This is a genomic window from Mycolicibacterium sp. TUM20985 (genome assembly GCF_030295745.1).
Classification (GTDB): domain Bacteria; phylum Actinomycetota; class Actinomycetes; order Mycobacteriales; family Mycobacteriaceae; genus Mycobacterium.
Window position 1 is genome coordinate 4,488,014 of the sequence record NZ_AP027291.1, and the last position, 115,343, is coordinate 4,603,356.

100 protein-coding genes and 2 pseudogenes are annotated in these 115,343 nt (G+C 67.6%); 47 read left to right on the forward strand and 55 right to left on the reverse strand.

Annotation, left to right across the window (positions count from 1 at the left end; all coding sequences use genetic code 11):
- Window positions 1–48: 48 nt before the first annotated feature.
- From QUE68_RS22050 to QUE68_RS22060, 3 genes are all read right to left on the reverse strand, one after another.
- Window positions 49–2,001, reverse strand: a complete 1,953-nt coding sequence (locus QUE68_RS22050; protein WP_286274449.1) for an acyltransferase family protein — start codon at window positions 1,999–2,001, stop codon at window positions 49–51.
- 284 nt (window positions 2,002–2,285) lie between these two features.
- Complete coding sequence (purE, locus tag QUE68_RS22055; RefSeq protein ID WP_284228409.1) at window positions 2,286–2,792, reverse strand: 5-(carboxyamino)imidazole ribonucleotide mutase; 507 nt, start codon at window positions 2,790–2,792, stop codon at window positions 2,286–2,288.
- The gene (locus QUE68_RS22060) at window positions 2,782–3,969 is read right to left on the reverse strand and encodes a 5-(carboxyamino)imidazole ribonucleotide synthase (RefSeq protein WP_286275907.1); all 1,188 of its coding nucleotides are present in this window, start codon (window positions 3,967–3,969) and stop codon (window positions 2,782–2,784) included. Before QUE68_RS22060 ends, purE begins: the two co-directional genes overlap by 11 nt.
- Window positions 3,970–4,088: 119 nt before the next feature.
- Here QUE68_RS22060 and QUE68_RS22065 point away from each other — a divergent pair, with 119 nt between their 5' ends.
- Window positions 4,089–4,754, forward strand: a complete 666-nt coding sequence (locus tag QUE68_RS22065; protein WP_284228412.1) for a GtrA family protein — start codon at window positions 4,089–4,091, stop codon at window positions 4,752–4,754.
- Here the strand turns inward: QUE68_RS22065 and QUE68_RS22070 are convergent.
- From QUE68_RS22070 to QUE68_RS22100, 7 genes are read right to left on the reverse strand one after another with little or no spacing between them, the layout of a single operon-like run.
- On the reverse strand, window positions 4,709–5,227 hold the full coding sequence (locus tag QUE68_RS22070; protein ID WP_284228413.1) for a PH domain-containing protein: 519 nt from the start codon (window positions 5,225–5,227) through the stop codon (window positions 4,709–4,711). The two genes, QUE68_RS22065 and QUE68_RS22070, sit on opposite strands and share 46 nt — an antisense overlap.
- A gap of 25 nt (window positions 5,228–5,252) precedes the next feature.
- On the reverse strand, window positions 5,253–6,068 hold the full coding sequence (locus QUE68_RS22075) for a biotin--[acetyl-CoA-carboxylase] ligase (RefSeq protein WP_284228414.1): 816 nt from the start codon (window positions 6,066–6,068) through the stop codon (window positions 5,253–5,255).
- The gene (locus QUE68_RS22080; RefSeq protein WP_284228415.1) at window positions 6,058–7,290 is read right to left on the reverse strand and encodes a lipase family protein; all 1,233 of its coding nucleotides are present in this window, start codon (window positions 7,288–7,290) and stop codon (window positions 6,058–6,060) included. The genes QUE68_RS22075 and QUE68_RS22080 overlap by 11 nt, the downstream gene beginning before the upstream one ends.
- Window positions 7,291–7,348: 58 nt before the next feature.
- Window positions 7,349–8,551 carry a lipase family protein gene (locus tag QUE68_RS22085; RefSeq protein ID WP_284231223.1) on the reverse strand — a complete coding sequence of 401 codons (1,203 nt, stop codon included), beginning with the start codon at window positions 8,549–8,551 and terminating at the stop codon, window positions 7,349–7,351.
- A gap of 22 nt (window positions 8,552–8,573) precedes the next feature.
- A complete protein-coding gene (locus QUE68_RS22090) occupies window positions 8,574–9,236 on the reverse strand; it encodes a YveK family protein (RefSeq protein WP_284228416.1) in 663 nt (220 codons plus the stop codon).
- A complete protein-coding gene (locus QUE68_RS22095) occupies window positions 9,233–10,486 on the reverse strand; it encodes a lipase family protein (RefSeq protein WP_284228417.1) in 1,254 nt (417 codons plus the stop codon). The genes QUE68_RS22090 and QUE68_RS22095 overlap by 4 nt, the downstream gene beginning before the upstream one ends.
- Before the next feature lie 2 nt (window positions 10,487–10,488).
- Entirely contained in the window at window positions 10,489–11,994 is a 1,506-nt protein-coding gene (locus QUE68_RS22100; protein ID WP_286274450.1) for a tyrosine-protein kinase domain-containing protein, read from the reverse strand.
- Between the two features lie 162 nt (window positions 11,995–12,156).
- Between QUE68_RS22100 and QUE68_RS22105 the strand changes: the two genes are divergently transcribed.
- A complete protein-coding gene (locus QUE68_RS22105; RefSeq protein ID WP_286274451.1) occupies window positions 12,157–13,545 on the forward strand; it encodes an O-antigen ligase domain-containing protein in 1,389 nt (462 codons plus the stop codon).
- 92 nt (window positions 13,546–13,637) lie between these two features.
- Here the strand turns inward: QUE68_RS22105 and QUE68_RS22110 are convergent, their stop codons facing one another.
- The 6 genes from QUE68_RS22110 to QUE68_RS22135 form a co-directional block, all read right to left on the reverse strand.
- The gene (locus QUE68_RS22110; protein ID WP_286274452.1) at window positions 13,638–15,128 is read right to left on the reverse strand and encodes a sugar transferase; all 1,491 of its coding nucleotides are present in this window, start codon (window positions 15,126–15,128) and stop codon (window positions 13,638–13,640) included.
- A 114-nt stretch (window positions 15,129–15,242) separates the two neighbouring features.
- The gene (locus QUE68_RS22115) at window positions 15,243–15,818 is read right to left on the reverse strand and encodes a YdcF family protein (RefSeq protein WP_286274453.1); all 576 of its coding nucleotides are present in this window, start codon (window positions 15,816–15,818) and stop codon (window positions 15,243–15,245) included.
- Window positions 15,805–16,689 carry a sialate O-acetylesterase gene (locus QUE68_RS22120; protein ID WP_286274454.1) on the reverse strand — a complete coding sequence of 295 codons (885 nt, stop codon included), beginning with the start codon at window positions 16,687–16,689 and terminating at the stop codon, window positions 15,805–15,807. The genes QUE68_RS22115 and QUE68_RS22120 overlap by 14 nt, the downstream gene beginning before the upstream one ends.
- Window positions 16,676–17,917 (reverse strand): lipase family protein, encoded by a 1,242-nt coding sequence (locus QUE68_RS22125; RefSeq protein ID WP_286274455.1) that lies wholly within the window; start codon window positions 17,915–17,917, stop codon window positions 16,676–16,678. Before QUE68_RS22125 ends, QUE68_RS22120 begins: the two co-directional genes overlap by 14 nt.
- A complete protein-coding gene (locus QUE68_RS22130) occupies window positions 17,914–19,074 on the reverse strand; it encodes an acyltransferase family protein (protein ID WP_286274456.1) in 1,161 nt (386 codons plus the stop codon). Before QUE68_RS22130 ends, QUE68_RS22125 begins: the two co-directional genes overlap by 4 nt.
- Entirely contained in the window at window positions 19,071–20,342 is a 1,272-nt protein-coding gene (locus QUE68_RS22135; RefSeq protein WP_286274457.1) for a lipase family protein, read from the reverse strand. The genes QUE68_RS22130 and QUE68_RS22135 overlap by 4 nt, the downstream gene beginning before the upstream one ends.
- A gap of 409 nt (window positions 20,343–20,751) precedes the next feature.
- On the opposite strand from QUE68_RS22135, the gene QUE68_RS22140 reads away from it, so the two are divergent.
- Both QUE68_RS22140 and QUE68_RS22145 read left to right on the forward strand, forming a co-directional pair.
- Entirely contained in the window at window positions 20,752–21,597 is an 846-nt protein-coding gene (locus QUE68_RS22140) for a beta-galactosidase (protein ID WP_286274458.1), read from the forward strand.
- Window positions 21,598–21,651: 54 nt separating this feature from the next.
- Window positions 21,652–22,425: an LGFP repeat-containing protein gene (locus QUE68_RS22145; protein ID WP_286274459.1), complete on the forward strand. Its 774-nt coding sequence runs from the start codon at window positions 21,652–21,654 to the stop codon at window positions 22,423–22,425.
- Here QUE68_RS22145 and QUE68_RS22150 read toward each other — a convergent pair.
- The 6 genes from QUE68_RS22150 to QUE68_RS22175 all read right to left on the reverse strand — a co-directional run bounded on the left by QUE68_RS22150 (window position 22,310) and on the right by QUE68_RS22175 (window position 28,600).
- Window positions 22,310–23,458, reverse strand: coding sequence for a glycosyltransferase (locus tag QUE68_RS22150; protein WP_286274460.1), 1,149 nt, complete (start codon window positions 23,456–23,458; stop codon window positions 22,310–22,312). The genes QUE68_RS22145 and QUE68_RS22150 overlap by 116 nt on opposite strands.
- A complete protein-coding gene (locus tag QUE68_RS22155; RefSeq protein ID WP_284228428.1) occupies window positions 23,455–24,552 on the reverse strand; it encodes a polysaccharide biosynthesis protein in 1,098 nt (365 codons plus the stop codon). The genes QUE68_RS22150 and QUE68_RS22155 overlap by 4 nt, the downstream gene beginning before the upstream one ends.
- An 80-nt stretch (window positions 24,553–24,632) precedes the next feature.
- On the reverse strand, window positions 24,633–25,781 hold the full coding sequence (locus QUE68_RS22160; protein ID WP_286274461.1) for a glycosyltransferase: 1,149 nt from the start codon (window positions 25,779–25,781) through the stop codon (window positions 24,633–24,635).
- Complete coding sequence (locus QUE68_RS22165; RefSeq protein ID WP_284228430.1) at window positions 25,781–26,458, reverse strand: acyltransferase; 678 nt, start codon at window positions 26,456–26,458, stop codon at window positions 25,781–25,783. Before QUE68_RS22165 ends, QUE68_RS22160 begins: the two co-directional genes overlap by 1 nt.
- Before the next feature lie 73 nt (window positions 26,459–26,531).
- Entirely contained in the window at window positions 26,532–27,608 is a 1,077-nt protein-coding gene (locus QUE68_RS22170) for a glycosyltransferase (RefSeq protein ID WP_286274462.1), read from the reverse strand.
- Between the two features lie 305 nt (window positions 27,609–27,913).
- Window positions 27,914–28,600 (reverse strand): acyltransferase, encoded by a 687-nt coding sequence (locus QUE68_RS22175; protein WP_286274463.1) that lies wholly within the window; start codon window positions 28,598–28,600, stop codon window positions 27,914–27,916.
- A 164-nt stretch (window positions 28,601–28,764) separates the two neighbouring features.
- On the opposite strand from QUE68_RS22175, the gene QUE68_RS22180 reads away from it, so the two are divergent.
- The 8 genes from QUE68_RS22180 (at window position 28,765) to QUE68_RS22215 (ending at window position 36,192) form a co-directional block, all read left to right on the forward strand.
- A complete protein-coding gene (locus QUE68_RS22180; RefSeq protein ID WP_284228433.1) occupies window positions 28,765–30,402 on the forward strand; it encodes an acyl-CoA carboxylase subunit beta in 1,638 nt (545 codons plus the stop codon).
- A 31-nt stretch (window positions 30,403–30,433) separates the two neighbouring features.
- The gene (locus QUE68_RS22185; RefSeq protein WP_286274464.1) at window positions 30,434–30,715 is read left to right on the forward strand and encodes an acyl-CoA carboxylase subunit epsilon; all 282 of its coding nucleotides are present in this window, start codon (window positions 30,434–30,436) and stop codon (window positions 30,713–30,715) included.
- Window positions 30,716–30,775: 60 nt separating this feature from the next.
- The gene (locus tag QUE68_RS22190) at window positions 30,776–31,420 is read left to right on the forward strand and encodes a nucleoside triphosphate pyrophosphatase (protein ID WP_286274465.1); all 645 of its coding nucleotides are present in this window, start codon (window positions 30,776–30,778) and stop codon (window positions 31,418–31,420) included.
- 53 nt (window positions 31,421–31,473) lie between these two features.
- A complete protein-coding gene (locus QUE68_RS22195; RefSeq protein ID WP_286274466.1) occupies window positions 31,474–32,370 on the forward strand; it encodes a sulfurtransferase in 897 nt (298 codons plus the stop codon).
- Between the two features lie 5 nt (window positions 32,371–32,375).
- Window positions 32,376–32,789 carry a SufE family protein gene (locus QUE68_RS22200; RefSeq protein WP_284231226.1) on the forward strand — a complete coding sequence of 138 codons (414 nt, stop codon included), beginning with the start codon at window positions 32,376–32,378 and terminating at the stop codon, window positions 32,787–32,789.
- A gap of 123 nt (window positions 32,790–32,912) precedes the next feature.
- Window positions 32,913–34,709, forward strand: coding sequence for an acetyl/propionyl/methylcrotonyl-CoA carboxylase subunit alpha (locus QUE68_RS22205; RefSeq protein WP_284228437.1), 1,797 nt, complete (start codon window positions 32,913–32,915; stop codon window positions 34,707–34,709).
- Between the two features lie 77 nt (window positions 34,710–34,786).
- On the forward strand, window positions 34,787–35,119 hold the full coding sequence (locus QUE68_RS22210) for a hypothetical protein (protein WP_286275908.1): 333 nt from the start codon (window positions 34,787–34,789) through the stop codon (window positions 35,117–35,119).
- A 110-nt stretch (window positions 35,120–35,229) separates the two neighbouring features.
- Window positions 35,230–36,192, forward strand: coding sequence for a malate dehydrogenase (locus QUE68_RS22215; RefSeq protein ID WP_286274468.1), 963 nt, complete (start codon window positions 35,230–35,232; stop codon window positions 36,190–36,192).
- Here the strand turns inward: QUE68_RS22215 and QUE68_RS22220 are convergent.
- A complete protein-coding gene (locus tag QUE68_RS22220) occupies window positions 36,189–36,536 on the reverse strand; it encodes a histone-like nucleoid-structuring protein Lsr2 (RefSeq protein ID WP_286274469.1) in 348 nt (115 codons plus the stop codon). The two genes, QUE68_RS22215 and QUE68_RS22220, sit on opposite strands and share 4 nt — an antisense overlap.
- A 128-nt stretch (window positions 36,537–36,664) precedes the next feature.
- Entirely contained in the window at window positions 36,665–37,210 is a 546-nt protein-coding gene (locus tag QUE68_RS22225) for a nucleotidyltransferase family protein (RefSeq protein WP_286274470.1), read from the reverse strand.
- A 122-nt stretch (window positions 37,211–37,332) separates the two neighbouring features.
- Between QUE68_RS22225 and uraD the strand changes: the two genes are divergently transcribed.
- The 3 genes from uraD to pucL are packed head-to-tail and all read left to right on the forward strand — an operon-like array spanning window position 37,333 to window position 38,990.
- Entirely contained in the window at window positions 37,333–37,770 is a 438-nt protein-coding gene (gene uraD / locus QUE68_RS22230) for a 2-oxo-4-hydroxy-4-carboxy-5-ureidoimidazoline decarboxylase (RefSeq protein ID WP_286275909.1), read from the forward strand.
- Window positions 37,767–38,087 (forward strand): hydroxyisourate hydrolase, encoded by a 321-nt coding sequence (gene uraH / locus QUE68_RS22235; protein WP_284228442.1) that lies wholly within the window; start codon window positions 37,767–37,769, stop codon window positions 38,085–38,087. The genes uraD and uraH overlap by 4 nt, the downstream gene beginning before the upstream one ends.
- Window positions 38,088–38,090: 3 nt before the next feature.
- A complete protein-coding gene (gene pucL / locus QUE68_RS22240) occupies window positions 38,091–38,990 on the forward strand; it encodes a factor-independent urate hydroxylase (RefSeq protein ID WP_284228443.1) in 900 nt (299 codons plus the stop codon).
- A gap of 3 nt (window positions 38,991–38,993) precedes the next feature.
- On the opposite strand, the gene QUE68_RS22245 is transcribed toward pucL, so the two are convergent.
- On the reverse strand, window positions 38,994–39,782 hold the full coding sequence (locus QUE68_RS22245; RefSeq protein WP_284228444.1) for an RNA polymerase sigma factor SigF: 789 nt from the start codon (window positions 39,780–39,782) through the stop codon (window positions 38,994–38,996).
- A complete protein-coding gene (locus QUE68_RS22250; RefSeq protein WP_284228445.1) occupies window positions 39,779–40,234 on the reverse strand; it encodes an ATP-binding protein in 456 nt (151 codons plus the stop codon). Before QUE68_RS22250 ends, QUE68_RS22245 begins: the two co-directional genes overlap by 4 nt.
- Window positions 40,235–40,580: 346 nt before the next feature.
- Here QUE68_RS22250 and mbp1 point away from each other — a divergent pair, with 346 nt between their 5' ends.
- Window positions 40,581–40,811, forward strand: coding sequence for a microaggregate-binding protein 1 (mbp1, locus tag QUE68_RS22255; protein ID WP_284228446.1), 231 nt, complete (start codon window positions 40,581–40,583; stop codon window positions 40,809–40,811).
- 76 nt (window positions 40,812–40,887) lie between these two features.
- Here mbp1 and QUE68_RS22260 read toward each other — a convergent pair whose 3' ends face one another.
- Entirely contained in the window at window positions 40,888–41,202 is a 315-nt protein-coding gene (locus QUE68_RS22260; protein WP_284228447.1) for an ArsR/SmtB family transcription factor, read from the reverse strand.
- Window positions 41,203–41,210: 8 nt separating this feature from the next.
- On the reverse strand, window positions 41,211–41,639 hold the full coding sequence (locus QUE68_RS22265; RefSeq protein ID WP_284228448.1) for an SRPBCC family protein: 429 nt from the start codon (window positions 41,637–41,639) through the stop codon (window positions 41,211–41,213).
- Between the two features lie 143 nt (window positions 41,640–41,782).
- Here QUE68_RS22265 and QUE68_RS22270 point away from each other — a divergent pair, with 143 nt between their 5' ends.
- The 4 genes from QUE68_RS22270 (at window position 41,783) to QUE68_RS22285 (ending at window position 47,231) form a co-directional block, all read left to right on the forward strand.
- Complete coding sequence (locus tag QUE68_RS22270; protein ID WP_284228449.1) at window positions 41,783–42,604, forward strand: FAD binding domain-containing protein; 822 nt, start codon at window positions 41,783–41,785, stop codon at window positions 42,602–42,604.
- A complete protein-coding gene (locus QUE68_RS22275) occupies window positions 42,601–45,207 on the forward strand; it encodes a molybdopterin-dependent oxidoreductase (protein ID WP_286274471.1) in 2,607 nt (868 codons plus the stop codon). The genes QUE68_RS22270 and QUE68_RS22275 overlap by 4 nt, the downstream gene beginning before the upstream one ends.
- A gap of 106 nt (window positions 45,208–45,313) precedes the next feature.
- Entirely contained in the window at window positions 45,314–45,871 is a 558-nt protein-coding gene (locus tag QUE68_RS22280) for a restriction endonuclease (RefSeq protein WP_286275911.1), read from the forward strand.
- A gap of 304 nt (window positions 45,872–46,175) precedes the next feature.
- On the forward strand, window positions 46,176–47,231 hold the full coding sequence (locus tag QUE68_RS22285; RefSeq protein WP_286274472.1) for an IS110 family RNA-guided transposase: 1,056 nt from the start codon (window positions 46,176–46,178) through the stop codon (window positions 47,229–47,231).
- 32 nt (window positions 47,232–47,263) lie between these two features.
- On the opposite strand, the gene lat is transcribed toward QUE68_RS22285, so the two are convergent.
- Complete coding sequence (gene lat / locus QUE68_RS22290) at window positions 47,264–48,613, reverse strand: L-lysine 6-transaminase (RefSeq protein WP_284228450.1); 1,350 nt, start codon at window positions 48,611–48,613, stop codon at window positions 47,264–47,266.
- A gap of 52 nt (window positions 48,614–48,665) precedes the next feature.
- Entirely contained in the window at window positions 48,666–49,127 is a 462-nt protein-coding gene (locus QUE68_RS22295) for an Lrp/AsnC family transcriptional regulator (RefSeq protein ID WP_284228451.1), read from the reverse strand.
- 30 nt (window positions 49,128–49,157) lie between these two features.
- On the opposite strand from QUE68_RS22295, the gene hglS reads away from it, so the two are divergent.
- From hglS to htpG, 4 genes are all read left to right on the forward strand, one after another.
- Complete coding sequence (hglS, locus tag QUE68_RS22300; RefSeq protein WP_286274473.1) at window positions 49,158–50,363, forward strand: 2-oxoadipate dioxygenase/decarboxylase; 1,206 nt, start codon at window positions 49,158–49,160, stop codon at window positions 50,361–50,363.
- Complete coding sequence (gene amaB, locus QUE68_RS22305; protein WP_286275913.1) at window positions 50,357–51,901, forward strand: L-piperidine-6-carboxylate dehydrogenase; 1,545 nt, start codon at window positions 50,357–50,359, stop codon at window positions 51,899–51,901. The genes hglS and amaB overlap by 7 nt, the downstream gene beginning before the upstream one ends.
- Before the next feature lie 30 nt (window positions 51,902–51,931).
- Window positions 51,932–53,446: a DUF222 domain-containing protein gene (locus QUE68_RS22310; protein ID WP_455012402.1), complete on the forward strand. Its 1,515-nt coding sequence runs from the start codon at window positions 51,932–51,934 to the stop codon at window positions 53,444–53,446.
- A 149-nt stretch (window positions 53,447–53,595) separates the two neighbouring features.
- On the forward strand, window positions 53,596–55,482 hold the full coding sequence (gene htpG, locus QUE68_RS22315) for a molecular chaperone HtpG (RefSeq protein WP_455013519.1): 1,887 nt from the start codon (window positions 53,596–53,598) through the stop codon (window positions 55,480–55,482).
- Here htpG and QUE68_RS22320 read toward each other — a convergent pair.
- From QUE68_RS22320 to QUE68_RS22350, 7 genes and pseudogenes are all read right to left on the reverse strand, one after another.
- Window positions 55,479–56,621 (reverse strand): CaiB/BaiF CoA transferase family protein, encoded by a 1,143-nt coding sequence (locus QUE68_RS22320; RefSeq protein ID WP_284228455.1) that lies wholly within the window; start codon window positions 56,619–56,621, stop codon window positions 55,479–55,481. The two genes, htpG and QUE68_RS22320, sit on opposite strands and share 4 nt — an antisense overlap.
- Window positions 56,614–57,534 (reverse strand): SDR family NAD(P)-dependent oxidoreductase, encoded by a 921-nt coding sequence (locus QUE68_RS22325; protein ID WP_284228456.1) that lies wholly within the window; start codon window positions 57,532–57,534, stop codon window positions 56,614–56,616. The genes QUE68_RS22320 and QUE68_RS22325 overlap by 8 nt, the downstream gene beginning before the upstream one ends.
- Entirely contained in the window at window positions 57,531–58,364 is an 834-nt protein-coding gene (locus QUE68_RS22330) for a TauD/TfdA dioxygenase family protein (RefSeq protein ID WP_286274476.1), read from the reverse strand. The genes QUE68_RS22325 and QUE68_RS22330 overlap by 4 nt, the downstream gene beginning before the upstream one ends.
- On the reverse strand, window positions 58,361–60,223 hold the full coding sequence (locus tag QUE68_RS22335) for a flavin-containing monooxygenase (RefSeq protein ID WP_286274477.1): 1,863 nt from the start codon (window positions 60,221–60,223) through the stop codon (window positions 58,361–58,363). The genes QUE68_RS22330 and QUE68_RS22335 overlap by 4 nt, the downstream gene beginning before the upstream one ends.
- Window positions 60,220–61,410, reverse strand: coding sequence for an LLM class flavin-dependent oxidoreductase (locus QUE68_RS22340; protein ID WP_286274478.1), 1,191 nt, complete (start codon window positions 61,408–61,410; stop codon window positions 60,220–60,222). The genes QUE68_RS22335 and QUE68_RS22340 overlap by 4 nt, the downstream gene beginning before the upstream one ends.
- Window positions 61,406–62,801 (reverse strand): annotated as a pseudogene (locus QUE68_RS22345) (aromatic ring-hydroxylating oxygenase subunit alpha); the annotation flags it as partial. The gene QUE68_RS22340 and the pseudogene QUE68_RS22345, both read right to left, overlap by 5 nt.
- Before the next feature lie 94 nt (window positions 62,802–62,895).
- Complete coding sequence (locus QUE68_RS22350) at window positions 62,896–63,750, reverse strand: SDR family NAD(P)-dependent oxidoreductase (RefSeq protein WP_286274479.1); 855 nt, start codon at window positions 63,748–63,750, stop codon at window positions 62,896–62,898.
- Window positions 63,751–63,789: 39 nt separating this feature from the next.
- Here QUE68_RS22350 and QUE68_RS22355 point away from each other — a divergent pair, with 39 nt between their 5' ends.
- From QUE68_RS22355 to QUE68_RS22385, 7 genes and pseudogenes are all read left to right on the forward strand, one after another.
- Window positions 63,790–65,514 carry an SMP-30/gluconolactonase/LRE family protein gene (locus QUE68_RS22355; RefSeq protein ID WP_286274480.1) on the forward strand — a complete coding sequence of 575 codons (1,725 nt, stop codon included), beginning with the start codon at window positions 63,790–63,792 and terminating at the stop codon, window positions 65,512–65,514.
- 32 nt (window positions 65,515–65,546) lie between these two features.
- Complete coding sequence (locus tag QUE68_RS22360; protein ID WP_286274481.1) at window positions 65,547–66,284, forward strand: GntR family transcriptional regulator; 738 nt, start codon at window positions 65,547–65,549, stop codon at window positions 66,282–66,284.
- Window positions 66,285–66,291: 7 nt separating this feature from the next.
- Complete coding sequence (locus QUE68_RS22365; RefSeq protein ID WP_286274482.1) at window positions 66,292–67,839, forward strand: AMP-binding protein; 1,548 nt, start codon at window positions 66,292–66,294, stop codon at window positions 67,837–67,839.
- Entirely contained in the window at window positions 67,836–68,618 is a 783-nt protein-coding gene (locus tag QUE68_RS22370; protein ID WP_284235230.1) for an SDR family NAD(P)-dependent oxidoreductase, read from the forward strand. The genes QUE68_RS22365 and QUE68_RS22370 overlap by 4 nt, the downstream gene beginning before the upstream one ends.
- Window positions 68,615–70,090 (forward strand): acyl-CoA synthetase, encoded by a 1,476-nt coding sequence (locus QUE68_RS22375; RefSeq protein WP_286274483.1) that lies wholly within the window; start codon window positions 68,615–68,617, stop codon window positions 70,088–70,090. The genes QUE68_RS22370 and QUE68_RS22375 overlap by 4 nt, the downstream gene beginning before the upstream one ends.
- 20 nt (window positions 70,091–70,110) lie before the next feature.
- Window positions 70,111–70,916 (forward strand): annotated as a pseudogene (locus tag QUE68_RS22380) (SDR family oxidoreductase).
- 120 nt (window positions 70,917–71,036) lie between these two features.
- A complete protein-coding gene (locus QUE68_RS22385) occupies window positions 71,037–71,465 on the forward strand; it encodes a pyridoxamine 5'-phosphate oxidase family protein (RefSeq protein ID WP_284235227.1) in 429 nt (142 codons plus the stop codon).
- Between the two features lie 9 nt (window positions 71,466–71,474).
- Here the strand turns inward: QUE68_RS22385 and QUE68_RS22390 are convergent, their stop codons facing one another.
- Window positions 71,475–72,572 carry a coiled-coil domain-containing protein gene (locus tag QUE68_RS22390; RefSeq protein ID WP_284235226.1) on the reverse strand — a complete coding sequence of 366 codons (1,098 nt, stop codon included), beginning with the start codon at window positions 72,570–72,572 and terminating at the stop codon, window positions 71,475–71,477.
- A 160-nt stretch (window positions 72,573–72,732) separates the two neighbouring features.
- On the opposite strand from QUE68_RS22390, the gene QUE68_RS22395 reads away from it, so the two are divergent.
- From QUE68_RS22395 to nei2, 6 genes are all read left to right on the forward strand, one after another.
- Entirely contained in the window at window positions 72,733–73,356 is a 624-nt protein-coding gene (locus QUE68_RS22395; protein ID WP_284235225.1) for a TetR/AcrR family transcriptional regulator, read from the forward strand.
- A gap of 96 nt (window positions 73,357–73,452) precedes the next feature.
- The gene (locus QUE68_RS22400; protein WP_284235224.1) at window positions 73,453–78,045 is read left to right on the forward strand and encodes an ATP-dependent helicase; all 4,593 of its coding nucleotides are present in this window, start codon (window positions 73,453–73,455) and stop codon (window positions 78,043–78,045) included.
- Between the two features lie 68 nt (window positions 78,046–78,113).
- Window positions 78,114–78,605, forward strand: coding sequence for a DUF2834 domain-containing protein (locus tag QUE68_RS22405; RefSeq protein WP_284235223.1), 492 nt, complete (start codon window positions 78,114–78,116; stop codon window positions 78,603–78,605).
- Window positions 78,606–78,639: 34 nt separating this feature from the next.
- Entirely contained in the window at window positions 78,640–79,605 is a 966-nt protein-coding gene (locus tag QUE68_RS22410) for an NAD(P)H-dependent flavin oxidoreductase (protein ID WP_284235222.1), read from the forward strand.
- Window positions 79,602–80,546, forward strand: coding sequence for an SDR family NAD(P)-dependent oxidoreductase (locus QUE68_RS22415; RefSeq protein ID WP_284228474.1), 945 nt, complete (start codon window positions 79,602–79,604; stop codon window positions 80,544–80,546). The genes QUE68_RS22410 and QUE68_RS22415 overlap by 4 nt, the downstream gene beginning before the upstream one ends.
- Complete coding sequence (gene nei2 / locus QUE68_RS22420; RefSeq protein ID WP_284228475.1) at window positions 80,533–81,303, forward strand: endonuclease VIII Nei2; 771 nt, start codon at window positions 80,533–80,535, stop codon at window positions 81,301–81,303. The genes QUE68_RS22415 and nei2 overlap by 14 nt, the downstream gene beginning before the upstream one ends.
- 7 nt (window positions 81,304–81,310) lie before the next feature.
- On the opposite strand, the gene QUE68_RS22425 is transcribed toward nei2, so the two are convergent.
- Complete coding sequence (locus QUE68_RS22425; protein WP_284228476.1) at window positions 81,311–82,930, reverse strand: GMC oxidoreductase; 1,620 nt, start codon at window positions 82,928–82,930, stop codon at window positions 81,311–81,313.
- A gap of 388 nt (window positions 82,931–83,318) precedes the next feature.
- On the opposite strand from QUE68_RS22425, the gene QUE68_RS22430 reads away from it, so the two are divergent.
- Complete coding sequence (locus QUE68_RS22430; protein WP_454786295.1) at window positions 83,319–84,527, forward strand: alkane 1-monooxygenase; 1,209 nt, start codon at window positions 83,319–83,321, stop codon at window positions 84,525–84,527.
- On the opposite strand, the gene QUE68_RS22435 is transcribed toward QUE68_RS22430, so the two are convergent.
- On the reverse strand, window positions 84,524–85,564 hold the full coding sequence (locus QUE68_RS22435; protein ID WP_454786383.1) for a fatty acid desaturase family protein: 1,041 nt from the start codon (window positions 85,562–85,564) through the stop codon (window positions 84,524–84,526). The genes QUE68_RS22430 and QUE68_RS22435 overlap by 4 nt on opposite strands.
- A 134-nt stretch (window positions 85,565–85,698) precedes the next feature.
- The gene (locus tag QUE68_RS22440; protein WP_284228477.1) at window positions 85,699–86,772 is read right to left on the reverse strand and encodes a ferredoxin reductase; all 1,074 of its coding nucleotides are present in this window, start codon (window positions 86,770–86,772) and stop codon (window positions 85,699–85,701) included.
- A gap of 70 nt (window positions 86,773–86,842) precedes the next feature.
- On the opposite strand from QUE68_RS22440, the gene QUE68_RS22445 reads away from it, so the two are divergent.
- Together QUE68_RS22445 and QUE68_RS22450 are read left to right on the forward strand one after the other, a co-directional pair.
- Window positions 86,843–87,538 (forward strand): TetR family transcriptional regulator, encoded by a 696-nt coding sequence (locus QUE68_RS22445; protein ID WP_284228478.1) that lies wholly within the window; start codon window positions 86,843–86,845, stop codon window positions 87,536–87,538.
- A 24-nt stretch (window positions 87,539–87,562) separates the two neighbouring features.
- Window positions 87,563–88,348, forward strand: coding sequence for an enoyl-CoA hydratase/isomerase family protein (locus QUE68_RS22450; protein ID WP_284228479.1), 786 nt, complete (start codon window positions 87,563–87,565; stop codon window positions 88,346–88,348).
- Between the two features lie 21 nt (window positions 88,349–88,369).
- On the opposite strand, the gene QUE68_RS22455 is transcribed toward QUE68_RS22450, so the two are convergent.
- The 4 genes from QUE68_RS22455 to QUE68_RS22470 all read right to left on the reverse strand — a co-directional run bounded on the left by QUE68_RS22455 (window position 88,370) and on the right by QUE68_RS22470 (window position 93,284).
- On the reverse strand, window positions 88,370–89,140 hold the full coding sequence (locus QUE68_RS22455; protein ID WP_284228480.1) for an SDR family NAD(P)-dependent oxidoreductase: 771 nt from the start codon (window positions 89,138–89,140) through the stop codon (window positions 88,370–88,372).
- A 75-nt stretch (window positions 89,141–89,215) separates the two neighbouring features.
- Complete coding sequence (locus QUE68_RS22460) at window positions 89,216–90,067, reverse strand: pseudouridine synthase (RefSeq protein WP_284228481.1); 852 nt, start codon at window positions 90,065–90,067, stop codon at window positions 89,216–89,218.
- Window positions 90,064–91,809: a glycerol-3-phosphate dehydrogenase/oxidase gene (locus tag QUE68_RS22465; RefSeq protein WP_284228482.1), complete on the reverse strand. Its 1,746-nt coding sequence runs from the start codon at window positions 91,807–91,809 to the stop codon at window positions 90,064–90,066. Before QUE68_RS22465 ends, QUE68_RS22460 begins: the two co-directional genes overlap by 4 nt.
- A gap of 59 nt (window positions 91,810–91,868) precedes the next feature.
- Window positions 91,869–93,284, reverse strand: coding sequence for an NAD(P)H-quinone dehydrogenase (locus QUE68_RS22470; protein WP_284228483.1), 1,416 nt, complete (start codon window positions 93,282–93,284; stop codon window positions 91,869–91,871).
- Window positions 93,285–93,366: 82 nt separating this feature from the next.
- Here QUE68_RS22470 and QUE68_RS22475 point away from each other — a divergent pair, with 82 nt between their 5' ends.
- On the forward strand, window positions 93,367–93,840 hold the full coding sequence (locus tag QUE68_RS22475; RefSeq protein ID WP_284228484.1) for a gamma-glutamylcyclotransferase: 474 nt from the start codon (window positions 93,367–93,369) through the stop codon (window positions 93,838–93,840).
- Between the two features lie 37 nt (window positions 93,841–93,877).
- On the opposite strand, the gene QUE68_RS22480 is transcribed toward QUE68_RS22475, so the two are convergent.
- The gene (locus QUE68_RS22480) at window positions 93,878–95,047 is read right to left on the reverse strand and encodes an amidohydrolase (protein WP_284228485.1); all 1,170 of its coding nucleotides are present in this window, start codon (window positions 95,045–95,047) and stop codon (window positions 93,878–93,880) included.
- The gene (locus QUE68_RS22485) at window positions 95,044–96,222 is read right to left on the reverse strand and encodes a M20 family metallopeptidase (protein ID WP_284228486.1); all 1,179 of its coding nucleotides are present in this window, start codon (window positions 96,220–96,222) and stop codon (window positions 95,044–95,046) included. Before QUE68_RS22485 ends, QUE68_RS22480 begins: the two co-directional genes overlap by 4 nt.
- A 144-nt stretch (window positions 96,223–96,366) precedes the next feature.
- Here QUE68_RS22485 and QUE68_RS22490 point away from each other — a divergent pair, with 144 nt between their 5' ends.
- On the forward strand, window positions 96,367–97,173 hold the full coding sequence (locus QUE68_RS22490) for a purine-nucleoside phosphorylase (RefSeq protein WP_284228487.1): 807 nt from the start codon (window positions 96,367–96,369) through the stop codon (window positions 97,171–97,173).
- On the opposite strand, the gene QUE68_RS22495 is transcribed toward QUE68_RS22490, so the two are convergent.
- On the reverse strand, window positions 97,119–98,219 hold the full coding sequence (locus tag QUE68_RS22495) for an AbrB family transcriptional regulator (protein WP_284228488.1): 1,101 nt from the start codon (window positions 98,217–98,219) through the stop codon (window positions 97,119–97,121). The genes QUE68_RS22490 and QUE68_RS22495 overlap by 55 nt on opposite strands.
- A gap of 76 nt (window positions 98,220–98,295) precedes the next feature.
- Between QUE68_RS22495 and QUE68_RS22500 the strand changes: the two genes are divergently transcribed.
- Window positions 98,296–98,757 carry a MarR family winged helix-turn-helix transcriptional regulator gene (locus tag QUE68_RS22500; protein WP_284228489.1) on the forward strand — a complete coding sequence of 154 codons (462 nt, stop codon included), beginning with the start codon at window positions 98,296–98,298 and terminating at the stop codon, window positions 98,755–98,757.
- Window positions 98,758–98,789: 32 nt separating this feature from the next.
- A complete protein-coding gene (locus QUE68_RS22505; RefSeq protein WP_286274484.1) occupies window positions 98,790–100,304 on the forward strand; it encodes a phospho-sugar mutase in 1,515 nt (504 codons plus the stop codon).
- Here QUE68_RS22505 and upp read toward each other — a convergent pair.
- The gene (gene upp / locus QUE68_RS22510) at window positions 100,286–100,909 is read right to left on the reverse strand and encodes a uracil phosphoribosyltransferase (protein ID WP_284235211.1); all 624 of its coding nucleotides are present in this window, start codon (window positions 100,907–100,909) and stop codon (window positions 100,286–100,288) included. The genes QUE68_RS22505 and upp overlap by 19 nt on opposite strands.
- 55 nt (window positions 100,910–100,964) lie before the next feature.
- Between upp and QUE68_RS22515 the strand changes: the two genes are divergently transcribed.
- The 3 genes from QUE68_RS22515 to QUE68_RS22525 all read left to right on the forward strand — a co-directional run bounded on the left by QUE68_RS22515 (window position 100,965) and on the right by QUE68_RS22525 (window position 110,507).
- Window positions 100,965–101,282 carry a type VII secretion target gene (locus QUE68_RS22515; protein WP_284228492.1) on the forward strand — a complete coding sequence of 106 codons (318 nt, stop codon included), beginning with the start codon at window positions 100,965–100,967 and terminating at the stop codon, window positions 101,280–101,282.
- 3 nt (window positions 101,283–101,285) lie between these two features.
- A complete protein-coding gene (locus QUE68_RS22520; protein ID WP_286274485.1) occupies window positions 101,286–102,347 on the forward strand; it encodes an NlpC/P60 family protein in 1,062 nt (353 codons plus the stop codon).
- 234 nt (window positions 102,348–102,581) lie between these two features.
- Entirely contained in the window at window positions 102,582–110,507 is a 7,926-nt protein-coding gene (locus QUE68_RS22525) for an Ig-like domain-containing protein (protein WP_286274486.1), read from the forward strand.
- 213 nt (window positions 110,508–110,720) lie between these two features.
- Here the strand turns inward: QUE68_RS22525 and QUE68_RS22530 are convergent, their stop codons facing one another.
- The 6 genes from QUE68_RS22530 to QUE68_RS22555 all read right to left on the reverse strand — a co-directional run bounded on the left by QUE68_RS22530 (window position 110,721) and on the right by QUE68_RS22555 (window position 115,144).
- The gene (locus QUE68_RS22530; protein ID WP_286274487.1) at window positions 110,721–112,595 is read right to left on the reverse strand and encodes an AMP-dependent synthetase/ligase; all 1,875 of its coding nucleotides are present in this window, start codon (window positions 112,593–112,595) and stop codon (window positions 110,721–110,723) included.
- 191 nt (window positions 112,596–112,786) lie between these two features.
- On the reverse strand, window positions 112,787–113,599 hold the full coding sequence (locus tag QUE68_RS22535; RefSeq protein WP_286274488.1) for a 1-acyl-sn-glycerol-3-phosphate acyltransferase: 813 nt from the start codon (window positions 113,597–113,599) through the stop codon (window positions 112,787–112,789).
- A gap of 1 nt (window position 113,600) precedes the next feature.
- Complete coding sequence (locus QUE68_RS22540; RefSeq protein ID WP_286274489.1) at window positions 113,601–113,855, reverse strand: hypothetical protein; 255 nt, start codon at window positions 113,853–113,855, stop codon at window positions 113,601–113,603.
- Window positions 113,852–113,998 (reverse strand): hypothetical protein, encoded by a 147-nt coding sequence (locus tag QUE68_RS22545; protein WP_286274490.1) that lies wholly within the window; start codon window positions 113,996–113,998, stop codon window positions 113,852–113,854. Before QUE68_RS22545 ends, QUE68_RS22540 begins: the two co-directional genes overlap by 4 nt.
- A 394-nt stretch (window positions 113,999–114,392) precedes the next feature.
- On the reverse strand, window positions 114,393–114,929 hold the full coding sequence (locus QUE68_RS22550; protein WP_284228501.1) for a thermonuclease family protein: 537 nt from the start codon (window positions 114,927–114,929) through the stop codon (window positions 114,393–114,395).
- Window positions 114,930–114,946: 17 nt separating this feature from the next.
- On the reverse strand, window positions 114,947–115,144 hold the full coding sequence (locus QUE68_RS22555; RefSeq protein ID WP_284235205.1) for an excalibur calcium-binding domain-containing protein: 198 nt from the start codon (window positions 115,142–115,144) through the stop codon (window positions 114,947–114,949).
- Window positions 115,145–115,343: the final 199 nt, after the last annotated feature.

Sequence of the window (115,343 nt, forward strand, 5' to 3'; positions counted from 1 at the left end):
CCTCGGCCGCCGACGAAGGCGCAGCGGCGCCGAGCGTGGTCGAATCGCTCACACCAGCGGCGGAAGCGTGCCGACCGCTCGAACCGCTCCCGCGCCGGACAAATGCTGTTCGTCGAAGTAATAGAGCGCCGACCCGTCGCGATAGTGGCAACCATCGGCGTCACACAATTGAGCCCACGGATCGACCAGGACGACGTTGGGGTGTTTGGCCGCTACGCGCCGGAGAATGTCACGACTGTCGTCCTCGGTGATGCGGTCGTACGGCGCGGGGCCGGTCATGGGCTGCACTCCCAGGAGATCTTGCAGACCGACTCTCATCGGTAACGACTGGCCGATCACCGTCGCGTACGGATTGATGGTGAGTTCTGGAACCTCCTGCACCAGAACGACCTTCTTGCCCAGCTTCTGCAGGCGCGTCAGCGTCGAATCCAACGCGGTCTCCAGACCGATCGTCGTCGATTCGCCCGGTGCGGTCAGCAGAATCTGCTCCGCATGCCAGCGAGCTGCCAACACGACGACTTCGATGTTCGGATCGTCCTCGACTTGTTGAAACGCCTGCCGTTGATAGTCGAAGCACTCGTCTGGAAAGTCGGGCAGACCGGGGGTCACGTTCGCATATCCCCACTGGGCCGTGCACAGAGTCTTCGTCAGCTGCCGGAAGGCGAGACCTTGCGCCGCTGCGGCCTGCTCAAAACCGGGCGAGATCGAGGCTGCGTGGCTGTCGCCGATGATCGCAAGCGTCGGCCCACTGGTCGCCGTGTATTGGCATCCCGCCGGTGCCACGTCAACGCTGCCACGCCGAACCAGGCACGGATCGTCCTGCGATCGGCGCGCATCCTCCGCGGCGATGCGAGCGTCGGCAGGCAACCGGCCGATGAACCCGTTCTGCAGGAAGACCAACGTCCCGAGGGCGGCCACGCAGGCGATCGCCATCACGTACCGGAGCACGACGGGTCCGTCGGCCAGGCGCCGGCGACGAAAGGGCTGCTCGATGAAGCGCCACGACAGGACGGCGAGGCCGAAGGACAGGGCTGCCAGGATCGACATCGCCGTCCGGCCTTCGATGCCGAGGACGTGGGAGAAGTAGAAGAGCGGCCAGTGCCACAGGTACCACGAATAGGAGATCTTGCCGACGAACACCGCCACCGGATTGGACAAGATCCTGGCGTTCACCCAACTCGATCGCGCTGCGATGACCATCGCCGCGCCGATGGTCGGGAGTAGCACGAAGGCCCCGGGAAACGGGATCTCCGGCCGGTACACGATCATTGCGACGACTATCAGTGTGGCGCCACCGAGCCCGAGCAGCTGCCCCAGTGCTCCACGGACCTTCGGCGAGGCGGCGATACCCGACGTGGCGAGGATGGCTCCAAGACTCAACTCCCAGAAGCGGGTGGGGAGCAGATAGAAGGCCGCCTGCGGATTGGCGTGCGTCATCACGATCGACGCGGCCATGCTGAGAACCGTGACGACCACGAGCGGCTTCGTGGCAGACGACTTGAACACTCGGATGAACACCGCGGCGAGGATCGGGAGCACGATGTAGAACTGCTCCTCGACGCCAAGGGACCACGTGTGCAGCAACGGCGTGAGGTCGGCTGCAGGGGCGAAGTAATCAGCTTGCAGGAAGAACACCAAGTTGGAGGCACCGAACACCGCAGCAACGGATTCCTTGCCCAGCTCTCGGAATTCGTCGGGCGTCAGAAGCAGGGCGCCGACGACGAGGAAGATCACGAGCAGGGCGATCAACGCGGGAACGATCCGGCGCAGCCGGCGAGCGTAGAAGGCAAGGTATCGGAACGTGCCCGACGTCGACTGCCGGAAGACTTGGGCGCCGATGAGGTACCCGGAGATCACGAAGAAGACGTCGACGCCGATGAATCCGCCGGGGAGCCAGCTCAATCCCGCGTGGAAGGCGACCACCGGCACCACGGCGACGGCGCGCAGCCCGTCGACGTCGGGACGATACGGAATGACCTCGTGATCGCCTTCGACCTTCACAGCAGTACTCAACGTGACACCCGACGCCGCATTCGCCGCGACATCGGCCCCGTCGCACGGACCGGCCCACGACGTTGCCGCAGCGGAACCCTCACAGGCCTGTCCTCCATTCCACCGACACGCGTAACCGCATGTCCCTCGCGCGCCGACCGCTGCGTTTGCTTAGTTTACGGACTGTCTTTTCGAGTTGCCGCCCACGCGCGGCCGCGTCAAGGCCAGCCATCGCGGTTCATACGGGCCAACTCTCGACGTCGTGGCCATCGGCCAACGACCGAGGTGCCTGTTCAGCCGCCGAGCAAGCGGTCGCGCAGCGCAGCGTCCTTCTGTAGGACGAGCGCTTCCAGTTCGGCTTGGAACCGCTCCATTCGCGTCCGCAATTTGAGATCCGTCGCCCCAAGAATGCGCACTGCCAAGAGTCCCGCGTTTCGCGCGCCTCCGATCGACACCGTTGCCACGGGCACGCCCGCCGGCATCTGCACGATCGACAGCAGGGAGTCCAGGCCGTCCAGCCGCGCCAGCGGCACCGGCACGCCGATGACTGGCAGCGGGGTGGCCGCGGCGACCATGCCGGGAAGGTGGGCTGCCCCGCCCGCCCCGGCGATGATGACCTCGAGGCCCCGGCCCGCGGCGCTCTTGGCGTAATCGAGCATCCGGGCCGGTGTGCGGTGCGCCGACACGACGCCGACCTCGAAGGGCACGTCGAACTCCGCGAGCGCGGTCGCAGCGTCCTCCATCACCGACCAGTCGCTGTCGCTGCCCATGATGACGCCGACACGTGCGCTATTCGCCATGTGCATCCCATCCATCCGTCCACTCGCCGTGCGACAACCAGTGCGCCGCCCGCGTCGCCCGTTCCCTGACCTCCGCCACGTACTCCGCGTCACTCAGTGAACCCGTCGCCGCACCGAGCACGTTGACGTGGCCGATCTTGCGGCCCGGGCGCTCGGACTTGCCGTACAGGTGCACGTTGGCCTCGGGCAGCCGCGCGAACAGGTGGTGCAACCGCTCGTCCATGCTCATCGCCGGCGGCTGGGGTGCGCCGAGGACGTTGGCCATCACGGTGACCGGCGCGATCGGGCCGGTGGCTCCGAGCGGGTAGTCCAGGACGGCCCGCAGGTGCTGCTCGAACTGGCTGGTGACGGCGCCGTTCATGGTCCAGTGCCCGGAGTTGTGCGGACGCATCGCGAGCTCGTTGACCAGCAGCGTTCCCTCGACCGTCTCGAACAACTCGACCGCCAGCACGCCGACCACCCCCAGTTCGCCGGCCAGACGCAGGCCCAGCTGCTCGGCCGCGGCGCCGAGATCGGGGTCCAGGGCGGGCGCCGGCGCGATCACCTCCACGCAGATGCCGTCGCGCTGCACCGTCTGCACGACGGGCCATGCCGCGCCCTGGCCGAACGGCGACCGGGCGACCAGTGCCGACAGTTCCCGGCGCATGTCGACCCGCTCCTCCACGAGCACTGCGGTGCCGTCGGCGAGGTAGCGCTCGGCCACCGCACGCGCCTCGGCGAGGTCCTTGGCCAGCGTGACACCACGTCCGTCGTAACCCCCGCGGACGGTCTTGACGACGATCGGCGCGCCGGTCTGCGCGGCGAAGTCGTCGACGTCGGAGGGTGTCGTCACCTCGGCGAACCGGGGAATGGGGGCCCCGAGCGCTTCGAGTCGGCGGCGCATCACGAGCTTGTCCTGGGCGTGGATCAGCGCCTGCGGCGGTGGTGCGACGTTCACGCCCTGGTCGACGAGCGCCTGCAACAAGTCCGTGGGGACGTGTTCGTGGTCGAACGTCAGCGCCGAGGCCCCCACGGCGGCGCGCGCCAGTGCCTCGGCGTCGGTATGCGACCCGATGACCACGTCGGGGGTGACTTGCGCGGCGGGATCGTCCGGCGAAGCGGCCAGCACGCGCAGGGTCTGACCCAGCGCGACGGCGGCTTGGTGGGTCATCCTGGCCAACTGGCCGCCACCGATCATGGCTACGACTGGAGGTGCACTCACGGACCCCATGTTGTCATGGCCCCGATCCCGGGCCGGACCCGTCGCGACCTGCACGGCTACGCGTCACGTGGCCCATTTCCGTAGACTGCTCTCTCGTGTCCTTCACCGATGCCACCATCGCGCGCCTGCCGCGCAGGGTTCGGCCCTTCGCCGAGCGGCATCACGAGCTCATCAAATTCGCCATCGTCGGTGGCACCACGTTCATCATCGACTCGGTAATCTTCTACACGCTCAAGCTGACGATCCTCGAACCGAAGCCGGTGACGGCCAAGATCATCTCCGGCATCGTCGCGGTGATCGCGTCCTACATCCTGAATCGGGAATGGAGCTTCCGCGACAGAGGTGGCCGCGAGCGCCATCACGAAGCGCTGCTGTTCTTCGGGGTCAGCGGCGTGGGTGTCATGCTCAGCATGGGGCCGCTGTGGGTCTCGAGCTACGTGCTCGAACTTCGCGTCCCGATGGTCAGCCTGACGATGGAGAACCTCGCCGACTTCGTCTCGGCCTACATCATCGGCAACCTGTTGCAGATGGCGTTCCGCTTCTGGGCGTTCCGCCGCTGGGTCTTCCCCGACGAGTTCGGCCGCAACCCGGACAAGGCCGTCGAGGCGACGATCACCGCCGGCGGCATCGCCGAGGCACTCGAGGACGAGGCCGAGGCGGCGCGGCGCAAGGGAACCGTGACGCCGCTGGGCAACCGGCGGACCCCCCGTTCGACTCAGCTAGGCGACTCCTCCGAACCGAGGGTGTCGAAGACTTCGTGATATAGCAGTGAGTGCACCTGCTCCACGCGCGGAATGTCGTGGAATTCCAGGGGATCCTGGCTCGCCGACTCGATGATCAGCGTTCCGGTACGGAGCATGCGATCCAGCAGGCCGTGACGGAACTCGACGCTGTTGATCCGCGCCAGCGGGATGTCGATGCCCGAGCGCGTCATGACCCCGTGCCGGAACATCACGCGCCGATCCGTGATGACGAAGTGCGTTGAGCGCCAATTCAATACCGGCCACAAGACGAGCCAACCGAGAAGTATCAGCCAGACCACCCCGATGACGATCATCACGATGTTCTTGGCCATCTGATCCCAGTCCGTGCGATTCACCACGCCGAGGCCGAAACCCGCCAGTGCCGTCGCCAGTAGCAGCACCAGGACCGGGCCGAGCAGCCGCTTCCAGTGCGGATGACGGTGCAGAACGACACGCTCTTCGGCGGCCAGCACGTCGTCCGGGTATCCCACGCCGGGGACTCTACCCAGCCGTCGGTTACACGGGCCGAAGATGCACGATGTCACCGGCCGATACGACGACGACGTCGGTTCCGGTGTCGATGCGCAGCCGGCCCTGATCGTCGATGCCGCGGGCGTCGCCCACCACCTGGCGATCCCCCGGCAGGCTGGCACGCACGCGCGAGGAGATCGTGAGGCTGTTGGCGACGTAGTCCGCGGCGAGCTCGGCGTCCGCCCCGCCACCGGCCAGGAGCCCGTCGACCCGCCGCCGCAGCTGAGCCAGCAGCGCGCCGATCAGCGCCGCGCGGTCGGGGTCGGCGGCACCGAGCTCGGACAGGGAGGTGGCCGCCGGTTCCGGCAACTCGTCGCGCCGCAGTGACACGTTGAGTCCGACGCCGACGACGATGGCCGACGACGGCGTCGCCACCTCGGCCAGGATCCCGGCGAGCTTGCGGCCGTCGGGGCCTGCGAGGACGTCGTTGGGCCATTTCAGGCCCGCCCTGATCCCGGTGACGGCGGCGACGGCGTCGACCACCGCGAGACCGGTGATCAGCGGCACCCATCCCCACGCGGCGGGGGGTAGGGAGGCGGCGGGCACCCCGACCGACATGGTGATCTGCGCGCGCGGCACCGCCGACCAGCTGCGGCCGTTGCGTCCCCGACCCGCCGTCTGATGCTCGGCGATGAGGACCGCCCAGGAGATGTCCTCCCCTGCGGCGGACCGGGCGATCAGATCGGCATTGGTCGAACCGGTCTCGGGCACGACGTCGAGGGTGCGCCAGCCGGTCGGAGCGATCGCGGCCGCCCGCAGCGCCACCTCGTCGAGCGGGGCGCGGGTCCCGTCAGCAGTCATTCTCGGCCGGCTTTCCCTCGAACCGGTCGGTCATCCAGCGGATCGCGTCGAGGGCGTCGCTCGGATTGTGCCCGCCCTCGGGGTCGTACCGGATGGTGATGCTTCCGCCCAGCGCGCAGGCCCGCTGAATCGCCGCCTTCGTCCACTCCGCGTCGATGAACGGATCCTGGCCGCCGTAGTAGACGTACAGCGGCGCCGACAGTGGCTTCTGCGGCAGCGCCCAGTCCTGCAGCAACCCGCGCAGCTGCTCGGCCGCCTGCGGTGTCCTTGGCGCGAAGTCGCGTGGCCCCACGCCGTTGGCCGCCTGGCCGCGCGCGTAGGCGTTGGCGGCCCTGCAGTCGGTGAGCACGTTCCAGTAGTTCTTGGCGCCTGCACTACGGAAGTCGTCGCGATTCAACTCCGGATGGAGCCGCGCTAGGGACTCGATGATGCCCTGGGCGACACCGCGCTGCTCCTTGGTGAGCGTGCCGTCCTGCGCCTTCTGCACGATGCCGGTCATGTCGGCCGGAGGTGACGCCGCCAGCGCACCGAGCAGCGTGAGCTCAGGCGCATAGTCCTTCGTCTGCTCGTCGGCGGCCCAGGCCGCGCCGCCGCCCTGCGAATCGCCAAAGGCCACCCATTTGTCCGAGACGTCCGGGTAGGTGTGTCGCAGCGCGCGCACCGCGTCGATCATGTTCAGCCCGGCCGTGCGGGAGTCCGAGTAGGGGTGGATGCCCTTCGCGCCCAGGCCCTGATAGTCGGCAAGTGCGACGGCGTAGCCCATGCCGGCGAAGACGTTCACGTAGCGAAGAAACCCGAGCAGGCTCGAGTCCAGCGACGGTGCGCACGGGGTGTCGATCCCCAGCGTCGCGTGCCCGATCGAGACCACCGGCCAGCCGCCGTCGGGAGCATTGCCCGTCGGGACGAACACCGAGCCCGACACGATGGTCGGCGACATCCCGTCACCGGAGGTGGACCGGTAGACGACCCGTGCCGCCTTCAGGTCGCGGCCCTCCCACTTGCGCATCACCGCAGGCAACGTCGTCGCCTGCAGTACCGCACCGGGCTCCGCCCCGTCGAGTTGCGCCGAGGCAACCTTCTCGGGCGGCCCGGCAGACGGTGCGATCTGGTCGTACACCCACGCCCCGACGATGGGAGCGAAGGGATATACCGCGTACGCCATCCCCGCGACGAGAGCAATGATGACTACCGGCAGCAGAACCCGCTTCACGACGCCGGTCACGCTAGGTTTTTCCGCCTCGACGCGGCGCGCCCCTTGCTCGAGATCATGACGACGAACTCTAGCCGCCACTAGCTCCCGGACAGTCGTTGGACGCCGGGATTCCGGCGAATCTCTCTGCGATCCAATCGAATCGAGATGCCACGTCGACGTCCCCGTGACCCTTGTCGGGCTGCAGTTGCCACACCACCGTGCCGCCGAGCGCGCATGCCCGCGCGATCGCATCGGTGGTCCACTGCGCGTCGATGAACTCGTCCCGTCCGGCGTAGGTCACCGACAGAGGCGCCGACAACCGTTGCTGTGGCAGCGCCCACGCGCGCAACGACTCACGCAGGCGGTCGGCCGCCGCAGGGCTGGCTGGCGCGAAGTCGAGGGACCGCACCGCCGCCGCCGCCGCATCCCGACTGGCCGTCTTGGGACCCGAGCACGCCGACAACACGTCCCAGTAGGTGGCGGCGGCACCACGTCGATAATCGTCTCGGACCACGTCGGGGTGCAGGCGGGCCAGCGACTCCACGATGCCTTGGAAGGCCAGGGACTGATCCGTCGTCATCGTTCCCGCGACCGCCTTGTCGACCAGCCCGGTCACGTCCGCCGCGGGTACGTAGGCGACGGCCCCGACCAGTTTCAGCTCCGGCGCGTACGACGCGGCCTGCTCGTCGGCCGCCCATGCCGCGCCGCCGCCCTGGGATCCCCCGACGGCGGCCCAGCGGTCGGATACCCCGTCGACCGTGTGCCGCAGGGCGCGGACGGCGTCAATCATGTTGAGGCCCGCGGTCTTCGAGTCGGTATAGGGATGATGGCCGGGAGCGCCGAGGCCCTGGTAGTCGGCCAACGCCACCGCATAGCCCTTGCTGACGTAACCGGCGACGATGGTGGTGAAGCCGAGCAGCGTGGCGGAAAGCGAAGGGCCACAGGGTTCGTCGAGTCCCGTCGTGCCGTGACCGAAGGAGATCACGGGCCAGCCCCCGTCGGGGGCGGTCCCCTTGGGGACGAATACGGACCCGGAGACCTCGGTCCCCTCCCCCGTGTCACCGTTGGTCGACCGATACACGACGCGGGCGGCGTCGAACGTTCGCCCCTCCGACGACTGGCCGAGGACCGGCATGGACATCGCGCTGACCAACGTTCCCGGCCCTGACCCCGAGAGGTCGGCGCTCGCGATGGGAACGGGCGTGGCGTCGGCGGACTCGGCCGGTTTCGGGCCGCAGGCCGCCGAGATGGTGGCGACCACCAGGAGGGCGATCAGCCACCGCAGGACCATCACCGAGGGCGTTCCCGGTCGGTCACGCGGATCGTCCCGCGTTCTCGACCGCGCGCCCGATCTGACGTCGTCCGAGCACCCGATCCTCGAACAACCCCCACGCCAACCATAGGATCGACGACACGAAGAAACCGACGAAACCGGCCTGCAGGAGGTCGGCGGTCAGCGACCCCTCCCGCTTCGCGGGCCCGGCCCCGTCGACCAGCAGCAGCTCGGTTCTCCCGCCGTCGACCTTTGCCAGTTCCGCCGACACGGCGATCATGTTGGCGGTGACGGCGTCCGCGACGCGGCGCGTCTCGTCGGGATCGGTGCCCGTGACCACGATATCGAGTATCGGCGTCAACGACGGCGTGATGCTGATGCGGCCGGCGAGTTCACCGGTGGTCTGCGGGAGGCCCAACTGGTCGATGGTCGGGCCGGTCACTCGGGCGCTGCGCACCAGGTACTGGTAGGTGAGCACCCGCGACTCCGCGTTGATCTGTCCGTAGAGCGCGTCGAGCGAGGTCGCGTCGCCCATCGACTTGACGAGGATCTTGGTGCTCGAGGCGTAGACAGGTGTGGTCTGTTGCCAGGAGAACCATCCCACGCCGACCGACAGCGCGGTGGCACCCACGACGAGCCACCAGCCGCGCCAGAGGATGTTCAGGTAGTCCCGCCACTGGGGCACATCCTTGGGAGGTATCACGGCGCTCCGATGCACACGTTGCTTAGTCGCTCCCCCGCGAACCGGGCGAACAGCCAGCCGATGGCACTCTCGACCACCTGATCATTGGACGCCTCGGTAGCGCCTGCCCGCGTCATCACCTCGATCTGCTCACCCTTGGCGCAGGCCGCGTCGACGGCGGCGCGGATGCCCTCGGCCGGGGAAGTCGCGTCCAGGGTGCCGTACGTCACCAGCACGGGCGCCGCACCCGGCGTGGGATAGCGGGCGGGCACGCCGGCCGCCAGCAAGCGTTGGCGCGCATCGTCGGCCGCGGCGTCGTCGCGCGGCTTCAGGTCGTCGGGGTTCATCTCGTCGAGCAGGCGCTTGGCCTCTTCGGGGTCGGCTGAGGCGCAATCGGCCAGCACGGCCCATTGGTCGCGGGCCACCCCGGACCGATAGAGGTCGAGGTCGAAACCGGGGTCGGTGTTGGCGAGGCTCTGCAGTGTCCACACGTAGGTCCGGATGTCGACGGGCCCGTTCAGTTCACCGCGCTGGGCCGCATCGACCAGCGGTGACATGTCCGCGAAAGGGGACAGCGCCACCGCCCCGACGAGGCTCATCCCGCCACCGTAGAGGCCGGCTCGCTCGGCCGCCGCCCACGCGGCGAGACCGCCCTCACCGAGTCCGTAGGCCGCCCATTGCGTGCTGCTCGAAGGCAGGACCCGGTGCGCCGCCCTCGCCACGTCGATCATGTCGTTGCCCAGCGTCGCGGCGTCGACGATCGAGTGCGGTGGTTGGCCGTCGAGCCCGAGCCCCGGGAAGTCGGGGAACGCGACGACGAAGCCGCGGTTCATCAGGTTGACGATGGAGGTCGAGTAGCCCCCGTACTCGTCGGCGAGGGTGGGGCCGCATTTCGGCTGGGTGCCCGACATGGCATGGCCGACGGTGATGATCGGCCAGCCTTCCTTGGGCGGCGCACCTGCCGGGACCACGACGACGCCGCTCCCCAGTGTCGGCGCACCGTCACCGCCGGTGGATCGGTAGGTCACCTTGACCGCGGTGGCGTTGGCGTCGTCGAAGGCCACGATGCCGGTGACCGGCTTGGCCTCGACGAGCGAACCGGGCCCGGTGTCGGTCAGGTCCGCGGGAGGCAGTTCGGGCGCACCGGGAAAGTCGGGCGACAGATCCGCGCGCGGCGGCAGGTCACGCCCGACCGGGGCCGACGGTGGTGATCCGCACCCGGCGAGGATGGCTGCCGACGCGATGATGGCGGTCAGTGCTCGCCAGCGCACCGTCAGTCGGACCCGTGCCTGGACGCAGCGCGCTGGTCCGCCGCGGCGAACTCCTCGGTCGGCGGATCGGCCTTCGACGCAGCGGACTTCGACGCAGCCGACTTCGGCGCAGCGGGTTTCGGCGCCGCCCGCTGCGGCGCGGGCTTGCCCGAGTTCAGCTGCCGACGGTGGCCGGGTTCGAACGTCGCGACGGTGCCGATGAGGATCGCGTTCGCACCCTCCAGCGTCTGCACCGCGCGACGCAGCGCGGCACTGGTGGTACGCCGGATGCGCGCGAGCAGCAGCGCGCCGTCCGAGAGCGACGCGACGAGAGCGCCGTCGCTGTACTTGCCCAGCGGCGGCGTGTCGATGACGACGTAGTCGAAGGAGTCACCGAGTTCGTCGAGCAGTTCGGTGGCCCGGTCACTCGCCCAGAGTTCCCCGGGCCGCGACGGGGTGGGCCCGGCGGGTAGGAAGGACACCCGATGGTGTCCGACGGGCACCTCGATGATCGCCTCGACGACGTTGGTCTCACCGGCGATCGTGGTGCTCAGGCCGCGCGCTGCGGCCGAATCCTGCATGGCAGGGCTGAGGGGCAGACGGTCCGCCAGGGACGAGCTGCGGAAGTCTCCGTCGACCAGGATGACGTTGCGCCCCGACTCGGCGAGGGTCGCCGCCAGATCCATGGCGAGCGTGGTGCGTCCCTCCCCGGCCGACGGGCTGGTGACGGCGATCACCTTGGGCGGATCGGGGTCGTCGGCGAGACGCGCAAACCGCAGATTAGTCCGAAGCTCGCGGAGGCGTTCGGCGTAGAGACCGCCCCGGTCGAGGTCGACGACGTCGGCCTTGGCGCGCGAGGGGTCGGCGGGCAGCCCCCCCATCAACGAGGAATCCGTGCTGGCGGCCACCGGCTCACGGCCTCGCACGCGGCGGTCGAGGGCGCCGATCAGAATCGCAGCGAGGATCCCGAGCAGGAGGCCAGCCGCAGCACCGAGGGCGACCTTGATGGGCATCGACATTCCGACGGGCTCGCTGGGGTAGTTCGCCTCGTCGACGACGACCGCGCCGGCCGCCGGGGTGCCACCCCGCCGGGAGGTCTCCAGCTCGCTCACCAGGCCGACGAGTTGATCGGTGACCGCGCCGGCGTAGGTCTGGGCGAGCGCCGGATCCGGGTCGGTCACGCTGACGCTCAGCAGCACGGTCTTTGGCGCGGCGACCGCGGTGATCTTGCTCTTGAGCTCGCCGGGGGTGATGGTCCCCTTCAGCTGGTCGACCGCGCGAGCAGCAACCTGTTCGCTCGTCGCCAGATTGGCGTAGGAGTTAGCCCGGTCAGTGGAGAAGAGGTTGTTCTGATAGGCCTCGGTGACGGTCGTCCCGTTCTGCGTTGCCACGAACAAGGTTGCTGTCGACTGATACTCCCGGGTGCCGAACTGCCACGTTGCCCAGCCGATGGCTCCGCCGACGACGGCGAGGATCACGATGACCCACCAGTACCTGCTGAATATTCGCAGGTATTCCTTGATCTCCAACGTCGAACTCCTCGGTAATCGCCATCAACGTGGTCACAGGCTAGCCGCCGTGATCCGGACGGTTCTATAGGACGCGGCCGGACCCGTGTGTTGAGCTTAGCTGGTCGACCTGAGACCATGGTGCTCGTGAACCCCGGCCGGGAAACTTTCCGTAACGTCGCGATGTCCATCGCGATTGTTGCCATGACGTTGGCGACGGTGTGGCTGGCAATTTCATTCGGGAAGCTCGCGCTCTTCGGTGTAATCGGAATTCTCGGGTTGATCGTGGCCGCCTATGTCGGAATTCGCCACCCATTGTGGTTCTTCTACGGCTTGGCGGCGGTCATGGCCGGTCTGCAATTCGGTCGCATTCCGGGCATAAGCCTTCCGATCTACCTGCCGCTGGAATTCGGCTGCCTGGTCGCGGCGTATTTCCATCCGCGCCTCGCGAGGTCGATGCACCCGCTGGAATTCGCGGTGCTGGCACTGGTGATCACGTCCGGCATCTCGGTGGTCGCGACGGGCGTGTCGCTCACGTCGGCCTCGCTGTTCATTCGGTGGGCGCTCCCCTCCCTGCTGTTGTTCGCGCTCGTCTCGCTGTCTTCTGAACACCTGGCGCGCTTCGGACGGATCTTCGCGTTCGTCTCGGCGCTGAACGCGGTGTACGGCATGTACGTCGTCGCCTTCGATCCGTTGAACAGTTCCTTGCGCTACCTTCGCGTGTTCGGTTACTCGCCGGAGGCCACCGCGGCGCGCTTCGCGTTCGGCGCGGAGGGCGCCACGCAGTCCGTCCGGTTGGGCGGCACGTGGGTGGAACCCAATGGAGCTGCCCTCAACCTCGTACTCGCGCTTTCCCTGTCGGTCCTGCTGTTCGCCGGATGGCGACGGGTCCTCATTGCGGCCGTCCTCGCGGCGGGGCTGGCGCTGACTCTCAGCCGGGCGTCGATCTTCACCGTCGTCTTCGGTGTCCTTCTGGTTCTGGTGTTCCACCCGATGAAGGTGCGCAGCCGGGCGGCGATGATCGGGCTCATCGCGTTCGCCGCGGCCGCCGCCATGCTCGCCGAACCCGTGCGCCGCCGCATCATGACGTCGTTGAGCGGTGAGGACGCCGGTTCGATCGCCCGAGCCGATGCCCTGCGCGCCTTCCCCGGTCTGATGTCGGGCCACTGGGGTTTCGGCGCCGGCTGGGCGCGTCCCGAATTCATCGACCCGGCCTTCTCCTACGTATTCAATCTGCCGTCCAATGCGCCACTGACTGCTCTTTATCGCGGCGGCAGTCTGGTGCTGATCTCGTTCATGGCGGTGGTCGTGATTGGCTGTGTCGTGGCCTACCGCTCGCTGCGCTCGAATTCGACGCCCCGGGCGCTGTACTGCGGGATATTCATCGGCCTGTGCTTCGTACAGATGCAGCTGGATCACAATGTGGCGGACCTACCGCAGAACGTGTTGCTGTATTCGATGTTCCTGGCCTTCGTCCTCTATTGCGAGCGAGCCAGGATCGCCGAGCGACGAGCCATCGGCGACGAAGCGGAATCCGCTCGAGTTCGCGAAGCGGTCACAGTCCGCACCTGATTGGCGGATGAGGTATTCGACGTTGCCAGTCCCGGCCGTCACACCCGAGAGTCGATGAACTCGCGCCAATTCCTCCGCCCATCGCGGCAGGGTCAGTAGGCGCCGGATCCGGTGGCGATCGTGCGCACGGTCTTCACCGCGATCAGCAGGTCGTTGGCGATCGACCAATTCTCGACATACGAGAGGTCCAGCCGGACCGAGTCTTCCCACGTCAGGTCGGAGCGACCGCTGACCTGCCACAGGCCGGTGATGCCGGGCAGGACGAGCAGTCGGCGGCGCACCTGGTCGTTGTACGTGTCGACCTCGCGACGCAGCGGGGGCCGCGGCCCGACCACGCTCATGTCTCGGCGCAGGACGTTGAAGAACTGCGGCAGCTCGTCGATGCTGTACTTGCGCAGCAGGCGACCGACGTGGGTGATCCGCGGGTCTTCCTTGACCTTGAACAGGACGCCACCGACGCTGTCGTTCACCTCTAGCATGGTGGTGACCTGCTGGTCGGCGCCGTCGACCATGGTGCGGAACTTGATCATCTGGAACGGCTCGCCTTCGCGGCCGATGCGCTCGGACTTGTAGAAGACGGGGCCCTTGCTGGTCAGCTTGATCGCGATGGCTGCGGCGATCATGACCGGGAGTGCGGTGACCAGCGCCGAGATCGCCATGAAGTAGTCGAAGGCCAGCTTCTGGATCTTCTTGGTGCCGCTGTACTGCGGCTTCTCGACGTGGATCAGGGGCAGACCGGCGACCGGCCGCATGGTCAGGCGAGGGCCGGCAACGTCGACGACACCCGGGGTGACCACCAGGTCGACGCCCAGTCGGTGCAGATCCCAGGAAAGCTCCCGCACACCCTCGGGACCGAGGTGATCGGTGGTGGTCAGCGCGACGGTGTCGGTGTTCGTCTTGAGGATGGCGTCGTGCACCTTGCCCTCGTCACCGAGCACGGGAAGCGTGCCGACGCCGGGAATCTCGATGGTTCCTCCGGAGCTACGTCCGGTCAGGCATACGCCGACGACCGAGTACCCGTAGCCCCAGCCGCGGCTGAGCGACTGGACGAGGCTGCGGACCGCCCTGGCATCGCCCACGGCAAGTACCGTGACGACGCACCGGCCACGCTTGCGTTGCCGCGAGAGGTAGAGACGGCACAGATTGCGCCCCGTGAGCAACCCGGCCAGACCCAGGGGAAAGGCCACGGCGAGGTATCCGCGAGCAAATTCCGGGCGGAAGATCATGAGGACGACGGCTACGACTCCGATGGTTGCCAGGGTGGCTGACATCACCCGCCGGTACTCCTCGACTCCGGCGCCGACGATGCGGGGGGAACGGGTGCGGTAGGCGGCAAGCAGGGAGAGCCAGATGACGGCGATCAACACCGACAGAATCCGGAAGTACACCGAGGCGGGATCGGTTGCGGTAACTGGACGTCCGAGCTTCACGGTCTGTGCCGCGACCAGCGCCAACGTCACCACGATGACGTCGGAGAGAACCAAGGCCTGGACGTACCGCCGCTGCCACTTGGGGCCGCTCCCGGGGTGCACGGCCTTGGTGGGTGCCCGCGTGAGCCCGACGACCTCTTGTGTCACCGCCACGTCGTCCCACCTCTTCTGTTTGCTGACAGTTACTTTCGTTAACGAGCCCCCCGGCTCGGCTTTCACTATCTCACCGTTTGCCAGCCGGCGCTACAAATATGGTGAATGTCCAGCTCAAGGACATTCGCCCTGTACGACGGCTTTCGCGAGTCCGGCCCATTGGTAAGTGAAGACGAACTCCCATCCCAGGAGCGAATAGCGATAGCGCCGCGGGACATCGGTCATGATTACCGCGTCCGGCCGGCCCGAGAAACACTGCCGGAAGACCAGTCGAGCCCGTGGCAAGTGATAACGCCAGCTGACGACGATGATCCTCTCCCACGACCGTCCGGCCGCCAGGCTCCGCATCATGGCGGCCTCGCCGCGGGTGGTCAACGGGTCGGGTCGCAGACACATGACCTCCACGTCGCCGCCCGCGCGGCACACGCGCCTCATCACGGGGTCCCCATCCCAGTACGGATCGGACAGCACCACCGTGGGCGCCCAGCCCTCGCGCGCGAGGTGGAGGCCGTAGTCCTCGCGGCCGTCGTGCTCACCGCCGAGCACGATGATGGCGTCGGCACGTTGCAACGGGTCGACCTTGGCGTTGGCGAATACGTAGTACCCGCTGACGCCGACGTCCACGAGCACGATGACCACGATGAGAACGACTGCTTCGAGCACCGCCAGGATTCGTCTACTCGGACGCATACTCCGCCAGATCGTCGGGGCACATCTCGCGGTACCGGGCCCACATCGCCCGTCCCATCGCACGCTGGCCAATGGCGTTGTAGTGCCGATCGAGTCCGCCATTGATGCAATCCCGCTCACCCGTCACGAATTGCGTGCGGTGTCTCCGATTGGGCGTATCCGCATGAATGGCATCGATCACCGAATAGTCCTTGCGGCTCAGCTCCATCTCCTCGGGCACCATTTGTCCGAGGAGAAATGGAACGTCGTTTCCATAGCGCCGCCGGAGATCGTCGATGACGAAATCGAGCTTTTCTCGATAAAGCGCCCCCGACGTCAGTGGAACGTCACTTTCGCCCTGATGCCACAGCACGGCGGCGACCGTGCTCCCCGGCGAGCGATTGAGCGCGGCGTCGATCGCGTTCACGGCGTTGACGTAGAGGTTGACCCTGGTCAGGGAGTCCCCGGGGTCCCACGTGTACCCGTTCTTGGGGGCGAACGCCGTGTCACCGCGCGCACCGGGAATCAGCAGCACATGGCGGCCCGTGGCGTCGGCGAGCAATTTGCCGAAGGTCAGTCCGAACCCCACGCCATAGCCGGGGATCTCGTGCCGCAGCGGCTCTTCGGCCAGGATAACCGTGGCCTTGCTGGGACCGCTCATGGCGAACTGGTGCACCCGCCGATCGGGGCGATCCTCACCGTCGCGATCCAGGCCGACGCCCATGCCGAAGGCATTCGACTGGCCCAGGATGGGCACCACCAGATACGGCGATTTCGGCGCCGTCACGGCCGTACCCGACGGCGCCAGCCTGCGCTTCAGCACGGCCTTGGCCTCGAACGCCACCCGCCGCCAGCGGGGAACGTCACCGTCGGGGTTCTTAAGGGCACTCATTGGCCGCCGGCTTGCCCGCGAATCGATCGGAGATCCACGCGAGTTGGTAGGCGACCTCGACGTCTCCGTGCCCCTTGTCAGGTTGCAGGTCCCATTCGACGTTCCCGCCGAGTGCGCACGCCCGGGCGATCGCGTCGGTCGTCCACGTCGCATCGATGTAGGTGTCCGCGCCGCCGTAGGCCACCGACAGCGGCGCGGACAGCCGCCGCTGGGGCAGCGCCCACCTGGCCACCAATGCACGCAACCGGTCGGCGGCAACGGGTGACTCGGGGCGAATGTCGTCAGCGGTCACCTGCGTGAGCGCATCGTCCCTGAGGTGGGCGTCGTTGCCTGCGCAGGACAGCGTCACGTCCCAGTAGCGCGCGGCGGCCCCGCGACGGTAGTCATCGCGGTCGAGGTCGGGGTGGAGGCGGGCCAACGACTCGACGATCGCGAGGAACGCCGGCCGCTGATCATCGGTGAGCGTGCGAGCCTGCGCCTTGTCGACGATCCGGGTGACATCGGCCGCGGGCGAATCTGCCACCGCCCCAACGAGTTCCAACTCCGGGCTATACGTCGCAGCTTGCTCGTCGGCTGCCCATGAGGCACCGCCACCCTGTGATCCACCGAGCGCGAGCCACCGCGTCGACGTGTTGCCGAACGTGTGCCGCAGCGCCCTGACGGCGTCGATCATGTTCAGCCCGGCGGTCTTGGCGTCGGTATAGGGATGGACGCCCGGCTGGCCCAGCCCCTGATAGTCCGCCAGCGCCACCGCGTAGCCCAGCTTGACCAACGCGAACATCGGCCCGGTGAGGCCCAGCAGCGAGTCGGAGACCGAAGGCCCGCATTCCTCGTCGATACCGGTCGTGCCGTGACCGAAGGAGATGATCGGCCAGCCGCCGGGTGGGGGTTGGCCGACGGGTGTGAAGACGGCACCGGACACCACCGTCTCCTTGCCGGTGTCACCGTTGGTCGATCGGTACACCACGCGCGCCGACTGCAGTTGCCGACCGGGGACCCTCGCCTGAATGGCCGGCATCGTCGTCGCGCTGACCAGTGTCCCCGGGCCCGTGCCGCCGAGATCAGCCGTTTCGATCGGCACGGGGGCCTCGGGCGGCGGGTCACCGCGGAAGACCTCGACCATCCGATGCGCCACCCGCGCCCCCAGCGGAAGGGTCACCGCCACGGCTGCCCCGCCCACCAGCACCACCACGGCGATCACCGCCGCCAGCCAGGGCTTGTGCCTCATGCCCAGCGACGCCGGTATCTCCGCGCCATGTTCATGGCTGGCTGCTCGATGAGGTAATAGGTGGCCGTGGACACCAGCATGGTGGCCGCGAGCACGACGGCGACGTTGTACGACATCCCCAGCAGCGTATCGCCGGCGAGCACGCCCCACCTGCCCAGCACGAGCATCACGGGGAAGTGCCAGAGGTAGATCGACAGCGACAGCTTGCCGACGTGGAGCACGGGCGCGACATCGAGCCACCGGGCGATCGCCGAATCCTGCCCGCGCGCCAGCGGAGCGACGATGACGAGGATCAGCAGCGCGCAGATCACCCCGAGGGCGCTGCTGCCGTACGGGGAACGCGTCGCCATCAGCAGCGCGCACAGCATCATCACGGGCAGCAGCGCGACCGCGCCGAGGAGCCGAACCCGCCTACTGAGGGCCTCTCCGATGAGCCGGTTCTCGATCGCCACGACGAGGACGGCGGCCAGCATTCCGGCCGCGAAGTTATCCGCATTGGTCAGCAAACTGCGCGAGAAGACCGCGGCCCAGTGGTCGCCCCATTCCAGCAGCGTCGGGTCGGTGACGCCGGTCGCCGCGTTCACCATGGGGATGAACCCGCGGCCGATTAGAGCAACTGCCGCGAGCGCGGAGGCGCCGATGACCGCGATGCGCAGTGGTCGGATGTCGGTGCGTCGTCTCATCAGGAACAGTGCCATGGCGAGCAACGGCAACACGGCGTAGAACGCATATTCCAGCGTCAACGACCACGATGGGTTCAGACCGGTCTGGATGTACTGCGGGAGGTAGGTCTGGACCAGGGTCAGATTGGCCAGCAGCTGTCGCCAGTCCGTGATCATCCCGGTGCCGTCCTCCGTCCCGAGCGGCTGGTGCACCGGGTTGTCGACGTAGGCGGCCTGCAGGACGAAGTTGACCAGAAGGAAGATGACGAGGTAGCCGGGGAGGATGCGCGCGACACGGTGGAGGACGAAGTTCTTGGTGCTGGGCATGGTTTCCGTCGACCGCTCCCCGGCCAACGCCCGTACGTAAGGCAGGAACAGCAGGAAGCCGCTGAGCACGTAGAAGAAGATCAGCGACAGACCCACCAGACCGATCTCGGTCGACGCCGCCGTCTTGGGCGAGCTGTGCCCGGTGACGTGGGCGACGACCACGCTCACTCACCGTCTCCGGCCGGCGCCTGCGCCTCCTGCGGTGCGGGCGGCGGCGGTGGCGGTGTGATGAACGATTGACAGCTGTCGGGCGGGGGGTCGCCCTTGAACCGGTCGGCGATCCATCCCATCACCGGCGCGACGTCGACGTCCGAATGCCCGCGGTCGGGCTGCAGGTAGATGCGGATGATGTCGCCGATCTCGCAGGCGCGCTGCAGTGCGGCGTCGGTCCAGGCCGGGGGGAGGAGGACGTCCTGTCCGCCGTAGATGACCAACGCGGGCGCGACCAGGGGCCGACGCGGCAGGCTCGACTTGCGCAGCCGCTCCCGCAACGCGTTCGTGGCGGCGTCGCTGGCGGGCACCAGATCATCCGGGGTGATCTGATCGACGATTTGCGCACGCTCGTCGGCTTTCTCGAAGTCGCACTGCAGCAATGCATCCCACTGCTCAGCGACGATTCCGCGGCGGTAGTCGTCGAGGTTCAGGTCCGGGTCCTCGTGCTTCAGGGCCGCGAGCAGAGCCTGGTAGATGGGCTCCTGGTCCTTGGACAGTCGGCGGTTCGCCGCGTCGTCGGCGAACCCGGTGATGTCGAGCGCCGGTGACACCGAGGCGGAACCGACCAGCTTTAGGCCGGAGCCGTACTCCCCGCCCAATTCGTTGGCGGCCCACGCCGCCTGCCCTCCTTGTGACACCCCGAACGCGGCCCATTCGTTCGACGTGTCGGCGACGACCTTGCGCGCGGCGCGGACCGAGTCGATGAGATTGAAGCCGACGGTGGTGGCATCCAGGTAGGGGTGATAGGTCTTGTCGTCACCCAGCCCCTGATAGTCCGACATCGCGACCACGTAGCCCGCGTCGACGAAGTCGCGTACCACCGACGAACTGTTCAACAGCGTCGGCGAAGACGACGGCGCGCAATCCGCAAGCACCCCGGTGGTGGGATGGCCGTAGGCGATGATCGGCCAGCCACCTTCGGGCGGCTTGCCCTTGGGAGCGAAGACGGTGCCTGTGACTTCTGTCGGTTCGTTGGTCACCCCGGACGTGGACGTATAGACGATCTTCGCCGCCACCGATGTCACACCGCTCACCCGCCGGTCGAGGGTCGGCATGCTGTTTGCCGACAAAACCGTCCCTGGCCCGGAGCCGCTGAGGTCCGCGGGAAGCGCCGTTCCCGCCTCCGGAGGGGATCCGACCGGCCCGGTGGCTCGATCGGCACATCCCGACGACATCATGGCTAGGACGACGAACACGCCGACCAGTACGCGGCCTCGGGTCATTCGCGTGCGCCTATGTCCACAGTCGCATCCTCCACTAATCCGTTTCCTCGTTGGTCAGCACGCCGCTGGCAACGCCGGGGAAGACCATGTCACCTGTTCCCGAGGGCACCGCCAACGCCTGGCAGCGCGCCGCGGAGGCCCGCCGGAGATCTGCTCCAGCTAACCGCCGATCCATCGTACTTCACGACTACCCGCGAGCACGTGCGCCTCAGTGAAAACGCTGCGATGTCGGTGCTCGCTAGGTATCACGTATCACCGCAAAGTCGGATCGTTCCGAGGCGGTCAGTGTGCTGCGCCCAATAGCAAACATCTGCCCGACACGCCTAGACGCTTCCCGCCGAAATGCCCCGTCGTCCACGACACTTTCGAGACCGTGCCACACAGCAGACCTCGGCGACATCACCGCGCGTTGACCACGACGGCCCTGGCCGTCGTGGTCGGCGTCGTGTGCACGACCGCGATCAGTTCGGACCTGCTGCGGGCGAAACCGCGTGAGGTCACGGCAATAGCGTCGGCGACGATCGACCCGTCCGCGACCACCACGGCCATCGCCGACTCCGATGTGTACGGATTGGCGCAGCCCGACGTCGACCGGACGATGGACGCCATCAAGGCGACCGGAGTGCGCTCGGTCAGATTGCTGATTCCCTGGGCCGCCGTGGAGCCCACGCAGAACAAACTGGACTGGAGCACGGTCGACAAGACGATCAACTCGGCTGCGTCCCGCGGTCTGGCGGTCGTCGGCACGGTGAACTCCACGCCGGCGTGGTCGGTCGCCCCTGGCGGGGCGGCGCTGAGCGGACGACCGGCTTCCCCGGCCGTCTACGGCGACTTCGTGGCGAAGGTGGTGACCCGCTACATCGGCAAGATCAGCGCAATCGAAGTGTGGAACGAGCCCAACGCCGTCACCTTCTACTCGCCGAAGCCGGATCCGGCGGGTTACGTCGATCTATTGAAGGCCAGCTATCCGAGGATCAAGGCGGTCGATCCCTCGGTCGTGGTGCTCGGCGGGTCCATGGGCGCGGTCGTCGACTACGGCGACTACGCCATCAACCCGGTGCGGTTCCTGTCCGCGATGTACGCCGCGGGCGCGAAGAACTACTTCGACGCGCTGGCGTTCCACCCGTACCAGTACACCTTGAAGTTCTCCGACGGCATGACCGTCGCCAACTCACCGCTGTACCAGCTGATGCAGCTGCGCCAGATCATGATCGGCAGCGGTGACCAGGCGAAGAAGATCTGGGCGACCGAGTAAGGCCAGCCGACCTCCAGCGGGGGCGACGCGCAGCAGAACGCCTTCGTCACCGACATGCTGACCAAATGGCAGGAAATGCCCTATGCCGGACCGATGTTCATCTACACCACCCGCGACCGTACGACCGGCAGTTTCGCCGCGGACGACACGTTCGGCATGTACCGGAGGGACTGGACGGCCAAGCCGGTCCGGCAGACGATCCAGTCAGGCGCGACCGGTCAGATCCCAAAATCGGCGGAGTACCAACGGTTCGCCACGGTCACGGATCCCGCACTCGGCACGGTGCTGAGCCCCGTCTTCCGAGCGACCGCCCAAAACTGGGCACAGATCCGAACGGTCGGCACCATCTACGAGACGCCGGCGGGCTTCCTCACCTCACCCAACCCCGTCGCCGACCGGGCCCGCTGCTACGGGGCGGTGCCCAAAACCGCGTTCGCACAGGGGTACCAGGACTTCGAGCATCCCTACGGCCTGCGCATCTGGTACTCCCCCGCTACCGGCGCGCATCCGGTGGGCGGCGGCATCGCCAATGCCTGGAAGCCCGACCTGGGGCTGGCGGTCACCGACGAGATCCCCGGCTTCGGCAGCAGCCGGGTGGACTTCGAGCACGGCACCATCACGTACACGGCGTTCCGCGGCGCGACCGTGACGTACGGCGAGCATGCGCCGGTGAATGCGACCCCGCCGTCGTGCGTCCAAGGCCCCACCGCCGTTACGGGAGGCGGCTACCCGGGCGCTGCGCCAGGACTAGCGACTCCACTGCTGTCGCTACTCTATTTTCTCGCCAGTATTCTTGGTTTGCCTGGAAAATTGTTCGCCCCGCGCTGACCGCGGCCGCCCGGTCGGTGAGCATCCGGCGGCACTCGGCGATGAACGCGTCGTCATCGTCGAAGACGTCCAGTCCGAAGAGTTCGCCGAGCGACCCCACCGCCGCCTCGGTGCCGACCACGGGCAGTCCGATCCGCGCGGCGTCGAGGATCTTCACGCGGACGCCACCACCGGTCATGATGGGCGCGATCATCGCGCGGCAGGTTCCCAGGAACTCGTGCAGATCATCGACGAAGCCCAGATCCCTTACCCCTGAGGGATATTCGGGCTCGGCAGCGTTCGGCTTCTTCGCACCGATGATGCACAGTTCGGCGTCGGGCACGCCAGCCGAGATGCGCGGCCACAACGCCAACGCGTGCAGGAATGCCTCCTGGTTGGGTGGCCAGTCCCTGGTCCCCATCAGGACAAGCCGTGGCGGCGTGTCGGCGATGTCGACCTGTTCGGCCGGGGGCAGGGTCAACGCGAACCAACGGGCACCGTTGACTCCCCGCCGACGGTACTGCTCGGCTTCGTCGGCGTCGAACGTCCCGACCGCGTCCGCGGCCAGGGCCACCCGCAGCTCGTCGCGCCGCAACCGGGACGCCTCCGCGCGTCCCAACAGGCCCCGGCTGGCGCCCCACACCAGGGCCTCGCTGACGTGCGTGTTGACCACCAGCGACCGGTTGCCGAAACGCGAACTGCGCAAGAATGATTCGGCCATGTAGCTGTGCTCGGCGACGAACACGTCGGCGTCGGCCCGCTCGATCGCCGCGGCCAGGTCGTCACCGTCGAATCGGACGTGCACCAGACTGCGGCGCGACCGCGCGGCTCCCGCGAGCAGGCTCAGCGGCCGGACCGCCGGTTTCCGAACCCGCGTCACCTGGACACCGCCAGGAACGAAGTCGGCCGTCACGGAACCGGTTTCGGCCGAGTAGCAGATCACCGACACGTCGAAGCTCGCCGCGGCCAACTCGATGAACAGGCGTGACAGCGCGACGTCACCGCCGTGCTCGAGGACCGGATCCTTGGAGAGCAGGAAGACGACCGACGTCATCGTCGCCTCCTGCCGTACAGGGCGACGGCGAAGATTGCCAACAGCAGGGCGTCGGAGGCCGTGGTGGCGATCGCTGCGGCCACGGCGCCGAGCCCGAGTTTCACCAGGATGGTCAGCAAAGCGAACTTGACGGGCAACAAGGCAATCGAGGCACCCAGTCGGAGGCGGTCCCGCCGCTGGGCGTACAGCACGACCTGGAACACGCAGATGACGGTGCGCAGGAAGCAGAACCCGGCCATGATGATCATGGCCTGGGCCATCGGGGCGGGCGCCGTGGTGAACAGCATGACGACGCCGGTGATCAGCACCAGCGCGCCCACCACCGCCGAGATGGTCAGCGTCGTGCGGATCTTCGGCCCCGACTCGAGCGTGCCACCGCTCTTGCGCAGCGGTTCGTGATACGTCATCGCGAACGACTGTCCGATCGCGGCGAGCGCCGTCGCGGCCATGAGGGTGATGTTGTAGTAGCCGACCACCGTACTGTCGGTCAGGAAGCCCAGGAGTAGGACGTCGCCCTGGAGGTAGACCGCCGTGCCGAGACCCATCTCAGCGGTGAGGTACCCCATCTGGCGCAGCGAGCCGGGCATACCGGGCCGGTGTCCGCGCACCGCGAGGCCGGCCAGAATCAGGATCGCCACGTAGGGCGCGCAGTACAGCAGGCTGGCCCCCCTCAGCGAGGGCTGATCGACCCCGAAGAGGTAGGCGCACACCAGGAGGGCGCTGGTCGTCTGCCGCATTGCGTCGTAGCGCCAGACCAAGTCGGGATGCCCGTCCCGTACCGCACGGCCCTTGAGGCTGTTGAACGCAATCTCACCACCGGCCATGACGAGCCCAAACCACAGGAAGTAGTTGAACGGCAGAACGGCGAGCCCGGCGACGACGAGGGCCATCCCCACCAGATAGCGGCTAGACCGCTCCCTGTTGAACTGGTCCTCGGACTCGCGGATCGCGCGAACGGCCCATGGATTGTCCAGCGGCGGGCCAATGATCGTCGCGAACGAGAAGGCGAGGGCGTAGAGCCCGTAGTCGGCGATGCCGAGGCGGGCGATGATTGCCAGTGTCAGCAGCAGTCCGAGACCTCGGCTGCCATACATGAAGAAGACGCCGACGAGCGTCTTGAAGAGGTTGCGTGACGCGCCTTCGGGGGCGGACTCGGGCGCCGATTCGGGGAGCGTCAGGTCACGTTCCCCTTGGCTCTGGTCACGGGATCGGCTTCGAGACCGAGCAGCGCCGACCACTGCGCCGCGAACGCCGCGGCGGTGCTGGCACAGGACCGGGCCTGGCGCGCCTCGTCGGCGCGCCGCCCGAGTTCGGTCAACCGCGCCTCGTCATCGACCACCGCGGTGATGGTCCGCGCCAGCGCGGTGGCCACCGCGTCACCGTCGAGCCCCGTGGTCGACACCACAGCGGCGCCGACCTCCTCGTCGAGTTCGGCCAGCGAACCCCAGTCGGTGGTCACCACAGGGGTGCGGTAGGCCATCGAGTGCGCCACCACGCCGGACGCCGCGAAGCTCTCGGCGTAGAAGTGCCGTTTGCCGTACGGGACGACGATGGCGCGGACCGACTCGAAGAAGGCGTCCTCGGCCGGCCCGTCGACGGCGCCCAGGATTTCGACACCCTCGATGCCCGGGAGATCCTCGGTGCCCCGGCCCGCGACGCGGATGGCGACGTCGGCGGGCAGGGCGGCCCTGATCTTGACGATTTGCTCGAAGCCCTTGCCGCGGTAGACGTGCCCGAAGAAGCCGACGGCGCGTGGACGGTCCTGCGCCGGACGAATCACCGGGCGGTCACGGACCAGGTGCGGGATGTACGCGGTACGCGTCGCCGGGTAGGTCTCCTCGATCGACCGACGCCCGGTCTCGGTGAGCGCGAACAGCAAGCGACCGTCGTAGACCCGGCCCTCGATCGCCCGGCTGAGGGGGCGTAGCGGGTAGTGAATGCCGTGGTTGAGCAGGCGCGACCGGGCGACGAACGTGGTGCGGGCAGGCATCCAGACGCCCTGCGGAGGGTCGTGCACGGTGCCCGTCACCGGGGCGCCCTTGACGCCCGCCGTGGACCAGAAGGGCGCCAGCGCGCCGGTCGACAGCTCGGCGTGCACCAGCACCCGGTGGCGTTGGCCGTGCGCGACGTGCGCGGCGACGTCTCGCCGCAGGCGTCGGAGGTCGGCGAGCGTGTGGTCACCCGGTCCGCCGGTGCGCACCTCCACGACGTTCCCGAAGTACGGCCTGACGCCGTTGACGAAGTCCTCTGCGTAGTCCCCGACGGCGGTCACGCCCTTCGCCGGTCCGACGAAGACCAGGCGGTAGTCCCCCAGTGTCGTCATCAGCAGAACAGGGGCCGGTAGCCGCCCGTGTACTTCAGCGCCTCAGGATCACGCTTGCCGATCACCTTGGCGGGCACGCCTCCGACGATCTCGCACTCACCGATGTCCTTGTTGACCACGGCCTGGGCGGCGACGACGGCGCCACGACGGATCAGCGACGGCAACACCATGGCGCGGCTGGCGATCCATGCGTAGTCCTCCACCACGGTGGGGATGGGGACCGGCAGGAAGTCGGGATGGTTGACGTCGTGTCCGCCGCCGATGATCTGGACGTCGCTGGCGATGGTCACGTCATTGCCGATGTAGAGGCCGGCGCGGGCGTCGAGCAGACAGCGGGCGCCGATCGCCGTGTTGTCCCCGACCGTGAGGAACTCGATGTCGAGGATGGTCGTGCCGAGCATGATGCACGAATTGCGGCCGATGGTGGCTCCGAAGAGCCGGAGGAAGCCCTGCCGGATGAAGTGGAAGGGGATATGGGTGATCAGCAGGTTGTAGAGCACCTGGCCGATCCGGTTGCGCGCCTTGCGCCGCACTCCCATGCTCTGCATGCGGTAATTGGCCACCCGGCCGTCGGGCAACAGGTCGTAGGACGGTTCCGGCGGAAGTTTCAGGCCGGGTGCGGCGGCAACCTTCCTGGCTACGTCTTCCGGGTCCGCCTTAGCGGGTTCGGTGTTCACCGGTGTGGCTCCTGCCGTGTCGGGTTACGTCGCGTCGGCAACTCGAGTTGCAAGGGTACCGCGGCGCAGAAACTCAGCGCTTCACTGCGACAAGGCCGTTGACCGCGGCGTGGAGCTTATCCGAGAAGGCCGCCTCGCTGAACTGCTTGACGTGGTCGCGGACCTTGTCGGAGTCGAACTTGGTCATCTCGAAGCGGTCGACGGCCTCCCGGATGTCCGAGGACGTCGGCTCGTCGAAGTACATACCGCTGATGCCCTCGTCGATGGTGTCGAGGAATCCGCCGTACCGCAGCGCAATGGCGGGGCGGCCCCACACTCCCGCTTCGAGGGGGGTCAGTCCGTAGTCCTCGTAGCTCGCGGCGATGATCGCGCGGCAGTTCTTGTACAGCCAAGCGAGTTCGCCGTCGGAGATGTCGGAGACCATGGTGACGTTCGGGGTCTTCATCGCGCGAAGGCGGTCGGCTTGCGGCCCACGACCGACGACGACGAGGCGCCGCTCGCTGTCGGCGAACGCCCGGACGATCGCGTCGACGTTCTTGTAGGGCAGCAGCCGTGACACGACGAGGTAGAAGGCGCCGTCGGCTCCGCCCAGGGTCGACGTGCCCAGGGTCGACGTGCCCAGCCAGTCCGTCACCTCGGGCATCGGTCGCACCGTGTCAGCCCGGGCCATGGTCACCGGCGGGAACACCACCTCGGCCTCGATGCCGTACGCGTTCTGGATCCGTTCCCTGATCACCGCCGAGTTGGCGAGGTAGCGATCGCTGGTGAACGCGGCGCGACGGTCCCAGTTGATCAGGTAGCTGGACAAGGCCCGAAGGCCGAGTTTGGCAATGGTGTTGCCATTGTCGCCGAGGTAACTGTCGGCCTGATAAAGCCAGCGCGCAGGCGAATGGCAATAAACCAACTTGCGACCCGTGGTCCGGAATCCGTGCGCCCAGCCACTGCTGCTGGAGATGACGACGTCCGCATCGACGTGCATGGCACCGGCGACGAGGGGAAACAATGGCAGGGCGGCCCTATGGTGCTTGCGCAGCACCTTCACCCGGTTGATCGCGGGCACCCGAACGTCGAGTTCCTTGAATTCCGGGAAGGTGCCCTCCGGGTCATAGAGCATGGTGTAGATCGGGGCGTCCGGGAAGGCCCTGCTCATGGCCAGCACGGTCTTCTCAGCGCCGCCTAGCTGCGTGAGGTAGTCATGGGCAATGGCCACGGTGGGGCGAGCCGTGTGGGGGGCTGAGAACTCTCGTGGCACCGGCGATGATCCTCGTGATGTCTGGCACTGAACGGGCGTCCGTGGCGGGGCAGGTGGTCAACCGGCGACCCGGATCGCGGAACGCCGCTCATGACTGTACACGCGTGCTGGTCGCCCAACCGGTTGCCAGAGGAACTCGGGCAACTCGTTACCTGATTGTCAGCAAACCGCGAGAAATAGGTCCCGGGCTGTCGATTTACCATTCAGAACAATGGCACTTTGAACTTTCCGCTGTACTGCAGGGCATCAGGGTTTCGTTTGCCAATCACCTTGCCTGGGACACCGCCGACGATACCCAGCGGGGGTATCTCGTTGATGACCACCGCGTGCGCCGCGACGACCGCGCCCCGGCCGATCAGGCACGGCAGGATCATCGCCCGGCTGGCGATCCAGACGTGGTCGTCGATGACGATGGGGTCTGGCGGGTTCGGCGACGGCGGGAAGTCGGGATGGTTGATGTCGTGACCACCCGCGATCATGTGCGTCTCGCTGGCGATGATGACGTCGTCACCGATCGCGATTCCCGCCCTGGCGTCCAGCAGACAACGGAATCCGATGGATACGCGGTCGCCGATGACGATGTACGGGATGGACCAAACGTTGGTCCCGCGGTTGATCGCCGTTCCCTTGCCGATGGTCGCGCCGAACAGGCGAAGGTAGCCCTGCCGCAGGAAGTGGAACGGGACGTAGGTGACGAAGTTGTTGTAGAACCACGCGGCGTAGAGGTTCCGGAACCGCGAGAACACCGTTTCCCCGGCAATGCGGAAGTTGACGATGTGCCCGGCGTCGTCGGTGATCCATTCCATGCGGCCCGGCGATCGCACGTTGGGGTTCACGGCCCGCTTCCTGGCGATGACCTCGGGGTCGGACTGTTGAGGTTCGACGAACACGATCTTTGCTCCCGTCTGCGAGTCGTCGCCCACGGTAACGTTCGGGAGCGCCCATGGCGACGTGTCGCCGTAGCGCGTCGTCGAAGTCCCGGGCCGATCGGCGTCCGGTTCCAACGGCCGGGGACCTGATCCATCCGACGGGGTCGCCGCTACGATCGACCACCATGACGAGCGTTACCGAGCCTTCCGCGCCGACTCCGGCGGGCGAGATCGACATCCACACCACGGCGGGCAAGCTCGCCGATCTCCGCAAACGCGCGGAGGAGACGCTTCACCCGGTGGGCGAGACGGCCGTCGAGAAGGTTCACGCCAAGGGCAAGTTGACGGCCCGGGAACGCATCTTCGCGCTGATGGACGAGGGGTCGTTCGTCGAACTCGATGCGCTGGCCAAGCACCGCAGCAAGAACTTCGGGCTGGAGGCCAACCGCCCGGTGGGTGACGGCGTCGTGACCGGTTACGGCACCATCGACGGTCGCGACGTGTGCATCTTCAGCCAGGACGCCACCGTGTTCGGCGGCAGCCTCGGCGAGGTCTACGGCGAGAAGATCGTCAAGGTGCAGGAACTAGCCATCAAGACCGGCCGCCCCCTGATCGGGATCAACGACGGAGCGGGTGCGCGGATCCAGGAGGGCGTGGTCTCACTTGGCTTGTACAGCAAGATCTTTCGCAACAACATCCTGGCCTCGGGCGTCATTCCGCAGATCTCGCTGATCATGGGCGCCGCCGCGGGCGGACACGTGTACTCCCCCGCGCTCACCGACTTCGTCATCATGGTCGACCAGACCAGCCAGATGTTCATCACCGGACCGGACGTGATCAAGACCGTCACCGGTGAGGAAGTCACCATGGAGGAACTGGGTGGCGCGCACACCCACATGGCCAAGTCCGGCACTGCGCACTACGTCGCCTCCGGTGAGCAGGACGCCTTCGACTACGTCCGCGATCTGCTGAGCTACCTGCCGCCCAACAGCGCGTCCGAGCCGCCGCGTTACCCGACACCGCCGCATCCGGGGGCCGTCGAGGACAACCTCACCGAGGAAGACCTCGAACTCGATACGCTGATCCCCGACTCGCCGAACCAGCCGTACGACATGCACGAGGTGATCACCCGCATCCTCGACGACGACGAGTTCCTCGAGGTACAGGCCGGTTACGCGGGCAACATCGTCATCGGCTTCGGCCGGATCGACGGGCGCACCGTGGGCATCGTCGCCAATCAACCCACGCAGTTCGCCGGCTGCCTGGACATCAACGCCTCGGAGAAGGCCGCGCGGTTCGTCCGAACGTGCGACTGCTTCAACATCCCGATCATCATGTTGGTCGACGTTCCGGGCTTCTTGCCGGGCACCGACCAGGAGTACAACGGCATCATCCGCCGCGGTGCCAAGCTGCTCTACGCCTACGGCGAGGCGACCGTCGCGAAGATCACCGTCATCACCCGCAAGGCCTACGGCGGCGCGTACTGCGTGATGGGGTCCAAGGACATGGGTTGTGACGTCAACGTCGCCTGGCCGACCGCCCAGATCGCGGTGATGGGTGCCTCGGGCGCCGTCGGGTTCGTCTATCGCGGCCAGCTCAAGGAGGCTGCGGCCGAGGGCAAGGACGTCGACGCGCTGCGACTAGAGCTGCAGCAGGACTATGAGGACACCCTGGTCAACCCGTATGTGGCCGCCGAGCGGGGCTACGTCGACGCGGTGATTCCGCCGTCGCACACCCGCGGATACATCGCGGCCGCGTTGCGCCTGCTGGAACGCAAGATCGTGCAGTTGCCGCCGAAGAAGCACGGCAACATCCCGCTCTGATCCGCTCACTCCCCCGACGAACGGACCACACATGTCACGAGACGTCGACATCACCGAGGTGTCCAACGCCGACGAACTGACCATCGACTCACCGGTCGACACGTCGGTACCCGAGATCAGGATCCTCAAGGGCAACCCCAGCGACGCGGACATCGCCGCGCTGGTGACGGTGCTCGCAGGCAGCAGCGGTGGTAGCCCTGAACCCGGACCCCAGGAGCTCAACCTGTGGGGTCATCCGGTGGACAAGTTGCGCTACTCGGTCGTGAGCTGGCAGCGGGTGACGCAGTTGGAACGCACGCACATCCGGCGATGATGAGCGCTTGCGCGAAGAACACGCGGCGATGATGAGCGCTTGCGCGAAGAACATCCGGCGATGACCCGCGTGATCCTCGCGTCTGCCTCCTCGGGCCGCAGGCGAGTGCTGCGCGGGGCGGGCATCGACCCACTCGTGATGGTGTCGGGCGTGGACGAGGACGCCGTGGCCGCGTCTCTGCCGGCCGATGCCAGCCCGCAGCTCGTGACGACTGCGCTCGCCGCCGCCAAGGCCGAAGCCGTCGTCCACACGCTCGACGGTGGAGTGAGCGCGGATTGCATTGTCATCGGCTGTGATTCGATGCTCTACCGCGCCGGGCGCCTGTGGGGCAAGCCTGCTACCGAAGCCGCCGCGATCGCGGGTTGGCGGGCGATGGCCGGCACGTCGGGTGAGCTGTACAGCGGCCACAGCGTCATTCGTCTGCGCGACGGGCGGATCGAGGCCAGGGCCGCGGAGCATGCGGTGACCACCGTGCGGTTCGGTCGCCCGTCGGACGGCGACGTCGAGGCATATGCCCGCAGTGGTGAACCCACCTCCGTCGCGGGCGGATTCACCCTCGATGGACTCGGCGGCTGGTTCGTCGACGGTGTCGACGGTGATCCCTCGGCGGTGATCGGCATCGGGTTGCCCCTGATGCGAACCTTGTTCGAGCGGTTGGGCCTGACGCTCGCGGCGCTCTGGGAAGCCAACCCCGTCACCGATTGAAGCCAACCCGGTCAGGGCCCAACCCGCGTGGGTCGAGCCGGTAGGCTCGCATCGTGTCGTTACCTGCAGACCCGTCACCGTCCCTGGCCGACTACGCCCACCCTGAACGATTGGTCACCGCCGACTGGCTGGCGGGCAACCTGGGCCGCCCCGGGCTGGCCATCGTGGAGTCCGACGAGGACGTCCTGCTCTACGACACCGGGCACATCCCCGGGGCCGTGAAGATCGACTGGCACACCGACCTCAACGACGCCCGCGTCCGCGATTACATCGACGGGGCTCAGTTCGCAGCGCTGATGGACCGCAAGGGCATTGGCAGGGATGACACGGTCGTCATCTACGGCGACAAGAGCAACTGGTGGGCCGCCTACGCGCTCTGGGTGTTCACCCTGTTCGGCCACCCCGACGTCCGGCTGCTCGACGGTGGCCGCGACCTGTGGGTCTCCAACGGCCGCGACACCACCCTCGACGTGCCGTCGCGGCAGACGACGGGTTACCCGGTCGTCGAGCGTGACGACGCCCCGATCCGCGCCTACAAGGACGACGTGCTGGGTGGCCTGGGAACCCAGCCGCTGATCGACGTCCGGTCGCCGCTGGAGTACACCGGCGAACGCACCCACATGCCGGACTATCCCGAGGAGGGCGCCCTGCGCGGTGGCCACATCCCGACGGCGAAGTCGATCCCGTGGGCGAAGGCCGCGCTGGACAGTGGTCAGTTCCGCAGCCGGGCCGAGCTCGACGAGCTGTACGGCTTCCTGGAGCCGGACGACCAGACGATCGTGTACTGCCGCATCGGCGAACGCTCGAGTCACACCTGGTTCGTGCTGACCCACTTGCTGGGCAAGGAGGGGGTGCGCAACTACGACGGCTCCTGGACCGAGTGGGGTAACGCGGTGCGCGTCCCCGTCGCCGTCGGCGAAGAGCCCGGCGAGGCGCCCGGGTCCTCGTGAGTGCCATGCCGGCCGCGCTGGCCGAGGTGGTGTCGGACTTCGCCGAGATGCAGGGCCAGGACAAGCTGCAGCTCCTGTTGGAGTTCGCGAACGACCTGCCCCCCATCCCGGCCGATCTCGAGCAGGCCGCGATGGAACCCGTCCCCGAGTGCCAATCGCCATTGTTCCTGCACGTCGACGCCGTGGACCGGGAGCACGTGCGGCTCTACTTCAGCGCACCGGCGGAGGCGCCGACCACGCGCGGTTTCGCGGCCATTCTGGCCGCCGGGCTCGATGACCACTCGGCCGACGAGATCCTCGCCGTGCCCGACGACTTCTACTCGGACCTCGGCCTGGCCACCTTGATCAGTCCCCTGCGGCTGCGCGGGATGTCGGCCATGTTGACCCGAATCAAACGGCGGCTCCGCGAAAACCGATGAGCGCCAGTGAAACCTACTGACGAGTAACGGACACCGCTCGACGTGGTACTCGGCGCGGCCGCTTAAACTGCCTCCGATACATTCTTAAAGAGGTTTCTTAGAGACATGCCATCAGGAGGCGCAGTGCCAAGTCACGCCAGCTCGAAGATCTCCAAGGTGCTCGTCGCCAATCGTGGCGAGATCGCCGTCCGGGTGATCCGGGCCGCCAAGGACGCAGGGCTGGCCAGCGTGGCCGTGTACGCCGATCCCGATGCCGACGCTCCACACGTCCGGCTCGCCGACGAGGCCTTCGCCCTGGGTGGCCAGACCTCTGCGGAGTCCTACCTCGACTTCGCCAAGCTGCTCGGGGCCGCCGAGAAGTCCGGCGCCAACGCCGTCCACCCCGGCTACGGATTCCTTTCCGAGAACGCGGATTTCGCCCAGGCCGTCATCGACGCCGGGCTGATCTGGATCGGACCCAGCCCGCAGTCGATCCGCGACCTCGGTGACAAGGTGACCGCCCGCCACATCGCGGCCAAGGCCGACGCGCCGCTGGTGCCCGGGACGCCCGAGCCCGTCAAGGACGCCGACGAGATCGTGGCCTTCGCCAAGGAGTACGGCGTGCCGATCGCGATCAAGGCGGCCTTCGGCGGCGGCGGCCGCGGCATGAAGGTGGCCCGCACGATCGAGGAGATTCCCGAGCTGTTCGATTCGGCGACCCGGGAGGCCGTGTCCGCGTTCGGCCGCGGCGAGTGCTTCGTCGAGCGCTACCTGGACAAGCCACGCCACGTCGAGGCGCAGGTCATCGCCGACACGCACGGCAACGTCGTCGTCGCGGGCACCCGCGACTGCTCGTTGCAGCGCCGCTTCCAGAAGCTGGTGGAGGAGGCGCCTGCGCCATTCCTCACCGACGCGCAGCGCAAGGAGATCCACGAGTCCGCCAAGCGCATCTGCAAGGAGGCCGGCTACTACGGCGCGGGCACCGTCGAGTACCTCGTCGGCCAGGACGGGCTGATCTCCTTCCTCGAGGTCAACACCCGGCTGCAGGTCGAACATCCGGTCACCGAGGAGACCTCGGGTATCGACCTGGTGCGCCAGCAGTTCCGGATCGCCAACGGCGATGCCCTCGACATCACCGAGGATCCGACCCCGCGCGGTCACTCGTTCGAGTTCCGCATCAACGGTGAGGACGCCGGTCGCGGCTTCCTGCCGGCTCCGGGCCCCGTCACCAAATTCGAGCCGCCGACCGGTCCGGGTGTGCGGCTCGACTCCGGCGTCGAGTCCGGCTCCGTGATCGGTGGCCAGTTCGACTCGATGCTGGCCAAGCTGATCGTCACCGGCGCCACCCGCGCGGAGGCCCTGGACCGATCGCGCCGCGCGCTCGCCGAGTTCCACGTGGAGGGCCTCGCGACCGTCATCCCGTTCCACCGCGCCGTAGTGTCCGACCCGGCCTTCATCGGCGACGACGACGGCTTCACCGTCCACACCCGCTGGATCGAGACGGAGTGGGACAACACCGTCGAGCCGTTCACCGCAGGTGCACCTCTCGACGAGGAGGACACCCTGCCCCGGCAGAAGGTCGTCGTCGAGGTCGGCGGACGCCGCGTCGAGGTATCCCTGCCGGGCGATCTCGCGATCGGCGGCGGTGGCGCCACCGGACCGGGCGTGACGCGCAAGAAGCCCAAGCCGCGAAAGCGTGGGGCGCAAGCCGGCGCCGCGGCGTCGGGTGACGCGGTCACCGCACCGATGCAGGGCACCGTGGTCAAGGTGGCCGTCGAGGAGGGTCAGCAGGTGGCCACGGGCGACCTCATCGCCGTCCTCGAGGCCATGAAGATGGAGAATCCCGTGACGGCTCACAAGGACGGCACCATCACGGGGCTCGCCGTCGAAGCGGGTGCGGCAGTCACCCAGGGCACCGTCCTCGCCGAGATCAAGGACTGAACACTGCCGAGCGGCCAGTTGTTGCACGCGCATTCGCGAATTGCGTGCACCAGGTGGCCACTCGACGGCTGACCGCCATGGAACCTGTCGAGATCAACAACGGAACGTGGTACCTGCGCGGACTGCGCTACGACGAACGCGTCGACGACCGGCCCGCCCTCGCCGATCTGGGTGAAACCGACCTCGACCACGTCCACGACTCCGAGGACGGCTGGGCGGACGACACGCTGTACACGTGGGCCGTCTGCGAACCGTCCACCGGTGAACTACTCGCCGAGATCACGCTGGACCCAAAGTCGGGCTTCATGCAGAGCCGGGCGCGACCGGGGCACGAGGATGCGGCGGCCATGTCCGAGGACACCGTCCGGCGTTATGCCTCGGAGATCCTCAACATCCGCGTGCACACGTGACCCGCTCGAGTCACCTCCCACCCAGCTCCGCCCGCCCGAGTCACCTCCCACCCAGCTCCGCCCGCCCGAGTCACCTCCCACCCAGCTCCGCCCGCCCGAAGGTCGTCACTGTGACCGGCGCCGCCGGCCAGATCGGCTATGCCGCACTGTTCCGCATCGGCGCGGGCGCACTGCTCGGCCCCGGCGTCCCCGTGACGCTGCGACTGCTCGAGCTGCCGTCGGCGCTTCGTGCAGCCGAGGGCGTGGTGATGGAACTCGTGGACAGCGCCTTCGATCTGCTCGCTGGAGTGGAGATCCACGACGACCCGGTCCGGGCGTTCGACGGTGTCGACGTCGCGCTGCTGGTGGGCGCCAAGCCTCGGAGCAAGGGGATGGAACGCGCCGACCTGCTGGCAGCCAACGCCGCGATCTTCGCCGATGCCGGGACGGCGCTCAACGCGGGCGCGTCGTCCGACGTGCGCATCGTGGTGGTCGGCAATCCCGCCAACACCAATGCCCTCGTCGCGTCTGCCCACGCGCCCGACATCCCGGCGGAGCGATTCACCGCGCTGACGCGTCTGGACCACAACCGTGCCGTCGGTGCCCTGGCTGCCCACGCCGGCGTGCACGTCACCGACGTCTCGCGGGTGACGGTGTGGGGCAACCACTCCCCGACCATGTACCCCGACATCTTCCATGCCGACGTCGGCGGCCGGCCAGGCTCCGAGTACGCCGCCGACTCCGCTTGGCTGACGACGGACTTCATCCCCACCGTGGCCAAGCGGGGCACGGCCATCATCGAGGCGCGCGGCACGTCGTCGGCCGCCTCGGCCGCCAACGCCGCCATCGACCACGTCCGCGACTGGGTGGACGGCACGGACGCCGGCGAGTGGACGTCGGTGGCGCTGCCTTCACCAGGCGTGTACGGCATCCCCGAGGGCGTCGTCGCGTCGCTGCCCGTACGCGCGGTCGGGGGTGCCTGGCAGATCGTGGAGGGCCTCGACGTCAACGCGTTCTCGCGCGCCCGCATCGACGCGTCGGTGGCCGAGCTCGCCTCGGAACGCGCGGCGGTCGCCGCGCTCGGACTGCTCTAGCTCCCGGCGTTGGCCGACCGGTAGGCGTCCACCGCGCCGAAGGGCAGGGGTCCCCGCTTGCCGACGCGAAAGCCGTTGTCTTTGCACCACTCTCGGATCACGAAACCCTCTTGACCGCTGACGTGCTCACGCCACGGGTCGACGCTTGCAAGGTGACGCCGCCGCGGACCTCCCACCCGTCGCCCGCGGTCCGCCCAGGCTCTCACGGTGCGACGCAGGGCTTCGGCGTTGTCCGAGGACAACTCGATCGAGTACAGCTGGCCGTCTAGGCCGAATTCGATGGTTTCGTCCGCCGGCGTGCCGTCGAGGTCATCGATCAACACGATGGTCTTCTTCGTTCCCATGGCCGATTCCTCGTCCACTCGTGGCGCACGGGGCGCCGTCCCCCCGGCGGCCGAGTGCCGACCACCGTCCGCGAGATCTCCCCAGCCGCGCGTAGTAGGTGTATATCACGCCGCAGGCGACATGCGACTCAACCTACGTCGACGTCCCCGCCGCTCGCGAGGTCACTGCACTCGACGCCGATCACGTCCTCCCGCTCCGCCAAGAACGTGCGCGCACCCTCGTCACCGGTCGACGTCGCCGCGAGGTCTGCCCAGTGTCTCCGGGCGATCGCGACGGGATGACCGGGCCGGCCGGCGTAAACGGCACGGGCCAGACCCGACGTCGACGTCACCACCGCAGCCACGACGCGGGCGACGACGTCGGCCCCGACGTCCGGAGTGTCGACCAGCTGCAGGATGACCACGTCGGCGGTACCGGCCGCCGCCAGCCCGGCGCGCAGTGAGGCACTCATCCCCGTGGCCCAGTCCTCGGCCAGGACCGCGCGGGCGGGCCGAGGTACGTCGACCACGGCGGCACCGAGCACCACCACGACGTCGTCACACCCGCCGTCGGTGAGCGCCGCGACCGACCTGCGCAGCCATTCACCCTCGTCTGCAAGGACTTTCGGCATGCCGTAGCGGGATCCTGCCCCCGCGGCCAACACCACGCCCGCAATCGATCGCATCCTCGACATGCGAACATCATCGACCTGGTCGATTCTTGACGGATGTCCGCCCCGGTCACCAAGGTGCAATAGTGCCTACGCAGGGAGCTCCGGGGTTGGACGGCTTCAACCGTCTGAGTGACCGCCAACGGATGACCATGCTGTTCGGCGTGTGCGCGTCGACCGTCTGGGCCCAACGCCTGCTCGCCGGGGGGCCGTTCCGCGACGTGGACGCGTTGCTGAACCGCGCCGACCGGGTGCTCGCCGAGCTTCCCGACACGGAGATCGACGCCGCCCTGGACGGTCATCCACGGATCGGCGCCACGGTGGACAACGCCTCCTCGGCACGCGAGCAGGCTGCGGTGGCCACCGCCGCGGACTCCGTGAAGGCCGCACTCGCCGCGAAGAATGCCGAGTACGACGAGAAGTTCGGCTACGTCTACCTGGTGTGCGCCAGCGGCCGCTCCGCCGAGGAGTTACTGGACGTCCTGACCGAGCGTCTGCACAACGACGCCGAGACCGAACGCCGGGTGATGCGCCGTGAGTTGGCCAAGATCAACCGGTTACGCCTGCATAGGCTGCTGGCATGAGTCTGTCCACCCACGTTCTCGACGCCAGGACCGGCACGCCCGCCCCGGGTATCGCCGTCACCCTGACTGACGCCACCGGCGCGCCGCTGGTCACCGCGACCACCGACGACGACGGCCGTATCGCCGCTCTGGGCGATGACCTGCCCGCCGGGGTGTACCGCCTGCACTTCGACACGGGAAGCTATTTCGCAACGCTGGACGTGCCCACGTTCTACCCGGAAGTGATCATTGCGTTCGACATCACCGACGCGGCGAGCCATTACCACGTCCCGGTGCTGCTCTCGCCGTATGCCTATTCCACCTATCGAGGGAGTTGAGCGGTGTCCAAGATCATCCTGGGCGAGAATCAGTACGGCAAGGCGGAGAACCGCGTCGTCAGGATCTATCGCGACACCCCGCGCCACGAGATTCACGACATCAACGTATCTACTTGTCTACGAGGCGATTTCAGTGCCGCCTACCTGACGGGTGATCAGTCCGACGTGCTACCCACCGACTCGCAGAAGCAGACGGCCTACGCCTACGCCAAGGAGAAGGGCGTGCTCTCGATCGAGGACTACGGCTTGGCGCTGGCCCACCACTTCGTCGACGACGTCGAGCCGGTCGACGGCGCCCGCATCGAGATCGAGGAATTCGCCTGGGAGCGTGCGGTCGTCGACGGCGCCGAGCACGATCACACGTGGATTCGCAAGGGCCAGGAGGTCCGCACCGCCGCCGTCACGGTCGACGCCGGCGGCGAATGGGTCGTCGGCGGGCTCAAGGACATGGTGATCCTCAAGTCCACCGGGTCGGAGTTCAGCGGGTTCCTGAGCGATCCGTACACCGTCCTGGAACCCACGACGGACCGGGTGATGGCGACATCGCTCGTCGCCCAGTGGCGGTTCACCACCACCGACGTCGACTGGGAGCCAACCTTCGCGGGGGTCAAGGCGCTACTGGTCAAGCAGTTCGCGATCGTTCAGTCACTCGCCCTGCAGCAGACCCTGTTCGAGATGGGCAAGGCCGTGCTCGAGGCGTACCCGTTCATCGCCGAGGTGCGACTGGCCGCCCCCAACAAGCACCACTTCGTATACGACCTGTCGCCGTTCGGCCTGGCCAACGACAAGGAGGTGTTCCATGCCGACGACCGTCCCTACGGCCTGATCCAGGCCACGGTCACGCGCGACGACGCCCCCGCGGCGGGCGCCGCCTGGGACGTCTACCGGGGCTGGCTGGCCTGACCCCTACTCGAGTTGGTCGCGCAGCCGGGCAAGCGATTTCGCCAGCAGCCGGGATACGTGCATCTGCGAGATACCCACCCGTTCGGCGATCTGTGTCTGGGTCATCGACTCGAAGAAGCGCAGCAGGAGTACCTGACGCTCCCGTTCGGGGAGGCTGGCCAGCAGCGGCCGTAGCGACTCGCGATTCTCGATCTGGTCCAGGTTGAGGTCGACGTCACCGAGGGTGTCGGCGATGGCCGGCGCCTCCTCGGTCCCGCCGCCGGCACCGTCGATCGACAAGGTGTTGTACGAACTGCCCGCCACCAGACCTTCGACGATCTCCTCGCGGTCCATCTCGAGTTCGGCTGCGAGCTCCGACGGGGTCGGCGCACGGCCCAGCTTCTGCGACAACTCGGCCGTCGCCGCCCCGAGTCGCAGGTGCAACTCCTTCAGCCGGCGCGGCACCTTCACCGACCAGCTGTTGTCGCGGAAGTGCCGCCGAACCTCGCCCATGATGGTTGGTACGGCGAACGACACGAAGTCCGAGCCGGCGTCCACGTCGAAGCGGATGACGGCGTTGACCAGACCGACCCGCGCCACCTGGACCAGATCGTCGCGAGGCTCGCCGCGGCCATCGAAGCGGCGCGCGATGTGGTCGGCGAGCGGCAGACAACGTTCCACGATCGAGTCGCGTTGCCGGGTGAACTTGGGGGAACCCTGCGGCAGCTCCTGCAGCGCGCGGAACATGACGACCACGTCCGCGTATTCAGAGTTCGATCGTGACGACGAACCCCGAGAGGACGACGCCGTCACCGCAGCGAGCTCGCTCGTCTCGTCGTCATGGAAATGCCGAAGACCTGCGCGTCCTCGCTCCCATGCCCATTCTGGAAGGTGCTGACTTCGTCCGTCAGGGAACTCAGGACGTGCCAGCTGAAGCTACCTGGGACGACGATGTCGGGCGAGGAGCACGCGGTCGACACGTCGACGACGAGTTGCTCTTCCATGGGATGCACGACGAGGACCAGGGTCGCGTCGGGAGTGGCCGACCTGATCAGCCGGGTGCACGCCTCGTCCACCGCCAGCCGGAGGTCGGCGACACTGTCGAAGTCGAGATCTTCGTATGTCCCGACGGCGCCCACGACGGTGCGCAACACGGCCAGATTCTCCAGCTTCGCCGCGACTCGCACCTCCACGGATCGGGGGCTCCGATGCCCTCCGTCGTGGTCGTTCTGACCGTCTGACACGCGCCCTCCAAGTGACCTCATGGCGAGATTACCCCCAGCAGGCTTCCAGCTAACCACTAGCACTCCGATCGACAGTCGCTGCCGTGTCGGAGCAAACGACCAGGGGCGTCGCTGGCTTCCTCGCGCTAATGGTGGGCATCTCCCGCTCGTCTCGGCATCAACATTCGTGACGGGGGATGCCCAGGCGACCCTGAGCTAAAACAAGGGTGACGACCGTCTCGGTCACCGACCCGCGCCAAATCGGGCCGAAAACAACGCAATTGAGCGGTGACCGGATGCGGCAGCGGCGCGCCCGTTTAGTAGGCACCGTCGACGGGCACATTTGGGGTGTGCGGTGCCCGGCCGCGCCATTAGCGAAGGGCAGTCGATGAGCGACAGTGGACCAGAAGCAGGAATCAAGGGCGTCGTCGAAGACGTCAAGGGCAAGGCGAAGGAGGTCGCCGGCACGGTGACCGATCGCGACGGCCTCAAGGAAGAGGGCAAGGCCCAGCAGGACAAGGCAGAGGCTGAGCGCGACGTCGCGAAGAAGGAAGCCGAAGCCGAAGCCGCCCGCGGTAGCGCCTCAGCCGCCGAGGCTCGCCAGAAGGCAGCGGAGTAGCTCGGATACGACACCCGACGAAGGCCCGACCGGTTGATCCGGTCGGGCCTTCGTCGTTGGCGTTGGCACGGGGTGGTCAGTCGGACGCCTCGGCGATCCGCTTGATGGCGGCGAGACGTCGATCCCAGCTACGACCGATCGCGTCCAGTTCGACGGCCAGCGCGCTCAAGCGCCCACCGATCGCCCGGTAACGAACCTCGCGGCCGGCCCGCACGGGCTCGACGAGTCCCGCATCGGCAAGCGCGGTCAGGTGTTTGGCGATCGCCTGTCGACTGACGGGCAGGCGACCAGCGAGTGCACTGGCCGACATGTCGGCACTGCCGATCTCGGACAGGATGCGCCAGCGGGTTTCGTCGGCGATGACGGCCAGCACCGCGGGGACGTCCGTCATGCGCTCGGTCATCGCGATTCGACGAACTCCACCAGCTCGCCGAGTTCCGCCTTCCAGCCCCCGACGTTGCCGGCCTGCGCACCGTGCGGATCAGCGAGCTCCTCGAAGCCGGTCTCGAGCAGGTCCAGGCGTGTGCCGTTGTCGGTCGCGGTGAGGTCGAATCGCACCAGCGTCGAATTGCCGGGCATCGGGTCCACGCCGAACTCGCGCGCCCACCGGTAGACGAGCGTCTTCGGCCTGTCGACCTGTTCGACGACGATCCGGAACGCTCCGCCATGGTCGCGCCAACCAAACGCCCCGGAGGCGCCGGGGGTCGCGTCGAATTCGGCGGTGTCGCCGAACCATTGGGCGATGAGCTCGGGCTCCGTCAGCGCCCGCCACACCGCGTCGAGCGGCGCGGCGATGTCGATGCTGCGGGTGATGTCGAGTGCTGCCATGAGAGTCTGCTTTCCTCGTAGGGATCAAATGCAACTACAGAGTTGCACATGAGGACCATCTGGTGCAACCCGCCGGTTGCAGATGGTATCGGAGTGCATTTCCTGCGCATGCGCGCCGCGCCCACGTTGACTACCGTCGATCGGTGGACCTCAATACGGTCGAGGCGGTCACTACCCCGCGTCGACGCGATGAACTTTGGCCTCTGGGCCCCTCTGATGCCGTCATGGGCGGGGGGACGTGGTTGTTCTCCGAGCCCCAGGTCCAGACCCGCCGACTGGTCGATCTCGCCGGGCTGGGCTGGTCACCGATCACCGTGAACGACGACGGCGTCGAGCTGGCGGCGACGTGCACGCTGGAGCAGGCGTCCGCTCTGTCGGCCCGGCTTCCGACCGTCAGGCCGCAATGGCTGGCCGCGCCCCTCTTCCGGCAGTGCGCCAGCGCGCTGCTCGCGTCGTTCAAGATCCTGCACACCGCCACCGTCGGCGGCAACGTGTGCTTGTCGTTTCCCGCCGGTGCGATGATCTCCCTGGCGGCTGCGCTGGCCGGGGAAGTCGTCATCTGGCGGGCCGACGGGGACGACTACCGGATGCCGATCACCGAGTTCGTCACCGGCGATTCGACCAATGCATTGGCCAGCGGCGAGGTCCTTCGCTCCGTGCGCCTTCCGGCTGCGGCGCTGACGGGTCGCACCGCCTACCGCAAGCTGGCGCCCTCATCGCGGGGCCGCTCCGGCGTCGTCGTCATTGGCCGCGTGGACTCGGCGGGCGAGTTCACGCTGTCGATCACCGCAGCGACCGTGCGGCCGTTCGTCTTCCAGCTGGCCGCGGCCGACGTGGACGCGGTGCGACGGGCACACGAGGGCATTCCCGACGACGCCTGGACCAGGGACCCGCATGGCGATCCCGACTGGCGACGTGCGATGAGCCTGCTGCTGGCCGAGCAGATCGTCGCGGAGTTGCGATGACGATCAGCGTCAATGGCGAAGCGCAGCAGGATGATCCGCGGCCAGGTCAGTGTCTGCGCAGCTATCTTCGCGAGCATGGCCACTTCGAGGTGAAGAAGGGCTGCGACTCGGGCGACTGCGGCGCGTGCTCGGTGCTGGTCGACGGGGCGCCCGTGCACTCGTGCGTGTACCCCGCGTTCCGTGCCACCGGGCACGAGATCACCACGGTCTCGGGTCTGGGGACGCCAGACGATCCGCATCCCCTGCAACGACGCTTCGTCGACGCCGCCGGCTTTCAGTGCGGATTCTGTACGGCCGGGATGATCACCACCGCCTCCGCGCTGACACCCCCGCAACTGGCCGAACTCCCCGAGCATCTCAAGGGAAGCCTGTGCCGGTGCACCGGTTACCGTGCGATCACCGATGCGCTCGCGGGTGCGGTCAACACCAAGAAGTCAGGCGGTGCAGGCGATTCCGTTGGCGCCCCGGCGGGTATGCGGATCGCCACCGGCACCGAGCAGTACACGATGGACCACGACGTCGACGGCCTGCTCCACCTCGCGGTGCTCCGCAGCCCGCTCCCCCATGCCAGGATCGTCGCGATCGATACGACGGCGGCCGAGCGGCTTCCCGGCGTGCACCTGGTGCTGACCCATCGCGACAGCCCACCGGTCGCCTTCTCGACGGCACGCCACGACGACCGAGCCGACGACCCCGACGACTCATTCGTCCTCGACGCCACCGTGCGATTCGTCGGGCAACGTGTCGCCGCCGTCGTCGCCGACACCCTCGCCATCGCCGAGAGCGCCTGTCGGGCAATCCACGTCGAGTACGAAGAGCTGCCGGCGGTGTTCGACCCCGAGGCGGCGCTGGCCGCAGGAGCCCCGCTGGTACATGCAGGCAAGACGGGCGAGGCACGCATCGCCGACGTGTCGCGCAATCTCGTCGCCGAGCTGCACGGCGGCGTCGGCGACATCGAGGCCGGGCTGCGCGAGGCGCAGGCATCCGGTGGAGCAGTCGTGAGCGGGCGATGGAACACCCAGCGCGTCCAGCATGTGCACCTCGAGACACACGGTTGCACGGGATGGCGGGACGGCAAGGGACGCTTGGTGATTCGCACCAGCTCACAGGTGCCCTTCCTGGTGCGCGACGAGCTCTGCCACGTCTTCGGCCTCGATCGATCGGACGTCCACGTGTTCACGCGCCGGGTCGGCGGTGGCTTCGGCGGCAAGCAGGAGATGCTGACCGAGGACCTCGTCGCGTTGTCGGTCCTGCGACTTGGCCAGCCGGTGCGCTACGAGTACAGCCGCTCCGATGAGTTCGTCAGCGCCCCATGCCGGCACCCCGCGCGCATCGATGCCACCGTCGCCGCCGGGCCCGATGGCGTGCTGACCGCACTGGCCGTCGACGTCGTGATGAATGCGGGGGCGTACGGCAACCACAGCCCCGGCGTGATGTTCCACGGGTGCGGCGAGTCGATCTCGGTGTACCGCTGTGCGAACAAGCGCGTCGACGCTCAATCGGTGTACACCAACAACATTCCATCGGGCGCCTTCCGCGGCTACGGTCTCGGGCAGGTGATCTTCGCCGTCGAGTCGGCGATGGATCAGTTGGCCGAGCGGTTGGGTATCGACCCGTTCGAGCTTCGACGCCGCAACGTCGTCGTCCCCGGGGACCCGTTCACCGACGCCCACGTCGCCGACGATGACCTGACCTACGGCAGCTACGGCCTCGACCAGTGCCTCGACCTGGTGCAGAACGCGTTGTCGGCGGGCGAGGGGACGGTCGCGCCGGACGGTGCCCAGTGGCGGGTCGGCGAGGGTATGGCCCTTGCCATGATCGCCACCATCCCCCCGCGCGGCCACTTCGCGGATGCGTCGATCTCGCGCGACGCCGACGGGGACTTCACGCTGTCCGTCGGCACGGCCGAGTTCGGCAACGGAACCTCGACCGTGCACACCCAGATCGTGGCGTCCGAACTGGGCATCGAACCCGGACGGGTGCGGATCCGCCAATCCGACACCGACGCAACGGAATACGATACCGGTGCGTTCGGTTCCGCGGGCACCGTGGTGGCCGGCATCGCGGTCCTGGCGGCGTGTCGCGAGCTCCGTGACGCGATCGCCCAGACGCCGGACGCCCGCCCTCTCGTCGGCCGCGGTCGGCACGACGGCACGCCACGGTCGGTGGCCTTCAACGTGCAGGGGTTTCGCGTCGCGGTCAATGTCGAGACGGGTGAGGTGCGGATCCTGCAGTCGGTGCAGGCCGCGGACGCCGGCGTGGTGATGAATCCCGAGCAGTGCCGCGGCCAGGTCGAGGGCGGTGTCGCCCAGGGCATCGGCAGCGCGCTCTTCGAGGAGATGCTGACGGGCCCCGACGGCGCCGTCACCACCAAAGAGCTGCGCAATTACCACATTCCGCAGCTCGCCGACCTTCCTCCGACGGAGGTCTACTTCGCCGATACCTACGACGTCCTCGGTCCCTTCGGGGCGAAGTCCATGAGCGAGTCGCCGTACAACCCGGTGGCTCCGGCCCTCGCCAATGCCATCGCGCGGGCCTGCGGCGCGCGGTTGCGCCGCCTGCCGATGACACCGGCCCGCGTGTGGCGAGCCCTCGACACCTGACCGGTCCCTGTCTTGCGCGAGCGTGCGTGTCTGCGGGCGACACGCCGATCGATTTTCGGAGTTTGCGCACGCTCGCGCCACGGGATTGTCGGTCCGACCGCCTAACATTCGCCTCGTGTGGAAGGCCTATGTCGTCGTGGCGGTCGCGGCGGGAGTCTGGGCGTACGTGGCCGGCCTCGGCGTGCCGTGGAGCGTGGCGGTCGCGGTGCTCGCCCCTGCGCTGCCCGCTTTCTTGGTGGGCGTGCTACGTGGTGCCCGCACCCCCGGCGCACGCGAGGATCCTGCCGGGGCCAAGCAGGCGATGTCGGGTGTCGAATTCGAGGACCACGTCGCACGCATCGCCAAGTCGAGCGGAACTTCGGTGATCATGACTGCGGTGACGGGCGACTTCGGCGTCGACCTCATCGTCGGTCGCCGGCCGAATCGCCTTGCCATTCAGTGCAAACGACAGTCACGTCCGGTGGGAGCGGGCGCCGTCCAAGAGGTCGTGGCCGGTGCGGTGATGCACGACTGCGCGCACACCATGGTCGTAACCAACCACGACTTCACCCCCGCCGCGCGCAAACTCGCCGAGCGGCACGGTTGTGTCCTCGTCGGCGGCAACGACCTCACCCGGCTCAGGTCGACCATTCGCCGACTGGTGGCACCGGACCCGGTTAGATAGCCGACCCAACCGCGGCGAGCGTGCGCAAACTCCGGAAATCGATCGGCGTGTCGCCCGCAGACACGCACTCAGTGTCATTCTCGTGGTCGCCGCTGGTGCGGTGGTTGAGTTCTTCTCACCTGGTGTTTGGCTCCGACACGCACTGCCGTCCTGCTCGGGGTCGGCTATCGAGCATTGTGCCGGCATCAGGTGGGAAGGACCGACCGGCGTGACTTGATAGGAGCGTGGCATCGCCCCCACTGAGATGTGTCCGCCGGCCGGCCCAACCTTCTACCCATCCACTAGATGAAAGAAGGCACTGCCCATGGTCGTCGTTGGAACCGACGTACACAAGCGCACCCACACCTTCGTCGCCGTCGACGAACATGGCCGCAAAGTAGGAGACAAAGTCGTCAAGGCGACCTCTGAGGGACATCTGGCGGCGTTGGCGTGGGCCAAGACCACCTTTGGTGATGACCTGCTCTGGGGTGTTGAAGATTGCCGCAACCTCTCGGCACGCTTAGAGCGTGATCTGCTCTCGGCGGGTCAGAAGGTAGTGCGGGTGGCGCCGAAGTTGATGGCACTGCAGCGGGCCAGCGCCCGTACCCGGGGCAAATCCGATCCCATCGACGCCTTGGCGGTGGCCCACGCCGTGTTGCGCCATCCCGATCTTCCCGTCGCAGCCCACGACGAGGTGTCACGCGAGCTGAAGTTGCTGGTGGATCGGCGGGAAGACTTGGTGGCGCAACGCACTTCGACGATCAACCGGCTGCTGGGCCGCATCCACGAACTCGACCCCACTCAGGCGCCGAAGAAGGCCTCCCTAGATCGGGCCAAGACTCAGATCGCCGTGGCCGCCTGGCTGGCCACCATCGACGGGCTCCTCGCTGAACTGGCCAACGACGAACTCGGCGACATCATCCGACTCACCGACATGATCGCCGCGCTCACCACCCGCATCGGCCAGGCCGTCCACGCGGCGGCCCCCACACTGCTCGCACTGCCCGGCTGCGGCGATCTGACCGCAGCCAAGATCGTGGGCGAGACCGCAGGAATCACCCGCTTCAAGAGCGAGGCCGCCTTCGCTTGTCACAGCGGGACGGCACCCATCCCGGTCTGGTCGGGCAACACCACCGGTCGGGTTCGTCTGAATCGCTCGGGCAACCGGCAACTCAACGCCGCCCTCTACCGCATCGCCCTCACCCAAATACGCATCGTCGGCAACCCTGGACACACCTACTACCTCAAACGACTCGCCGACGGCGACTCCCCCAAAGAAGCCCTACGCTGCCTCAAACGACGCCTAGCTCGAATCGTCTACAACCGCCTACAAGCCGACGAACAATCACGAAACCACCCAACCCAAACCGCCGCCGCTTGACATAGGAGCAATGCTCGCGGGAGGAACGGGGCTCAGAGGTCGGCGAGCACCGACCGCACGGCATCCACCGCGGCATCGATCTCGTCGCGCGACGCCGTGAGCGCAGGCCGGAATCGCACGCTGTCCGGACCGCTGGCCAGCATGATCACCCGACGGTCCCACAACTTGGCGATCAACTCGTCGCGCTGAGTCGCCGTAGGCATGCTGAACGCGCACATCAGGCCGCGGCCGCGGGGATCGACGACCAGCCCGGGGAACTCGGCGGTCAGATCCTGCAGACGGCTGAGCAGATGACGCCCCAGTTTGGTGACGCGCCCGAGGAGTTCATCGCCTTCGATGGTCTCCAGGATGCGCCGCGACCGGACCATGTCGGTCAGGTTGCCGCCCCACGTCGAGTTGATGCGCGAGCTGACGGCGAACACGTTGTCGGCCACATCGTCGACGCGTCGGCCAGCCATCACGCCGCACACCTGGGTCTTCTTGCCGAAGGCGACGACGTCGGGCGTGACACCCAATTGCTGATAGGCCCAAGGGGTTCCGGTCATTCCGCAGCCTGTCTGCACCTCGTCGAAGATCAGCAGGGCGTCGTACTCGTCGCACAGGTCACGCATCGCGGCGAAGAACTCACCACGGAAGTGGCGGTCGCCGCCCTCACCTTGAATCGGCTCCGCGATGAAGCAGGCGATATCGTGCGGGCTGGCCTCGAACGCGGCACGCGCCTGCCGCAGCGACTCGGCCTCCAGTTCGTCCATGGCTTCATCGTCGAGGCCGGGGCGGGTAAACGGCGCGTCGATGCGCGGCCAGTCGAACTTCGGGAACCGCGCGACCTTGTTCGGATCGGTGTTGGTCAGCGACAACGTGTACCCGCTGCGGCCGTGGAATGCGCCTTGCAGATGCAGCACCTTCGTCCCCAGCGCCGGGTCGATGCCCCGTGCCTCGTTGAACCGGCTCTTCCAGTCGAATGCGACCTTGAGGGCGTTCTCGACGGCAAGCGCCCCGCCGTCGACGAAGAACAGGTGCGGCAGGTCGGCGTCGCCGAGCACGCGAGCGAACGTCTCGACGAACCGGGCCATCGGGACGCTGTAGACGTCGGAGTTGCTCGGCTTGTTCACGGCTGCGGCCGCCAACTCAGCGCGGAACTCCTCATCGTCGGCGAGCGCCGGGTGGTTCATGCCGAGAGCGGACGAGGCAAAGAACGTGAACATGTCGAGATAGCGCTCGCCGGTGCGGGCATCGACCAGGAACGAGCCGGCGGATCGGTCGACGTCGAGGACGAAGTCGAGTCCGTCGGCGAGGATGCTGCGGCTGAGCACGTCACGAACGTCGTCGGGTGCCACGTGCGAACCGGGCGTCAGGGAGCGCGAAGGCAGAACGGCTGTCATGCGGTCATCGTAACGGAATATTTCCGCTTTGCACGCCGTCAGGCAGGATTATCTACGGTATGTAGTCGCGTCCTTCGTAAAACGTCTGTAGGATGATCGTGCTTCTGGTGCGGACGTTCGCGGCCGTTCGGATCTGCTGCAGCAGGTCTTCGAGCGCGCGCGCCGAACGCACACGCACCAGGAGAACGTAGCTCTCGTCCCCCGCCACCGAGTGACATGACTCGATGGCGTCGATGTGTTCCAGTCGGGCGGGCGCATCATCGGGTTGAGACGGATCGATAGGGGTGATGGAGACGAACGCCGACAGCATGTTCCCGACGGCCTCGGGGTCGATTCGCGCGCGGTATCCCATCACGACGCCGCGGGTCTCTAGCCGTCGCACACGCGACTGCACCGCCGATACCGACAGCCCCGCGCTCGCGGCCAGGTGGGCCAGCGTGGTGCGGCCGTCGGCGACCAATTCGCGGACCAACGTCCGGTCGATCTCGTCGAGCTCCTCGGGGGCGTCGGCCATGGCCGGAGACTATCGCAGGGGGGCCACCAGATGACCGTCTCCACCTGCGAGCTGCGGACGCGGTTCGCGGCCGCCCTGTCCCGGATGTACGGCGCCGAGGTATTGGCGTACACCACGCTGGTGGACGTCTGCACCGAGATCAACCGCGACCACGCGGGAGACGCCGCACTCGGCTCGCTCGAACGGATCACCGCCGAACGTCACGGCGCGATCCGGGTCGGCAGCCCGAGCGAACTGGCCCACGTGGCCGATCTCTTCGCCGCCTTCGGCATGCACCCCGTGGGCTACTACGATCTGCGCGGCGCCGCCTCCCCCGTCCCGGTGGTATCCACCGCCTTCCGCCCCGTCGACCCGGACGAGTTGGCGCAGAATCCCTTTCGCGTCTTCACCTCCATCCTCGCCAGCGCCGACATCCGGTTCTTCGATCCTGATCTGCGCGCGCGGATCGACCGGTTCCTCACCGAGCGTGAGCTGTTCGATCCGACGCTGATCGCCGACGCCCGCATCATCGCGGTCAATGGAGGCTGCCGGGCGAGTGACGCCGATGCGTTCGTGGCTCGCGCAGTGTCGGCGTTCGCCCTGTCCCGCGCGCCGATCGACGCCGCGTGGTACTCCGAGCTGACGCGGGTGTCGGCGGTTGCCGCCGACATCGCCGGCGTACGCACTACGCACGTCAACCACCTGACGCCACGGGTCGTGGACATCGATGAGCTCTACCGGCGGATGGAGGACCGCGGGATCGCGATGACCGGCCGCATTCAGGGACCGCCGCGCTGGGACGGACCCGATGTGCTGTTGCGCCAGACGTCCTTTCGGGCCCTGGCCGAGCCACGCCTGTTCCGCGACACCGAGGGCGCCGTGACCGAGGGCAGCCTACGGGTGCGGTTCGGCGAGGTGGAGGCCAGAGGCGTGGCGCTGACCCCCAGGGGCCGCGACCGCTACGACGCCGCCATCGCAGGCCACCAGCCGTGGGGTACCTACTTCCCCGCCACCCACGCCGAGCTGGCCGCCGCGGGACTGGCCTACTACCGAGGTGGCGATCCCACGAAACCCCTTGTCTACGAAGACTTCCTGCCCATCTCCGCCGCGGGTATCTTCCGCTCCAACCTCGACACCGACACCGTGGCGGTCGACGCCCCGGATCAGTCCGGCTACGGCGCCGATTGGCTGGCCGGCGTCATCGACCATCACGTCCACGACCCGTACGACCTCTACGAGAAAGCAGCAGCATCGTGACGAACCTCCTTCCGACCGCCGACGAACTTCGCGACCGGGCCCGCGCGGCACTCAAGGCCGTCGGCTCCGCGATCGAACTGGGCGAACCGGGTGGGCACGGCCTGCAGGCCAGCACCCCGATCACCGGCGACATCCTGTTCACCGTCACCGAGACCACGGTGGCCGAAACCAATTCCGCGATCGCCGATGCCGCAGCGGCTTTCGCCACGTGGCGGGTGACCCCCGCACCCGTGCGCGGCGCACTGATCGCACGGCTGGGCGAGCTCCTCATCGAACACAAGGCCGAGCTGGGCACGCTGGTGACCATCGAGGCAGGCAAGATCACCTCCGAGGCGCTCGGCGAGGTGCAGGAGATGATCGACATCTGCCAGTTCGCCGTGGGTCTCTCGCGGCAGCTGTACGGGCGCACCATCGCGTCGGAACGCCCGGGTCACCGGCTGATGGAGACGTGGCATCCGCTCGGCGTGGTCGGCGTCATCACCGCCTTCAACTTCCCGGTTGCGGTGTGGGCGTGGAACACCGCGGTCGCGCTCGTCTGCGGTGACACCGTGGTCTGGAAGCCGTCGGAGCTCACCCCGTTGACCGCCATCGCCTGCCAGGCGCTGATCGAGCGCGCCGCGACCGACGTTGGCGCACCAGCCAACCTGAGCCGACTCGTCCAGGGCGGCAGGGAGATCGGTGAGCAACTGGTCGACGATCCACGCGTCGCGCTGGTCAGTGCGACCGGCTCGGTGCGGATGGGTCAGCAGGTCGGGCCGCGGGTGGCGCAGCGGTTCGGCAAGTCGCTGCTGGAACTGGGTGGAAACAATGCCGCCATCGTCGCGCCGTCGGCGGATCTCGATCTCGCAGTGCGCGGCATCGTGTTCTCGGCGGCGGGCACCGCGGGGCAACGCTGCACGACACTGCGCCGCGTGATCGCGCACAGCTCGGTCGTCGACACCCTGATCGAGCGCATCACCGCCGCCTACCGCAGCCTGCCGATCGGTGATCCCGCTGCCGACGGAACCCTCGTCGGGCCCCTCATCCACGAGCGGTCCTACCGCGACATGGTGGGTGCGCTGGACAAGGCCCGCGCCGACGGCGGTGACGTGGTCGGTGGCGAGCGCCGCGACGTCGGGAGCGACGCCGGCGAAGGGGCCTTCTACGTCGAACCCGCCGTGGTCCGCATGCCGTCGCAGACCGCCGTCGTCCACGACGAGACGTTCGCACCCATCCTGTACGTGCTGACCTACGACACGCTCGAGGAAGCCATCGAGCTGAACAACGCCGTACCGCAAGGTCTTTCATCGGCGATCTTCACCACCGACATGCGGGAGGCCGAGCGGTTCATGGCGGCCGACGGTTCGGACTGCGGTATCGCCAACGTCAACATCGGCACGTCGGGCGCCGAGATCGGTGGCGCGTTCGGCGGCGAGAAGCAGACCGGCGGCGGCCGGGAGTCCGGGTCCGACTCCTGGAAGGCCTACATGCGACGGGCCACCAACACCGTCAACTACAGCTCGGAGCTGCCGCTCGCCCAGGGCGTCCACTTCGGCTAACAGGGCTGACGACTGGTTGTCGGTGGTCGAATGTATGTTCGATTCATGTCCACGGACCGCGTGCTCGCCGCAGTGGCGGCGCTGCGCGCGGTCCACGATGAACTCGACGCACTCGACTTCGATGCGTTGAGTGCGCGCGAGACGGTGACGCTGCTCGATGCCCTGGAGGAATCCGAGTGCCGCACCGCGGCGCATCGCCACCGGGCGCTGGCTCAGCTGCAGCAGCAGAGCACGCCCACGGAGATGGGCGCGAAGTCCTGGCGCGACGTGCTGGCGATCCGGTGGCGCCTGTCGGGCAGCGAAGCCGGGCGGCGTCTCACCCACGCCGCCCAACTCGGCCCGCGCCGCTCGATCACCGGTGAACCTCTGGCGCCGACCCTCGACGCGGTCGCGGTGGCCCAACGGATGGGGTTCCTCACCCACGAGCACGTGGACATCCTCTGCAAGGGCATGGCCAAGATCCCGGGCTGGGTGCAGCCCTCCGAACGCGAGCAGATCGAGGTGGACTGGGTACGCCACGGCGTCGGGGACGGACCCAAGGCTTTGAAGGATCAGATCGACCAGACCTTGTTCCTCCTCGATCAGGACGGTCAGCCCCCCAACGACGAGGAACGCCAACGCCGACGCGGCGCCCGCCTCGGGCCCCAACGCCACGACACCATGACCGAGTTCACCGCCACGATGACCCCGGCTCACCGCGCGGTGTGGGAAGTGCTGTTCGCGAAGTTCGCCGCCCCCGGCATGTGCAACCCCGCCGACGAGCAGCCCTGCTTCTCGGGTATCCCGAGCCAAGCCCAGATCGACGCCGATGACCGCACCCTGGCTCAACGGCAACACGACGCGATGGAGTTCATCGCCCGCCACGCCCTGAGCAAGGGGGAACTGGGCCACCTCAACGGGGTGCCGACCTCGATCCTGATCCGCACCACCTTGGCCGATCTGATGACGATGACGGGCACCGCCACCACCGGCGGCGGCACGTTCATGCCCGTCACCGACGTCGTCAAGATGGCCGCCGAACACAATGCGACCAACTACCTGGGGGTCTTCGACGACGCCACCGGTCAGGTGCTGGACTTCTACCGGGCCCGCCGCACCGCCTCCGTGGCGCAAAGGCTGGCGATCATCCTGCGAGACGGCGGCTGCACCAAGCCCAGCTGCCCCGTCCCCGCCTACGGCACCCAGGTACACCACACCGTCGCCGACTGGAACGACGGCGGCCACACCAACGTCAACGACATGAGCCTGGCCTGTGGACCCGACAACCGGATGGTCGGCCCAGACGGCTGGACCACCACCATGAACGAACACCACGACACCGAATGGCACCCACCACCACACCTGGACACCGGACAAAACCGGATCAACCACTACCACCACCCCGAACGATTCCGCACACCCCCCGACGACGCCTGGACCCCCGACGTTCCGGCGACCCGCAACGAGCACGGCCCGCTCTCACCGGGAGATGGCCCGGCGGCCGGCGATGCACCGACCCAGCGGGTCGTACCTCCTGTCGGGCCTGATCCGCCACTCGCCGCCTGACAGTGGGTCGATGTCGACGCCGGACGCCGCACGCCGGCGACGGCGGGAGTCCTGCGTCGTTGCACCCTTGGGGGTTTTAGGATGGCGACGTGAGCGAGCAGGTCGAACATAGAGAATTCCAGGCGGAGGCCCGTCAGCTGTTGCAGCTGATGGTCCATTCCATCTACTCCAACAAGGATTCGTTCCTGCGGGAGCTGATCTCGAACGCGTCCGACGCGCTCGACAAACTCCGCCTCGAGGCGTTCCGGGACAAGGACCTCGACGTCGACACCTCGGATCTGCACATCGACGTCGACATCGACGGGCCGGCGCGCACGCTCACCGTCCGCGACAACGGCATCGGCATGACCCGTGACGAGGTGGTCGATCTGATCGGCACGCTCGCCAAGTCGGGCACGGCGGAGCTGCGCAACAAGCTTCGCGAGGCGCAGCAGGCGGGCGGTGGCGACGAGCTCATCGGTCAGTTCGGGATCGGCTTCTACTCGACGTTCATGGTGGCCGACGCGGTCGAGCTCGTCACCCGGAAGGCGGGCGAGAGTTCGGCTACGCGTTGGGAATCCAGCGGCGACGGGACCTACACCATCGCCACCGTGGACGACGCACCACAGGGAACCTCGGTGAAGCTGCACCTGAAGCCCGAGGACGCCGACGACGAAATGCACGACTACACCTCGCCGTGGAAGATCAAGGAGCTCGTCAAGAAGTACTCCGACTTCATCTCGTGGCCGATCCGGATGGAAGTCGAGAAGACCGGCGGGCAGGAGCAAAGCGACTCGGGAGATGTCACGGCCCCGCCGGCCGAAGAAGGCGCCGAACCGACCGTGACCGTCGTGACCGAGACGATCAACTCGCGGACCGCACTGTGGGCCAAGCCCAAGGCCGAGGTGTCCGACGAGGAGTACGCGCAGTTCTACAAGCACATCGCCCACGCCTGGGATGAGCCGCTCGACGTCATCGCGATGAAGGCTGAGGGCACGTTCGAATATCAGGCGCTGCTGTTCATCCCGTCGATGGCACCGTTCGACCTGTTCAATCGCGACGGACACACCGGGATCCAGCTGTACGTCAAGCGCGTCTTCATCATGGGTGACTGTGACGACCTGATGCCCGAGTACCTGCGGTTCGTCAAGGGGGTCGTCGACGCGCAGGACATGTCGCTCAACGTATCTCGCGAGATCCTGCAGCAAGACCGCCAGATCAAAGTCATCCGTCGCAGCCTGACCAAGAAGGTGCTGTCGGCGATCAAAGACCTGCAGGCGACCCGGACCGACGACTACGCGACCTTCTGGTCGCAGTTCGGCCGAGTGTTCAAGGAGGGCTTGCTCTCCGACGCCGACAACCGTGACACCCTGCTGCGGCTGTCGTCGTTCACCTCCACGTTCAGCGAGTCGACGACACTCGCCGACTACGTGGGACGGATGAAGGACGGCCAGGACCAGATCTTCTTCGCGACGGGCGAGTCGCGGCAGCTCCTGGAGCGCTCACCACACCTCGAGGCCTTCAAGGCCAAGGGTTTCGAGGTGCTGCTGCTGACCGATCCCGTCGACGAGGTGTGGGTGGAGTCGGTGCCGGAGTTCGACGGCAAGACGCTGCAGTCGGTCGCCAAGGGCGAGGTGGACCTCGGCGCGTCCGACGCACCGAAGGACGAGTCCGACCACGGGGACTTCGCTGCGCTGTTGAGCTGGCTGCAGGAGACGCTGGACGAGCACGTCAAGGAAGTGCGGCTGTCGACGCGCCTGACGTCGTCACCGGCCTGCCTGATCACCGACACGTTCGGCATCACCCCGCAGCTGGCCCGCATGTATCGCGCGTCGGGGCAGGAGGTTCCCGTCGGGAAGCGGATCCTGGAGCTCAACCCCGACCATCCGCTCGTCACCGGTCTGCGGGATGCGCTGGCCCGGTCGGAGCAGAGCGACGGGCTGGCTGAGACAGCCGAATTGCTCTATGGGACGGCACTTCTCGCCGAGGGCGGGGCGTTAGAGGATCCGGCGCGATTTGCAGCGCTGCTGGCCGACAGGTTGGCGCGCACGGTCTAGCCCCGGGCGTCGAATTCGGCGAGCACCTCGACGGTGTCGGCGCCCAGCTCGGGTGCCGGGCCTGCCACCCGGCCCGGTGTTCGCGAAAACCAGGTAGGCACGCCGGGAAACCGGACGGGCCCGTGTTTGGTGTCCACCGTCTCGAAGAGCCCGACGGCGTTGAGGTGCGGGTCGTCGAACAACTCGGCGGGTGTCTGGATCGGTGCGGCGGGAATCTCCAACTCCCGGAACAGCTCCAGCCATTCGGCGGTGGTGCGTTCCAGCAGCGTCTCCGCGATCAGGCCGTACATCACGTCGATCTGCTTCGCGCGTTGTTCGAGGGTCGCGTACGACTCGTCATTCCAGGCGGGTTGGACCGCCTCGACGAACGCCTTCCAGTGCTTGTCGTTGTAGATCAGTACCGCGACGTGACCGTCCTTCGTCGGGTACGGCTTGCGGTTCGGCGCCACCGTCCGCGGATAGATCGCCGGGCCGAGCGGCGGTGAGAACATGGCGCCGTTGGCGTGCTCCACCAACATGAACGACGCCATCGTCTCGTACATGCTCACCTCCACCTCCTGGCCCTCGCCGGTGCGCTCGCGGTGGAACAACGCCATCATCGTGGCGTACAGGGCGGTGAGCCCGGCGACCTTGTCCGCCACGATCGTTCCGACATAGGTCGTCTCACCGGTGAGCAGTTTCTGCACGGCGGCGACCCCGGATTGCGCCTGGATGATGTCGTCGTAGGCCGGACGATCGGCCTCGGGGCCGCGGCGGCTGTAGCCGTAGCAGTTGGTGTAGACGATGTCGGGGTTGATGGCGGCCACCTGGTCGTAGGCGAACCCCAGCTTGGCGATCGCCCTGGCCCGCATCGAATGGATGAAGACGTCGGCGTTCTCGATCAGCGCGCGCAATGCCTCCGCGCCCTCGTCGGTGGTGAGATCGATGACGACACTACGCTTTCCGCGGTTGACGTTGACGAACACGCCACTCATGCCCGGCGCCGGGCCCACCGAGATGTAGCGGGCGTTGTCACCTTCGGGCGGTTCGACCTTGATGACGTCGGCGCCCATGTCCGCCATGATCTGCGTGCAGTAGGGCCCCATCACCACGGCGGTGAGGTCGACGACGCGGATACCCGCGAGCGGACCGCTAGCCATCGCTCGCCGCCATCGTGAAGCTGTACCGGATGTGGTCGGCGTGTCCATCGGGAACGGGCGGGAACACCAGCGCCGCGGTGTCGTCGCGGATGGCGTCCAGGTGCTCACCGACGTCCTCGACGGACCAGGCCGGCCGGTACACACCGGGGGTCTCCGCGATGAACGCGCGGGCCAGCCGACCCGCGAGTGCAATGAGTACTTCGCCTGTGATGGAACATGATTCGTGGGATAGCCAACCGACCGCTGGGGCGACCAGATCGGCACCCATCGGCGGGTAGGCCGACGTGTCGATCCCCTCGGCCATCCGCGTGACGGCGGCGGGCACGATGACGTTGCTCTTGACACCGTGTGCGGCGCCCTCGAGTGCGGCGACGTTGGACAGCCCGAGGATGCCTGCCTTGGCCGCGGCGTAGTTGGCCACGGCGTGGTTCCCGTACAGCCCACCGATGGACGACGTCAGCACGATGCGCCCGTAGCCGGCGTCACACATCAACGGGAAGGCCGGACGCACGACGTGGAACGCGCCTCGCAGGTGGACGTCCAGCACACCGTCGAAGTCCTCGTACGACATGTCGCGAAGGGGGCTCGGCCGCACATTCCCGGCGTTGTGCACCAGCACGTCGACGCGGCCGAAGCGTTCCATCGCGGAGCCGACGATCGCCGCGCCACCCTCGGCGGTCGACACCGACTCCGTACACGAAATGGCCTCTCCCCCTGCCGCATTGATCTCCGCAGCCACGTCGTGGGCCGGTCCGGTATCCAGCCCCTCGCCGCTCAGGCTGCCGCCGACGTCATTGACGACGACCCGCGCGCCGCGGGAGGCCAGCAGCAGAGCGTATGCCCGACCGAGACCGCGACCACCGCCGGTGACGACGGCCACGCGACCGTCGAATCGAAGCTCGGTCGCGCTCAAGCGAACGGTTCCTCACCGGCGAGCTTGGTCCGCTGCAGCAGGCGGCCGGACGTCGGGTCGTACGGGGTGGCACGGTGCATCGTGCCGGTGTTGTCCCAGACGACCAGATCGCCCACCGACCACACGTGGCGGTAGACGAACTGTGGCGAGGTGGCCCAATCCCGCAGTCGCACCAACAGTTCGGCGCTCTTGCGGTAGTCCACGTCCACGACGTGCCGGGCGGTGGCACCGAGCACCAGCGACTTGCGCCCCGACCGGTGCCGCCACACCAGCGGCAGATCGCGGTCCCCGCCGATGGCCTGCATCTGGCGAAGCGTCCTGATGTCCGGCTCGGGCTCGTAGTAGAACAGCGTGTTCCACGCCGAGTGCATGACCCGCAGCGACTCGATCTCGGCCTTGTCCTCGTCGGGCAGGGCGTCGTAGGCGGCGTAGGTGTTGCAGAACTCCGTGTCGCCCTTGCCGTCGGAGCCGAGCGAGACACTCTGCAGCAGTGACGCCAGGATGGGCACGTCGTTCATCGTGCCATCGATGTGCCAGTACAGCGAACCCTTCAGGTAGTTGGCCTGCTTGTTGACCTCGGTGTCCAGCGACACCTTGTACAGCTTCTCGCCACGGTTCTCCGCCGCGAACGTGCCGAGGGTCTCGGTGAAGGCGATCTGCTCGTCGTCGGTGAACCCGATCTTCGGGAACACCAGCACGCCACGACGTTCCAGGAGCTCGCGGATGTCGGCGGCGTGATCGCCGCTGAGCAACGCGGCCTTGTCGGCGATGATCTCGGTGCCAATCCGCGGCGTGATCTCCCTGACCGAAAGCGCCGTCGAGGTCGTCACGTCCCGAGCTCCAATCCGTCGAGGTCACCCTTGGCGCGCCACTCCGACAGGAGGTCACCGAAGGCGTAGAAGCCTGGTGCGTAGGGCTCGCCGAGGTGACTGCGAATGCCCTCGCCGGCCTCAGAACCCGGGCCGCCGCCCTCGTTGTTGTAATAGCCGGGTGTGCACTCGGCGTCGAACGCCGAGGTGTCGATCGCCGTCTCGCGCACGGTCGCGCACCAGCCGTCCTGCGCGTCCTGCGTCGGCTCGATCGTGGTGACGCCGCGGGCTAGCGCCTCGGCGATGACGTACGCGATGTGCTCGCCCTGAAGTTCGTAGTTCGCAGCGATGTTCGCCGAGATGCCGACCTGGGTGAAGCCAGTGAAGAACTGGTTGGGGAATCCTCGGCTCGTCATACCGTGCAGCGTCTTGAAACCGTCGGCCCAGTAGTCGTACAGCGAGACGCCGCCGCGACCCTCGATGGCGTCGATGCTGTAGCGCCTGCTGATCTCGGTGGTGATCTCGAAGCCGCTGGCGTAGATGATGCAGTCGACCGGGTATTCGACACCGCCCGCGACGAACCCCTTCGCCGTGAGCCGCTCCACCCCCTTGCTGCCCGATACGTCGACCAGCGTGACGTTGGGACGGTTGAAGGTCGGCAGGTAGTCGTCGTTGGAACATGGCCGCTTGCAGAGGAACCGGTAGTACGGCTTGAGCGCCTCGGCGGTCGCGCCGTCCTCGACGAGGGTGTCGACGCGACGTCGCAGCCGCTCCATGAGCTTGTAGTCCTCCTCCTCTCGGATCGCCATGAACTGTTCGGGCGTCATCGAGGCGGGATCGGGCAGCGCCAGCACGCGGGCGGCGGTGTTGCGGCCGAGCTCGGTCCAGAAGTCGCAGACGAGGTCCGGCTGGCCCAAGGCCATCCCCTCGAAGGTCCAGGCGTGGAAGTTGCGCTGCCGTTCCTTCTGCCACCCGGGCTCGAGCGTCTTCACCCATTCGGGATCGGTGGGCGCGTTGTTGCGCCGATCCACGGTCGACGGCGTGCGCTGGACGACGTAGACCTGCTTGGCGTACTTGCCGAGGTACGGCACGATCTGGACGCCGGTGGCGCCCGTTCCGATGATCGCGACGGTCTTGTCGGCGAGCTTGTCCAGCACCGGCTCGGCGGAGGTGCCGCCGGTGTACTCGTAGTCCCAGCGCGACGAATGGAAGCTGTGCCCCTCGAAGTCCTTGATCCCGGGGATGCCGGGCAGCTTCGGGCGATTGAACGGTCCCGACGCCATCACGACGAACCTGGCGCGCAGGTCGTCACCGCGGTTGGTGCTGATGCGCCAACGCTCGATCTCGTCGTCCCAGATCAGATCGCGGACCTGGGTCGAGAAGATCGCACCGTCGTAGAGTCCGAAGTGCTTGCCGATGTTGCGGCAGTGCTGGTAGATCTCGGCGCCGTCGGCGAACTTCTTGCTCGGGATGAAGTCGAGCTCTTCGAGCATCGGCACGTAGCAATAGGATTCGTTGTCGCACTGGATTCCGGGATAGCGGTTCCAGTACCAGACACCGCCGAAGTCACCGCCCATCTCGATGACGCGGACGTCGTCGACACCCGCCTTCTTGAGATGCGCGGCCGTCAGCAGTCCGCCGAACCCGCCGCCGAGCACGGCGACGTCGACGTCCTCGACGATCGGGTCGCGCTCGACACGGGGGGTATGCGGATCGATCTCCGCGAAATCCGCGTAACCGTCGCTCGTTTCGACGTATTGCTTGGAGCCCTCCTTGCGCAACCGCTTCGCGCGCTCGTGCTTGTACTTCTCCCGCAGCGCCGGGATGTCGACGTCGGTCGGGGTCTGCGTCGGACCGCAAGTCTCGGGAACCGCCGTCATGCCAGCGCCTCCGCGGGCAACGCGGCCTCGTGCAAAGGCGCGGCCATCTCGTGTACCGCGGGCAGCACCTCGCGGGCGAACAGTTTTACGCTCTCGATCGCGTCGGCGTACGGCATCGTGCCGAACTGCGGGACGATGGTGACCTCGGAGAAGGAGCATGCCTCCTGGGCAGCCTTCAGCTTCTCGAAGATGACCTCGGGCGTGCCGATCAGCAGGTTGGACGCGTGGTACCCGGGCATCTTCTTGGTGCCGGGCTCGGGCTTCTGCACGGCCTCGGCGAGGACGGCCGTCGCGGTGGCCTCCCGGGCGGCATAGGCCTCATACCCCTTGACGCCCTTGAAGTTCGACGCGTCGGCGAAACCGTAGTGCACGGTCACGTCGCGGTTGGCCGTCCAGATCCACTCGTCGGTCTGCGCTGCTAGCTCCTTCTCGGGCGTCCCCGGGCCCGTGCAGTACATGAACATCACGTTCTTGGGCTGGCAGGGCTCGAAGCCCTCCTCCTTGCGGAAGGTGTTCACCTTCTGCACCTCGGCGCCGGCATCCCAGATCGGCTTGTTGCCGACGAACAGCGGCACCATTCCCCGCCGGGACAGGATCTCCAGCGACTCGGCCGTCGACGACGAGCTGTAGATCCGCGAGAACAGGTCCTTGCTGTACGGCTCCGGGCGCAAGGACATCTCGGGGAAGGAGAAGATCTCGCCGTCGTAGGAGAAGCGTTCACCGCTGAAGGCCAACTCGAGGATGTCCAGACACTCGTTGAACCGCTCGCGGCTCTCCTCCCGAGGCACGCCGACGGCGTCGAACTCGGACTTCGACACCCCGCGGCCGATGCCGATCGTGTCGTACCGACCCTTGGAGACGATGTCGAGGTAGGCGATCTGATGGGCTAGACGGACGGGGTTCCACCACGGGGCGACGGCGACGAACGTGCCGAGCCCGACCCGCTCGGTACGGCCGGCGAAGTACGTCAGCGCCTGAATCGGGTTGGGCGTCATGCCATATGGGGTTCCGCAGTGCTCCGGGAACCAGATCCCGTCGAAGCCCAGCGGCTCGGCCAGATCGCCGAGCGCCAGCGCGCCTTCGACGCACTGCCAGTCGGGAGTGTCGGCCGGGCTGCTGAAGTTTCCGGCGAGCACCCGGTCCCAGTCGTGTGAGTTCTGTGCTCCGGTGCCAAGATTGACCTTCATTGGGTGTCTCCTTCTGGTGTGAGGCCTTGGGGCTCGCCGACGCCCATGTACTTCGACAGCTGGTAGTGCAGGTTGACGGTGCTTCGTTCGCGGTAGGGATTGGGCTTGGTACCGGGGAAGCCGAATGACTTCATGCCCTGCTGGACCGCTGCCATGTTCGAGAAGTCCTGCGGCAGCACTGACAGCCAATTGGGATCGCCGACCGGCGTGTACACCCATTCGGTCTGCGGCTCTTCACCCTTCGGGTACAACTAGAACACCGCCACCTCGAAGATGCACTTGTTCGGGTCATAGCTGGGATCCGGTCGGGCGCTGTAGCAGAGCGCGCTGGTCAGACCCTGGCCGATCTGGAAGTTGGGGAAGAGCTGCCACGCCGTACCGCTCTGGCCAAGGACGTCGGCGGGGATGGTCGGCCAGACGACACCGCGCGCGGCGTCGTCGTTGCGGGCCGAGGTCAGCCAGTGCTCGAGGACCTTGTTGGCGGGGGTCCCCTCGGGCAGCTCGTCGACCAGCCGCTTGGCGGCGTTCACCAGCGTCTGCGTGGTGGTCGCGTTGGTCTCCTCCATGGTGTAGACCTGCATCTCGGCGGTGGAGATGCGGGGGTCGCCCGAGCCGAGCCGGATCTTGGACTTGGTCTCGTCCATACCCTTTGGCGCGTCGTAGCCGATGTTGCTGTGCTTGCCCTGCGCCTTGGCCCAACCCTTGAACTCGCCGAACTTGTTGAACTCCGGGTGCGTGGTGAACACGTGGTAGGTCTCGTTGAACGCCTCCAGCGCGACCTTCCAGTTGCAGTCGAAGTTCAGCCACTTGCGCCACTTGAAGCGCATGTTCTCCAGGCCGAAGGGGTCGAGGATCTTGGCGGCCGGAAACAGATAGTCCGCCAACGGTTCCGGGTCGGTGTCCATGTTGACGAACAGCCAACCGCCCCAGGTGTCGACGCTGACCCGTGCGAGGTGGGTGTTCTCCGGTGTGAGTGCGCCCTGCCAGTCGTCCTGCTCGCGGATGTGCGTGCACGCACCGTCCAGCCCGTAGGTCCACCCGTGGAAGCCGCAGACGAACGACTTCCTGGCCCGGTCGCAGGCGTTCTTGGCGCCCGGCGGCACGTCGACGAGCCGCCTGCCGCGATGCATGCAGACGTTGTGGTGCGCCGTGAATTCATTTGGGCCACTACGCACGACGATGATCGAGTCGTCGAGGATGTCGTAGGTCAGGTAGCTGCCGACCTCGGGGATCTCCTCCACCCTGCCGACCTGCTGCCACACCTTGCGCCACAATTTGTCGCGTTCGGCCCGCGCGTAGGCCTCGGAGACGTAGGCGTCGACCCCGATCGTCGTCGGTGCCGAGAGCTCCTCGAGCACCTCGCGCACGACTTCGTCCTTCGTATCTGTCATCGTTCTCCTCCCTGGGCGGGCGTGAGCGTGCGCATTGTCCGGTTTTCCCTCGCGTGTCGGGCCGCAGACACGCACGCTCGCGCGAGGGTGGGGGTCATGGTCGGCTGATCTCCGCGCGGAAGGTCTCGTCCTTCAGGAACAGGGACGTGTGGTCGGCCGCGAGGTGGCTCCACTTCAGGTTCAGGCCGCCGTCGACCAGCAGGGTCTGACCGGTCACGTAGCTGGACAGATCCGACAGCAGGAAGAGGATGGCGCCGGCCTGCTCCGCGGGCGTGCCGCGTCGCCCCATCGCGATGGCGGCGCGGTCTCGTTGGGGGTCGGGGTCCACGTAGGTCGCCGACGCCGCCGTCTCCGTGACCCCGGGTGCCACGGCGTTGACGCGGATACCGTCGACCGCCAGTTCGAGGGCCATCGTGCGCGTCATCGCGACGACCGCGGCCTTGGCCGTGCCGTAGGCGATGTGGAACGGCGCCGTGTTCAGCCCGCTGATCGAGCTGACCGAGACGATCGAACCGGGCCTGCCCTGCGCGCGAAGCTCGGCGGCGACGGCCTGGCTGGTGAAGAACGCCGTCTCCAGATTGGCGGTGAACAGCTCGCGCCAGTCCGCGCGCGTCACGCGAGTGGCCGGCATCCACGTATGCGGCGCCGCCCCTCCGGCCACGTTCACCAACCCGTACAGGTCGCCGTCGGCGCGCCGGACCGCGTCCATCACGACCGCGATGCCGTCGTCGGTGGAGGTGTCGGCCGGCACCGGAACGACTGCCAGGCCGCGCTGGGCGAGCGGACCGATGTGCTGGTCCAGGTTCTCCGCCGACCGGCTGACCGCGATGACCGTCGCGCCGGCCTCCGCGGCCATGGTCGTGATGGTCGTGCCGATGCCGCCGCCACCTGCGCCGGAGACGACGACGATGCGGCCCTCCAGCCCGAGCAGACCGTCGTGCGCAGCCATGACCCGCTTTCCGTTCGCATCCATTTGTCCGGACAACATATGGCCCTCTGCCATTTGGAGAACACTATTCCGCAGCTGCAAACACTCGTCAAGGACGGAATCGTAAATCCGCCCACTCTATTGTCTGGACCAAGGGAGCTTGCTATCGTCCGACGCGTGAGTACCGGAGGGACGACCCGATACGCCGCGACGACGTCGCCCGACGTTGCGGCCGGATGGCGACTGGATCGGCTGACGGCGCCAAGTCGATTGTTCGGTGCCAATGGCCTGCGCACGGGTCGAGACGGTCGCATCTACGTCGCGCAGGTCACCGGCAGCCAGATCAGCGCTCTCGACCTCGCGACGGGTGAGGTGGACACCGTTAGCGCCAAGGGCGGCGACATCGTCGCCCCCGACGACGTCGCGTTCGATCCGAGCGGCAACCTCTACGCCACCGAGGTCATGGATGGCCGCGTCAGCGTGCGGGCACCCGACGGCACCACCCGCGTGCTGCGCGACGACGTGCCGTCGGCGAACGGCATCACCTTTCATCGTGGCCGCCTGTTCGTCGGCGAGTGCCGCGAGGGCGGCAGGTTGCTGGAGTTCGACCTGACCGGCGGTCCGCCGCGGATCCTGGCGGAGAACCTGCCGTCGCCGAATGCCATGGAGTTCGGACCAGACGGGCTGCTGTACTTCCCGGTGATGGGCGCCAACGAGATCTGGCGCATCGACCCGGACGCCGGGGGTGCGCCCCAGACGGTGGCGACCGGGCTGGGCGTTCCCGACTCGGTGAAGTTCGACGCAGACGGTTACCTGGTGTCGACGCAGGTCGCCTCGGGGCAGGTGCTGCGCATCGACCCGCGCACCGGCGATCGGACCGTCCTCGCCCAGCTGACACCGGGCCTGGACAACTGCACGTTCGTCGAGGATCGGCTGTTCGTGTCGCACTTCACCGGCGCGATCACCGAGATCCTCGCCGGGGGCGCGACGCGCACCGTACTGCCGGGCGCACTCAACTGGCCGTTGGATCTCACGGTCGGCGACGACGGTCGCGTGCACGTGGCCGACGGCACGTACTTCTACGCGCTGCAGCCCGACGGCTCGCTGCAGACCGTCGGCATGCTCTTCTCGCCCGGCTACCCAGGCTTCCTCCGCGGGCTGGTGTCCTCGGGCCCAGGGGAATTCACGGTGACCACCTCCGGCGGCCAGATCGCCCGGTACCGGCCCGCAGCCAACGAAACCGATTACCTCGCAGACGGTTTCGACCAGTTGTACGGCGTCGCACTGGGTCCCGGCGGCGTCATCGCCGTCGAACAGGGCACCGGCCGGGTGCTGTCGGTGAACCGCGACGCCCACGTCGAGACCGTCGCGAAGGGTCTCGACCGTCCCGTCGGTGTGGCGGTATCCGCCGATGGCGACGTGTTCATCGCCGAGTCCGGTGCGGGCCGCGTCAGCCGGGTGACACCGTCCGGCGTCGAGACGGTCGCCGACGGCCTGGAATGCCCGCAGGGTCTGGTGCTCGCCGACGGCCGACTATTCGTCGTGGACGCCGGCGAGAAGGCCGTCATCGCAATCAATACGTCCGACGGAACGCGCACCACCATCGCCGCGGGACTGGCCGTCGGGCCTCCACCGGGCGTGGAACCCAAGCCGCTACGGGGCATGCCCCCGTTCTCCGGGCCGCAGGGTCCGTTCGCGGGGATTGCGGCGGGTCCGGACGGCACGCTGTACGTCTCGGCCGATGGTGAGGGCACCGTCCTGGCGCTGCGGCGTGATCCCCCGTGACCGGGCCAGCGAGGAGCGAAGCGGGATCGCGCATGACAATGAACTCCGCCGACCATCGCTATCTGCAGGTGGCCCGCGCCCTCCGCAAGGAGATCGTCGACGGTGTCTATCCCGTGGGGTCTCAGCTGCCCACCGAACACGAACTGTGCGAACGTTTCTCGGTGAGCCGGTACACCGTCCGAGAGGCGCTGCGCAGGCTGCGTGACGACAACCTGGTGGCGTCGCGGCCGCGGGCGGGCACCACCGTCGTGCCACGGGTCTCTTCGAGCTCGTATTCGCAGGACAACATGACCATCAACGACCTGCTGGCCTTCGCCAGCGGGGCCGATCTCGACATCGAGTCGACGGGCATGGTGACCATCGACGCCGAACTCGCAACGCGCACCGGGCTTGGAGAGGGTGAGCAGTGGTTGGCGGTCCTCGGCTTCCGGCAGGCCGCCGGTGCCGAGTACACCCACTGCTGGACCGAGTACTACATCAACCGCACGTTCGCGGCCGTCGGCAGGATGCTGCAACGGCACACCGGGCCGATCTTCCCCCTGATCGAGGACCTGTTCGGCATCAGCGTCGTCGAGGTCCACCAGGAAATCGGCGCGGTCTTGGTGACGCCCTTCCTCGCCGAGCGCCTGAAGGTCGCCGTCGGCAGCCCGGCCGTCGAGGTGCACCGCACGTACAAGACCTCCGACGGCGACGTCGCCCAGGTCACGATCAACACCCATCCCGCATCCAGCTTTCGGCACTCCATGACGTTGCGACGGGTGAAGGGCTGATCCCCTCATGGCCCGACGCAAGGACGATGCCTACGCACGCGGCCTGTGGGTCCGCACCACGCTGGCGGATGCGCTGCGCGACGCGGCCATCGCCACCCCCGGTCGGATCGTGGTGATCGACGGCGACACCCGGCTGGACTGTGAGGAGCTGTATGCGCGGGCCCTCCTCCTCGCCCGTGTGCTGACCGCCAGAATGCCCACCGGCAGCGTGGTCTCGTTCATGCTGCCGAACTGGCAGGAGGCCGCGGTCGTCTACCATGCGGCGACGCTGGCAGGTATGGTCGTGAACCCGATCCTGCCGTCGCTCCGTGATCACGAGCTGCGGTTCATCCTCGATGACGCCGATACTCGAATGGCGTTCGTGCCGAACGTGTTCCGTGGTCACGACTACGCGGCGATGCTGAGTCGCGTGACGGCGACGCTCGACGATCCGCCCGAGGTGGTCGTCGTCCGCGGTGACCCCGGCGCGCATACCACCTACGACGACCTGTTCGCCGCGCCGCAGGGAGAGTGCCCCGCGACGCTCGACCCGGACGCTGTCCGGATGATCATGTACACCTCCGGCACCACCGGCCGGCCCAAGGGAGTCCTGCACTCGCACAACACCCTTCATGCGCTGATCTGCCAGATCCGGGACAGCTGGCGGATCGATCCGGGCGACACGTTCCTGGTGCCGTCGCCGATCGCCCACATCGGCGGCTCCATCTACGCGTTCGAATGTCCGCTCCTGGCCGGGTCGACCGCCGTTCTGATGGAGAGTTGGGACCCCACCGCGGCGGTCGAGCTGATGACGACGGAGCGGTGCACGCACATGGCGGGCGCCACGCCGTTCCTCGCCCAGCTCCTCGCCGCGGCGCAGGCGGCGGGCACCACACTCCCCGACCTCAAGGTGTTCATCTGCGGTGGTGCCGGCGTCCCTCCGTCGCTGATCCGAAGCGCGACGGCATATTTCGACGGGGCGGCCGTCAGCCGGGTGTACGGCTCGACGGAGGTGCCCGTCACCACGGTCGGCGCCCTCGACGACCCCGACCTCGCCGCCGACACCGACGGGCGGCCGGGCATCGCGGGCATCCGCCTCGTCGACGGCGAGATCCGTGCCCGCGGTCCGCAGATGCTCGTCGGCTACCGCCAGCCGGACGACGAGGTCGGTGCCTTCGACGCCAACGGCTTCGTCCGCACCGGCGATCTGGGCCGCTGGGAGGGCGACTGCCTGGTGGTGACGGGACGCGCCAAGGACCTCATCATCCGAAACGGCGAGAACATCTCCCCGAAGGAGGTAGAGGACGTCCTGGTGGGTCATCCCGCCATCGCCGAGGTGGCCGTCGTGGGCGTGCCCGACGCGCGGACCGGCGAGCGCGCGTGCGCCGTGATCGTGGCGGCGAACGGCAGCGAGCCCGACGTCGGCGAGCTTCGCGCGTTCCTGGAAGCCCGGGGATTGGCCAGATTCAAGGCGCCCGAGCAGGTGGCCATCTGGGATGCGTTGCCGAAGAACGACGCCGGGAAGGTGCTGAAGCACTCGATCCGGGCCACGCTGAGCGCAAGTGAGGGACGATGACCGACAGGCAGGTGGCAATCGTCACCGGCGCGAGCAGTGGTATCGGCTTCGGCACGGCGGTAAAGCTGGCCGAGGCAGGCATGTCCATCCTGGGCACCGGCCGCGACGAGGCCCGGCTGGCCGAGTTGGCCGAGGCGGTGGGCGATCCCGACCGGGTGGCGACGCTGGCCGTCGACCTGACGTCCGACGAGGGTCCGCGCCGGGTGGTGGACGCTGCGGTGCAGCGGTGGGGTCACGTCGACTTCCTCGTCAACAACGCCGGTGTCGGCAAGCCGCAGCCGTTGCACGAGACCGATGACGAATCCCTGGACTACTTCCTGGGTTTGATGCTGCGGGCGCCGTTCCGCCTGACCCGCGACGTGCTGCCGCACATGGCGCCTGGCTCGGCGATCATCAACGTGACGTCCACCTTCGCGGTCGTCGGCGGCATGCGCGGCGGCGCATACTCCGCGGCCAAGGGCGGGCTGACCGCGCTGACCACCCACATCGCCTGCCAGTACGGTGCGCAAGGCATCCGGTGCAACGCGGTGGCGCCCGGCGTCACCCAGACGCCGATGGTCGCCGAACGCCTGACCGACGAGCGCTTCCGCAAGATCAACACCGAGATGACGCCACACCAGCGCCTCGGCACCATCGACGACATCGCCGGCACCATCGCGTTCCTCTGTTCTCCGGGAGGTAGTTTCATCAACGGGCAGACGATCGTGGTCGACGGCGGATGGAGTTCGACGAAGTACCTGTCCGACTTCGCGCTGTCATCGGAGTGGGTGCCGCGGTGAATCTGTTCACCGTGCTCGACCAAACCGCCAACCGCTTCGGTGACCGCGGCGCGGTATACGTCGGTGATCGGCTCGTTCATACGTGGGAACAGTTGCGCGACAGGGTAATGCGCATCGCCGCGTCCCTACGCGAGACGGGCGCACCCGGCGACCGGATCGCCGTCGCCAGCGAGAACCGCCCCGAGATCGTCGAGCTGATGTTCGCCATCTGGGCGGCCGAGCGCGTCTTCGTTCCCGTCAACTACAAGTTGCACGCCATGGAGATGCAGCAGATCCTCGATGACTCCGGTGCGACGCAGCTCTTCGCGTCACCGAAGATCGCCCAGGCGCTGGCGCCGTTCGCCACCGTGCCGGTGGAGACCCTGTCCTCCTCGGCCTACCAAAACCGTTTGTTGGCAGAACCTTCCGAGCGCCCGAGGGATACCGACCCGGCCGCGTTGGCATGGTTGTTCTACACGAGTGGCACGACGGGGCGGTCCAAGGGTGCCATGCTGTCGCACCGCAATCTGATGGCGATGACGGTCGCGCATCTCGCCGACTTCGATGACCCGGACCAAGATTGCAGCCTGATCCACGGCGCGCCGATGTCGCATGGCTCGGGGTTGTACGTACCGCCGTACGTGTTGCGCGGCGCGCGACAGGTGATCCCCGCATCCGCGGCGTTCGAGGCCGACGAGTTCCTCGACCTGTGCGAGCACCATCCGGGCAGCAGCGCCTTCCTCGCGCCGACGATGGTGCAGCGACTCGTCGCCACCGGAAGGCCGCGCCCGGACAACCTGCGCACGATCGTCTACGGTGGCGGCCCCATGTACGTCGACAGCATGAAGAAGGCACTCGATGCGTTCGGTCCGATCTTCGTACAGCTCTACGGTCAGGGCGAGGCACCGATGACCATCACCGGACTCCGTCGCGCCGACCACGTCGATGCCGACGACGGGGTGCTCGGATCGGTCGGACATGCGCGGTCGGGGGTCGACGTCGCGGTGCTCCGCCCCGATGGCACACCGGCGGCATGCGAGGAGATCGGCGAGATCGTCTGCCGCGGTGACGTCGTCATGTCGGGATACTGGCAGAACCCCGACGCGACCGCCGCGACCCTCGTCGGCGGCTGGCTGCATACCGGTGACATGGGTTGCTTCGACGCCCGCGGGTACCTGACGCTGCGCGACCGCTCCAAGGACGTGGTGATCAGTGGGGGCAGCAACATCTATCCGCGGGAGGTGGAGGAAGTGCTCATCACCCATCCCGACGTCACCGAGGCCTGTGTCGTGGGTGCGCCGGACGCGGACTGGGGCGAGATCGTCGTCGCGTTCGTCGTCGGTACGGCCACCGAACCGGAGCTCGAGGCGCTGCTGCTCGATTGCATCGCCCGCTTCAAGCGGCCCAAGCGCTACCTCTACGTGGACGAGCTGCCGAAGAACGGTTACGGCAAGGTCCTCCGGCGCGAACTACGGGATCGGCTTGCGCTGTAGGAGGCTGTAGAAAGAGAGCCATGGAGATCGAAGGCAGAGTCGCCGTGGTCACGGGTGCCGGTTCCGGAATCGGACGGGAGCTGGCCGTCGCCCTGGCGGCGGGCGGCGCGTCGGTCGTGGCGGGGGACGTGGCCGAGGCCGGGGTCGCGGAGACCGTCACGCGCATCGCGACTGCGGGCGGATCGGCCGTCGCCGTGGTGGCCGACGCCGCCTCGGTCGACGGCATCGACCACCTGATCGCTACGGCGCGTACGGATTTCGGACCCGTCGACGTCTTCATTGCCAATGCGGGCATCATGGGCGCACCGGGTCTCGGCGACGACGAGGGCGACTGGGACACCATCATCGACGTGAACCTGCGCGCGCACGTCAGGGCGGCGAAGGCCCTGGTGCCCGAGTGGGTGCAGCGCGGCGAGGGTTACTTCGTCAGCGTGGCGTCGGCCGCGGGTTTGCTCACCCAACTCGGCGCGGCCGGCTACTCCGTCACCAAGCACGCGGCCGTGGGGTTCGCCGAATGGCTCTCGATTACTTACGGCGACAAGGGATCGGCGTCTCCTGCGTGTGCCCGATGGGCGTGGACACGCCGCTGTTGACCCGGATCCTCGACGCACCGGACCCCGCCGCCCGGCTGGCCGGCGCGGCGGTGGCGACCGCGGGTGAGGTGATCGGGCCGCAGCGGGTTGCCGAGCTGACGGTGGAGGCGGTCCGCAATGGCCAATTCCTGGTGCTCCCGCACCCCGCGGTGCTCGACATGTACCGCCACAAGGGCAGTGATTACGAGCGGTGGCTTGCCGGCATGCGCCGCTATCAGGCCACCCTCGCCTGAACCCTCTTTCTCTCGCGCGAGCGTGCGTGTCTGCACCCGACATGCCGGGCAGGTTTGCCACATCGCGCACGCTCGCGAGCCGGCGGAATACGCCCGCGAGCTCTGGTGTTGCCCCCGATCATGAAAGCCTTCACGGAGTCGGAACGGCAAAACTTCCTCGCGGACAAGCACGTCGGTGTCTTGGCGGTCGCAGCCGACAAGGGCCGCCCGCCGGCGAGCGTCCCGATTTGGTACGACGTCACCCCCGACGGCCTCATCCGTCTCAACACCGGGGCGACGTCGCGCAAGGCTCGGCTGATCGAGGAGGCAGGCGTCGTGACCCTGGTGGTCCAGCGCGAAGAACTCCCCTATCAGTACGTGGTGGTCGAGGGCACCGTCGTGGAGACGACGACGCCGGCGCCGTTGGACGTGCGCGAGGCCATCGCCATCCGGTATCTCGGCGAAGAAGGCGGACGCGCCTTCGTGGAGGGGATGGGCGACACGACGAGCGTGCTGTTCACCGTGCGCCCCGATCGCTGGCTCACGGCCGACTTCGCCGACGAGATATAGCTGGGCTGTCTAGCGGCGTGGCGTCGTGGTGATGTGCACGTGGTCGAAGTGGCCGTAGCCCGATGCCTGCGGACCGGCCGGCGTGTAGTACGTGCCGCGCCAGATCACATCCTGTAAGCCGAATCGGCCCGCATTACTCATCGCGAACGAGAGAATCTCGTTTCCGAGCGCGATGCCCTCGGGGCTGTCGGAGTTGGGGATCATGATGTCGATCGCCAGACCGCTGGGGTGCCACGGCTTCGAGTCCGGCCGGACCCCGTCGATGGCCCGTATCTGGGGAAACTGTGCGCTGACGGCACGGGCAGCGAGAATGGTGTTGGGCTGCATTCCGGCCTCCGACGCGACGCCGACGGGCAACGCCTCCGAGACCTCTCCGCGGGGCGGAGCGACGTCGCCGGGAGGCACGCCAGGCATCGCGGCGATCGCCGGGTCACCCGGAGCGGGCGCACTCGGCAGCGGGGGTAGAACCGCGTTGTCGATCACCGCTTGCTGCTGTGGTGTCAACGCCGCGTACTGCGCCTCCGCGGCGGCGATCTGACGCAGCAGTTCGCGCCATTTGGCCTGCAGCGACGCACGGACTGCGGCGGCCGACTCCGCCGCGGCGCTGGCGTCGACGGCCGACCTCTCCGACGCCTGGGCGGCGGTAGCCGCGCGATCACTCGCCGAACGGAACGCCGCCAACTGTTCGGCTGCCCTACTGCTCACCATCCGATGCAGCGACAGCTGATCGATCAGCTGCTGCGGGGAGGCTGCGGTCAGCACCGCCGCCCACTGACCGCTGCCCCCACTCGTGTAGGTCATCGCCGCGATCCGATCGACGGCGGCCTGGTGCGGCGCTAGCGCGGAGTTCGCGGCCTCCAGGGCGGCCTGATCAGCGCGATGGCGGCCGACGGCCGCGGCCTCCTCGACGAGTCGGGCGTCGGCATCGCGCTGGGCGGCGGTGACGGCCTCGCGACTCTGCACTGCCTGCTGGGACAACGCTTCGAGCCTGGACAACGCGTCGGCCGCTGGGTCCGCCCGTACATCAACCACCGAGGAGACCAGCACCAGGACTGCGATCGCCAGACCGAACACCGTTCGTCGAAGGGAGTGGCGCACCCCGGTCACGCGGATATACACGTCCTTGCTTCAGGACCTGTCGTGGCCCGGCTGTCGATGTCCCGGCAAGGCTACGAAGTGACACCCACGATGTCTAGTCGGCGTTCCACGTCGTCACCGACGAGACCGGGCCCACAGCTGTTGTACATGTGCCAACTAATATGTCGAGGTGGCTGACCGGAGAAGGTTGTCCCCGGAGGACAGGCGCAACGAGCTGCTGGCGCTAGGCGCCGAGGTGTTCGGGCAGCGGCCGTACGACGAGGTGCGCATCGACGAGATCGCCGAGCGGGCCGGTGTGTCGCGAGCGCTGATGTACCACTACTTTCCGGACAAGCGCGCATTCTTCGCCGCCGTCGTCCGCAACGAGGGTGAGCGTCTGTTCGAGGCCACCAACACTCCCCCGCAACCGGGGCTCAGCCTGTTCGAACAGCTCCGCGCAGGCGTGCTGGCCTATCTCGAATACGACGAAGCCCACCCCCACGGCGCCTGGGCTGCCTACATGGACATGGGCCGCAGCGATCCGGTGCTGCGCGGGATCGACGACACGGACAACGACCGCCAGGCCAACCGCATCATCGACCGCATCACGGAGCCACTGGCCGAGCCGCTGCCGGCCACGGTGCAGCGCGACCTGCGGGCGGTCGTCTACGGCTGGCTGGCGTTCACCTTCGAGATGTGTCGCCAGCGGGTCGCCGACCCGTCGATCGACGCGGGGGCGGTCGCCGACGCGTGCGCCCACGCGCTCCTCGATGCCGTCGCGCGAATTCCGGACGTACCCTCCCCGCCCGAGTGACTTGGGCGCGTTTCCGTTCGCTCACCGAACGTTCGCGCGCCGAAATCGCGACAGGGGTGGGAGGGGCTTGTCGGTGGGTGCGGGCAGTATGGCGAGATGGCCCGGAAGACCGCTGAACCCGCAGCACCCCTGGCCCGCTTCAGCGACCTGACGCGGGAGTGGTTCACCGGGACCTTCGCCGCCCCGACGGCCGCCCAGACCGCGGCGTGGGACGCCATCGCCGACGGCCACAACACCCTGGTCATCGCACCGACCGGGTCGGGTAAGACCCTGGCAGCGTTCCTGTGGGCCATCGACCGGCTCGCGTCGGGTGAGCCACGCGCTGCCACCGCGGGCACCCGGGTGCTGTACGTGTCACCGCTCAAGGCGCTGGCGGTCGACGTCGAACGCAACCTCAGCACGCCGCTCACCGGCATCGGCCGCGTCGCGGAACGCCGGGGCGTGGCCGCACCGAGCATCACGGTCGGGGTGCGCTCCGGCGACACGCCGCCCAACCGCCGCCGCGAGATGATCGCCAGGCCACCAGACGTCCTCATCACCACGCCCGAGTCGCTCTTCCTGATGCTCACCTCGGCAGCCCGGGAGACCCTCGCCGAGGTCGAGACCGTGATCGTCGACGAGGTGCACGCCGTCGCGGCCACCAAACGCGGCGCCCACCTGGCGCTGTCGTTGGAGCGGCTCGACCAGTTGATGGACCGCCCCGCGCAGCGGATCGGGCTCTCGGCCACCGTCCGGCCGCCGGAGGAGGTCGCCAGGTTCCTGTCCGGGCAAGCCCCGACCACCATCGTGGCGCCGATGGCCGCAAAGACGTTCGACCTGTCGGTGCACGTGCCGGTGCCGGACATGGCGCACCTGGAGAACAACAGCATCTGGCCCGACGTCGAGGAGCGCATCGTCGACCTGATCGAGTCGCATCGGTCGTCGATCGTGTTCGCCAATTCGCGACGCCTGGCCGAACGACTCACCGCACGGCTCAACGAGATTCACGCCGAACGGCTGGGCAACGCGGTACCCGAGACGCACAATCCCAAAGTAGGCGGCGGTTTCCCCGCCCAGATGATGGGCAGCGGCGTGGCCCTCGGGGCCGAAGCGCTACTCGCCAAGGCGCACCACGGCTCGATCAGCAAGGAGCAGCGGGCGATCGTCGAGGACGACCTCAAGAGCGGTCGCCTCAAGGCGGTGGTCGCCACCTCGAGCCTGGAACTCGGCATCGACATGGGCGCCGTCGACCTCGTCATCCAAGTCGAGTCACCGCCGTCGGTGGCCAGCGGGCTACAGCGGATCGGGCGGGCGGGGCACCAGGTTGGCGAGATCTCCCAAGGCGTCCTGTTCCCCAAGCACCGCACCGACCTGATCGACTGCGCCGTGACGGTGCAACGCATGCTCGCCGGCGAGATCGAAACCATGCGGGTGCCCACCAACCCGCTCGACGTACTGGCCCAACACACCGTGGCAGCAGCCGCCCTCGAGCCTCTCGACGCCGATCGGTGGTTCGAGGCCGTCCGTCGCAGCGCCCCGTTCGCGACCCTGCCGCGCAGCGCCTTCGAGGCAACGCTCGACCTCCTCAGCGGAAAATATCCCTCCACCGAGTTCGCCGAACTGCGTCCGAGACTGGTGTACGACCGCGATGCCGGCACCCTGACCGGCCGGCCGGGCGCCCAGCGTCTGGCGGTGACCTCCGGCGGCGCCATCCCCGACCGTGGCCTCTTCACCGTGTACCTGGCCTCGTCGGCCGACACCGACAAGCCCTCGCGCGTCGGTGAACTCGACGAGGAGATGGTGTACGAGTCGCGCCCCGGCGACGTCATCTCCCTGGGCGCCACCAGCTGGCGGATCACCGAGATCACCCACGACCGCGTGCTCGTCCTCCCCGCGCCGGGACAGCCCGCCCGGTTGCCGTTCTGGCGGGGCGACGGGGTGGGCCGACCCGCGGAGCTGGGCGCCGCCATCGGTGCCTTCACCGGGGAACTGGCGGGACTAAACCGCGCGAAGTTCGACAAGCGTTGCGCAACAATGGGTTTCAATGACTTCGCCACCGACAACCTGTGGCAGCTCATCAACGATCAGCGGGAGGCCACCGGCACGGTGCCCACCGACACGACGTTCATCGTCGAGCGCTTCCGCGACGAACTCGGCGACTGGCGCGTCATCCTGCATTCCCCCTACGGTCTGCGCGTTCACGGTCCGCTGGCGCTCGCGGTCGCAAGGCGGCTCCGGGAGCGGTACGGCATCGACGAGAAGCCGACCGCCTCCGACGACGGCATCATCGTGCGCCTGCCCGACACCGAGGACGCCCCGCCCGGCGCGGAACTGTTCGTCTTCGAAGCCGACGAGATCGACCCCATCGTCACCGACGAGGTCGGCGGCTCGGCCTTGTTCGCGTCGCGGTTCCGGGAATGCGCCGCACGAGCCCTGTTGCTACCGCGTCGCCAACCCGGCAAGCGTTCCCCGTTGTGGCACCAACGCCAACGGGCCGCGCAGCTGCTCGACGTCGCCCGCAAGTACCCGGACTTCCCGATCGTCCTCGAGACCGTGCGCGAGTGCCTGCAGGACGTATACGACGTGCCCACGCTGCGCGAGCTGATGGAACGCGTTGCGCAGCGGCGCATCCGCATCCTCGAGGTCGAGACGACGACGCCGTCGCCCTTTGCGGCGTCACTGCTGTTCGGCTACGTCGGCGCCTTCATGTACGAGGGTGACAGCCCGCTGGCCGAAAGGCGTGCCGCCGCACTGTCGTTGGACAGCACGCTGCTGGCCGAACTGCTCGGTCGAGTCGAACTCCGCGAGCTCCTCGACCAGCAGGTGATCGCCGCCACCGCGGCGCAGCTGCAACACCTGGCGGCCGACCGCGCGGTAAAAGACGCCGAAGGCGTGGCCGACCTGTTGCGGCTCCTCGGCCCACTGACCGAGAGCGAGGTGGCCGAGCGATCGACGGTCGACGACGTCGCCGGCTGGCTGGAGGGGTTGCGAGCAGCCCGCCGCACGCTGACGGTGTCATACGCCGGTCGAACCTGGTGGGTGGCGATCGAGGACATCGGCCTGCTGCGCGACGGCGTGGGAATTGCCGTGCCCGTGGGCATTCCGGCCAGTTTCACCGACTCCGTCGCCGATCCGCTCGGCGAGCTGCTGGGTCGCTACGCACGCACGCGGGGCCCGTTCACCACCCGCGAGGCGGCGGAACGCTTCGGGCTGGGGCTGCGCGTGACCGCCGACGTCCTGGGTCGGATGTCGGCAGATCGGAAGTTGATCCGTGGCGAGTTCACGGACGGAGCCGCCCCGGCGGCGACATCGAGCACCGGAGCCGCCCCGGCGGCGACATCGAGCCGTGAGGACACCGAGCAGTGGTGTGACGCCGACGTCCTCAAGATCCTGCGGCGACGCTCCCTGGCGGCGCTGCGGGCCCAGGTCGAACCGGTCAGCACCGCCGCCTACGCCAGGTTCCTTCCGGCGTGGCAGCAGGTCGGGGTCGAGAAGAGCACGGGCATCGACGGATTGGCGTCGGTAATCGAACAGTTGTCCGGGGTGCCGATCCCGGCGTCGGCGATCGAGCCGCTGGTGTTCGGCCAGCGGGTCCGCAACTATCAGCCGGCGATGCTCGACGAGCTGCTCGCGACGGGCGAGGTGACGTGGTCCGGAGCGGGCTCGATCAGCAGCGGTGACGGGTGGATTGCGTTCCACAGCGCGGAGACGGCGGCTCTCTCGTTGGCCCCGCCCGCGGAGATCGACCTCACCGACGTCCATCGCGAGATCCTCGACGCGCTCGGTCACGGTGGGGCCTACTTCTTCCGGCAACTCACCGCCAACGCCGACGCCGGCGATGCGGGTTCGGCGGTCAAACATGCGCTCTGGGAACTGGTTTGGGCGGGCCGGGTCACGGGTGACACGTTCGCTCCGGTGCGTGCACTGTTGGCCGGGTCGGGTCGACGAGGTGGGACGCACCGGCAACGGCAACGGCCGCCGCGGCTGAGCCGGTACAGCGTCGCACACGCTCAGACCCGGACCACGGATGCGACCGTGGCGGGCCGGTGGTCAGCCTTGCCGCACTCCGAGCCCGACTCCACGATCCGCGCGCACTTCTCCGCGGAGCTTCTGCTCAACCGGTACGGCGTGCTCACCAAGGGCTCGGCCGAGGGGGTGCCCGGCGGGTTCGCGATGTTGTACAAGGTGCTGACTGCGCTGGAGGACGCCGGCCGCTGCCAGCGGGGCTACTTCGTGGAATCGCTCGGTGGCGCCCAGTTCGCCGTCGCGTCCACGGTGGACCGGCTGCGGACCTATCTCGACGGACTCGACAAGTCGCGTCCGGATTACCACGCCATCGTGCTCGCCGCCGCCGACCCAGCCAACCCGTACGGTGCCGCCCTGCCGTGGCCGAGCGACTCCGATACCGGGCACCGTCCCGGTCGTAAGGCCGGTGCCCTGGTGGTCCTCGTCGACGGCGGCCTGACGTGGTTCCTCGAGCGGGGCGGACGCTCGCTGCTGTCCTTCTCGTCGGATGCCGACGCGCACGCCGCGGCCGGAGCCGCGCTGGTCGACCTGGTCGGCACGGGCCGCCTCCAGTCGCTGCTCGTCGAGCGGATCAACGGCGTGCCCGTGCTGGAGCCCGGCGCCGGCCCGGACCACGAAGCGGTCCACGACGCGCTGGTGGGGAGCGGCTTCTCGCGCACTCCGCGGGGGCTGCGCCTGCGCTGATCGGCACCCAGCCACGCCAGAATGGCAAAAATGACAAAACTTCGCCGGCTGCGTTCCATACTCGGACCATGGTCTCGCTGATCGTTCATGCCATTCTCGGTGTCCTCGTCATCCTGTGGATCGTCCGCGCCAATCCCCACGTCTTCGCCCGGCCCGCCGGGGGCCCGGCGTTCTCTGCGTTGGAGATCGTCTTCTACGTCGTCGGCATCGCGTCGATCGCCCTCGGCTACTACTTCAACCATCAGTTCGTCGCGGAGTACGCCGTGCCCGGCGGCAACCCGATCTGGGGTGCGGGCAGCTGGCAGCAGTTCATCGCGCTCGGCTACGTCAACCCCGCCGCGGCGTCGGCAAGCCAGGACTACACGATCATCAACGTCATCCTGCTGCCGCTGTTCACCATCGTCGACGGCTATCGGCGCGGCATCCGTCGGCCGTGGTTGTTCTTCGTATCCAGCCTCTTCACCAGCTGTGCGTTCGCCTACGCCTTCTACTTCGCGGTCATCGAGCGTCAGCACCGTCATCAGAAGGCTACCGACGCGTTGCACTCGATTCCCGCCTGATCCGCCCGACACCGCGGTTGCCTACAGTGCAGGCATGGCCCTGCGATCCGCATTGACGGACATGTTCGGGATAGATCACCCGATCGTTCTGGCGCCGATGGGCGGTGTGGCCGGCGGCCGGTTGGCGGCCGGTGTCGCCGAGGGCGGTGGGCTGGGCATGATCGGCGGCGGTCGCGGCGAGCGCGACTGGTTGGCACGGGAGTGCTCCCTTGCCGCGAAGAGCACCGAAAAGCCCTGGGGCATCGGCCTATTGAGTTGGGCAATCGACCAGGACATCATCGAGTGGAGCATCGAGCGGCGGCCCGCCGCGATCATGCTGTCCTTCGGCGATCCCGCACCGTTCGCCGAAGTGGTCCGTGCCGCGGGGATTCCGCTGATCATCCAGGTGACCACGATGGTCGAAGCGCGACGGGCCATCGACGTCGGCGCCGACGTGGTCGTCGCGCAGGGCACCGAGGCGGGCGGCCACGGCGGCGGGCGATCGACCCTGCCGTTCGTTCCCGCCGTCGTCGACATCGCGGGCGCCGTCCCCGTGCTGGCCGCAGGCGGCATCGCCGACGGCCGGGGGCTGGCCGCCGCATTGGTGCTCGGTGCCGCCGGAGCGCTCCTGGGCACCCGCTTCGAAGCCACCGGGGAGGCCATGCTGACCGCGGCCGAGGTGAAGGTGATCACGGCAGCTGGGGCCTCGGACACCGTCCTGGGTCGTGTTGCGGACGTCGCGGCCGACGCGGGCTGGCCGGCCGTTTACCCGGCCAGGACGCTGCGCAACGCCTTCACCGACACCTGGCAGGACCGCGAGGACGAGTTGAGCACCGACGTCGAGGCCTTGGCCGCATTCCGCGCGGGCGTGCAGCGCGAAGACATGGACTACCTGCCGATCTGGGCGGGCGAGGCCGTCGACCTGATCACGGCGGTCGACTCCGCAGCGGCCCTGGTCGAGCGGATCGCCGACGAGGCCACCCGGGCCCTCGATGCCATCCGACGCAAAGAGGACTCATGACCGACGCATTGATCACCACCCCATTCGGGTCCGACTCGACTGCCACGGGAGTGATCGCAGGCGTCGACCTCTCCGGCAAGCGCGCGATCGTCACGGGTGCCTCGTCGGGTATCGGCATCGAGACCGCGCGTGCCCTCGCCGGTGCGGGTGCCGAGGTGACGTTGGCCGTTCGCGACGTCGCTGCCGGGGACCGCGTGGCAGCCGACATCGGCGGCCCGGTGCGGGTGGCCCCACTCGATCTGAGCGACCTGGACAGCGTCGACGCCTTCGTCGCCGCCTGGGACGGACCGCTGCACATTCTGGTCAACAACGCCGGGGTGATGGCGATCCAGCAGCTCACGATGTCGGCCAGCGGCCACGAAATGCAGTTCGCGACCAATCATCTGGGGCACTTCGCCCTGGCGGTGGGACTTCACGACGCGATGACCGCAGCCGGCGGGGCCCGCATCGTCTCGGTCAGTTCCGGCGGCCACCTGCGCTGTCCCGTCGTATTCGACGACATCGACTTCGCCTTCCGCGACTACGACCCCTTCGGCGCCTACGGCCAGTCGAAGACCGCCAACGTGCTGTTCGCGGTCGGGGCCACCCGCCGTTGGGAGGCCGAGGGCATCGTCGCCAACGCGCTCATGCCCGGCGGCATCGACACGCCGCTGCAGCGGCACCTTCCGCCGGAGTACGCCGCGCGGGCGTCGGCGGCGTTCAAGGCCGCGAGCACCGGCTTCAAGACCGTCGAGCAGGGGGCCGCGACGTCGACGCTGCTCGCGGCCTCTCCGCTGCTCGACGGCGTCGGTGGTCGGTACTTCGAGAACTGCAACGAGGCCAGGGTGGTCACCCGCCGCGGCGAGCCGGGCACGGGTGGCGTCGCGCCGTACGCCCTCGACGCCGCGAATGCCGAACGGCTGTGGGATGTTTCATTGGAATTCACTCATGCCAGAAGGTGACACCGTCTTCCGTACGGCGGAGAAGCTGCGGGCCGCCCTCGAGGGCAGGACGCTGACCCGGTGCGACGTGCGCGTGCCGAAGTTCGCCACGGTCGACTTGACGGGCGGGGTCGTCGACGAGGTCCTCAGCCGCGGCAAGCACCTGTTCATCCGCGTGGCGGATGCCAGCATCCACTCGCATCTCAAGATGGATGGGGCGTGGCTGATCGACGGCCAGATCAGGCGGGTGCCGATCCACAAGGTGCGGATCCTGTTGGAGACCGCGGACACCCGGGCGGCAGGCGTCGACCTCGGCGTCCTGGAGATCCTGCCTCGCGATCAAGACATGGAGTCAGTGGCCCACCTCGGACCCGACCTGCTCGGCGACGACTGGGAACCGCGGGCGGCGGCGGCCAACCTCGCGGCAGACCCCGACCGCGCGCTGGCCGAGGCGTTACTCGACCAGCGGGTGATGGCGGGCGTCGGGAACGTGTACGCCAACGAGCTGTGCTTCGTGCTGGGCCGCCTTCCGACTTCGCCCGTCAGTGCCGCGAAGGACCCGTTGCGGATCGTGCAGCGTGCGCGAGACATGTTGTGGCTGAATCGTTCCCGGGTCAATCGCACGACCACCGGCAACACCAGGGCGGGCAGCGACCTGTGGGTGTACGGCCGCGTCGGTCGACCGTGCCGCCGGTGCGGGACCACCGTCGAGTCGGATCGTGCGACGGTCACCGGCACGGAGCGAATCTCGTTCTGGTGCCCCAACTGCCAGACCTAGCGGTCGATCACGTACGCCCCTGGAGGATGCCCTCGATGTTGCGCTCGGCAAGGGCGGTGATCGACATGAACGGATTGCACCCGAGATATCCGGGCATCAGCGATGCGTCGTTGACGTATAGGTCCTCGTAACCCTTCACCCGTCCGAAGTTGTCGGTCACGACCCCGCGCGCGCAGCCGCCCAGCGGGTGAACCGTGTTGGGCCCGAATACCTTTCCCCCGAAGATGTCATCGCGATACTCCACGCCATTGGCCTGCGTCACCCGGTCGAACACCGTTCGGGCCCGCGCCTCCAGGTGATCGGTGTAATCCTGCGGCCACCGGATGTCGATCGAGTCCGAGGCGGCGTCGTAGACCATGTCGGCGCGATCACCGGTCTTCACCATCACGTAGTAGCCCAACGTATGGGTCTCCATGGGCAGGGGAATGGAGAACATGCTCGCGTACACCGGGTTGTCGGGGTCGTTGCGACCATCGAGGTTGATCATCCCCAGCAGGGACTGCTCGGTCCCGGCGGGATCGCCGTCCTGCAGGTGGTGAGCCACCATGACGTCCCCGTTGTTCCCGTACCCGCGACCGATCTCCTCGCTCAGGTCCGATAGTTCACCCGACTCCCTCGCGCGCATCAGGATGGCGTTCGTTCCCAGCACGCCGGCGCTGAGAAAGAGTTTGTCGCAACCGATTTCGCGGCGCTCGAGTTCCTTGCCCCACCGGTCGATCACGCGGGTGGAGACGACGTATTCACCCGAGCGTTCGCGGCGGACACCGATGACCTCCGTGAGCGGACTCAAGGTGACCTTGCCCGTGGCCAGCGCGGCGGCGATGTAGGTCGCATCGACACTGCCGAACCTGCCGAAGTTGTTCCCGTACTGCTGCTCGAGGTCGAAGGCAGAACGCGGAACCGTTCCCGCCTCTTCCTGCTTCATGTAGTCGAACGAGTAAGCGCTGCCGTTGTAGTCGACCGAGTACCCGGCCGCCGCCGCGTACTGCCGACCGGTGCGCGCGTACTGGAACCACGGGGTCTGCTCGAACCAGTCCCTGTCGCGGTAGCTGATGCGCAGCATCTCCTGGGCACGTGGAATGTAGCCGTAGAGGAACTCCCCGGGATCGATGTCGGGGAAGGCCTCGCGAATCTGCCCGGTGGTGGGGACCGCCGCGATGGCGGCGTTGATCAACGAGCCGCCGCCGACGCCGATCCCGCGGAACACGTTGTGTGCGCCATACGCCACCTGCTCGCAGATTCCCGCCTGGACCGGCTGAGGGGACGGCACCTTCTCGACGACGTCCTCGATCGAGATGCCGTCGAAGGACGGAATCAAGCTCGGCGGAACGGCGGAGAACCAGGTCGCGCGATTGTCCGGAGGCAGCATCCGCGAGAACCGCTTGCCATCCTCGTCGGGGGTGTCCCAGTGCCGACCCTTCTCCAGGATCAGCGTGTCGATGCCCGCCTGGCCGAGGCGCAGTGCCGACACCCCGCCGCCATAGCCGCTGCCCACCACGATGGCGGAATGGTGGTCACGGCGAGCGGCCGGTTGGTCACGGCTCACTCCGTAGGTGATCGCGCCGGCTCCAGCCGCCGCGAAGGCCGCCGTGCCGTAGAGAAAGCGGCGTCGCGATATCGCCGTCACACGCACCGTCCGTTCGAATTCAGCACTCGATCTTGAGTGGCTCCATCAATTTCGACTTCGCATCTTCGTCCACTTTCGACGGTTACGACGTCACCAAACGACATTTGCGCCCCCTTGCGTAGCCAGTTGCCTGACAGCGCATTCCCAGCCATCACCGTCGGCGCTCAATCAAATCGACCGATCGACGATCCGAAAATCATTCGAAAACAACCCATCTGCGCTGGACAAGCGGTTGATCTCCACACCATCCGGCCAGCCCAATGGCCCTTGGGCTCAGCAATGCGGCCTGATCGCTCGTCAAGAAGCAAAAACCTACTTTAGGGTACGCTTTCCCAAATATAGGTGTTAACTGAGTTACGAATTGAGCTCGGTGCTTGGGGGGTGTGATTTGTCGACTCGACTGAACGATCATCCCAATCAACGCGAATTCAAGATCAATTCTTGGCGTGATCCAAAAAGGTACCTCTGGCTCCTCGGCCTTCTGGTTCCGACGGTGTTCGTGGTTGCCTGGCTGGGGGCGTACCTGACGGGAGCGGGCATCTTCTGGTGGCTCGGACCAATCGTGACGTTCGGCATCCTCCCCGTCCTCGACTACGCGGTGGGCCCCGATGCCGCCAACCCTCCCGAGAGTGCGCTGGCGCGATTGGAGGACGACCGCTTCTACCGCTGGGCCACCTACCTGTACCTCCCGATCCAGTACTCGTCCCTTGTGCTGGCCTGCTGGCTGTGGAGCGGGGGCGGAGGAGTCACCCTGGGCCCGGTCGATCAAGTGGGTGTGATGGTGACGATCGGCGGGATCGGCGGAATCGCCATCAACGCCGCGCACGAATTGGGTCACCAGCGGGCGAAGTGCGAACAGCGGCTGAGCAAGATCGCGCTGGCGCAGGCGTGCTACGGCCACTTCTTCGTCGCACACAATCGCGGTCACCACGTTCGGGTCGCGACACCCGAGGACCCAGCCAGCTCGCGGATGGGCGATAACCTGTATGCCTTCATTGCCCGCTCGGCGGTGGGCAACGTGCGCTCTGCGTGGTGGCTCGAACGCCGACGGTTGGCTCGAATGCGGCGCTCGGCGTGGAGCTTACGGAACGACGTCCTCAATGGCTGGCTGGTGAGCGTTGCCCTGTTCGGAGTGTTGGTCTTCGCCTTCGGAACCGTCGTTCTGCCGTGGCTCGTCGGACAGGCAGTGGTGGGCATCTGCTTGATGGAGGCGATCAACTACGTCGAGCACTACGGTCTTCGGCGGCAGCTACGTGCCGACGGACGCTATGAACCCGTGCGCGCCTCGCACAGCTGGAACAACAACACCGTGGTGGCTAACGTCCTTCTGTTCCATCTGCAGCGCCACTCCGATCATCACGCCCATCCCTCCCGCAGGTACCAGGCGCTTTGCCACCACGACGAGGCACCGCAGCTACCCGCCGGATACGCCGCGATGCTACTGCTGGCGGCCGCTCCTCCGCTCTGGCGCCGGGTGATGGACCGGCGCGTGCTGGCCCACTACGACGACGACATTCGCTTGGCGGCGCTGCGACCACGCAGCGCAGCGCGACTGCTCGCGCGCTACGGGCCGGACGTCTCGCCCGTGGGGCTCTAGCGGCCCGGTAGCGCCAGCCGGCAGATCTTGCGCACGACGGTGCCGAACTGCTGCGGCAGCGGTCCCTTGTTGTAGGGGACGCCGTAGCGCTCGCAGATCTCCTGTACCTCCGGCGAGATCTCCGCGTGCCGGAACGCCGGGATGTCGGGGAACAGGTGGTGCTCGATCTGGAACGACAGGTTGCCGCTCATCACGTGGAAGAGCTTCCCGCCGGTCAGGTTTGCCGAGCCGAGGACCTGTCGGAAGTACCACATGCCGCGACTCTCGTTCGCGGTTTCCTCCTTGGTGAATTCCTGTGTGCCATCCGGGAAGTGACCGCAGAAGATGATCGCATACGACCACACGTTGCGGATCAGGTTCGCGGTCAGGTTGCCGGTGAACACCCACGGTGCGAACGGGCCGGCCAACAGCGGGAAGGCCACGTAGTCCTTCAGCGTCTGCCGCTTCACCTTGCCCCAGATGCCCTTGAGGGTCTCGCGCTTGTCGGCGATCGAGATCTCCCCGGTGCGGATCCGCTCGGTCTCCAGTTCGTGCAGGGCCACGCCGTACTGGAACAGGATCATCAGCAGGAACGCGTAGACCGGGTTGCCGTAGTAGTAGGGCGTCCACCGCTGATCTTCGCTCATCCGCAGGATCCCGTAACCGATGTCGCGGTCCATGTCGACGATGTTGGTGTAGGTGTGGTGCATGTAGTTGTGCGAATGTCGCCACTGGTCACTCGGGCAGGCCGAGTCCCACTCGAAGTTGCGGCTCGTCAGCGCGGGATCGCCCATCCAGTCGTACTGCCCGTGCATGACGTTGTGGCCGATCTCCATGTTGTCCAGGATCTTCGACGCCGCCAGCATCGCCGTCCCCGCGATCCAGGCGGGGGGCAGGATGCCGGCGAACAGCAGGGCCCGGCCACCGACCTCGAGGGCACGCTGGGCCTTGATGACCCCGCGGATATAGGACGCGTCCCGCTCGCCGAGGTCGGCGACGACCCGCTCGCGCAGGGCGTCGAGCTCTTCGCCGAAGGCATCGGCCATCTCGGGGGTCATGGTGACGGGCTTGCCGCCAACGACCTTGGTGATGGCCTGCCGGATGGGGGCGGGCAATACGTCGGCGACGTCTTCTTCGATCGTCTGCTCGAGCATGGTAGTCATGGCTGATCCTTTCGAGTCGAAACGTGTTGTCAGAGCGAGAGTTCGACGTCACCGACGGGAACGGACACGCAGATCTGCACGTCCTCCTCGTCGGCTGTCGACACGGCGCCGGTGATGAGATTCTTGACCGCGCCGCTGGTCTTGCGACGGGTGCAGGTGTGGCAGATGCCCATGCGGCAGCCATTCTCCGGCGTCAGACCGGCCGCTTCTGCTTGCTCGAGCAGCGACCGTCCGTCGTCGGTCACGTCGACACCGCTGTCGGCGAACGCCACCGTGCCGCCGGACGCCTCGGTCGGGACGGCGAACACCGGCGGCACGAAGCTCTCGAAGAGGGCGTCCGCGAAGTGCTTCCGGACCGCCTCGACGAGTGCGGGCGGACCGCAGACGAATACGGCGTCGGGCGTGGCGATCTCGGCCACGTGCTCTGCACCGAAATAACCCGTGAGATCGCCGGCCTCAGCCGACCGCGAGTAGCCGTGCAGAACGCGCACGCCGGGCATGGCGGCGAGGTCCTCGCGGTAGCAGGCCTCCTCGGGAGTACGGGCGTAGTGGATGAAGGTGACGTCCCGGTCCGAACCTTCGTCTCGCATCGTGCGGAGCATCGAAAGCACCGGGGTGATCCCGCTGCCACCGGAGACGAAGAGAACCCTCCGTGGACGCTCGACCGGCAACGTGAAGTCGCCGCCCACGCCGTCGAGTCCGACGACCATGCCCGGGCGTGCATTGCGGAAGAGGTGCTGGGAGACCACACCGTCGTCGTGGACGCCGATCGTCAACTCGAGGAGATCGGCGTCCTCGGCATTGGCGGGCGAGTAGCAGCGGGTCTGCCTGCGGCCGTCGACCTCGACGGTGAGGTTGACGTGTTGGCCGGCACGCAGGGCGGGTCCGGCCGTGAAGGCCGCATTGGGTTCGAGAGTGAGGGTGACACTGCGGGGCGTCTGCCGACGGACCGCGACGACCTTGGCGCGGGCATCGCCCAGCGTCCAGGTGGGCTCTACGAGCTCCGTGTAGCGATCGACGCCGTGCGGTCCCGTGAGCAGGTCGACCAGCGGCGACCGCAGCACCCTGTCCCGCAGACTCAGCGTCTTCGTTTGAGTGAACATGTGTACACCGTGCGACACCTACCCCAGTGCCGTCAATGACTTTCTCCAGGTTGTGGTAGGTTTCACAACGGTGAACGAACGTACGCCCAGTTCACGATCGTCCCGCTCGGGACGTTCGGGTTCCTTGCGTTCCTCACGCTCCTCGCGGGACACCGTCTCGCGGGAGGACCGCAAGGAGGCCACCCGCCGGGCCATCGTGGCGGGGGCGTTGCGACTGCTGGAGGAACGCAGCTTCAGCGCGCTGAGCCTGCGGGAGGTGACCCGCGAGGCCGGCATCGTGCCCGCCGCCTTCTATCGGCACTTCGACTCGATGGAAGCCCTCGGCCTGGTTCTTATCGACGAGTCCTTCCGCGCCCTGCGCGACATGTTGCGTGGCGCGCGAGCGGGCAAGCTCGACCCCAGTCGCATCATCGAATCCACCGTCGACATCCTCATCACCGGAGTGAACGAACGCCGTGAGCACTGGCGCTTCATCGGCCGGGAACGCAACAGCGGCGTGACCGTGCTGCGCTACGCCATCCGCACCGAGATTCGTCTGATCACCTCGGAGCTGGCGATCGACCTGACGCGCTTCCCCGGCCTGAACGCCTGGAGTGCCGAGGACCTCAACATCCTGTCCAGCCTGTTCGTGAACTCGATGATCTCGATCGCCGAGGCCATCGAAGATGCCCCCGATCAGACGGCACTCGACGAGATCAGACACACAGCCGTCAAGCAGCTTCGGCTGATCATCGTCGGGATCAACGGATGGCGCAGTAGCGACTGAGGCCCGCGAATAGGCTGGGGCGCTATGCCGCATCTCGAACTGACTCGCCCGCGCCCCGACGTCGCCCTCCTCACGCTGAACCGACCGGACAAGCTCAATGCGCTGAACTATCACCTGGTCGAGGAACTGCACCAGAGCCTCGAGGAGGTCGGTTCCGACGATGGGTGTCGCGTGCTGGTGTTGACCGGCGCGGGCCGCGGATTCTGCTCGGGTCTGGACCTGACCGAACCGATGCCGGCGGAAGCCGCTCGCGGACTGGAGTTTCCGCGGTCCGGAATGCGGTGGCAGGAGCGCATCGCCGAGCTCACCACGCGGTTGAGCGGCTTGCGCCAGCCAGTCATCGCCGCCGTCAACGGACCCGCCTACGGTGGCGGGTTCGCGCTGGCGATGGCATCCGACATTCGCGTCGCCTCGACGTCGGCCCGGTTCTGTACCCAGTTCATCAAGCTGGGACTCGGCGGCTGCGACATCGGCGTCAGCTACACCCTGCCGCGGATCGTCGGTGCCGGTCAGGCATTCGACCTGATCCTCACCGCCCGCACGGTGGATGCGGACGAGGCGTTGCGCATCGGCCTGGTGTCGCGGGTTTCCGCGGGATCCGCGGTCGACGACGCCCTGGCGATCGCCGAAACACTCTGCAGCTACGGCAAGTTCGGACTGGAGTCGACCAAGCAGGTGTTGTGGGCCAATCTCGAGGCGTCCAGCCTGCACGCGGCACTGCAGGTGGAGAACCGCAGCCAGATCCTGTCCACGACCAGCGGCGAGCTCAACGACGCAAAGGCCGCCTTCGCCACCCGCAAGAACCAGTGACGACGTCGCCACGCGTCGGGTCTAGCGGGGCGTGCCGCCGCCGTCGACGATGACGACCTGTCCGGTGATGTAACTCCCTGCGTCCGAACACAACAGCAGCGCAGCGCCCACCATCTCATCGGGGCTGGCTAGGCGCTTCATCAACGTTCCGCCCACCATGCCGTCGATCGCCTGCTGCGGATTCTTGCGCATCATGTCGGTATCGACGGGGCCCGGCGCGATCGCGTTGACCCGGATGCCGTCCGCCACGTACCCCGCCGCCATCGAGCGGGTGAACGACATCAGCGCGGCCTTGACCGAACCGTAGATCGCCATCGTCGGGGCGAAGTTGAAGGCACCCACCGACACCATGTTCAGCACTGCCGCATGCGAGCTCTTCCTCAAATATGGAAGTGCCCTCTGCGCCAGGAAGATCGGTCCGTGCAGATTCACCTCATAGGATTTCGCCAGCGCTTCCGGGGTCATCTCGCCCATCGGTTCCGCCAACGCGTTGGCGGCGTTGTTGACCACGACGTCGACACCGCCGAACTCGCCAGCGGTGCGCTCCACGAGCAGGTCCAGATCGTCGAGGTTGCCGATGTGAGCGGCGACGCCGATCGCTTCACCGCCGAGGCCACGCAGATGCTTGGCGGCCTCGTCACAGGCGTCGGCCTTGCGACTGGCCACCACGACGCGGGCCCCGGCGAGGACGAACCCCTCCGCCAGGGCCAGTCCGATGCCGCGACTCCCGCCCGTCACGATCACGGTGCGGTCGGTCATGTCGAAGAGCCGGTCGAAGGCTGGGCGATCCATGATCGCTAGTAGAACAGACCGGTGGTGACGATCGGTCGGCATGGCCCAGGTCGACGTGGCGACGGGGTCTGACCGTCACAGCGAGCGCTCGCTGACGAACACCTGCCGATCGCCGCTCAGCGGATCGACGAACTCCACGCGGTGGGCCAACAGCTGCAACGGATCGGGGAAGTCGTCGGCTCCCACGTCGACCACCTCCGGGTACAACGGGTCGCCGAGAATCGGCAGCCCCAGCGACGCCATGTGCACCCGTAGCTGATGCGTCCGGCCGGTCCGCGGAGTCAACCGGTACAACCCGTCGCCAAGGTGCTCGACGAGCGTCTCGGCGTTCGATTCACCGGGTTCCTCGTACGCCTGTAACCGCCCGCGCTCCTTGAGGATTCGACTCCGGAGCGTCAGGGGAAACGCCAACGTGGACACGTCCGCCCGCGCCAGGTACGTCTTGCGCACCTCGCCACGCGCGAACATCGTCTGATACGCCCCGCGGACCTCACGGCGCGCGGTGAACAGCAGCACACCGGCGGTCAGCCGGTCCAGGCGGTGCGCCGGCGCAAGCTCGGGCAGGTCGAGTGAGCGACGCAACCGCACCAGCGCGGTCTGCGCCACGTGCCGGCCCCGCGGCATGGTGGCCAGGAAGTGCGGCTTGTCGACGACCACGATGTCGTCGTCGCGATACAGCACGGGCACGTCGAACGGGACGGGAACCTCCTCGGGCAGGTCACGATAGAGGTAGACGAAGGCGTTCGGGGCAAGCACCGTCGACGGGCTCACGACCGATCCGTCGGCGCAGACCACTTCGCCCGCAAGGACTTTCTCCGCAGCCCGCTCACCGAACCGGTCGGCCAGTTCGACGAGCACCGCTCCCCCGCGCAGCCGCACCCGCGTCGGACCGATGCCGTCGCGATCGGGTAGCGGGGAACGCGTCACGTCAGTGGCACCGGTTCCAGGATCTCGGCCCGCGCCTCGGGTGCCGCGGCCCGTAACGCGTCGGCGGACTCGTCGTCGGGTTGGGTCTGCGACAGCACCTCGGCTTCGACCCGGGCCTGATACGTGGTCACCTCGCGGTCGACGTCCGCGGGACTCCAACCCAGCACCGGGGCAACGACTTCGGCGACCTCGCGGGCACAGTCGACTCCGCGGTGCGGGTACTCGATCGAGATGCGCATGCGACGCGCCAGGATGTCCTCGAGGTGCAGGGCACCCTCGGCGGCCGCGGCGTAGTACGCCTCGACCTTGAGGTACACGGGCGCTTCGGTGATGGGCGTCAACAACTCTGGACGTCCCTCGGCCATCGCCAACACCTCGCCGATCAGCGAGCCGTAGCGGTCCAGCAGATGGCGAACCCGATACGGGTGCAGGTTGTAGTGCGCGCCAACGTGTTCAGTCTGATTGATCAGCGCGAAGTACCCGTCCGCGCCCATCAGCGGCACCTTCTCGGTAATCGACGGCGCCACCCGGGTGGGAACGAAGACGCTGGCCGCGTCGATGGCGTCCTCGCCCATCACCCGGTAGGTCGTGTACTTGCCGCCGGCAATTGCGACGAGACCCGGCGACGGCGTGGCCACGGCGTGCTCACGCGACAGCTTGGACGTCTCTTCGCTCTCCCCCGCCAGCAGTGGCCTCAATCCCGCGTAGACGCCGTCGATGTCGTCGTGGTTCAGCGGCGTCGCCAGCACCGTGTTGACCGTCTCGAGGATGTAGTCGATGTCGGCCTTCGTCGCGGCGGGGTGCGCCAGGTCCAGATTCCAGTCGGTGTCGGTCGTCCCGATGATCCAGTGGGTGCCCCACGGAATGACGAACAGCACCGACTTCTCGGTGCGCAGGATGATCGCCACCTCGCTGACGATCCGGTCCCGCGGCACGACGATGTGCACACCCTTCGACGCGCGCACCCGAAAACGCCCGCGCTGCTTCGACAGTGCCTGAATCTCGTCGGTCCAGACACCGGTGGCGTTGACGACCACGTGGCCACGGACGTCGGTGACCTCACCGTCCTCGCTGTCGCGCACGCGCACGCCCGTCACGCGGTCGCCCTCGCGCAGCAGCGACACCACCTGCGTCGAGGTTCGCACCACCGCACCGTAGTGGGCTGCGGTGCGCGCCACCGTCATGGTGTGGCGCGCGTCGTCGACGACGGTGTCGTAGTAGCGGATCCCGCCGATCAATGAGCTGCGCTTGAGCCCCGGCGCCAACCGCAACGCCCCGGCCTTCAACAAATGTTTCTGCGGCGGAACGGATTTCGCGCCACCCAGCTGGTCGTAGAGGAAGATGCCCGCCGCGACGTACGGCCGCTCCCACAACCGCTTGGTCAGCGGGAAGAGGAAGGGCAGCGGCTTGACGAGGTGCGGTGCGAGCGTCGTGAGCGACAGCTCCCGCTCGTGCAGAGCCTCGCGGACCAGCCCGAACTCCAGCTGCTCCAGATACCGCAGTCCGCCGTGGAACATCTTCGAGGATCGGCTCGAGGTTCCGGACGCGAAGTCACGCGCTTCGACGAGGGCCACCTTGAGACCGCGGGTGGCGGCGTCGAGGGCGGCACCGGCGCCAACCACGCCGCCGCCGATGACGACGACGTCGAAGTGTTCGCTGCCCAGACGTTTCCACGCCTGCGCGCGCCCGTCGGGGCTGAGAAGGGTCTGGCCGTTGCCCGGACCGGGGATCGGGTCACTCACGCGAGGGACTCCCTCTAGTTACTCGTCGGTAGGCGTACTACTGCGAGCCTACGTGTTCGTCAGTCCAGATCGTCGTGAGCCATCAACCGGCGGGCCGCCTCGACCGTCGACCCAGACAGCGACGGGTACACCGACAGGGTCTGGGCGAGGTCGGTCACCGAGATCCGGTTCTGCACCGCCAGGGCGATCGGCAGGATCAGCTCCGACGCGATCGGCGCTACGACGACGCCCCCGATGACGACACCGGTCGCCGGGCGGCAGAAGATCTTGACGAAGCCGCGGCGCAGCAGCGACATCTTGGCTCTGGCGTTGGTCGTCAGCGGCAGCATCAGCGTGCGCGCGGGCACCGTGCCGTCGTCGATGGCGGTCTGCGGGACGCCGACCGCGGCGATCTCGGGGCGGGTGAAGACGGCGGCCGCGACGGTGCGCAACCGAATCGGCGACACCCCCTCGCCGAGCGCGTGATACATCGCGATGCGGCCCTGCATGGCGGCCACCGACGCCAGCGGGAGGAGCCCGGTACAGTCGCCGGCAGCGTAGATGCCGGCGGCAGTGGTGCGCGAAACCCGGTCCACCGAAAGGTAATTGCCCGCGTTCAGCTCGATGCCGACCTTCTCGAGGCCAAGCCCCTCGGTGTTGGGCACCGAACCGACGGTCATCAGAGCGTGGCTGCCCTCGACGGTGCGACCGTCGGCCATCGCGACCACGACCCCGTCGGCGGTGCTGGTGACCGATTGGGCGCGGGCGTTCTTGACCAACTTGACGCCACGTTCGGCGAACGTCTCCTCCAGCACCGCGGCGGCGTCGGAGTCCTCGTGCGGCAGGATCTGATCGCGGCTGGCCACCACGGTGACCTGGACGCCCAACTCCGTGTAGGCGTTGCAGAATTCGGCGCCCGTCACACCCGAGCCGACGATCACCAGATGCTCGGGAAGCTCGGTGAGGTCGTAGAGCTGACGCCAGTTCAGGATGCGATCGCCGTCGGGGACCGCCTGTGGCAGAACCCGTGGGCGCGCGCCGGTCGCGATCAGCACCACGTCGGCCTTCAGCGTGCCGACCTTGCCGTCCGATGTGGTGACCTTCACACGGTGGTGCGCCATGCCGGGAGAGTCGTCGACCAGCTCGCCGCGTCCGTGGATGATCGTGACGCCTTCGCGCAGCAGGTTGGATCCGATGTCGGCGGACTGGGATCGTGCCAGCGTCTTCACGCGATTGTGGATCTGGGGCAGCGAGATCTTGGCGTCTTCGATCTTGATGTCGAAGCCCAATCCGTCGGCGCGGCGCAACTCGGTGCGCACGCCGGTCGAGGCGATGAACGTCTTGGACGGCACGCAGTCCCAGAGGACGCACCCGCCACCGATGCCGTCGGACTCGACGATGGTGACCTGCGCGACGCCGGGCCCATGGCCCGCGGCGACGAGTGCTGCTTCGTACCCGGCGGGGCCGCCACCGATGATCACAATGCGGGTAACCACGGCCATCAACCTAGTCTGCTGTGTCCAACTCAACCCGGTGGTTGCCCGCCCGCCGACCAATCCACCCCTTAGGCTTACCGCCGTGCCGATCTACGCCGCCTACGGATCGAACATGCATCCGGAGCAGATGCTGCAGCGTGCACCCCATTCGCCGATGGCGGGAACGGGGTGGCTGCACGGCTGGCGGCTGACCTTCGGTGGTGCCGACCTCGGCTGGGAGGGGGCGCTCGCCACCCTCGTCGAGGATCCGCTGTCGAAGGTCTTCGTCGTGCTCTACGACATGACCAAGGAGGACGAGGAGAACCTCGACCGCTGGGAGGGTTCGGAGCTCGGCTTCCACAAGAAGATCCGCTGCCGCGTCCACCGGGAGACGTCCGACACCAGCACCGACCCCGTCCTGGCGTGGCTGTACGTCGTCGACGCGTGGGAGGGCGGCATCCCCTCGGCGCGGTACCTCGGGGTGATGGCGGAGGCCGCCGAGATTGCGGGCGCTCCAGAGGAGTACGTCCACGATCTGCGCACCCGCCCGGCCGGCAACGTCGGTCCCGGCACCTAACCCGCCGTCGACTCTGCGCCCAGCGCTGAGCGGAGGGCTACAGCCCGGCGCTCTGCTCGACGATGTTGGTGAACACCCGCACCCCGACGCCCAACGCCCGCTCGTCGAGGTCGAACGTCGGCTGGTGAAGGTCCAGCTGCGGACCGTGCCCTGGCCACACGCCGAGCCGCGCCATCGCGCCGGGAACGTCCTCCAGGTACCAGGAGAAGTCCTCGCCACCACCAGACTGCCGGGTGTCGGTCAGGACGTCGGGCCCGATCGCCTCGATCGCGTGGGTGAAGATCCGCGTCGACACTTCCTCGTTGACCACCGGAGGAACCCCGCGGCGGTAGTGCACGCTGTACTCGACCTGCAACGGCGCGAGCAACGACGAAACGATCTCGCGGACGAGCTGTTCCATCATCACCCAGGCCTCGCGGCTGGCGGTCCTGATGGTGCCCGCCACGCTGCCGGTCTGCGGGATCGCGTTGGCGGCGACGCCGGCGTTGACCGCGCCCCACACCATGACCGTGTTGTTGCGGGGATCGACCCGTCGCGACAGCACGCCGGGGAGACCGGTGATCAGGGTGCCCAACGCGTAGACCAGATCACCGGTCAGATGCGGCCGCGAGGTGTGCCCGCCCGGTGAGTGCAGGGTGATCTCCACCTGATCGGCCGCCGACGTGATCGGTCCCGGCCGGATGGCGACCCTGCCGACCTCCAGGCGTGGATCGCAGTGCAGCGCGAAGATCCGCGATACCCCGTTCAGCGCACCGGCGGCGATCGCATCGATGGCCCCGCCGGGCATCAGTTCCTCCGCGGGCTGGAAGAGCAGCCGCACGCCGACGGGCAGCTCGGGCACCGACGCGAGGGCCAGGCCTGCCCCGAGCAGCACTGCCGTATGGCCGTCGTGACCGCACGCGTGGGCAACGCCCGGCACCAGCGACGCGTACGCCGATCCCGTCCGCTCGGCCATCGGCAACGCGTCCATGTCGGCGCGCAACGCCACCCGCGGACCGTGGTCGGGTCCGAAGTCACACGTGAGACCGGTGCCACCGGGCAGCACCTTGGGGTTCAGACCGGCATCGGCCAGGCGGGAGGCGACGAACTGCGTCGTCTCGAACTCCTGCCGGCCGAGCTCGGGATGGCGGTGGATGTGCCGCCGCCACGCCACCAGCTCGTCGTAGTTGTTGGCCAGCCAAGCCTCGGTGGTCTGCGCGATGTTCACGTGCGCCCCGCCTTCAGCCCCAGGACCCTGTCCCGCTCGGCGGGTGTCTGGGCCAGCTCGACGACGGTGCGGGCCAACATGACGGCTCCTTCGATGACGGCCGTGTCGGCGCTCGGTCCTGCCGCGGCCGCGGCGAACGCGGGCTGATGGATCGAGGCGCCGTCGGCGTCGATGCCGACGATCGGGTGGATGCCCGGCATGACCTGGGTGACGTTGCCCATGTCGGTGCTGCCGAGCGGGAACGCCGCCTCGATCTCCGGCCCGACGGGGTTTCGCCCGAACCGCACCATCTCCGCGCGGAACACGTCGGCAAGCCACTGGTCGGGCGTCAACTCCAGGTAGGACGGCTCGGTCGCCTCGACCCGATGCCCGCAACCCGTGGCCACCGCACCCGCCAGGAAGCAGTCCGACATCCTGCCCTCCAGCTCACGCAGTGATCCGGTGTCGTTGGCGCGCATCGTGTAGTGCATCTCGGTTCGGGCCGGGATGACGTTGGTCGCCTGCCCGCCGTCGGTGACGATGCCGTGCGCCATCTGACCCGGCGCGAACTGTTGACGCAGCAGCCCGATCGCCACCTGGGACACCGTGATCGCGTCGGCGGCGTTGAGGCCCAGGTACGGCGCGACCGCCGCGTGTGCCTCGCGACCGGTGTACTCGACCGCGACCTGCGACAGCGCCAGTGACCTCGCGCGTGCGATGTCGAGTGGGCCGGCGTGCAGCATCACCGTGGCCGCGATGTCGTCGAAGGTGCCCGCCTCCAGCATCAGCGCCTTGCCGCCGCCAGCCTCCTCGGCGGGGGTGCCGAGCAGCACGACCGTCAGGTCCAGATCATCGGCGACCTCGGCGAGAGCCAGCGCGGTGCCGACCGCCGACGCGGCGATGATGTTGTGTCCGCATGCGTGGCCGATGCCGGGCAGCGCGTCGTATTCGGCGCAGATGCCGATCACGAGTGACCCGCTGCCGAAGTCGGCGCGGAAGGCGGTGTCCAAACCCCCTGGTGCCGCGGTGACCTCGAATCCGCGTTCGGCGACGAGCGCCTGGGTCTTTGCGCAGCTGCGGTGCTCGTCGAACGCGAGCTCGGGTTCGGCGTGAATGGAGTGCGACAGCGCGATGAGGTCGCCACGGCGTCGTTGGACTACGTCTTCGACGATCGTCGACGCTGTGGCAGTGGGCATCGGAGCAGTATCTCACCACTGCTTTGCTCTTCGCGCGAGCGCTCATCGCCGCCCCTCTGCATCGAGACTGCGCACACGGTGACGATTACCCGCACTCCCTCGCCGTGAGTGCAGTCTCGATGACCGGCGGTACGCTCTCTCGCCGTGACCACTGCATCAACCGACCCGCAGGACGTTGCCGACGAAGCCGCGGCCGCGCTGTGCACGCGCACCGGGGTCGACTCCTTCGACGTCGCCGTGGTCCTCGGCTCGGGGTGGGCACCGGCCGCCGCGGAGTTGGGCGCACCGCTCGCCACCGTCGCCATGGCAGACCTACCGGGCTTCACCCCGCCGGCCGCCGCCGGCCATGGTGGCCAGGCATTGCTGGTCGACGTCGCCGGTAAGCGAGTGTTGGTGCTGCTCGGCCGGATTCACGCCTATGAGGGTCACGACCTTCGCCACGTCGTCCATCCCGTCCGGGCGGCCTGCGCGGCAGGTGCCCGCACAGTGGTGCTGACCAACGCCGCAGGCGGGCTCCGGGCGGACTACGCGGTGGGCCAGCCGGTGCTGATCGCCGACCACCTCAACCTGACGGCACGCTCACCCTTGGTCGGGGCGCAGTTCGTCGATCTGGTCGACGCCTACGCGCCGCGGCTGCGGGCACTCGCCCGCGAGATCGATCCGACCCTCGCCGAGGGTGTGTACGCCGGGCTACCCGGACCGCACTACGAGACACCTGCCGAGATCCGGATGCTCCGCACGCTCGGCGCCGACCTGGTTGGCATGTCGACGGTCCACGAGACCATCGCCGCCCGCGCTGCCGGTGCCGAAGTGCTCGGGGTCTCGCTGGTGACGAACCTGGCCGCCGGGATGACCGGCCAACCGCTCAGCCACACCGAGGTGCTCGAGGCGGGGCGTCAGTCGGCGACGCGGATGGGTTCCCTGCTGTCCGAGGTACTCGCGCGCCTGTAGCCGATCCGCCGGGTGAGGACGATGAGCCCACGTGCCATCAACGGCGCGGCGAACAGCATCAACAGCACCCGTACGACCTGCGCCGCGATGATGAACGTGACGTTGGAACCGGTCTCGACGGCGGTGGCAAGCACGGCGTAGATCCCGCCGGGGCTGGTCGACAGGTAGCCCTCGAGGGGGCTGATCCCCGTCACGTGGGCCAGCAGGATGCCCAGTCCTGCGCAGGCGACGTTCAGCACGACGATCAGACCGAGTGCCGTGGGGAGCGCGCGTCCGATCGCCCGCATCGACTCACGGGTGAACGCGACACCGGCCTGCCACCCGATGACCGCGTAGCCGAGCTGTACCAGCGCCATCGGCACCGACAGCCCGAACGACGTCCCGGTCAGCTCGAGGACGATGGTCACCGCCATCGGGCCGAGAAGGCCGGCTCCGGGCAGCCGGGCCAGCCGACCCGCCGTCGCGCCGACGAGCACGATGACCACCAGCATCCCGAGGCTGACATACCAAGGCGCCGAATCGTCTTGGGCCGGAGCGGCGCCGTTGCCGGTCTTCTCGGCGTGATAGACGAGCGTGACGACGACGGGCATCGAGGCGGTGATGAGAGCGACCCGCAGGTACTGCACCACGGCCACCACACGGTCGTCGCCGCCGAGTTCGCGGGCGATCGCGACCAGACCGGAGGCACCACCGGCGACCAGTGCGAGCGATCCGGTGAGCGGGCTGATGTCACGGTGCAGACCCAGTAGCGCACCGGCGCCGATGCTCAGGAGCAGCGTGCACACGGCGACTGCCAGCACGAGCGGCCAGTCCGAGCCAAGGGCGGTGAGCGCGTCCTGGTGCACCATCGTGCCGATGTAGACGCCCAGTACGCCCTGGGCCGCGATGCCCGCCTTGCGCGGCACGCGTGCCGGCGCCAACGACCCGAGAGCCAGGACGATGCCGACGATCAGGGCCGCAAAGAGTGCCGCCGACGGCACGCCCACGAGGTCCAGGGGCACGGTCACCCCGATCGTCACCGCGATCAGCAGCACCCACTTCCACATGACTCCAAGTATGCGCTTGCTAATTCATGATCTCAAACTGCAGTGAGCGTAAGTTATGCCAAGGTATAACTTGGTAATGCGAGCAACTGGAACCTCCAGCAGGGCCAACGCGACCGAGCTGCGCGAGTCGATCATGGCCTTGACCCGGCAACTTCGTCGCCACCGCAGCGACAACGGGCTCACGCTGAGCCAGCAGCAGATCCTCGGGGAGGTGAGCCGGGCCGGTGTCACGACGCCCGCCGAGCTCGCCAACCGGATGCACGTGCGCGTGCAGTCGCTGACCGAGGGCATCAACCTCCTGGAGTCGCGCGTTCTGGTGGCCCGCCGGACCGACGCCGGCGACCGCCGTCGTCAGCTCATCGAAGTCACGGCCGACGGGGTCGCGCTGCTCGAGGCCGACCGCGCCGAACGCGACGAGTGGCTCAACGCGGCGATGCGGGAGACGCTCACCGATCTCGAGAGCGATCTGCTGATGCTGGTGGCGCCGGTGCTTCGGAAACTCGCCGATGGCGATGAGCGCTTGCGCGAAGAGCAATGAAAACCCGAGGACCGCACCGCACAATGGGCGCCATGACCGACCAACCCCTGACGTTCGGGACGGCGGGGTTACGAGGCCCCATGCGCCCGGGCCCCGGCGGCATGAACGTCGACACCGTGACCACGGCGACGTGGGCGCTGGCGAAGGTACTGAAGGACAGATGCCTGGGCGGGTCGACCGTCGTGGTCGGCCGCGATGCCCGCCACAACTCCGACGATTTCGCCCTGGCGACCGCCGAAGTGCTTGCGGCCGAGGGGTTCACGGTCGTCCTCCTGCCCGACCCCGCGCCAACACCGGTGGTGGCGTTCGCGGTGCGCCGGATGGGTGCCGCAGCCGGCGTCCAGATCACGGCATCGCACAACCCTCCCACCGACAACGGTTACAAGGTCTACCTCGACGGCGGCATGCAGATCGTGCCGCCGACCGACCGCGACATCGAGACCGCCATGTCCAACGCGCCGGCCGAGGTGCCCCGCGACGAGGTCACGCCTGCCACCACCGACCTGATGAACGACTACGTGCGTCGCGCCGCCACCGTGCGCCGGGCCACGGGCGACGTCCGCATCGCGCTGACGGCCCTGCACGGCGTCGGCGGCGAGCCTGCCCTGCTGACGTTGCGAGAGGCCGGTTTCACCGACGTGCACGTCGTCACCGAGCAGTACTCGCCCGACCCCGACTTCCCCACCGTCGCCTTTCCCAACCCGGAGGAGCCCGGCGTCACCGACCTGCTGCTGACCCTGGCCGCCGAGGTCGAGGCCGACGTGGCGATCGCGTTGGACCCCGACGCCGACCGGTGTGCGGTGGGCATCCCGACGCCGTCCGGCTGGCGGATGCTCTCGGGTGACGAAACCGGTTGGCTACTCGGCGATTACATCCTCTCGCAAATCGAGCCAGGTGACGTCATGAACGGGTGCGTGGTGGCTAGCACCGTCGTATCGTCACGTCTGCTCGCGGCGATCGCCGCCCGACACGGCGCCCACCACGTCGAAACGCTGACCGGCTTCAAGTGGCTGGCACGGGCCGACGCGGGTGTCGCGGGCCGCACCCTGGTCTACGCCTACGAGGAGGCGATCGGCCACTGCGTCGACCCGGCGGCCGTTCGCGACAAGGACGGAATCAGCGCGGCCGTTCTCGCCTGCGACCTGGTGTCGGCGCTGCGCGACGAGGGCCGCGCCCCGACGGATGCGCTGGACGCCATGGCCCGATGTCACGGCGTGCACACGACGACCGCCATGTCGGTGCCCGCCGACGCCGCGTTGATGGATCGCCTCCGGGAGTCACCGCCCGCCCGGCTCGGTGGAGAACCCGTCGAGGTCACCGACCTCTTGGCGCGCCGGGGCCAGCAGCGCACCGATGCGTTGATCTACACCGGCGAATCCGTGCGGGTGGCCGTGCGACCGTCGGGCACCGAGCCGAAGGTCAAGGCGTACCTCGAGATTCGACTGCTTCCCCGCGACGACCTGTCGGTCGCCCGCACGGTCGCCGACGAACTCGTCGAACGGTTGCGGGTCGACGTGTTGGAGCTGCTTCAGCGAGGGCCGAACTGACGGTCACCCGCGTCGCCGAGACCCGGCACGATGTAGGAGACGTCGTTCAGTCCGTCGTCGATCGCCGCGGTGTACAGCGTCAGGTTGGGTGCCGCCTTCTGCAGTGCGACAATGCCTTCCGGGGCGCACACCACGCACACCGCGGTGATGTCGACGGCATTGCGGGCCTGCAACAGCCCCAGGGTGTGCACCATCGAGCCACCGGTGGCGAGCATCGGGTCCAGCACCATGACCGGCGTCGTACTGAGGTCCTCCGGCAGTGACTCGAGGTAGGGGGTGGGCAGCGCGGTCGCCTCGTCGCGGGCCACGCCCACGAACCCGACCTTCGCCTCGGGGATCAGTTGCTGCGCCTTCTCGACCATCCCCAGGCCGGCCCGCAGCACGGGCACCAGCAGCGGTGGCGAGGCGAGCCGTGATCCCACGGTCTCGGCCAGCGGAGTGCGAATGGGCACCGGCGTCGACTCCGCGTCGCGGGTGGCCTCGTAGACCAGCATCAAGGCCAGGTCGCACAACGCGGCGCGAAAGCCCGCGTTGTCGGTGCGCTCGTCGCGCAGGATGGTCAACCGGGCAGCGGCGAGTGGGTGATCGACAACGCGGACGTCCATGCGGCGAACCCTAATGGAACCACGACGTCGGAGACGTCCATGGAACCAGAGCGTCGTGGCCGACGTCATAACATCCGTGATCGCCGATACCTCCGACATCCAAGGGTTCAGCGCTGCCCAACTGAGGCACGCCGACGACCTCGCCTCCGTGGCGGCCGACTTGACCGCCGCCACGGCCGCCACCGACGCGTTCGGTCCCATCGGGGCAGATTTTCTGCTGGCGTTGAATGGAGCGTTGAGACGGGAGGCGCAGTATGCCGCGCAACTCGCCGAGCGCCTCGCTGCGGCGAAGTCGACGGCAGGCGCCGCGGCCACCGCCTACCGATCAGCGGAAAGCGTTGCTGGACGATCGATCTCGCTCCTCGGGGCCTAGACGATGCCGAGCGCCCTGGTGAGCGGGTTGATCGCCCCGCTGCGCGAGCTGCAGGCGATGGTCGGCACGGGTACCTCCGACGCCGCGCCGGCGCTGGCGGCGATCCGCACCGCATTGACCGACGTCGCGGCCGCGACGATTCGGTCACGGCAGCAGACGCGGTGGCTGGGCGATGCCGGTGACGCGGCGTCGGACTTCACCGACGCGACCGTCGCGGCCATCGACGCACTGGCCGCCCGAGCCGCCCACCTCGGTGCCGCTGCGGCCGACGCCGCCGACGCCGTCGCCCGTGCCCGGGCCCGGTTGCAGACGATCGTCGATGGGTTCGAAGCCCGCGCCGAGGCGCTCGAGTCCAGGCTCGACGAACCCGGTGTCGTCGACGAACTCATCGCCGAGGCTCGACGGGCCATGACCGAGGCCGACGCCGTGATCGAGGATCTGCGCGCCGAGCTCGACGGACAACGGGCGGCGGTGGCCGAGCCGCCATCGGGCGCGCTGCCGACGATGCCGATGGGCGCGGGTTCGGGGCTAGGCGGACTCGGCTCGGGCGCCGGGGCGGGTTCGGGGCTCGGCGGCGCGAAGCCGAGTGACTCGTTGCTGTTCGATTCCCGGTCCGACGCGTCCGCGGGCCCCGATGCCCAGCCACTCAGCGATCCCGGGATGTTCGGCAGCGGAGTCTTGGTGCGACTCCCCGATGGCAGCACCGCCACCGCGCCCAACGCGGTCGCCGCCAGTGCAGTCCGGCACGCTCTCACGCAGCTGGGTGTGCCCTACGACTGGGGCGGTACGACGCCCGGCGTTGGCCTGGATTGCAGTGGTTTGACGCAGTGGGCGTATCACGAAGCGGGACTCGACCTTCCGCGTCTCGCCCAGGAACAGGACGTCGGGTCTGCGGTCGACGAGGCATCGCTGCGCCCTGGCGATCTGGCGGTGTGGGACGGCCACGTCGCGATGGTCGTCGGCAACGGCCAGATGGTCGAGGCGGGTGACCCCGTCAAACTGTCGGCGATCCGAACGTCGAACGCGGGTCAGGGCTTTCAGGGGTTCTGGCGGCCGACGGCCTGACATTGCCTCCAGGTCACAAATGGGGTCGAAAGAACGGCGCGAACGCCCCCTACGGTCGGTCGGTGGCAGAGGCAGCAATCTGTGGCTAAAACAGTCGCGGGCTCCGACGTTCCGCTATGGTTTTGCGGTGTAGTCAATTTGCTGCTCTTCACTGAGCGACGCGATCGGACTGGCACCGAACGAACTCACCGACCTTGGTTTCGTGGCGACATCTTGGTCACGGGGGATGCAGACATGGGTTGCGCTATCTACATCGGTCGGGTCGGCGCGTTGGCGGTGGCGTTGGGTGTCGGGGCGGCGGTGGCCATAGGATACGGGATCGGCACCCCGACGGTGGCGTGGGCCGATGAGGGCAACGAGTCCTCGGAGAACACGCCCAACTATCCCACCGCTCCGAATGATCCCAGTGGTCCGAGCGATCCGACCGGTGTGCAGGACGCGGGTTCGGGCAGCGGTGCGGGGCCGGGTTCGGTCAGTGGCAACGCCCCGACCGCCCCGGACATGCAGCTCTCGGTGTCGGGCAACGCGCAGATTTCGGGTCAAGACGTGCCGCAGGGCAACGGTCCGGGCAGCTCCACCGCGACCCCGGAGATCACCGCGTCGACCCCCACGCAGACGGTGACCCCCTCGCCGACGGTGACCCCCTCGCAGACGGTGACCCCGCCCACCGGTCCCGCTTCGATCGAGGTGCCGCCTGAAGCGGGTGCCGTCGTTCCCCCGGCCACCGGCACGACCACGACGACCCCCACGATCACTACGGTGATTCCCAACGGCAACGACCCGGTCGGGCAGAAGCTCTTCGCTCCCGTCGGCGGGTCGACGTTCCGGGTGAACACGTTTAGCCTCGCCTCTGACCCCGGGCAGCCGACGTTGTTGGCCGCCGCTGCCGCGGCGGCGGTCGCCGCGGACGCCCCGGCTCCCGCGCCGCTGGTCGATCAGCCCGAGAACCTGTTCGAAGCCTTGCTGGCAACCCCCATCGTGTTGGCCAACATCGCGATCACCGCCGTGTCGACATTCCTGTCCTCGATCTTCGCTCCCGGCCCGACCATCCCGGCGCCGCCGGTGATGTTATTCGTGGTGCTGGGCTGGGTGCAGCGTGAACTGCAACGCACCTTCTTCAATCAGTCCCCCACCGGCGTCGCCGACGCGGTGACCACCTCTGAGGACGTCGCGAAGACATTCTCCGTATTGGGCAACGACACCGACGGCGACCTGGGTGCCGGTGACGTACTGACCATCACCGACTACACCCAACCCGCCCACGGCGCGGTGCTTCTCAACTCAAACGGCACCTTCACCTACACCCCGACCGCCAATTTCAGCGGCACCGACACCTTCACCTACACCGTTTCCGACGAGGCCAGCCCCTGGCACACCCACGGCCTGGCCGGGTACTTCTTCGGCGGTGGACACAGCTCCACCACCACCACCGTGCCCGTGACCGTCACGCCGGTGCCCGACGCTCCGGTCGCGGTCAATGACACATACACCGTGGATGAGGACCGCACTCTGATCGTCGGTGCCACCGGCGTGCTCGTCAACGACAGCGACGCCGACGCCGATGCCATGACGGCCGCGCTCACCGTTGGCCCCGCCCACGGCACCCTCAGTCTCATCGCAACGGGCGCGTTCACCTACACCCCCGCAGCCAACTACCACGGCACCGACACCTTCACCTACCGCACGTTCGACGGCACCCTCAACAGCAACACCGCGACCGTCACCATCAACGTCACCTCAGTCAACGACGCGCCGATCGCCAATCCCGACACCTACACCACCGCCGAAGACACCCCGCTGACCGTCGCAATCCCCAACGGCGTCATGGGAAACGACAGCGACCCCGACGATGACGCCGCCCTCACCGCCACCGTCATCACCCCACCAACACACGGCGTGCTGAACTTCGACTCCAACGGCGCGTTCACCTACACCCCCGCAGCCAACTACCACGGCACCGACACCTTCACCTACCGCACGTTCGACGGCACCCTCAACAGCAACACCGCGACCGTCACCATCAACGTCACCTCAGTCAACGACGCGCCGATCGCCAATCCCGACACCTACACCACCGCCGAAGACACCCCGCTGACCGTCGCAATCCCCAACGGCGTCATGGGAAACGACAGCGACCCCGACGATGACGCCGCCCTCACCGCCACCGTCATCACCCCACCAACACACGGCGTGCTGAACTTCGACTCCAACGGCGCGTTCACCTACACCCCCGCAGCCAACTACCACGGCACCGACACCTTCACCTACCGCACGTTCGACGGCACCCTCAACAGCAACACCGCGACCGTCACCATCAACGTCACCTCAGTCAACGACGCGCCGATCGCCAATCCCGACACCTACACCACCGCCGAAGACACCCCGCTGACCGTCGCAATCCCCAACGGCGTCATGGGAAACGACAGCGACCCCGACGATGACGCCGCCCTCACCGCCACCGTCATCACCCCACCAACACACGGCGTGCTGAACTTCGACTCCAACGGCGCGTTCACCTACACCCCCGCAGCCAACTACCACGGCACCGACACCTTCACCTACCGCACGTTCGACGGCACCCTCAACAGCAACACCGCGACCGTCACCATCAACGTCACCTCAGTCAACGACGCGCCGATCGCCGCCGATGATGCGTACACCGTGGGCGCTGGACGGGCCCTAACAGTGACCGCCGCCGGTGTGCTCACTAACGACACAGACGTGGATAGCGGTGCTGTGCTGACCGCGACCGTGGTTCAAGGGCCCGCCCACGGAACAATGGCCCTGAGCGCAGACGGCACCTTTACTTACACCCCGTCGAGCGGATTCAGCGGTACGGACTTCTTCATCTACACCGTCAGCGACAACACGAACCTCACTGACACGGGCGTGGTGACAATTGCCGTCACGCCGATTACGGCGAGCGATGACGCCTTCACGGTGCTGATGGACACCAGCACCGTGCTTTCTCCGGCGTTGGGCGCTAACGACACATCTGTCACCGGCTTGGAAATGGGCGCGATCACCATCGTCGACGCCCCCACCCACGGCAGCGTGCAGGTCAACCCCGACGGCACCGTCACCTACCGGCCCTACAACGACTACCGCGGCACCGACACCTTCACCTACACGGTGGAGGATGGGAATGGGCTTGGAATCGTGTCCAACACCGCCACCGTCACGGTCACCGTGATCAGCCCCATCATCGCCACCGACGACACCTACACCGTGCTGATGAACGGCCCCACCGTCCTCTCACCGGGGTTGGCCGCCAACGACACCCGCTACCCCGGCACCAACTTCGACCTCGGCGCGATCACCATCGTCACCGCACCCACCCACGGCACCGTGACCCAAGCCGCCGACGGCACCGTGACTTACCGCCCGTTCAACGGCTACCGCGGGACCGACACCTTCACCTACACCCTCGGCGCGGCCAGCCCGGGCATCCCCGCCTCCAACACCGCGACCGTCACCGTCACCGTGATCAGCCCGATCATCGCCAACGACGACGCCTACACCGTGCTGATGAACGGCCCCACCGTCCTCTCACCGGGGTTGGCCGCCAACGACACCCGCTACCCCGGCACCAACTTCGACCTCGGCGCGATCACCATCGTCGACGCCACCACCCACGGCAGCGTGCAGGTCAACCCCGACGGCACCGTCACCTACCGGCCCTACAACGACTACCGCGGCACCGACACCTTCACCTACACCCTGGCCGCCGCGAACACCTTCATCCCCACCTCCAACACCGCCACCGTCACCGTCACCGTGATCAGCCCGATCATCGCCACCGACGACACCTACACCGTCCTGATGGACACCCCCACCGTGCTGTCACCCGCGCCCAGCGCCAACGACAACACTTACCCGGGCACCAGGTTCGACCTCGGCGCGATCACCGTCGTCGACGCCCCCACCCACGGCACCGTGACGCAAGCCGCCGACGGCACCGTGACCTACCGCCCGTTCAACGACTTCCGCGGGACCGACACCTTCACCTACACCCTCGGCGCCGCGAACACCTTCATCCCGGCCTCCAACACCGCCACCGTCACCCTGACCGTGATCAGTCCGATCATCGCGGCCGACGACGCCTACACCGTGCTGATGGACACCCCCACGGTGCTGTCACCGGCGTTGAGCGCCAACGACACCCGCTACCCCGGCACCAACTTCGACCTCGGTGCGATCACCATCGTGACGGCACCCACCCACGGCATGATCAGCCAAACCGGCAACACCGTGACCTACCGGCCCGACAACGGCTACCGCGGGACCGACACCTTCACCTACACCCTCGGCGCCACGAACACCTTCATCCCGGCCTCCAACACCGCGACCGTCACCCTGACCGTGATCAGTCCGATCATCGCGGCCGACGACGCCTACACCGTGCTGATGGACACCCCCACGGTGCTGTCACCGGCGTTGAGCGCCAACGACACCCGCTACCCCGGCACCAACTTCGACCTCGGTGCGATCACCATCGTGACGGCACCCACCCACGGCATGATCAGCCAAACCGGCAACACCGTGACCTACCGGCCCGACAACGGCTACCGCGGGACCGACACCTTCACCTACACCCTCGGGGCGACCAGCCCCGGAATCCCCACGTCCAACACCGCGACCGTCACCCTGACCGTGATCAGTCCGATCATCGCGGCCGATGATGCGTACACCGTGGGCGCTGGACGGGCCCTAACAGTGACCGCCGCCGGTGTGCTCACTAACGACACAGACGTGGATAGCGGTGCTGTGCTGACCGCGACCGTGGTTCAAGGGCCCGCCCACGGAACAATGGCCCTGAGCGCAGACGGCACCTTTACTTACACCCCGTCGAGCGGATTCAGCGGTACGGACTTCTTCATCTACACCGTCAGCGACAACACGAACCTCACTGACACGGGCGTGGTGACAATTGCCGTCACGCCGATTACGGCGAGCGATGACGCCTTCACGGTGCTGATGGACACCAGCACCGTGCTTTCTCCGGCGTTGGGCGCTAACGACACATCTGTCACCGGCTTGGAAATGGGCGCGATCACCATCGTCGACGCCCCCACCCACGGCAGCGTGCAGGTCAACCCCGACGGCACCGTCACCTACCGGCCCTACAACGACTACCGCGGCACCGACACCTTCACCTACACGGTGGAGGATGGGAATGGGCTTGGAATCGTGTCCAACACCGCGACCGTCACGGTCACCGTGATCAGCCCGATCATCGCCACCGACGACACCTACACCGTGCTGATGAACGGCCCCACCGTCCTCTCACCGGGGTTGGCCGCCAACGACACCCGCTACCCCGGCACCAACGTCGACCTCGGCGCGATCACCATCGTCACCGCACCCACCCACGGCAGCGTGCAGGTCAACCCCGACGGCACCGTCACCTACCGGCCCTACAACGACTACCGCGGCACCGACACCTTCACCTACACCCTCGGCGCGGCCAGCCCGGGCATCCCCGCCTCCAACACCGCGACCGTCACCGTCACCGTGATCAGCCCGATCATCGCCACCGACGACGCCTACACCGTGCTGATGAACGGCCCCACCGTCCTCTCACCGGGGTTGGCCGCCAACGACACCCGCTACCCCGGCACCAACTTCGACCTCGGCAACATCACCATCGTCACCGCACCCACCCACGGCTCCGCGACCGCCAACCCGGACGGCACGGTCACCTACGGGCCCTTCAACGGCTACCGCGGCACCGACACCTTCACCTACACCCTCGGCGCCACGAACACCTTCATCCCCGCCTCCAACACCGCCACCGTCACCGTCACCGTTGTCCCGCAACTCCCCGCCGCGGTCAACGACACGGCCACCGTCGCCGAGGACAGCACCGCCAACACCATTACCGTGCTGGCCAACGACGACGTCATCTACGCAGGCTTCAAACCGGTTCGAGCGGTGAGTGATCCGGCACACGGCGCCGCGCTCGTCACCGCCGACGGTGCCACGATCATCTACACCCCCGATCCCAACTTCGACGGCGGCATCGACACCTTTACCTACACCCTCGACGGCGGATCCACCGCCACCGTCACCGTCTACGTGACGCCGAACATGATCACCACCACCGTCGGACGACCCGACGCCAACGGCACCGTCACCGGAACCGCGCTGTTGAACAACCCGGTTCCCGGATTCGTCGGGTACGCCATCACCGGCGCACCCACGCAGGGGTACGTCACCGTCAACGCGGACACCGGGGTGTTCACCTATACCCCCACCAATGCCTCCCGGCTTGCCGCCACTGCGATCACCACCGATACCTTCACGATCACCGCCTCCGACGTCCCAAGGACCGCTGCCGAGATCGTCGCCGTTCCCGTCAGCCCCGCCGCTTTCACCTTCACCGGCACCATTACCGTCGGGCCGTCCCCCGCCGCGGTGGCGGTAAGCCCCGCCGGCACACAGCTCTACTTCGCCGACACAGGCGGGTCGGTGTCAGTGTTCGACAGGGCCACCAACACCGTCACCGACACGATCCCCGTCGGGTCGAATCCGGTCGACATGGCGATCAGCCCAAACGGCAGATTCCTTTACGTCGCCAACCAGGGCAGCGCCTCAGTGTCGGTGATCGACACCGCCACCAACGCCCTCACCCGCACCATTACCGTCGGGTCCATCCCGACGTCGGTGGCGGTGAGCCCCGACGGCACACGGGTCTACGTCGCCAACCAGGGCAGCGCCTCAGTGTCGGTGATCGACACAACCATCAACACTGTCGCTGCCACGATCGCCGTGGGGTCCGGTCCGATGGCGGTGGCGGTCACCCCCGACGGTCAACGGCTCTACGTCGCCAACAGCAACAGCAACACGGTGTCCGTGATCGACACCGCCACCGACACCATCACGCACACCATCGCTGTCGGAGGATCTCCCGACGCGGTGGCGGTCAGCCCCGACGGCCAACGGGTCTACGTCGCCAACAGAACCAGTGGCTCGGTGTCGGTGATCAACACTGCGACCAACACCGTCACTCGCACCATTGCCGTCGAAAACCTTCCCGGCGCAATGGCGATCACCCCCGACGGGAAACGGGTCTACGTCGCCAACTACGCCAGCAGATCGGTGTCGGTGATCGACACCGCCACCGACACCGTCACCGACACCATCCGGGCCTGGTCCGGTCCGGTCTCTCCGGTCGCGGTCGAAGTGGCCCCTAGCGGCACCCTCCTCTACATAATCGACACCAGCGGGTCGGTGTTGGTGATCGACACCGACAACAACACCTTCGCCGGCACTCCCATCCCCGTTGGGTCCAGTCCGGTCTCGGCGGCGGTCAGCCCCAGCAGCGCAACGGTCTACGTCGTCAACAACGGCAGCAACACGGTATCCGTGATCGACACCACCACCATCACCGTCACCAACACCATCGCCGTCGGAGGATCTCCCAACGCGGTGGCCGCCAGCCCCGACGGCCAACGGGTCTACGTCGCCAACAGAACCAGCGGCTCGGTGTCGGTGATCAACACCACCACCGACACCGTCACTCACACCATCCCCGTCGGAACCCTTCCGGCAGCGGTGGTAGTTAGCCCCGACGGCATGCAGCTGTATGTCGCGAACAGCTACAGCCCGTTCGCAAACAGTCTCAGCGAAACGGTGTTGGTGATCGACACCGCCACCAACACCGTCACCGGCAGCGTCTCCGTCGGATCCCCGGGTGGATTGGCCGTCAGCCCTGACGGCAAGTTGCTCTACGTCACCAACTTCGATGACGACACGGTGTCGGTGATCGACACCAGAACCAGCACCATCCTTGACACCATCACCGTCGGAACCTTCCCCACCGAGTTGGCGGTCAGCCCCGACGGCGGCCGTCTGTACGTCATCAACCAGCTCGGCTACACGGTGTCGGTGATCGACACGACCACCGCCACGGTAACGGTCACCATCCCCGTCGGGTCCACTCGGGTCGCGGTGGCGGTCAGCCCCGACGGCAGCCTCCTCTACGTAACCAGCTTCGATGACGACACGGTGTCCGTGATCGACACCGCCACCAACTCCGTCATCCGAGTCATCCCCGTCGGATCAAGACCGGCCGCGGTGGCGGTCAACGCGGACGGCACACAGGTCTTCGTGGCCAACCAATCCAGCAATACGGTGTCGGTGATCAGCCTCACCTGATCCAGTGCTGGCACAGACCTTTCCGGGTCGGCCGACACCACGGAACCGTCGACAGCCAAGCGGCAACCACACTCAGCATCACCCCATGGCGATCTGCACCGAAACTGGTAGCCGGTCGAGGCGGGTGACCCGGTGAAGCTGTCGCCGATCCGAACCACGAATGCGGGTCAGGGCTTTCAGGGGTTTTGGAGACCGACGGCGTGAGTCATGACCTCATTCGTAGAGGCGTGCGATGACATCGGCCGACTTCTTCACGATGACGCTGCGCTTTGCCTTGAGGCTCGGCGTGAGATCACCTGACTCGACCGATAACTCGCGATCGAGGATGGCGAACTTCTTGATCTGTTCCCATCGATTGAGCTGCTCGTTGAGAGTGTCCACGTAACCGCCCATCAACTCCATGGCCGACGGGTGGCGCGTCACCTCGCTGAGCGACAAGTTCGCAAGACCGTGCTTGGCCGCCCAGTCCATGAGAGCCTCGGCATCCGGACTCACGAGCGCCACGCAATAGGGTTTGGCATCGCCGTAGACGATCATCTCGGTGCTGTACGGGCAGACCGCCTTGAAGGTCGTTGCGATCGCCGACGGCGCGACGTACTTGCCCTGCGAGGTCTTGAAGAGATCCTTCTTGCGGTCGGTGACGCGCAGGAATCCGTCATCGTCGATCGTGCCGATATCCCCCGTGTACAGCCAGCCGTCGCCATCGAGCGCTTCGGCGGTGGCTTCCGGCAGGTTGTGGTACCCGGTCATCACCGACGGGCTCCTCAAAAGGATCTCGCCGTCGTCGGCGATCCTGACCTCGGTGCCGACGAAGGGCAGGCCGACGGTGCCGAACCGGTATGCGTTGGGGCGGTTGATGAATGACGCGGCCGCGGTCTCGGTCATGCCGTAACCCTCGAGCACGATGATGCCGATGGCGTCGAACCAACGCGCAATGTCTTCGTTCAGCGGTGCGGCGCCGGAAACGAAGAACCGCAGTCGTCCACCGAAGCGGTCCCGGATGGTCGAGAACACCAGTCTTTCGGCGATCCGCTGCTGCACCGATTGCAGGGGCGATGACTTTCGTCCGGATTCCCTGGCCGCGGATGCGGCGACTCCCACGCGGATGGCCCAGCGGAAGACGGCCTGCTTCGCCCTGCTCTCGTCCGCGATCGTCGCCTGGATTCGGGCGTGGGCCTTCTCGAAGATCCGGGGAGCGGCGCCCATGAACGTCGGATGCACGACGGCAAGGTTGTCGACGATCTTGTCGACCCGACCGTCGATCGCCGTCGGGTAGCCGATCACTAGCGGCAACACGAGCATGACCTTGCCGAATGCATGCGCCAGTGGGAGCCACAGGAAGTTCAGGTCGTCGGCGTGGAGGAAGTCGACGGCGTCGATCGCTGCGGCGGTGTACATCCACGCCCGGTGCGGTAGCCGCACTCCCTTCGGCCGCCCCGTGGTCCCGGAGGTGTAGATGATGCTGGCCAGGTTCTCGGAATGAAGGTCGGCGACGCGCTTCTCGACGATGTCCGGAGACGTAGCCAGCAGCTCTTCACCGGCGGCTTCGAGTTCGGCGAGGGTCATCACGAACTCACCGTCCCCCTGGCCGTCGATGATCACGATCCTTTCGACGCCGGGCAGTTCTGCGCGACGCTCGAGCAACTTGTCGACTTGGGTCTGGTCTTCGGCGATGACGACGCGGCTGCCCGAGTCGGCGACGATGAACGCGATGTCGCGGGCATTCGTCGTCGGGTACAAGGTGGTGGTGGCGGCGCCGGCACACAACACGGAGAAGTCGGCGAGGGCCCACTCGTAACGGGTCGAGGACGCCAGCGCGACTCGGTCCTCGGTAGCGATACCCAGCGAGATCAACCCGGCAGCGACGAGGTGGACCCGATCTCCGAGCTGCTGCCACGTGACGCTCTTCCAACCGCCGCCGTCCGGGAACCGGAACGCCTCGGCCTGCGGCGTCGCTACCACGCGATCCAGGAACAGCCGGGCGACCGACGACGCCCGGTAGGCAATCTCGCCCGCGTCGCCGTTTTGGGGAGCGGTGCTTCGCTCCCTCACGACGACATGCGGTGCGCGATCGGTGTCCTCTCGCATGGCAGCCTCCTAACCGGTGTGCGTCGCACGGTCGGTGAGACGGCTCCCGCCAAGCTCCGTCGATTCGCGGCAACACTTCACCGTCGATCTTGCGGTCCGCGCCTCCACGCGGGTAGCCCACTCAGTCCCTTCAGGAGGGGACGAACGGCCCTAGGCCATTGCACTCGACCGCGCATCGACATTCGGACCTGTCACCCAATGACCGGCAGCCGCCGTTTGCGCGCCAACGCGACCAGCGCGTGCTGCATCACCGCACGCACGTGGGCGTCGACCCGTCGCACGTCGGGGTCACTGCCGAACTCGGCGCCAATGTCGATCGGCGGCAACACCTGCGTCACGATCTTCGTGGGCAGCGGCACGTTGACGGGCAGCACCGCGCTGAGCCCGAACGGAAATCCGATGGTGACCGGGAGGATGTCGGTCCGAAACATCCTGCGCTCGAACGCCGTCAGGCGCAGCGCGCTGGCGAGCCGTCGTCCCCTGGTCAGGTAGAACTGGTTCTCCTGCCCGCCGATGGACACCGCCGGAACGATGGGAACGCCTGCCTCGATGGCCGTGGTGACGTAGCCGGTACGTCCCCCGAAGTCGACTACGTTCTCCTGCCGGGTGGGTCGGTAGACGTCGTAGTCACCCCCAGGAAAGACCAACACCGTAGAGCCGGTCGCGAGCGCCGCCAAGGCATTCCCCGGCGTCGCGCGGATCACACCGGTGCGCTCGAAGAAGTCGGCCACCGGCCCGCGGAAGAAGTTGTCGTGGGCGAGCACGTAGAGCGGCCGGTCGTATCCGAACGCCTGGTAGTAGTCGACCGCGATCACCGAGTGGTCAAAGGTGACCAACCCGCCGGAATGATTCGACACCATCAGCGACGCACCGGGCGGGATGTTCTCCAAACCCGTTACCTGAGAACGGAAATACGTCTTCACGATCAGGCGGGTCAGATCCACGACCCGCCGGGTGAGACCCGGGTCCCACTTCTCGACGACCGAGCGCCTCTCGTCGGCCACGCTAGCCGCCGTAGTAGCCCAGCCGCAGCAAGGTCGCGATCTCGTCGACGAGCGGCATGCGGGGAATCGTGCGGTTGCTGAGGTCCTCGAAGACGGGCATGAACTTGCTGGGCAGGCTCGAGTTGTAGCGCAGCACGATCGCGTCGACCCGGCTCTGATCCAGTGCGCAAAACTCGCGGGCCGCATCGGTCGCCGCATCCACGAGCGCGTCCACCTCGCCGAGCCGCTGGTTACCGGATCGGCCTAGGCGGGTCACCTCGCCTCCGCCGGGATGTCGTGCTGCGATGCGACCCGCTTCCGCAAGTGGCCGGGATACCAGGACGTGAAGGTGGCCGCGCCGACGAGCACGGCGTAGCTCAGCGCGTGACAAGCCCACTCCGGCAGCAGAAGGTGTTTCATGAGCAGCCAGGCGACCAAGGTGTTGACGGTGAACACCGATGCCCAGACCGCGGTGAGTTGTTCATTGGTGCGAATGAACAGTGGGCTGTTCCACTTCGATGGGTCGGTGTGCTGGCGCGCGTACTCGAGCGTGAACGGCTTGCCGTCAGACCGATCTCCACCCGGTGCATGGTGTCCCTGGCGAAGATCAGGAACGCAATCCAGGGCGCGAAGGACACCACCAACTTGAGAAACGACACCGTGCCTTCTTCTTCCACGCGTGGGGGACCGCTGGGGGTGAACCCCCATGCTCGCGCCGCGAGCCGCACGTCCACAGAGGCAAAGGTCCCGAGGTCGACGCTCTTCGGGCTTCGCTGAGGTCGCCGCATCGAAACAGGTTCCGGTCAAGCCTCCGTCACGACGGTACCGACGCCGTATACCCGTAACAGGGTGGTCCCCAGAGTCCGCGGCCCGCGGCCCGCGCTTCGTCCTCGGCGGCTTCGATCGCGCCGTACCGGCTCACCGGGTGACGGTCGTAGACGTAGGACCGGGCCGTGCCGGCGCGGGCGGCTTCGACCGAGTAGTCCCACCCGTCCGCTCGGACGAGGTAGGCGAGGGTGCGGCCATAGCGATCGGTCGCGTCCTGGGTGGGGTCGCCGACGAGGGCGACTCGCTGCCCGCGCATCGTGGTCGTGGCGAAGTCCGTGGCCTCCGGGCCCCAGCAACCCACGGTGTAACCGGGCTTCTTCGTTTCCGGGGTGTCGATTCCGAGAAGGCGCACGCGAAGTCGACCCCGGACGTCGTCGCGGATGTCGATCGTGTCGCCGTCGACCACCCTCAGCACGACGGCCGTCGTGGCGACGGGATCGGCGGTCGCGGCCGGTGAGACGACCAGACCGCACCACGTGGCCGCCACCACCAGGATGGCGGCGGACACGCGGGCGGCGAACATCAGCTGCAGCAGTCGATTTACGACTCGCAGGCGATGCCGTCGCCGTCGCGATCCCCGCCCGACCAGTAGTCCGGGTCACTGTCCGGGATGTCCCACCGACCGTCCTGATGAGCGGCCGTGCAGTTCTTGTAGGGCCCATCGGCGGCGGCCAGTGGCGCGACCCCGACGGCGACGGCACTGGCCAGCAATGCAGCAACGGCAAACTTCGTCAACATATTCATTCCCCTTGTGAGAGCGATCACATCCCCGACCCGAGCAAAACGATAAGCCTGCTTTACTGAATCTCCAAACCTGCAGCTAAAAGTGTATTTAGACGCTTTTGGACACCGGCGACAAGATCAACTTCGCAAAGGTCCCTCACCAGGCGTCGGAAGCGCCGATGCGCGGTGGTGGCCCCAGCACTGCCGCCCCCAG

Bases quoted from the DNA above. Each gene is read 5' to 3' on its own strand.
- QUE68_RS22340 (WP_286274478.1), bottom strand. From the start codon at position 61,410: ATGAAGGTCAATCTTGGCACCGGAGCACAGAACTCACACGACTGGGAC.
- mbp1 (WP_284228446.1), top strand. From the start codon at position 40,581: ATGAGCGACAGTGGACCAGAAGCAGGAATCAAGGGCGTCGTCGAAGAC.
- QUE68_RS22355 (WP_286274480.1), top strand. From the start codon at position 63,790: ATGGCCCTCTGCCATTTGGAGAACACTATTCCGCAGCTGCAAACACTC.
- QUE68_RS22495 (WP_284228488.1), bottom strand. From the start codon at position 98,219: ATGTGGAAGTGGGTGCTGCTGATCGCGGTGACGATCGGGGTGACCGTG.
- QUE68_RS22370 (WP_284235230.1), top strand. From the start codon at position 67,836: ATGACCGACAGGCAGGTGGCAATCGTCACCGGCGCGAGCAGTGGTATC.
- purE (WP_284228409.1), bottom strand. From the start codon at position 2,792: ATGGCGAATAGCGCACGTGTCGGCGTCATCATGGGCAGCGACAGCGAC.
- upp (WP_284235211.1), bottom strand. From the start codon at position 100,909: ATGGACGTCCGCGTTGTCGATCACCCACTCGCCGCTGCCCGGTTGACC.
- QUE68_RS22310 (WP_455012402.1), top strand. From the start codon at position 51,932: ATGTATGTTCGATTCATGTCCACGGACCGCGTGCTCGCCGCAGTGGCG.
- QUE68_RS22295 (WP_284228451.1), bottom strand. From the start codon at position 49,127: ATGGCCGACGCCCCCGAGGAGCTCGACGAGATCGACCGGACGTTGGTC.
- QUE68_RS22500 (WP_284228489.1), top strand. From the start codon at position 98,296: ATGCGAGCAACTGGAACCTCCAGCAGGGCCAACGCGACCGAGCTGCGC.
- QUE68_RS22135 (WP_286274457.1), bottom strand. From the start codon at position 20,342: ATGACCCGAGGCCGCGTACTGGTCGGCGTGTTCGTCGTCCTAGCCATG.
- QUE68_RS22450 (WP_284228479.1), top strand. From the start codon at position 87,563: ATGCCGCATCTCGAACTGACTCGCCCGCGCCCCGACGTCGCCCTCCTC.
- uraH (WP_284228442.1), top strand. From the start codon at position 37,767: ATGAGTCTGTCCACCCACGTTCTCGACGCCAGGACCGGCACGCCCGCC.
- QUE68_RS22385 (WP_284235227.1), top strand. From the start codon at position 71,037: ATGAAAGCCTTCACGGAGTCGGAACGGCAAAACTTCCTCGCGGACAAG.
- QUE68_RS22085 (WP_284231223.1), bottom strand. From the start codon at position 8,551: ATGGTCCTGCGGTGGCTGATCGCCCTCCTGGTGGTCGCCACCATCTCG.
- QUE68_RS22260 (WP_284228447.1), bottom strand. From the start codon at position 41,202: ATGACGGACGTCCCCGCGGTGCTGGCCGTCATCGCCGACGAAACCCGC.
- QUE68_RS22145 (WP_286274459.1), top strand. From the start codon at position 21,652: ATGCTGACCAAATGGCAGGAAATGCCCTATGCCGGACCGATGTTCATC.
- QUE68_RS22530 (WP_286274487.1), bottom strand. From the start codon at position 112,595: ATGCGAGAGGACACCGATCGCGCACCGCATGTCGTCGTGAGGGAGCGA.
- QUE68_RS22545 (WP_286274490.1), bottom strand. From the start codon at position 113,998: ATGAAACACCTTCTGCTGCCGGAGTGGGCTTGTCACGCGCTGAGCTAC.
- lat (WP_284228450.1), bottom strand. From the start codon at position 48,613: ATGACAGCCGTTCTGCCTTCGCGCTCCCTGACGCCCGGTTCGCACGTG.
- QUE68_RS22410 (WP_284235222.1), top strand. From the start codon at position 78,640: ATGGCCCTGCGATCCGCATTGACGGACATGTTCGGGATAGATCACCCG.
- QUE68_RS22505 (WP_286274484.1), top strand. From the start codon at position 98,790: ATGACCGACCAACCCCTGACGTTCGGGACGGCGGGGTTACGAGGCCCC.
- QUE68_RS22350 (WP_286274479.1), bottom strand. From the start codon at position 63,750: ATGGCTGCGCACGACGGTCTGCTCGGGCTGGAGGGCCGCATCGTCGTC.
- QUE68_RS22440 (WP_284228477.1), bottom strand. From the start codon at position 86,772: ATGTTCACTCAAACGAAGACGCTGAGTCTGCGGGACAGGGTGCTGCGG.
- QUE68_RS22155 (WP_284228428.1), bottom strand. From the start codon at position 24,552: ATGTATGGCAGCCGAGGTCTCGGACTGCTGCTGACACTGGCAATCATC.
- QUE68_RS22320 (WP_284228455.1), bottom strand. From the start codon at position 56,621: ATGGCTAGCGGTCCGCTCGCGGGTATCCGCGTCGTCGACCTCACCGCC.
- QUE68_RS22150 (WP_286274460.1), bottom strand. From the start codon at position 23,458: ATGACGTCGGTCGTCTTCCTGCTCTCCAAGGATCCGGTCCTCGAGCAC.
- QUE68_RS22210 (WP_286275908.1), top strand. From the start codon at position 34,787: ATGGAACCTGTCGAGATCAACAACGGAACGTGGTACCTGCGCGGACTG.
- QUE68_RS22075 (WP_284228414.1), bottom strand. From the start codon at position 6,068: ATGACTGCTGACGGGACCCGCGCCCCGCTCGACGAGGTGGCGCTGCGG.
- QUE68_RS22180 (WP_284228433.1), top strand. From the start codon at position 28,765: ATGACGAGCGTTACCGAGCCTTCCGCGCCGACTCCGGCGGGCGAGATC.
- htpG (WP_455013519.1), top strand. From the start codon at position 53,596: ATGGTCCATTCCATCTACTCCAACAAGGATTCGTTCCTGCGGGAGCTG.
- nei2 (WP_284228475.1), top strand. From the start codon at position 80,533: ATGCCAGAAGGTGACACCGTCTTCCGTACGGCGGAGAAGCTGCGGGCC.
- QUE68_RS22060 (WP_286275907.1), bottom strand. From the start codon at position 3,969: ATGATCGGTGGCGGCCAGTTGGCCAGGATGACCCACCAAGCCGCCGTC.
- QUE68_RS22405 (WP_284235223.1), top strand. From the start codon at position 78,114: ATGGTCTCGCTGATCGTTCATGCCATTCTCGGTGTCCTCGTCATCCTG.
- QUE68_RS22520 (WP_286274485.1), top strand. From the start codon at position 101,286: ATGCCGAGCGCCCTGGTGAGCGGGTTGATCGCCCCGCTGCGCGAGCTG.
- QUE68_RS22225 (WP_286274470.1), bottom strand. From the start codon at position 37,210: ATGTCGAGGATGCGATCGATTGCGGGCGTGGTGTTGGCCGCGGGGGCA.
- QUE68_RS22415 (WP_284228474.1), top strand. From the start codon at position 79,602: ATGACCGACGCATTGATCACCACCCCATTCGGGTCCGACTCGACTGCC.
- hglS (WP_286274473.1), top strand. From the start codon at position 49,158: ATGACCGTCTCCACCTGCGAGCTGCGGACGCGGTTCGCGGCCGCCCTG.
- QUE68_RS22455 (WP_284228480.1), bottom strand. From the start codon at position 89,140: ATGGATCGCCCAGCCTTCGACCGGCTCTTCGACATGACCGACCGCACC.
- QUE68_RS22190 (WP_286274465.1), top strand. From the start codon at position 30,776: ATGACCCGCGTGATCCTCGCGTCTGCCTCCTCGGGCCGCAGGCGAGTG.
- QUE68_RS22485 (WP_284228486.1), bottom strand. From the start codon at position 96,222: ATGCCCACTGCCACAGCGTCGACGATCGTCGAAGACGTAGTCCAACGA.
- QUE68_RS22365 (WP_286274482.1), top strand. From the start codon at position 66,292: ATGGCCCGACGCAAGGACGATGCCTACGCACGCGGCCTGTGGGTCCGC.
- QUE68_RS22220 (WP_286274469.1), bottom strand. From the start codon at position 36,536: ATGGGAACGAAGAAGACCATCGTGTTGATCGATGACCTCGACGGCACG.
- QUE68_RS22400 (WP_284235224.1), top strand. From the start codon at position 73,453: ATGGCCCGGAAGACCGCTGAACCCGCAGCACCCCTGGCCCGCTTCAGC.
- QUE68_RS22125 (WP_286274455.1), bottom strand. From the start codon at position 17,917: ATGAGGCACAAGCCCTGGCTGGCGGCGGTGATCGCCGTGGTGGTGCTG.
- QUE68_RS22525 (WP_286274486.1), top strand. From the start codon at position 102,582: ATGGGTTGCGCTATCTACATCGGTCGGGTCGGCGCGTTGGCGGTGGCG.
- QUE68_RS22160 (WP_286274461.1), bottom strand. From the start codon at position 25,781: ATGACGACACTGGGGGACTACCGCCTGGTCTTCGTCGGACCGGCGAAG.
- QUE68_RS22265 (WP_284228448.1), bottom strand. From the start codon at position 41,639: ATGGCAGCACTCGACATCACCCGCAGCATCGACATCGCCGCGCCGCTC.
- QUE68_RS22275 (WP_286274471.1), top strand. From the start codon at position 42,601: ATGACGATCAGCGTCAATGGCGAAGCGCAGCAGGATGATCCGCGGCCA.
- QUE68_RS22435 (WP_454786383.1), bottom strand. From the start codon at position 85,564: ATGACCCCCGAGATGGCCGATGCCTTCGGCGAAGAGCTCGACGCCCTG.
- QUE68_RS22115 (WP_286274453.1), bottom strand. From the start codon at position 15,818: ATGCGTCCGAGTAGACGAATCCTGGCGGTGCTCGAAGCAGTCGTTCTC.
- QUE68_RS22105 (WP_286274451.1), top strand. From the start codon at position 12,157: ATGTCCATCGCGATTGTTGCCATGACGTTGGCGACGGTGTGGCTGGCA.
- QUE68_RS22185 (WP_286274464.1), top strand. From the start codon at position 30,434: ATGTCACGAGACGTCGACATCACCGAGGTGTCCAACGCCGACGAACTG.
- QUE68_RS22335 (WP_286274477.1), bottom strand. From the start codon at position 60,223: ATGACGGCGGTTCCCGAGACTTGCGGTCCGACGCAGACCCCGACCGAC.
- QUE68_RS22555 (WP_284235205.1), bottom strand. From the start codon at position 115,144: ATGTTGACGAAGTTTGCCGTTGCTGCATTGCTGGCCAGTGCCGTCGCC.
- QUE68_RS22550 (WP_284228501.1), bottom strand. From the start codon at position 114,929: ATGTTCGCCGCCCGCGTGTCCGCCGCCATCCTGGTGGTGGCGGCCACG.
- QUE68_RS22170 (WP_286274462.1), bottom strand. From the start codon at position 27,608: ATGAGCAGGGCCTTCCCGGACGCCCCGATCTACACCATGCTCTATGAC.
- uraD (WP_286275909.1), top strand. From the start codon at position 37,333: ATGACCATGCTGTTCGGCGTGTGCGCGTCGACCGTCTGGGCCCAACGC.
- QUE68_RS22250 (WP_284228445.1), bottom strand. From the start codon at position 40,234: ATGAGGTCACTTGGAGGGCGCGTGTCAGACGGTCAGAACGACCACGAC.
- QUE68_RS22120 (WP_286274454.1), bottom strand. From the start codon at position 16,689: ATGAGTGCCCTTAAGAACCCCGACGGTGACGTTCCCCGCTGGCGGCGG.
- QUE68_RS22360 (WP_286274481.1), top strand. From the start codon at position 65,547: ATGACAATGAACTCCGCCGACCATCGCTATCTGCAGGTGGCCCGCGCC.
- QUE68_RS22285 (WP_286274472.1), top strand. From the start codon at position 46,176: ATGGTCGTCGTTGGAACCGACGTACACAAGCGCACCCACACCTTCGTC.
- QUE68_RS22200 (WP_284231226.1), top strand. From the start codon at position 32,376: ATGCCGGCCGCGCTGGCCGAGGTGGTGTCGGACTTCGCCGAGATGCAG.